General features: G+C 75.5%; 97 protein-coding genes and 3 pseudogenes (2 of these 100 only partly in view). 52 read left to right on the plus strand and 48 right to left on the minus strand.

Translation table 11 applies throughout. The features are described from left to right. On the plus strand, window positions 1-370 hold the end of the coding sequence (locus tag ACOQFB_RS00315; RefSeq protein WP_421609154.1) for a phosphatase PAP2-related protein. The gene continues 374 nt to the left of window position 1, outside the view; only the last 370 of its 744 coding nucleotides appear in the window; its start codon lies beyond the left edge, outside the window; the stop codon is at window positions 368-370. 26 nt (window positions 371-396) lie between these two features. Continuing rightward, window positions 397-933 (plus strand): AAA family ATPase, encoded by a 537-nt coding sequence (locus ACOQFB_RS00320; protein WP_421609155.1) that lies wholly within the window; start codon window positions 397-399, stop codon window positions 931-933. A gap of 42 nt (window positions 934-975) precedes the next feature. Here the strand turns inward: ACOQFB_RS00320 and ACOQFB_RS00325 are convergent, their stop codons facing one another. Continuing rightward, window positions 976-2,832: a TRAP transporter large permease gene (locus ACOQFB_RS00325; protein WP_237757892.1), complete on the minus strand. Its 1,857-nt coding sequence runs from the start codon at window positions 2,830-2,832 to the stop codon at window positions 976-978. Window positions 2,833-2,915: 83 nt separating this feature from the next. On the opposite strand from ACOQFB_RS00325, the gene ACOQFB_RS00330 reads away from it, so the two are divergent. After that, a complete protein-coding gene (locus tag ACOQFB_RS00330; RefSeq protein ID WP_237757893.1) occupies window positions 2,916-3,827 on the plus strand; it encodes a TRAP transporter TatT component family protein in 912 nt (303 codons plus the stop codon). Between the two features lie 15 nt (window positions 3,828-3,842). After that, complete coding sequence (locus ACOQFB_RS00335) at window positions 3,843-4,841, plus strand: TRAP transporter substrate-binding protein (RefSeq protein ID WP_059437387.1); 999 nt, start codon at window positions 3,843-3,845, stop codon at window positions 4,839-4,841. Here the strand turns inward: ACOQFB_RS00335 and ACOQFB_RS00340 are convergent, their stop codons facing one another. Next, entirely contained in the window at window positions 4,842-5,468 is a 627-nt protein-coding gene (locus tag ACOQFB_RS00340; protein ID WP_494492396.1) for a hypothetical protein, read from the minus strand. A gap of 357 nt (window positions 5,469-5,825) precedes the next feature. Between ACOQFB_RS00340 and msrP the strand changes: the two genes are divergently transcribed. Both msrP and msrQ read left to right on the plus strand, forming a co-directional pair. Further along, the gene (msrP, locus tag ACOQFB_RS00345) at window positions 5,826-6,767 is read left to right on the plus strand and encodes a protein-methionine-sulfoxide reductase catalytic subunit MsrP (protein WP_059437389.1); all 942 of its coding nucleotides are present in this window, start codon (window positions 5,826-5,828) and stop codon (window positions 6,765-6,767) included. Between the two features lie 115 nt (window positions 6,768-6,882). Further along, complete coding sequence (gene msrQ / locus ACOQFB_RS00350) at window positions 6,883-7,548, plus strand: protein-methionine-sulfoxide reductase heme-binding subunit MsrQ (RefSeq protein ID WP_494492601.1); 666 nt, start codon at window positions 6,883-6,885, stop codon at window positions 7,546-7,548. Here the strand turns inward: msrQ and ACOQFB_RS00355 are convergent. After that, window positions 7,436-7,975 (minus strand): annotated as a pseudogene (locus ACOQFB_RS00355) (response regulator); the annotation flags it as partial. The gene msrQ and the pseudogene ACOQFB_RS00355 overlap by 113 nt on opposite strands. Between ACOQFB_RS00355 and ACOQFB_RS00360 the strand changes: the two are divergent. The 3 genes from ACOQFB_RS00360 to ACOQFB_RS00370 all read left to right on the plus strand — a co-directional run bounded on the left by ACOQFB_RS00360 (window position 7,954) and on the right by ACOQFB_RS00370 (window position 10,033). After that, window positions 7,954-8,892 (plus strand): DUF429 domain-containing protein, encoded by a 939-nt coding sequence (locus ACOQFB_RS00360; RefSeq protein ID WP_059437392.1) that lies wholly within the window; start codon window positions 7,954-7,956, stop codon window positions 8,890-8,892. The pseudogene ACOQFB_RS00355 and the gene ACOQFB_RS00360 sit on opposite strands and share 22 nt — an antisense overlap. A gap of 71 nt (window positions 8,893-8,963) precedes the next feature. Then, window positions 8,964-9,599 (plus strand): uracil-DNA glycosylase family protein, encoded by a 636-nt coding sequence (locus ACOQFB_RS00365; RefSeq protein WP_421609158.1) that lies wholly within the window; start codon window positions 8,964-8,966, stop codon window positions 9,597-9,599. After that, entirely contained in the window at window positions 9,596-10,033 is a 438-nt protein-coding gene (locus ACOQFB_RS00370) for a septal ring lytic transglycosylase RlpA family protein (protein WP_421609159.1), read from the plus strand. The genes ACOQFB_RS00365 and ACOQFB_RS00370 overlap by 4 nt, the downstream gene beginning before the upstream one ends. On the opposite strand, the gene rpe is transcribed toward ACOQFB_RS00370, so the two are convergent. The 4 genes from rpe to ACOQFB_RS00390 form a co-directional block, all read right to left on the minus strand. Continuing rightward, the gene (rpe, locus tag ACOQFB_RS00375; protein ID WP_059439621.1) at window positions 10,030-10,701 is read right to left on the minus strand and encodes a ribulose-phosphate 3-epimerase; all 672 of its coding nucleotides are present in this window, start codon (window positions 10,699-10,701) and stop codon (window positions 10,030-10,032) included. The genes ACOQFB_RS00370 and rpe overlap by 4 nt on opposite strands. Before the next feature lie 9 nt (window positions 10,702-10,710). Further along, window positions 10,711-12,078: a transcription antitermination factor NusB gene (locus ACOQFB_RS00380; protein ID WP_421609160.1), complete on the minus strand. Its 1,368-nt coding sequence runs from the start codon at window positions 12,076-12,078 to the stop codon at window positions 10,711-10,713. After that, the gene (gene fmt, locus ACOQFB_RS00385; RefSeq protein ID WP_421609161.1) at window positions 12,078-13,016 is read right to left on the minus strand and encodes a methionyl-tRNA formyltransferase; all 939 of its coding nucleotides are present in this window, start codon (window positions 13,014-13,016) and stop codon (window positions 12,078-12,080) included. The genes ACOQFB_RS00380 and fmt overlap by 1 nt, the downstream gene beginning before the upstream one ends. A gap of 67 nt (window positions 13,017-13,083) precedes the next feature. Further along, window positions 13,084-14,376, minus strand: a complete 1,293-nt coding sequence (locus ACOQFB_RS00390; protein ID WP_421609162.1) for a glycerate kinase type-2 family protein — start codon at window positions 14,374-14,376, stop codon at window positions 13,084-13,086. Between the two features lie 155 nt (window positions 14,377-14,531). On the opposite strand from ACOQFB_RS00390, the gene ACOQFB_RS00395 reads away from it, so the two are divergent. After that, on the plus strand, window positions 14,532-15,179 hold the full coding sequence (locus ACOQFB_RS00395; protein WP_421609163.1) for a hypothetical protein: 648 nt from the start codon (window positions 14,532-14,534) through the stop codon (window positions 15,177-15,179). A 30-nt stretch (window positions 15,180-15,209) separates the two neighbouring features. Then, window positions 15,210-16,757 (plus strand): HEAT repeat domain-containing protein, encoded by a 1,548-nt coding sequence (locus ACOQFB_RS00400; RefSeq protein WP_421609164.1) that lies wholly within the window; start codon window positions 15,210-15,212, stop codon window positions 16,755-16,757. A gap of 267 nt (window positions 16,758-17,024) precedes the next feature. Here ACOQFB_RS00400 and ACOQFB_RS00405 read toward each other — a convergent pair whose 3' ends face one another. Continuing rightward, window positions 17,025-18,464, minus strand: a complete 1,440-nt coding sequence (locus ACOQFB_RS00405) for an LETM1 domain-containing protein (RefSeq protein ID WP_059438384.1) — start codon at window positions 18,462-18,464, stop codon at window positions 17,025-17,027. A gap of 206 nt (window positions 18,465-18,670) precedes the next feature. Then, complete coding sequence (gene recA, locus ACOQFB_RS00410; RefSeq protein WP_059438383.1) at window positions 18,671-19,747, minus strand: recombinase RecA; 1,077 nt, start codon at window positions 19,745-19,747, stop codon at window positions 18,671-18,673. Window positions 19,748-20,019: 272 nt separating this feature from the next. Between recA and ACOQFB_RS00415 the strand changes: the two genes are divergently transcribed. Next, on the plus strand, window positions 20,020-20,610 hold the full coding sequence (locus ACOQFB_RS00415; RefSeq protein WP_059438382.1) for a DUF2378 family protein: 591 nt from the start codon (window positions 20,020-20,022) through the stop codon (window positions 20,608-20,610). A gap of 18 nt (window positions 20,611-20,628) precedes the next feature. On the opposite strand, the gene ACOQFB_RS00420 is transcribed toward ACOQFB_RS00415, so the two are convergent. Beyond that, entirely contained in the window at window positions 20,629-21,222 is a 594-nt protein-coding gene (locus ACOQFB_RS00420; protein WP_059438381.1) for a YqgE/AlgH family protein, read from the minus strand. A 244-nt stretch (window positions 21,223-21,466) separates the two neighbouring features. Between ACOQFB_RS00420 and ACOQFB_RS00425 the strand changes: the two genes are divergently transcribed. Together ACOQFB_RS00425 and ACOQFB_RS00430 are read left to right on the plus strand one after the other, a co-directional pair. After that, window positions 21,467-21,670: a hypothetical protein gene (locus ACOQFB_RS00425; RefSeq protein WP_012528030.1), complete on the plus strand. Its 204-nt coding sequence runs from the start codon at window positions 21,467-21,469 to the stop codon at window positions 21,668-21,670. Window positions 21,671-21,685: 15 nt separating this feature from the next. Continuing rightward, the gene (locus tag ACOQFB_RS00430) at window positions 21,686-22,861 is read left to right on the plus strand and encodes a cache domain-containing protein (protein WP_059438380.1); all 1,176 of its coding nucleotides are present in this window, start codon (window positions 21,686-21,688) and stop codon (window positions 22,859-22,861) included. 78 nt (window positions 22,862-22,939) lie between these two features. On the opposite strand, the gene thpR is transcribed toward ACOQFB_RS00430, so the two are convergent. The 3 genes from thpR to glmU form a co-directional block, all read right to left on the minus strand. Beyond that, window positions 22,940-23,524 (minus strand): RNA 2',3'-cyclic phosphodiesterase, encoded by a 585-nt coding sequence (gene thpR, locus ACOQFB_RS00435; RefSeq protein ID WP_421609165.1) that lies wholly within the window; start codon window positions 23,522-23,524, stop codon window positions 22,940-22,942. A 64-nt stretch (window positions 23,525-23,588) separates the two neighbouring features. Continuing rightward, window positions 23,589-25,424, minus strand: a complete 1,836-nt coding sequence (gene glmS, locus ACOQFB_RS00440; RefSeq protein WP_059438378.1) for a glutamine--fructose-6-phosphate transaminase (isomerizing) — start codon at window positions 25,422-25,424, stop codon at window positions 23,589-23,591. A gap of 36 nt (window positions 25,425-25,460) precedes the next feature. Continuing rightward, on the minus strand, window positions 25,461-26,927 hold the full coding sequence (glmU, locus tag ACOQFB_RS00445) for a bifunctional UDP-N-acetylglucosamine diphosphorylase/glucosamine-1-phosphate N-acetyltransferase GlmU (protein WP_059438377.1): 1,467 nt from the start codon (window positions 26,925-26,927) through the stop codon (window positions 25,461-25,463). Between the two features lie 148 nt (window positions 26,928-27,075). Between glmU and ggt the strand changes: the two genes are divergently transcribed. Continuing rightward, window positions 27,076-28,737, plus strand: coding sequence for a gamma-glutamyltransferase (gene ggt, locus ACOQFB_RS00450; RefSeq protein ID WP_421609166.1), 1,662 nt, complete (start codon window positions 27,076-27,078; stop codon window positions 28,735-28,737). A gap of 176 nt (window positions 28,738-28,913) precedes the next feature. On the opposite strand, the gene ACOQFB_RS00455 is transcribed toward ggt, so the two are convergent. After that, window positions 28,914-29,612, minus strand: a complete 699-nt coding sequence (locus ACOQFB_RS00455) for a transposase (RefSeq protein WP_421609306.1) — start codon at window positions 29,610-29,612, stop codon at window positions 28,914-28,916. Between the two features lie 614 nt (window positions 29,613-30,226). Between ACOQFB_RS00455 and ACOQFB_RS00460 the strand changes: the two genes are divergently transcribed. Genes ACOQFB_RS00460 through ACOQFB_RS00470 form a run of 3 tightly spaced genes read left to right on the plus strand, consistent with a single transcriptional unit; the run spans window position 30,227 to window position 32,478 of the window. Next, window positions 30,227-30,793 carry a chemotaxis protein CheW gene (locus tag ACOQFB_RS00460; RefSeq protein ID WP_421609167.1) on the plus strand — a complete coding sequence of 189 codons (567 nt, stop codon included), beginning with the start codon at window positions 30,227-30,229 and terminating at the stop codon, window positions 30,791-30,793. Next, window positions 30,790-31,593: a CheR family methyltransferase gene (locus ACOQFB_RS00465; RefSeq protein ID WP_421609168.1), complete on the plus strand. Its 804-nt coding sequence runs from the start codon at window positions 30,790-30,792 to the stop codon at window positions 31,591-31,593. Before ACOQFB_RS00460 ends, ACOQFB_RS00465 begins: the two co-directional genes overlap by 4 nt. Window positions 31,594-31,650: 57 nt before the next feature. After that, window positions 31,651-32,478, plus strand: a complete 828-nt coding sequence (locus ACOQFB_RS00470; RefSeq protein ID WP_059438836.1) for a TatD family hydrolase — start codon at window positions 31,651-31,653, stop codon at window positions 32,476-32,478. On the opposite strand, the gene moaC is transcribed toward ACOQFB_RS00470, so the two are convergent. After that, the gene (moaC, locus tag ACOQFB_RS00475; protein WP_059438835.1) at window positions 32,369-32,866 is read right to left on the minus strand and encodes a cyclic pyranopterin monophosphate synthase MoaC; all 498 of its coding nucleotides are present in this window, start codon (window positions 32,864-32,866) and stop codon (window positions 32,369-32,371) included. The two genes, ACOQFB_RS00470 and moaC, sit on opposite strands and share 110 nt — an antisense overlap. Window positions 32,867-32,871: 5 nt before the next feature. After that, window positions 32,872-33,816 (minus strand): thioredoxin-disulfide reductase, encoded by a 945-nt coding sequence (gene trxB, locus ACOQFB_RS00480; protein ID WP_059438834.1) that lies wholly within the window; start codon window positions 33,814-33,816, stop codon window positions 32,872-32,874. 211 nt (window positions 33,817-34,027) lie between these two features. Between trxB and ACOQFB_RS00485 the strand changes: the two genes are divergently transcribed. Next, window positions 34,028-35,077, plus strand: coding sequence for a thioredoxin domain-containing protein (locus tag ACOQFB_RS00485; protein ID WP_421609169.1), 1,050 nt, complete (start codon window positions 34,028-34,030; stop codon window positions 35,075-35,077). Window positions 35,078-35,156: 79 nt separating this feature from the next. Next, on the plus strand, window positions 35,157-36,266 hold the full coding sequence (gene ispG, locus ACOQFB_RS00490) for a flavodoxin-dependent (E)-4-hydroxy-3-methylbut-2-enyl-diphosphate synthase (protein ID WP_059438832.1): 1,110 nt from the start codon (window positions 35,157-35,159) through the stop codon (window positions 36,264-36,266). A 111-nt stretch (window positions 36,267-36,377) separates the two neighbouring features. Here the strand turns inward: ispG and ACOQFB_RS00495 are convergent, their stop codons facing one another. Further along, window positions 36,378-36,728 (minus strand): c-type cytochrome, encoded by a 351-nt coding sequence (locus ACOQFB_RS00495; protein ID WP_421609170.1) that lies wholly within the window; start codon window positions 36,726-36,728, stop codon window positions 36,378-36,380. A 26-nt stretch (window positions 36,729-36,754) separates the two neighbouring features. Between ACOQFB_RS00495 and ACOQFB_RS00500 the strand changes: the two genes are divergently transcribed. The 4 genes from ACOQFB_RS00500 to mgtE are packed head-to-tail and all read left to right on the plus strand — an operon-like array spanning window position 36,755 to window position 41,874. Continuing rightward, window positions 36,755-38,479, plus strand: a complete 1,725-nt coding sequence (locus ACOQFB_RS00500) for a proline--tRNA ligase (RefSeq protein ID WP_421609171.1) — start codon at window positions 36,755-36,757, stop codon at window positions 38,477-38,479. 52 nt (window positions 38,480-38,531) lie between these two features. After that, on the plus strand, window positions 38,532-39,851 hold the full coding sequence (locus tag ACOQFB_RS00505) for a DUF4388 domain-containing protein (RefSeq protein ID WP_421609172.1): 1,320 nt from the start codon (window positions 38,532-38,534) through the stop codon (window positions 39,849-39,851). A 2-nt stretch (window positions 39,852-39,853) separates the two neighbouring features. Then, entirely contained in the window at window positions 39,854-40,537 is a 684-nt protein-coding gene (gene pyrF / locus ACOQFB_RS00510; RefSeq protein WP_421609173.1) for an orotidine-5'-phosphate decarboxylase, read from the plus strand. 11 nt (window positions 40,538-40,548) lie between these two features. Continuing rightward, window positions 40,549-41,874 (plus strand): magnesium transporter, encoded by a 1,326-nt coding sequence (gene mgtE / locus ACOQFB_RS00515; protein ID WP_059438431.1) that lies wholly within the window; start codon window positions 40,549-40,551, stop codon window positions 41,872-41,874. On the opposite strand, the gene ACOQFB_RS00520 is transcribed toward mgtE, so the two are convergent. From ACOQFB_RS00520 to ACOQFB_RS00545, 6 genes and pseudogenes are all read right to left on the minus strand, one after another. After that, complete coding sequence (locus ACOQFB_RS00520; RefSeq protein WP_494492397.1) at window positions 41,829-43,271, minus strand: efflux RND transporter permease subunit; 1,443 nt, start codon at window positions 43,269-43,271, stop codon at window positions 41,829-41,831. The two genes, mgtE and ACOQFB_RS00520, sit on opposite strands and share 46 nt — an antisense overlap. 430 nt (window positions 43,272-43,701) lie before the next feature. Further along, window positions 43,702-44,292: pseudogene (locus tag ACOQFB_RS00525) on the minus strand (efflux RND transporter permease subunit); the annotation flags it as partial. Next, window positions 44,184-45,182 carry an efflux RND transporter permease subunit gene (locus tag ACOQFB_RS00530; RefSeq protein ID WP_494492398.1) on the minus strand — a complete coding sequence of 333 codons (999 nt, stop codon included), beginning with the start codon at window positions 45,180-45,182 and terminating at the stop codon, window positions 44,184-44,186. The gene ACOQFB_RS00530 and the pseudogene ACOQFB_RS00525, both read right to left, overlap by 109 nt. Next, complete coding sequence (locus tag ACOQFB_RS00535) at window positions 45,179-46,210, minus strand: efflux RND transporter periplasmic adaptor subunit (protein ID WP_421609174.1); 1,032 nt, start codon at window positions 46,208-46,210, stop codon at window positions 45,179-45,181. The genes ACOQFB_RS00530 and ACOQFB_RS00535 overlap by 4 nt, the downstream gene beginning before the upstream one ends. Beyond that, window positions 46,207-47,547, minus strand: coding sequence for a TolC family protein (locus tag ACOQFB_RS00540; protein ID WP_421609175.1), 1,341 nt, complete (start codon window positions 47,545-47,547; stop codon window positions 46,207-46,209). The genes ACOQFB_RS00535 and ACOQFB_RS00540 overlap by 4 nt, the downstream gene beginning before the upstream one ends. 104 nt (window positions 47,548-47,651) lie before the next feature. Beyond that, on the minus strand, window positions 47,652-48,326 hold the full coding sequence (locus ACOQFB_RS00545; RefSeq protein WP_421609176.1) for a Smr/MutS family protein: 675 nt from the start codon (window positions 48,324-48,326) through the stop codon (window positions 47,652-47,654). A 24-nt stretch (window positions 48,327-48,350) separates the two neighbouring features. On the opposite strand from ACOQFB_RS00545, the gene ACOQFB_RS00550 reads away from it, so the two are divergent. The 7 genes from ACOQFB_RS00550 to ACOQFB_RS00580 all read left to right on the plus strand — a co-directional run bounded on the left by ACOQFB_RS00550 (window position 48,351) and on the right by ACOQFB_RS00580 (window position 55,181). Beyond that, complete coding sequence (locus ACOQFB_RS00550) at window positions 48,351-48,533, plus strand: CPXCG motif-containing cysteine-rich protein (protein ID WP_012528007.1); 183 nt, start codon at window positions 48,351-48,353, stop codon at window positions 48,531-48,533. 83 nt (window positions 48,534-48,616) lie between these two features. Then, the gene (locus tag ACOQFB_RS00555) at window positions 48,617-49,330 is read left to right on the plus strand and encodes an ABC transporter ATP-binding protein (RefSeq protein WP_059438426.1); all 714 of its coding nucleotides are present in this window, start codon (window positions 48,617-48,619) and stop codon (window positions 49,328-49,330) included. Continuing rightward, window positions 49,327-50,886, plus strand: a complete 1,560-nt coding sequence (locus ACOQFB_RS00560) for an ABC transporter permease (protein ID WP_494492399.1) — start codon at window positions 49,327-49,329, stop codon at window positions 50,884-50,886. Before ACOQFB_RS00555 ends, ACOQFB_RS00560 begins: the two co-directional genes overlap by 4 nt. Next, window positions 50,877-51,464, plus strand: a complete 588-nt coding sequence (locus ACOQFB_RS00565) for an FtsX-like permease family protein (RefSeq protein WP_494492400.1) — start codon at window positions 50,877-50,879, stop codon at window positions 51,462-51,464. Before ACOQFB_RS00560 ends, ACOQFB_RS00565 begins: the two co-directional genes overlap by 10 nt. A gap of 2 nt (window positions 51,465-51,466) precedes the next feature. Then, on the plus strand, window positions 51,467-52,774 hold the full coding sequence (locus tag ACOQFB_RS00570; protein WP_059438424.1) for an ABC transporter permease: 1,308 nt from the start codon (window positions 51,467-51,469) through the stop codon (window positions 52,772-52,774). 18 nt (window positions 52,775-52,792) lie between these two features. Further along, complete coding sequence (locus ACOQFB_RS00575) at window positions 52,793-53,578, plus strand: outer membrane lipoprotein-sorting protein (protein ID WP_059438423.1); 786 nt, start codon at window positions 52,793-52,795, stop codon at window positions 53,576-53,578. Window positions 53,579-53,588: 10 nt separating this feature from the next. Beyond that, window positions 53,589-55,181, plus strand: coding sequence for a hypothetical protein (locus tag ACOQFB_RS00580; RefSeq protein ID WP_421609177.1), 1,593 nt, complete (start codon window positions 53,589-53,591; stop codon window positions 55,179-55,181). A gap of 166 nt (window positions 55,182-55,347) precedes the next feature. On the opposite strand, the pseudogene ACOQFB_RS00585 reads toward ACOQFB_RS00580, so the two are convergent. Continuing rightward, window positions 55,348-55,503: pseudogene (locus tag ACOQFB_RS00585) on the minus strand (HNH endonuclease); the annotation flags it as partial. Between the two features lie 149 nt (window positions 55,504-55,652). After that, window positions 55,653-56,819 (minus strand): NAD(P)/FAD-dependent oxidoreductase, encoded by a 1,167-nt coding sequence (locus tag ACOQFB_RS00590; protein ID WP_421609178.1) that lies wholly within the window; start codon window positions 56,817-56,819, stop codon window positions 55,653-55,655. 125 nt (window positions 56,820-56,944) lie between these two features. Here ACOQFB_RS00590 and ACOQFB_RS00595 point away from each other — a divergent pair, with 125 nt between their 5' ends. Further along, window positions 56,945-57,334, plus strand: a complete 390-nt coding sequence (locus ACOQFB_RS00595) for a DUF302 domain-containing protein (protein ID WP_421609179.1) — start codon at window positions 56,945-56,947, stop codon at window positions 57,332-57,334. A gap of 281 nt (window positions 57,335-57,615) precedes the next feature. On the opposite strand, the gene ACOQFB_RS00600 is transcribed toward ACOQFB_RS00595, so the two are convergent. The 3 genes from ACOQFB_RS00600 to ACOQFB_RS00610 form a co-directional block, all read right to left on the minus strand. Beyond that, window positions 57,616-58,668 carry a homoserine dehydrogenase gene (locus tag ACOQFB_RS00600; RefSeq protein WP_421609180.1) on the minus strand — a complete coding sequence of 351 codons (1,053 nt, stop codon included), beginning with the start codon at window positions 58,666-58,668 and terminating at the stop codon, window positions 57,616-57,618. A 321-nt stretch (window positions 58,669-58,989) separates the two neighbouring features. Then, entirely contained in the window at window positions 58,990-61,305 is a 2,316-nt protein-coding gene (locus ACOQFB_RS00605; protein ID WP_059439070.1) for an NADP-dependent malic enzyme, read from the minus strand. 288 nt (window positions 61,306-61,593) lie between these two features. Further along, window positions 61,594-62,556 (minus strand): Fpg/Nei family DNA glycosylase, encoded by a 963-nt coding sequence (locus ACOQFB_RS00610; RefSeq protein ID WP_421609181.1) that lies wholly within the window; start codon window positions 62,554-62,556, stop codon window positions 61,594-61,596. Window positions 62,557-62,664: 108 nt separating this feature from the next. Between ACOQFB_RS00610 and ACOQFB_RS00615 the strand changes: the two genes are divergently transcribed. Genes ACOQFB_RS00615 through ACOQFB_RS00625 form a run of 3 tightly spaced genes read left to right on the plus strand, consistent with a single transcriptional unit; the run spans window position 62,665 to window position 65,181 of the window. Beyond that, window positions 62,665-62,928 carry a hypothetical protein gene (locus ACOQFB_RS00615; RefSeq protein ID WP_421609182.1) on the plus strand — a complete coding sequence of 88 codons (264 nt, stop codon included), beginning with the start codon at window positions 62,665-62,667 and terminating at the stop codon, window positions 62,926-62,928. A gap of 4 nt (window positions 62,929-62,932) precedes the next feature. Next, entirely contained in the window at window positions 62,933-64,408 is a 1,476-nt protein-coding gene (locus ACOQFB_RS00620; protein WP_421609183.1) for an amidase, read from the plus strand. Window positions 64,409-64,434: 26 nt separating this feature from the next. After that, entirely contained in the window at window positions 64,435-65,181 is a 747-nt protein-coding gene (locus ACOQFB_RS00625; RefSeq protein ID WP_421609184.1) for a lysophospholipid acyltransferase family protein, read from the plus strand. Here ACOQFB_RS00625 and ACOQFB_RS00630 read toward each other — a convergent pair. The 9 genes from ACOQFB_RS00630 to ACOQFB_RS00670 form a co-directional block, all read right to left on the minus strand. After that, complete coding sequence (locus tag ACOQFB_RS00630; RefSeq protein WP_421609185.1) at window positions 65,178-66,149, minus strand: WYL domain-containing protein; 972 nt, start codon at window positions 66,147-66,149, stop codon at window positions 65,178-65,180. The genes ACOQFB_RS00625 and ACOQFB_RS00630 overlap by 4 nt on opposite strands. Beyond that, on the minus strand, window positions 66,146-67,684 hold the full coding sequence (locus ACOQFB_RS00635; RefSeq protein WP_421609186.1) for a helix-turn-helix transcriptional regulator: 1,539 nt from the start codon (window positions 67,682-67,684) through the stop codon (window positions 66,146-66,148). The genes ACOQFB_RS00630 and ACOQFB_RS00635 overlap by 4 nt, the downstream gene beginning before the upstream one ends. 48 nt (window positions 67,685-67,732) lie before the next feature. After that, window positions 67,733-69,013: a DNA recombination protein RmuC gene (locus tag ACOQFB_RS00640; protein ID WP_059438909.1), complete on the minus strand. Its 1,281-nt coding sequence runs from the start codon at window positions 69,011-69,013 to the stop codon at window positions 67,733-67,735. A gap of 172 nt (window positions 69,014-69,185) precedes the next feature. Further along, window positions 69,186-69,734: a heme-binding beta-barrel domain-containing protein gene (locus tag ACOQFB_RS00645; protein WP_494492401.1), complete on the minus strand. Its 549-nt coding sequence runs from the start codon at window positions 69,732-69,734 to the stop codon at window positions 69,186-69,188. A gap of 183 nt (window positions 69,735-69,917) precedes the next feature. Beyond that, entirely contained in the window at window positions 69,918-71,306 is a 1,389-nt protein-coding gene (locus tag ACOQFB_RS00650; RefSeq protein ID WP_494492402.1) for an MFS transporter, read from the minus strand. 35 nt (window positions 71,307-71,341) lie between these two features. Then, window positions 71,342-73,786, minus strand: a complete 2,445-nt coding sequence (locus ACOQFB_RS00655) for an efflux RND transporter permease subunit (RefSeq protein ID WP_421609189.1) — start codon at window positions 73,784-73,786, stop codon at window positions 71,342-71,344. Then, window positions 73,783-74,853 (minus strand): WD40/YVTN/BNR-like repeat-containing protein, encoded by a 1,071-nt coding sequence (locus tag ACOQFB_RS00660; protein ID WP_421609190.1) that lies wholly within the window; start codon window positions 74,851-74,853, stop codon window positions 73,783-73,785. Before ACOQFB_RS00660 ends, ACOQFB_RS00655 begins: the two co-directional genes overlap by 4 nt. Beyond that, window positions 74,853-76,199: a DUF1329 domain-containing protein gene (locus ACOQFB_RS00665; protein WP_421609191.1), complete on the minus strand. Its 1,347-nt coding sequence runs from the start codon at window positions 76,197-76,199 to the stop codon at window positions 74,853-74,855. The genes ACOQFB_RS00660 and ACOQFB_RS00665 overlap by 1 nt, the downstream gene beginning before the upstream one ends. Before the next feature lie 9 nt (window positions 76,200-76,208). Further along, window positions 76,209-77,993 (minus strand): DUF1302 domain-containing protein, encoded by a 1,785-nt coding sequence (locus ACOQFB_RS00670; protein ID WP_421609192.1) that lies wholly within the window; start codon window positions 77,991-77,993, stop codon window positions 76,209-76,211. A gap of 292 nt (window positions 77,994-78,285) precedes the next feature. Here ACOQFB_RS00670 and ACOQFB_RS00675 point away from each other — a divergent pair, with 292 nt between their 5' ends. Further along, complete coding sequence (locus ACOQFB_RS00675) at window positions 78,286-78,777, plus strand: VOC family protein (RefSeq protein ID WP_059437041.1); 492 nt, start codon at window positions 78,286-78,288, stop codon at window positions 78,775-78,777. Between the two features lie 165 nt (window positions 78,778-78,942). Next, on the plus strand, window positions 78,943-80,607 hold the full coding sequence (ettA, locus tag ACOQFB_RS00680) for an energy-dependent translational throttle protein EttA (RefSeq protein WP_059437042.1): 1,665 nt from the start codon (window positions 78,943-78,945) through the stop codon (window positions 80,605-80,607). A gap of 182 nt (window positions 80,608-80,789) precedes the next feature. Here ettA and ACOQFB_RS00685 read toward each other — a convergent pair whose 3' ends face one another. Further along, complete coding sequence (locus ACOQFB_RS00685; RefSeq protein ID WP_421609193.1) at window positions 80,790-81,593, minus strand: ABC transporter permease; 804 nt, start codon at window positions 81,591-81,593, stop codon at window positions 80,790-80,792. Then, window positions 81,590-82,567, minus strand: coding sequence for an ATP-binding cassette domain-containing protein (locus ACOQFB_RS00690; RefSeq protein ID WP_421609194.1), 978 nt, complete (start codon window positions 82,565-82,567; stop codon window positions 81,590-81,592). The genes ACOQFB_RS00685 and ACOQFB_RS00690 overlap by 4 nt, the downstream gene beginning before the upstream one ends. 279 nt (window positions 82,568-82,846) lie before the next feature. Between ACOQFB_RS00690 and ACOQFB_RS00695 the strand changes: the two genes are divergently transcribed. Continuing rightward, entirely contained in the window at window positions 82,847-83,506 is a 660-nt protein-coding gene (locus tag ACOQFB_RS00695) for a dihydrofolate reductase family protein (RefSeq protein ID WP_421609195.1), read from the plus strand. Window positions 83,507-83,542: 36 nt separating this feature from the next. On the opposite strand, the gene ACOQFB_RS00700 is transcribed toward ACOQFB_RS00695, so the two are convergent. Genes ACOQFB_RS00700 through ACOQFB_RS00710 form a run of 3 tightly spaced genes read right to left on the minus strand, consistent with a single transcriptional unit; the run spans window position 83,543 to window position 85,480 of the window. Continuing rightward, the gene (locus ACOQFB_RS00700) at window positions 83,543-83,998 is read right to left on the minus strand and encodes an arsenate reductase ArsC (protein WP_059437046.1); all 456 of its coding nucleotides are present in this window, start codon (window positions 83,996-83,998) and stop codon (window positions 83,543-83,545) included. Beyond that, window positions 83,995-85,140: an ACR3 family arsenite efflux transporter gene (arsB, locus tag ACOQFB_RS00705; RefSeq protein WP_059437047.1), complete on the minus strand. Its 1,146-nt coding sequence runs from the start codon at window positions 85,138-85,140 to the stop codon at window positions 83,995-83,997. Before arsB ends, ACOQFB_RS00700 begins: the two co-directional genes overlap by 4 nt. 4 nt (window positions 85,141-85,144) lie before the next feature. Beyond that, window positions 85,145-85,480, minus strand: coding sequence for an ArsR/SmtB family transcription factor (locus ACOQFB_RS00710; RefSeq protein WP_421609196.1), 336 nt, complete (start codon window positions 85,478-85,480; stop codon window positions 85,145-85,147). 161 nt (window positions 85,481-85,641) lie between these two features. Here ACOQFB_RS00710 and ACOQFB_RS00715 point away from each other — a divergent pair, with 161 nt between their 5' ends. The 7 genes from ACOQFB_RS00715 (at window position 85,642) to ACOQFB_RS00745 (ending at window position 91,648) form a co-directional block, all read left to right on the plus strand. Further along, the gene (locus tag ACOQFB_RS00715) at window positions 85,642-86,061 is read left to right on the plus strand and encodes a thioredoxin family protein (RefSeq protein ID WP_059437050.1); all 420 of its coding nucleotides are present in this window, start codon (window positions 85,642-85,644) and stop codon (window positions 86,059-86,061) included. Further along, entirely contained in the window at window positions 86,062-86,766 is a 705-nt protein-coding gene (locus tag ACOQFB_RS00720) for a cytochrome c biogenesis CcdA family protein (RefSeq protein WP_059437051.1), read from the plus strand. Between the two features lie 28 nt (window positions 86,767-86,794). After that, window positions 86,795-87,892 carry a permease gene (locus ACOQFB_RS00725; RefSeq protein WP_494492403.1) on the plus strand — a complete coding sequence of 366 codons (1,098 nt, stop codon included), beginning with the start codon at window positions 86,795-86,797 and terminating at the stop codon, window positions 87,890-87,892. A gap of 35 nt (window positions 87,893-87,927) precedes the next feature. Continuing rightward, the gene (locus tag ACOQFB_RS00730; protein WP_059437053.1) at window positions 87,928-88,161 is read left to right on the plus strand and encodes a thioredoxin family protein; all 234 of its coding nucleotides are present in this window, start codon (window positions 87,928-87,930) and stop codon (window positions 88,159-88,161) included. Between the two features lie 172 nt (window positions 88,162-88,333). Further along, window positions 88,334-89,785 carry a hypothetical protein gene (locus ACOQFB_RS00735; protein ID WP_421609197.1) on the plus strand — a complete coding sequence of 484 codons (1,452 nt, stop codon included), beginning with the start codon at window positions 88,334-88,336 and terminating at the stop codon, window positions 89,783-89,785. Between the two features lie 101 nt (window positions 89,786-89,886). Further along, window positions 89,887-91,122, plus strand: a complete 1,236-nt coding sequence (locus ACOQFB_RS00740) for an acetate/propionate family kinase (protein WP_421609198.1) — start codon at window positions 89,887-89,889, stop codon at window positions 91,120-91,122. A 178-nt stretch (window positions 91,123-91,300) separates the two neighbouring features. Then, window positions 91,301-91,648, plus strand: a complete 348-nt coding sequence (locus ACOQFB_RS00745) for a GFA family protein (RefSeq protein WP_421609199.1) — start codon at window positions 91,301-91,303, stop codon at window positions 91,646-91,648. Between the two features lie 11 nt (window positions 91,649-91,659). Here the strand turns inward: ACOQFB_RS00745 and ACOQFB_RS00750 are convergent, their stop codons facing one another. Further along, the gene (locus tag ACOQFB_RS00750) at window positions 91,660-92,226 is read right to left on the minus strand and encodes a peroxiredoxin-like family protein (RefSeq protein ID WP_421609200.1); all 567 of its coding nucleotides are present in this window, start codon (window positions 92,224-92,226) and stop codon (window positions 91,660-91,662) included. 89 nt (window positions 92,227-92,315) lie between these two features. After that, a complete protein-coding gene (locus ACOQFB_RS00755) occupies window positions 92,316-92,972 on the minus strand; it encodes a hypothetical protein (protein ID WP_421609201.1) in 657 nt (218 codons plus the stop codon). A 168-nt stretch (window positions 92,973-93,140) separates the two neighbouring features. On the opposite strand from ACOQFB_RS00755, the gene ACOQFB_RS00760 reads away from it, so the two are divergent. Both ACOQFB_RS00760 and ACOQFB_RS00765 read left to right on the plus strand, forming a co-directional pair. After that, entirely contained in the window at window positions 93,141-93,887 is a 747-nt protein-coding gene (locus ACOQFB_RS00760) for an SAM-dependent methyltransferase (protein ID WP_059437060.1), read from the plus strand. 47 nt (window positions 93,888-93,934) lie between these two features. After that, the gene (locus ACOQFB_RS00765) at window positions 93,935-94,450 is read left to right on the plus strand and encodes a hypothetical protein (RefSeq protein ID WP_421609202.1); all 516 of its coding nucleotides are present in this window, start codon (window positions 93,935-93,937) and stop codon (window positions 94,448-94,450) included. A gap of 100 nt (window positions 94,451-94,550) precedes the next feature. Here the strand turns inward: ACOQFB_RS00765 and ACOQFB_RS00770 are convergent, their stop codons facing one another. Next, on the minus strand, window positions 94,551-96,854 hold the full coding sequence (locus tag ACOQFB_RS00770; protein WP_421609203.1) for an aldolase/citrate lyase/malate synthase family protein: 2,304 nt from the start codon (window positions 96,852-96,854) through the stop codon (window positions 94,551-94,553). Window positions 96,855-96,974: 120 nt separating this feature from the next. Continuing rightward, window positions 96,975-97,940: a hypothetical protein gene (locus tag ACOQFB_RS00775; protein WP_059437066.1), complete on the minus strand. Its 966-nt coding sequence runs from the start codon at window positions 97,938-97,940 to the stop codon at window positions 96,975-96,977. Between the two features lie 392 nt (window positions 97,941-98,332). Here ACOQFB_RS00775 and ACOQFB_RS00780 point away from each other — a divergent pair, with 392 nt between their 5' ends. Continuing rightward, on the plus strand, window positions 98,333-98,635 hold the full coding sequence (locus ACOQFB_RS00780) for a phosphate-starvation-inducible PsiE family protein (protein ID WP_494492404.1): 303 nt from the start codon (window positions 98,333-98,335) through the stop codon (window positions 98,633-98,635). A gap of 1 nt (window position 98,636) precedes the next feature. Here ACOQFB_RS00780 and ACOQFB_RS00785 read toward each other — a convergent pair whose 3' ends face one another. Then, window positions 98,637-99,278 (minus strand): helix-turn-helix transcriptional regulator, encoded by a 642-nt coding sequence (locus ACOQFB_RS00785; protein WP_059437068.1) that lies wholly within the window; start codon window positions 99,276-99,278, stop codon window positions 98,637-98,639. A gap of 168 nt (window positions 99,279-99,446) precedes the next feature. On the opposite strand from ACOQFB_RS00785, the gene ACOQFB_RS00790 reads away from it, so the two are divergent. The 4 genes from ACOQFB_RS00790 (at window position 99,447) to ACOQFB_RS00805 (ending at window position 112,269) form a co-directional block, all read left to right on the plus strand. Next, window positions 99,447-99,836, plus strand: coding sequence for a VOC family protein (locus ACOQFB_RS00790; protein ID WP_421609204.1), 390 nt, complete (start codon window positions 99,447-99,449; stop codon window positions 99,834-99,836). A 420-nt stretch (window positions 99,837-100,256) separates the two neighbouring features. Continuing rightward, complete coding sequence (locus ACOQFB_RS00795; protein ID WP_494492405.1) at window positions 100,257-106,280, plus strand: beta-ketoacyl synthase N-terminal-like domain-containing protein; 6,024 nt, start codon at window positions 100,257-100,259, stop codon at window positions 106,278-106,280. Next, window positions 106,277-111,544: an SDR family NAD(P)-dependent oxidoreductase gene (locus ACOQFB_RS00800; RefSeq protein ID WP_421609206.1), complete on the plus strand. Its 5,268-nt coding sequence runs from the start codon at window positions 106,277-106,279 to the stop codon at window positions 111,542-111,544. The genes ACOQFB_RS00795 and ACOQFB_RS00800 overlap by 4 nt, the downstream gene beginning before the upstream one ends. Then, window positions 111,541-112,269, plus strand: a complete 729-nt coding sequence (locus ACOQFB_RS00805; RefSeq protein WP_421609207.1) for a 4'-phosphopantetheinyl transferase superfamily protein — start codon at window positions 111,541-111,543, stop codon at window positions 112,267-112,269. The genes ACOQFB_RS00800 and ACOQFB_RS00805 overlap by 4 nt, the downstream gene beginning before the upstream one ends. On the opposite strand, the gene ACOQFB_RS00810 is transcribed toward ACOQFB_RS00805, so the two are convergent. Then, on the minus strand, window positions 112,256-113,221 hold the 3' portion of the coding sequence (locus ACOQFB_RS00810) for a methyl-accepting chemotaxis protein (protein ID WP_421609208.1). It continues 690 nt past the right edge of the window; 966 of the gene's 1,656 nt are visible here — the last part of the coding sequence; the start codon falls outside the window, past its right edge — the gene reads right to left on this strand; its stop codon occupies window positions 112,256-112,258. The two genes, ACOQFB_RS00805 and ACOQFB_RS00810, sit on opposite strands and share 14 nt — an antisense overlap.

Raw genomic sequence — 113,221 nt, forward strand, 5'->3', positions numbered from 1 at the left:
CACCCTCGCCATGACCGGCCTGGGCGCGCCCGACCCGGCGCGCGCCGGCCCCGGGATCTCGGGGCACGATCCCTGGGACGCGTACGTGCAGCTCCTCTCGCCGTGGCAGGTGTTCGCGAACGGCTCGATGCGCGCCTACCTGACGAAGGACCTGTTCTTCTCCGGCCACACCGCCACCACGTTCCTGCTCCTGCTGTACGTGTGGCGCTGGCCGCGCCTGCGCTGGCCCGCGCTCCTCGGCCACGTGCTGGTGGTCGCGTCGGTGTTCCTCGCGCACCTGCACTACACCATCGACGTGGCCGGCGCGTACGCGGTGACGCTGGCGGTGTTCGCGCTGCGCGAGGGCTGGCCGGCCCCGCGGGCGAGATGAGCGGCAGCTCGGGAACGGGAGCGGTCATGGTCGACCTTGCAGGCGAAGTCCTCATCCTGACCGGCCCGCCGGGCGCCGGGAAGACCACGACCGCCCGCGCCCTGGCCAGCCAGCCGGGGTCACCCAAGGTGCACCTCCACGCCGACGACTTCTGGCACTTCATCAAGCACGGCGCGCTCGCGCCCTACCTGCCCGAGGCCCACGCGCAGAACGAGGTGGTGATCGACGCCCTGGCGACGGTGGCCGAGCGCTATGCCAGGGGCGGGTACTTCGTCGTCCTCGACGGCATCGTCGGCCCGTGGTTCCTCCGGCCGTTCCAGGCGCTCTCGGTGCCGCTCCACTACGTCATGCTGCGCCCGGCGCTCGAGGTCGCGATCGAGCGTTGCCGGGAGCGCGGCGGCGATTCGCTGGCCGATCCCGAGGCCATCACGGCCCTCTACCGGCAGCTCTCCTCGATCGGCGAGCTCGAGCGGCACGTGCTCCGGACGGAAGGGCAAGGTCCCCGGGAGACGCTGGACGCGGTGATCGCCGCCGTGGGCAACGGCGCATTTCGCCTGGCGTGACGCCGTCACGTCCGGCGGGCGGTGCGCGAGGCGCGACCTGGCTCAGTCGCGGGCCAGCAGCTCCACCACGCCGGTGGTGATGGCCGGCAGGTAGGTGATGGCGAGCACGCCCGCGCTCATGATGAGCAGGAACGGGAACGCCTTCCGGTAGAGGTACGGCAGCGGCTTGCCGAAGCGGGAGGCGGAGAGGAACAGGTTGAGCCCCATCGGCGGGAACAGGAACCCGAGCTCCAGGTTCGCGAGGAACACCACGCCGAGGTGGATCGGCTCGATCCCGTAGGCGACGCCGAGCGGCGCGACCAGCGGCGCCAGCACCACGATGGCCGAGTAGATCTCGAGCACGCTGCCGAGCACCAGCAGCACCGCGTTCAGCATGAGCAGGAACAGCGCCGGCGAGTGCACGTGCGCCGTCATCCACTCCACCAGCCGCGTCGGGATCTCCGCGTCCACGAACCAGGAGGTGAGCCCGAGCGCGGTGCCGAGCAGGATCACCACGCTCCCCACCAGCGTGGACGCGTGGACCAGCACCCGCGGCAGGTCGCGGACCGGGCTGATGGAGCGGAACACCACCAGCTCGACCACCAGCGCGTAGGCGGCCGCGAGCGCGGCGGCCTCGACCACGGTGGCGAACCCGGACCCGACCGCCACCACGACGAGCGTGGGGAGCCCGAGGTCCCACTTCGCGTCCCACAGCGCCGCGAGCGCCTCGCGCGGGTGGAACGCCTGCCGCGGCGCGCGCGACCGGACGCCCACGATGACGCCGTACGCGGCGACCAGGACGATCATGAGCAGGCCCGGCACCAGCCCGCCGATGAACAGGTGGTCGATGGGCGCCTGCGCCACCACGCCGTAGAGGATCACCGGCAGCGACGGCGGGAACAGGAGGCCCAGCGACCCGGCCGCGGTGACCAGGCCGACCGAGAAGTCCTCCGGGTAGCCGTCCTCGAGCAGGGCCGGGAGCAGGAGCCCGCCGAGCGCGAGGATGGTGACGCCGGACGCGCCGGTGAAGGTGGTGAACAGCGCGCACACGAACGTCGCCATCACCGCGACGCCGCCCGGCATCCACCCGAACAGCCCCTTGTACGCGCGGACCAGCCGGCGCGCCGCGCCGCCCTCGGCGAGCACGTAGCCGGCCGCGGTGAGCAGCGGGATGGCGGGCAGCGTCGCCGACGAGACCAGGTTGAACGTGGCGGTGGGGACCGCGGCGATGGCGAGCGGGTCGCCCGCGTCGCGGAAGAACAGCACCATGGCGAGCCCCGCCATGGCCACGAACACCGGCGCGCCCAGCAGGAACGCGAGCAGCACCAGGATCGAGAGGATCCAGGTGAGCGCCGCGCCGGGCACGACGGACCCGAGCAGGAACGCGCCCGCCGCGACCAGCGCGGCGGCGGCGCGCAGCGCCCAGCAGCGCAGGGACTCGCACGGCGCGCCGGCCCGCCACGCGAAGCGGAGCGCCATGATCGCGAAGCCCACCGGCATCACCAGCTGGCTCCACGCGACCTTGATGCCCATCGCCACCTGGCCGAAGCCGGTCCACTCGACCTTGACCAGCTCGAGCGACGCCCAGGCGAGCAGCGCCGTCACCGCGGCGGAGACCGCCTGCCCGAGGAACCAGGCCGCGGTGCGCGGCCAGCCGACCGGGATCAGGTCGAGCGTCGAGAGGGCGAGGTGGCGGCCGCTCGCGGTGGCGAGCATCGCTCCCAGGAAGCCCACCCACAGGGTGATGTGCTGCGCGAGCACGGCCGAGCCGGGCAGCTCCCGGCCGAGGAGGCGCCGCGACACGGTGGAGGCGGCCGGCAGCAGGATCATCGTCACGAGCAGGAACGTGACGAGGCCGCGCTCGACGTGCGTTCCCTGCGCGTTCGGGTCGCCGTGGCTGGAGATGGTTGGGGCGGTCACGCGAAAGTCGATTGACCCCTCACGGAGGGGCATCTATGAGTACCCACGCTTATCACGATCCCTCCGCGGCCGGGCCATCCCGCGTGAACCGTACACACGTCGCCCTCATACTCGCGGTCACGCTGCCGCCGCTCGCCGGGTGCAAGAGCGCCGCGCTGTCCTTCGCCGCCGACGCCGTCGCGCAGAGCGGCGGGAGCTACGCCTCCGACGACGATCCGGAGCTGGTGCGCGACGCGGTGCCGTTCGGCCTGAAGACGATGGAGGGGCTCCTCACGGAGAACCCCGAGCACCTCGGGCTGCTCACCGCGCTCACCAGCAGCTTCACGCAGTACGGCTACGCGTTCGTGCAGGCCGACGCCGAGCAGGCCGACCTCGACGGCCGCCTCGACGCCGCCCGCGCCGGCCGCCTGCGCGCGAGGAAGCTCTTCCTGCGCGCCCGCGAGTACGGCCTGCGGGGGCTGGAGGTGCGGCACGAGAAGCTCTCCCGCCGGCTTCGGGAGGGGCGCGACGTGCCGCGCGCGCTGCGCCGCGCCGAGAAGGAGGACGTGCCGCTGCTGTACTGGACCGCCTCCGCCTGGACGCTCGCCATCGTGAACGGCAAGGGCGACATGCAGCTCGTCGCCGAGCTGCCGGTGGCGATCGCGATGATGGAGCGGGCGCTCGAGCTCGACGAGCGGTGGGGCGACGGCGCGATCCACGAGTTCTTCGTCTCCTACGACGCCACCCGCAGCGCCGCCCAGGGCGGCGGGGCGGAGCGGGCCAGGGCCCACCTCGACCGGGCGCTCGCCCTCTCGATGAACAAGAAGCTGGGCCCGCTCGTCTCCTGGGCGGAGGGCGTCCTCGTCCAGCGGCAGGACCGGGCCGAGTTCACGCGCGTCCTCGAGGAGGTCGTGCGCGCCGATCCGGACGCCGAGCCGAAGTACCGGCTCGCCAACATCCTGGCCCAGCGGCGCGCCCGCGCGCTGCTCGACCACGTCGACGATCTGTTCCTCTAGTCCCGGGAGTCCCACGTGAAGAAGCTCCTCCTCGCCGCGCTCCTCGCGGCGCTCGCCCCGGCCGCCCGCGCCCAGAACGTGGTCATCAAGCTCGGCACGCTCGCGCCGCAGGGGTCCACCTGGCACGAGATCCTGAAGGAGATGGCGCAGCGGTGGGAGCAGGCGTCCGGCGGGCAGGTCAAGCTCCGCATCTACGCCGGCGGCGCCCAGGGCAGCGAGGGCGACATGGTCCGCAAGATGGGGATCGGCCAGCTCCAGGGCGCCGCCATCTCCAACGTCGGCATGCACGACGTCATCCCCGAGCCGCAGGCGCTCTCGGTCCCGTTCCTGTTCGAGGACCAGGCGCAGATGGAGTGCGCGTTCGCGAAGGTGCGGCCGCAGCTCGAGGCGGCGCTGGAGAAGCGCGGCCTGATCGCGCTGCAGTGGAGCCGCATCGGCGCCATCCACCTGTTCTGCTCGTCGGCGCACCGCTCGCCGGCCGACATGGCGAACGCGAAGATCTGGGCCTGGGAGGGCGACCCGAAGAGCGTGGAGGCGTTCCGCGCGGCCGGGCTGAAGCCGGTGGTGCTCTCGTCCAACGACATCGTGCCCTCGCTGCAGACCGGCATGATCGACTGCATCCCGAACGTGCCGCTGTACGTCCTCACCGCCCGCCTGCACGAGAAGGCGAGTCACATGATGGACCTGCCCTGGAGCTGGATGATGGGCGCGACGCTGGTGCGCAAGGACGCCTGGGAGAAGATCCCGGCCGACACCCGCGCCAAGCTGCTCGCCATCGCCAAGGAGCTGGGCGAGAAGGTGGACGTCGAGGTGAAGCGGCTCAACACCGACGCGGTGGCGGCGATGCAGAAGCAGGGGCTCCAGGTGGAGAAGGGCGACCCGGCCGCCTGGCGCACGGCCATGGAGAAGACCTGGCCGGTGGTGCGCGGCGGGGTGGTGCCGGCCGCGTTCTTCGACGAGGTGAAGGGCGCGCGCGACGCCTGCAAGGCCGGCGGCGCGGCGAAGAAGAAGTAGTCACCGCCCGGCGGCGAACCGCGCCACCGCGCGGCGCGCCGCGGCGCACCCGAAGATGAGCGTGAGGTGCCCGCGCGGGAAGCTCGCCCGCGCGGCGCCCCAGCGCGCCGCCAGCGCGTCGGCGGCCGGCCGGAGCGCGATCCGATCCGCGTCGCCGGTCACCACCAGCACCCGCCGCGCGGTGGGCGGGCGCGCCTCCGGACGGAACGGCGCCAGCATCGCGGCGAGCTCCGCGGCGGGCGGCGGCGGCGCCCCGGCGCGGCGGGCCAGGCCCAGGTAGCGCCGCCCGATCCGCGTCCCCTGGAACACCGCGGCGAGGTCCGCCGGCGGCGCCACCAGCGCGGCGAAGTCGGCCGCCTCCGGCGCGGTGGCGGCGAGCCCGGCCGCGAGCGCGCCCAGCGACAGCCCGCAGACGCCGGCGGCGCCACCCTGCGCGCGCGCCAGCGCGAGCAGCACGCGGAGCTCGAGCACGAGCTGCTCCATCGCCGCCCTCAGGGCCGGGACGTCGGGCGTGACGAACCCCTCGCCGCTCCGCACGCCGGGGGCGGCGCGGTGCAGGTGGCGCGGCGGCACGAGCGTCCAGCACGCGAGCCCCTCGGCGGCGAGCGCGCGCTCCCAGGGCGCCACCAGCGCGAGGCGCGGGAGCTTCCAGGGGGGACGAGCACCACCGTGCCGCGGCGCGGACCCTCCGGCGGCCGCGCCACCGCCGACATCTCGCCGTCGCCCGGGCACGGCCGCGGCGAGGGGGCGCGCCACGGGCCGGACGCGCCCGGCGGCGGCGGCAGCGGCGGGAGCGGGCCGAAGCAGTCGAGCGGCGTGGCGTCCGCACCGCGGAACGGGACCGGGGCGCGCCGGCGCCGGTCCTCGCCCCACATCGCGAGCTCGTCCAGGGCGCCGTGGTAACGGAGCAGGGGCATGCGGAGACCATTATGCAGCCCGCGCCGGGCGGGGCCCGTTACATCCCGGCGGAGAGCGAGGAGCGGCATGGCGCGCTGGCGGCCGGACATCGCGGAGCGGGAGGCGACCCCGGAGGCGCTCTACCTCCGTCGGCGGGAGTTCCTGGCGCTCGGCGCCGCCGGCGCGGTGGGGCTGCTCCTGCCGCGCGGCGCGCGGGCCGGCGAGCCCACCGGCGCGGCGCTGCAGGTGGCGCGCAAGGTGGACCAGGCCGGCGGCGAGTCGCCCACGCCCTGGGACTCGGTCACCGGCTACAACAACTTCTACGAGCTCGGCACCTCCAAGGAGGATCCGTCGCGCAACGCGGGCTCGCTCCGCCCCCGCCCCTGGACCGTCACGATCGCCGGCGAGGTGAAGAAGCCGCAGACGCTCGACGTGGACGCGCTCGCCCGCATGTTCCCGCTGGAGGAGCGCGTCTACCGGATGCGCTGCGTGGAGGCGTGGTCGATGGTGATCCCGTGGGTCGGCTTCCCGCTCGCCGACCTGGTGCGCCGCCTCGAGCCGACCTCGCGCGCGAAGTACGTGGCGTTCCAGACGCTGCTCGATCGCGACCAGCTCCCCGGCCAGCGCCGCCCGGTGCTGCCGTGGCCGTACGTGGAGGCGCTCCGGATCGACGAGGCCACCCACCCGCTGACGCTGCTCGCGGTGGGGCTCTACGGCCGGGCGCTGCCGGGGCAGAACGGCGCGCCGCTTCGGCTGGTGGTGCCGTGGAAGTACGGGTTCAAGGGCGCGAAGTCGATCGTGCGGATCACGTTCCTCGCCGACCGGCCGCACACCACCTGGAACGACGCCGCGCCCGACGAGTACGGCTTCTACGCGAACGTGAACCCCGACGTGGACCACCCGCGCTGGAGCCAGGCGCGGGAGCGGCGCATCGGCGAGTTCTTCCGCCGCAAGACGCTGCCGTTCAACGGCTACGCCGCCGAGGTCGCGTCGCTCTACGCCGGCCTCGACCTGCGCAAGAACTACTGAGCCGCCGTGACGCGCGCCCGCATCCGCCTCCTGAAGGCGGCGACCTTCGCCGCCTTGCCTCCCGCTCGCCAGGATCGCCTGGGACGCGTTCACCGGCGGGCTGGGCGCGAACCCCATCGAGGCGGTGCTCAACCGGCTCGGCTTCTGGACGCTCACGCTGCTCACGCTCTCGCTCGTGCCCACGCCGGCGCACGATCTCCTCGGCCTCGCCTGGCCGGTGCGCGTGCGGCGCATGCTCGGCCTGTTCACGTTCGCCTACGCCACGCTGCACCTGTGCTGGTACGTGGGCGTGGACCAGTTCTTCGACCTGCACGTCCTCGCGAAGGACGTGCTGAAGCGCAAGTTCATGGCGGTGGGCTTCGTCGGGTGGCTGCTGCTCGTGCCGCTCGCGGTGACGTCCACCGACCGCTGGGTCCGGCGCCTCGGGTACGCGCGCTGGAAGCGGCTGCACCGCCTGGTCTACGCGGTGGCGGCGCTCGGGGTCGTGCACTTCGTGTGGCGCGTGAAGGCGGACGCGCTGCGCCCGTACGTGTTCGCCGCCATCCTGGCGGCGCTGCTCGGGGCGCGCGCGGCGGCTCGCCTGCGCGCGCAGGTCAGCAGAGCCGGTGCACCGCGTCCACGAAGCTCGCCAGGTCGAACGGCTTCGGGAGGAATCCCTCGGCGCCCAGCCCCGCGACGGCGCGGCTGTCGCCGCCGTGGCCCGCCGAGAGCACGAGCACGGGGATGGCGGAGAGGCGCGGGTCATCGCGCTGGACCGACCGGAACGCCCAGCCGTCCATGACCGGCATCATCAGATCGAGCACGATGAGGTTGGGCGGCTGGTCGACCGCGGCGAGCCGGTCCAGCGCCTCTGCGCCGTTGGCGGCACAGCTGACGGCGTAACCCTCCTCCTGCAGGAGCTCGGCGATCGTCTCCCGGATGGCGACGTCGTCTTCGACGACGAGGATGCGAGCGGGGGAAGCCATGCTGGCTCGTACTCTGAGCATGGCTGCCCGGAGAGGGAACCCCCTGAACGCTCGCCCGTGCACCGGACGTTGCGTCCCGGCGGGGCCCGCACGAAGGGGTGCTCGGCGGGCGGCGGCCGTACCCCGCGTCCGCCCCCGCGGCGTCCGCGCGAGATTCCGGGGCCGTGGTCCGGCGCAGCGTTGACACCCGCTGTAAGCGGGCGATAAACGCAGCGAACGCCATGCCAAACGAGAACGAGCCATCCACCGCAGCGGGTGCCGTCTACGGCAGGGCGTCGCCGCCGAAGATCGGGCTGCCCGAGCGCGGCGTGGTGATCGGGCTGCGTTGGAGCGGCATCGAGGGCGCCGGCAACCAGATCCTCGCCGCCAAGATCGAGTGCGAGCCGGAGCGCGCCCGCCTGACGCGCCTGTGGCGCCCGTTCACCGACGCGCCGGGCCGCCGCGACGTGCAGGCGCGCTTCGCCGCCTGGCTGGCGGAGGAGGCGCGCTGGGCGGAGGGTCGGCTGGCGCTCGGCGTGGACTTCGCGCTGTCGCTCTCCGAGACCCACCTGCGGCAGCTGGGGCTGCTGCGGCAGGCCATCCGCGGCCCGGCGGTGCTGGGCCGCAACCTCGAGGAGCGCTTCCTCGGGCAGGGCGGCGACTTCTCCGAGGGCGCGGCGCGGCTGCGCGCCGAGCTCGGGAAGGACCGCCCGCGCTTCACCGACTGCTACCGCGCCGAGCCGGCCACGCCCACCAGCGCGCGCGCGTTCCGGCAGACCTTCTTCGGCCTGTGCACCATGGCCCGCGCCACCGCCGCCTTCCTGCCCTGGGATCCGCCGGCGGCCGGCAAGCCGCTCGTGGTCGAGGTGCGCCCCGGGCACGTGGCGCGCGCGATGTGCGGGGTGTGCACCTACCGCGACGACGAGCGCGACGGGGTCGCGCGCTCGTCCACCCGCGCCAAGATCCTCCGGACGCTGCGCCACGCCGCCAAGCTCGAGTTCGAGATGGAGCAGGCGGCGCAGATCGTCGAGGACGGCGACGGCGAGCACCTCGACGCGGTGCTCTCCGCCACCGGCGCGGCGGCCGCCTGGCACGGCGGGTTCACGGGCGTGCCCGCGAACGTCCCGCGGTGCGAGGGCTGGATCCACTCGATCCGCGAGGAGCCCTGGCGCGAGGGGTAGCAGGCGGACGTACGCCTGCGCACCCGGCCCAGTTGGCGCGCGGCCGCCCCGCCGGATAGGCTCGGCTCCCCGTGCCGCGCGCCCCGAACACCGTCACCGCCCTCGAGGCGGTGCTCCGCGAGGTCGCGGCGTTCCGCCCGCGAGGGTTCGGCCCGCCCATCCATGGCCCGCCGGTCCCGAGCCGCATCTTCCTCATCGGCCAGGCGCCCGGGCCGCACGAGGCGCGCTTCGGCCGCCCGTTCGCGTGGACCGCGGGCAAGACGCTGTTCCGCTGGCTGGAGCGCGCCACCGGCGCCGCCGAGGAGCAGGTCCGCGAGCGCGTCTACATCTCCGCCGTGGTGCGATGCTTCCCCGGGAAGGCGCCGGGCGGCGGCGACCGCGTGCCCACGCCCGACGAGTGCGCGCTCTGGCGGGGCTTCGTCCGGCGCGAGGTGGAGATCCTCCGGCCGCGGCTGGTGATCCCGGTGGGGCGCCTCGCCATCCAGGAGGTGCTCGGCCACACGGAGCCCATCGCGGCCGTGGTCGGGCGCACGCTCCGTGCGTATTTCCACGGCGTGAAGACCGACGTGATCCCGCTGCCGCACCCGTCGGGTGCCTCGACCTGGTTCAAGATGGAGCCGGGCCGGACGCTGCTCGACGAGGCGCTGATGCTCATCGCCGACCACCCCGAGGTCCAGCGCACCTTCCGCCGGAGGCGCACCGCGTGAGCGGTCGCGCGCTCCGCGCGGCGGCGGTGGCGCTCTGCGCCGCGGCCGCCTGCGCGCACGGCCCCGCGCGCGAGGCCGGCGGTCCCGGGCGCGCCGAGCCCGCCCCGTCCCGCGCCGCCGAGGCGCCCGCGCGCCCCGGCGAGCAGGTCGGCCTGGCGAGCTACTACGGCAAGCGGCACCACGGGCGGCGGACCGCCAGCGGCAGCCGCTTCGACATGCACGCCATGACCTGCGCGCACCGGACCGCGCCGTTCGGCACCCGGCTCAAGGTGACGTCGCTCGAGTCGGGCAAGAGCGTGGTGGTGAAGGTCACCGACCGCGGCCCGTTCGCCGGCGGGCGGGTGGTGGACCTGTCCTACGCGGCGGCCCGCAAGCTGGGCATGGTCGAGGACGGCGTGGTGCGCGTCCGGGTCGAGCCGGTGGACGGCGACTAGCGGCCGCGCTCCGCGGCGGCCCGGATGTCGGCGATGGCCTTGCGGTAGTCCGGCGCGCCGAACACGGCCGTGCCGGCGACGAGCACGTTCGCGCCCGCGGCCGCGACCTTGGCGGCGGTCTCCGGCTTCACGCCGCCGTCCACCTCGATCTCCAGCGCCTGGCCGCGCGCGTCGGCCATGGCGCGCAGGCGGCGGACCTTCTCGGTGCAGGCCTCGATGTACCTCTGCCCGCCGAAGCCCGGGTTGACCGTCATGACGAGCACCATCTCGCAGTCGCCGAGCACGTACTCGAGGACGGAGAGATCGGTGGACGGGTTGAGCGCCACCGCCGGCCGCGCGCCCGCGGCGCGGATGGCCTGCAGCGTGCGGTGGAGGTGCGGCGAGGCCTCGGCGTGCACCGAGACGAGGTCTGCGCCGGCCTTCGCGAACGCCTCCACGTACTTCTCCGGCTCGACGATCATGAGGTGCGCGTCCACCGGGAGCTTCGTCACCTTGCGCACCGCCTCCACCACGAGCGGGCCGATGGTGATGTTCGGCACGAACCGGCCGTCCATCACGTCCACGTGGATCACGTCGGCGCCGGCGGCCTCGACGGCGCGGACCTCGTCGGCGAGCCGGCCGAAGTCGGCGGAGAGGATCGACGGGGCGATGCGGATGGGCAGGGGCATGGAGGGATCCTAGTCGGTGGAGGGCGCGTCCCGCACCAGCCGCGCGGCGTAGAAGCCGTCGGTCCCGTGGCGGCTGGGGAGGGTGAGGAGATCGCCCCGCGCGTCGAGGACGTCGGCCGGGAAGCCGGCGGGCGGCGGGGCCCGGCGGAAGCCCTCGGCGAGGAGCGCCTCGACCACCTCCGGCCCCTCGGCGCGGGAGAGCGAGCAGATGGAGTAGGTGACCGGCGCGCCCGGCCGGGCGTAGCGCGCCGCGTTCCGGGCGATCTGGCGCTGGAGCGCGGCCATGCGCGGCAGGTCGCCGGGCGCGCGGCGGAGCTTCAGCTCGGGGTGGCGCCGGAGCGTGCCGAGGCCGGCGCAGGGCGCGTCCACCAGCACCGCGTCGAAGCTCCCGGGCTCGAGCCCGGGGATGGGCTTCGCCGCGTCGGCGCAGACCACCCGGACCGCCGCGAGCCCGCGGCGGGCGGCCTCGCGCGCCAGCTCGTCGGCCTTGCGCGGGTGGAGCTCGATCGCCACCACCTCGGCGCCGGGCCCGAGCAGCTCGGCCAGGTGGAACGCCTTGCCGCCCGGCGCGGCGCAGGCGTCGAGGACGCGCGCCGGCCGGCCGGCCAGGTCGCCCGCCGCGAGGAGCGTCACGAGCTGCGCGGCCTCGTCCTGCACCTGGAACGGCACGTCCCCGGCCGCGCGCGCCAGCTCGGCCACCGACGCGCCGGCGAGCACCACGCCGCCCGGCGCGCGGGGCGCGGGCGCGGCGGTGAGCCCGGCGGCGCGGGCCCGCCCCAGCAGCGCCTCGCGATCCGGCGTGCGCACGCACAGCGGGGCCGGCGCGTTCATGGCCCGGGCGAGCGCGAGCGCCTCGCCGGCGCCGAGCCAGGCCACCCACTCCTCGGCCACCCAGCGCGGGAGCGCCTCCGCCGCGGCGACGTGGCCGGCCGGATCGGCGTCGAGCGCCGGCGGGTCCGGGAAGCGCGGCGCGCGCGAGAGCGCCCGGAGCACCGCGTTCACGTACCCGGCGGCGCGGCCGTGATCCACCGCCTTCGCGAGCGCCACCGTCTCGCCCACCGCGGCGTGCGCGGGCGTGCCGAGCACGAGCAGCTGGTAGGCGCCGAGCCGCAGCGCCACGCGCGCGGCCGGGTCCAGCTCGGCGAGCGGGCGGCGGGAGTGCGGCGCCAGCGCGGCGTCGAGCGCGAGGGCCCGGCGCAGCGTGCCGTACACCAGCTCGGTGGCGAGCCCCGCCTCGCGGGGATCGAGCGCGCCGGCCGCGCCCAGCGCGGCGTCGAGCGCGCGCGAGGCGTACGCGCCGCCCTCCTCGACGCGCCGGAGCACCTCGAAGGCGATGCCGCGCGCGCCCGCGGCCGGGAGGGTGGTACGGCCGGCCATCAGGTGCCCAGCCGGAAGCGCTTCTTGCGCAGGCCGTTGGCGAGGTCGAGCGCCGACTGCGCCGGCCGCCCCTCGAGCTGCACCCGCGTCACGAGCAGCGCGGTCCCGCCGCCGCACGCGACCGCCAGCCCGCGCCCGGGGACCACCTCCGCCTCGCCGGGCTCGCCCGCGGGCGCCTCCGCGTCCGCGCCGGGCCGCGCCTCCAGCACCTTCAGCGTTCGGCCCTCGAGCGTGGTGAACGCGCCGGGCCAGGGCGTGAAGCCGCGCAGCCGGTCGGCGACGCGGCGCGCCGGGCCCGCCCAGTCGATGCGCCCGTCCTCCTTCTCCAGGATGCGCGCGAGCGTGGCCTGCGCCGGATCCTGGCGCACCGGCACGAGCGCGCCGGCCTCGAGCAGGCGGAGCGCCTCGACGAGCGCCTCGCCGCCCAGCGCCGCCAGCCTGGGCGCGAGCGTCTCGGAGGTGTCGTCCTCGCGGAGCTCGAGCGCGCGCTGCAGCAGGATGTCCCCGGTGTCGAGCCCCTCGTCCATCTGCATGATGGTGACGCCGGTCTCCCGCTCGCCCTCGGCCACCGACCACTGGATGGGCGCGGCGCCGCGCCAGCGCGGGAGCAGCGAGCCGTGGACGTTGATGGCGCCGTGCGGGGCCAGCGTGAGCAGGTCCTTGCCCAGGATCCGGCCGTAGGCGGCGACCACCAGCGCGTCGGGCTCGAGCGCGCGCAGCGCGGCGGCGAGCGTCCCGTCCCGGACCTTCTCCGGCTGGAGCACCGGGACGCCGTGCGCGCGGGCCCAGACCTTGGTGGCCGGCTCGCGGAGCGCCTGGCCTCGGCCGGCCGGGCGGTCGGGCTGCGCCACCACGGCCACGAGCGCGTGGCCGGCGCGGTCCAGCGCGTCGAGCGCGGCGACCGCGAAGGCGGGGGTGCCGAGGAAGGCGATGCGCATGGCGGCCCCTGTATACGCGGGCGGGGGCGGGAGATCGAGCGCCAACCGGACGCGGCCGGCGCCGCCGTCACTCCACCGCGACCAGCACCATGTCGCAGAGGTGCGTCCCGGTCTCGAAGCGCGGGATGGCCGCCCCGAGCGCCACCGCGGCGGGGCCGGAGCGGGCCTCGGCGAGCGCCCGCGCCAGGTCGATCCCGCGCCGCGCGGCCTCGCCCGCGCTCTCGCCGTCCACCACCGCCCCGGCCTGCTCGGTGGGCCCGTCGCGCCCGTCCGAGCCGGCCGCGAGCAGCGCCGCCGGGAGGCCGTCCAGGCCGGCGGCGGCGAGCAGCGCCAGGTGCTGCGCCCGCCCGCCCTCGGGCGCCGCCGCGGCGGCGGGGACGCGGATGGTGGGCTCGCCGCCCAGCGCGAGCAGCCGGGGCCCGCGCGCGCCCGGCCGGCCCGCCCGCTCCCGGGCCCAGAGCGCCAGCCGCGCCGCCACCGCCACCACGTCGCCGGTGAGCGGGACGGGATCGACGGCCGCCTCCATCCCCATCCCGCGCGCCACCTCCGCCGCGGCGCGCGCCAGGTCCACCGGGCCCGCCAGCAGCCGGTGGTGCACGCCGGCGAGGCGCGGGTCGCCCGGCTTCGGCGTCTCCGGCAGCTCGCCGCGCGCCCCCGCCTCGAGCCGCGCCCGCACCGGCCCGGCCAGCGCCGCGCCCGCGCCGTGCACCGCCGCGAGCGCCTCGCCGAACGTGCTCGGATCCGGCGCGAGCGGGCCGGACGCGATCACCGAGAGGTCGTCGCCGGGGACGTCGGAGAGCACCAGCACGCGGACCTCCGCGGGCGCGAGCCGCGCGCCGAGCTGGCCGCCCTTGAGGCGCGAGAGGTGCTTGCGCACCGCGTTCAGCGCCTGGATGGTGAGCCCGGCGCGCATGAGCGCGGCGATCGCGTCGGCCTTCTCCTCCGGCGCGAGCCCCTCCGCCGGCGCCACCGCCAGCGCGCTCCCGCCGCCGGAGAGCAGCACCAGCGCCGGCGCCCCGCCGCCCGCGGCGGCCCAGTCGAGGAGCGCCTGCCCCGCCTCGAGCGAGCCGGCGGTGGGCCGGGGGTGGCCGGCGGCGATGCAGCGGGCGCCCGGCGCGACCGGGGGCCGCGCGCCCTCGGGCAGCACGCAGAGCGGGTCGCGGGCGCGCCCGCGGAGCGCGGCGAGCGCCGCCTCCAGCATGGGCGCGGCGGCCTTCCCGAGCGCCGCCACCCGCACCGGGCCGGGCGGGAGCGGCTCGCGCGCCAGCGCCTCCTTCACCAGGCGCGCCGCGGCGACGCGCGCGAGGGTGGCGCGGTACACCGCCTCGCAGGCGGCCGCGAGCGGCCTGCGCGCGCTCACGCGCGGTGCCCTCCGGGCGGTCCGCCCTGCGCACACCTTGTCCCCGCCGCGCCGACATGGGGTGGCCGCCGCGCGTTGCGGGGGGTCGCTCGCGCGGTAGAATCGCCCGGCCCGATCGGCGTCCAGGCGGGCCCAGGCGGAAAGGGGAACGCACGATGTCCGAGGTCTCCCCCGCGAGCCCTTCCGGCGCGGGCCACGCGCGGCGCCACTTCCTGCTCGATCGCGGGTTCCAGCTGAAGTACGCGCTGACCATGGCCGCCGCCGGGCTGGTGGTGGCGGTCGCGTTCGGGCTCTGGCTGCACCAGGCCCACGCCCAGGCCACCGCGCTCCTGCCGCAGGACGCCGACACGCGCGCGCTCATCGCCCGCAGCGACCGCCTGCTGCTGGCCGCGTTCGCGGGCATCGCCCTGCTGCTCTCGGGCGCGCTCGGCCTGCTCGGCATCGTGATCACGCACCGCGTGGCCGGTCCGGTGTTCGTGATGGGCCATTACCTCTCCATCATGGCGCAGGGGCGGTTCCCGCGCATGCGGACCCTTCGGCGGGGGGACGAGCTGAAGGCGTTCTTCCGCACCTTCCTCGAGGCGGTGGACGCGATGAAGGCGCGCGAGGCGCGCCACGCCGCGGTGCTCGAGGCCGCGGTGGAGCGGATGCGCGCGGCCGAGGCCCACGCCCCCGAGCTCGCCCCCGCCATCGAGGCGCTCGCCGCCGCCGCCCGCGAGCGGCGCGCCGCGCTCGCGATCGACGATCCCGAGCCCACCCCCTTCGCCGTTCCGGCGCCCCGCCAGGGCGCCGCCGGCCGCTGAACCCCGTCCCCCGGAGCCGAGGAGCTGCCCATGATGACGCTGCGCCGCGCCGCCGCCCTGCTCGCCTGCCTGCTCGTCACCGCCTGCGGAAGCCCGAAGGACGCGGAGGGGTGGGCGAAGCGGGCCGCGAGCCGGAGCCGCACCGACGAGAAGCTCGAGGCGCTCGCGCAGGTGCGCAAGGCGCCCGGCGACCGCCGCGCCGCCGTGCCGTACCTCGTCGAGGTGCTGAAGCAGGCGCCGCGGGCCCGCGGCGAGGCGGCGGTGGCGCTCGGCGAGATCGGCGACCCGGCCGCGGTGAAGCCGCTGCTCGACGCGGTGGACCGCGCCGCGCAGGACCGCGACACGCGCGACGCGAACCGGCACATCGCCACCGCGCTCGGCGCGCTCCGGGCCCGGGAGGCGGTGCCGGCGCTCGTCGAGCTGACCGCCTCGCCGGACGGCTACACGCAGGTGGCGGCGGTGGACGCGCTCGGCGAGGTCGGCGATCCCGCCGCCATCGACACGCTGGTGCGCATCGCCACCTCGACCGAGGTCGAGCCGTTCACCGCCAAGCGCGCCATCCTGGCGCTGGGCCGGATCGGCGACGCGCGGGCCGGCCCGGTGGTGCTCCGGATGCTGTTCGAGGAGCGGCCGGGCGTGACGTTCTTCCCGGAGGCGGCGTTCGCCGCCGCGCAGATCGGCCGGCCCATGGCCGCGCCGCTCCTGGCGGTGCTGGAGGGCAAGGACGCGGCGCTGCAGGACTGGGCGCGCACGCGCGGCGTGGTGAGCGGCGCGCTGTACGCGAAGGCGGCGCAGGTGCTCGGCGAGGTCGGCGGACCGGACGCGGTGCCGGCCCTGGTCGCGCGGCTCTCCTACCGCGATCCGGACCCCCGCGTCGGCGTCTACGTGCGCGCCTTCGCGGCGGAGTCGCTCGGCCGGCTGCGCGCCCGCGAGGCGGTGAAGCCGCTCGCCGACCTCGTCGCCCGCGAGCCGGATCCGGACGCGCGCGATCGCTACTGCGAGGCGCTCGCCCGGATCGGCGACCCGGCCGCGCTGCCGGCGCTGCGCGCGGCCGCCGCGGCGGGGTCGTGGCGCGTCCGCGAGGCGCCGCTCGCGGCCCTCTCGCGGCTGGGCGGCGCGCCGGAGGCGTCGCTGGTGGACGAGGCCATCCGCGCCTGCGGGAGCGGCTGCCCGGCGCAGGAGGGCCAGGCGCTCGCCGGGATGAAGGCGCGCCTCGCCGCCGCGGCGGCCTGCCGGGACGCGGCCTGCTGGGCCGGCAAGCTCGCCGACCCCGACCCGGCGGTGCGGGACCGGGCCGCGCTGGAGGTGGGCCGCGCCGGCGGGGTCGCGCAGGCGCGCGCGCTCGCCGACGCCATCGCGCGGCCGGTGGACGGGGACGCGGCGCTCGCCGCGCGGCACGCGGCGGTGCTCGCGCTCGGCTGGATCGCGGCGCGCGAGCCGCTCGGCGGGGACGCCGCGCAGGTGGCCGCCGCGATCGACCGGACGGTCGCGCAGGATCGCGGCCGGACGCTCACCGCCGGCGTGAACGAGGACGCGCTGCGGCTGGCGCTCCGGCTGAAGCGGCCGGCGGCGAGGTAGGCCGCGGCCTCGCCATCCGCTCACCCCTCGACAGGCTCGGGGTGAGCGGAATTCCGAGGTCCGCTCCTGGTGAGCCCCGTCGGCTCCGCCCGCTCATCCACCCTTCGACTCCGGCGGGCCTACGGCCCGCCTACGCTCAGGGTGAGCGGATCGGTATCAGGCCGCGCGGAGTCGAGGGACAGGCCGCGCGGAGTCGAGGGACGCTCACGGTGAGCCGCCGAAGACCCGCTCATGGTGAGCCCCGTCGAACCATGAGCGGGGGCACGGTCAGACCGGCTCGCGCTTCCGGCCGCCGGCCTTGCCGGGCGCCTTCGCGGTCGCGGGCGCGGCGGCGCCTTCCGCGGCGCCAGGCTTCGCGCCGGGCGCGGGCGCGCCGTCGCCGCGGGGCGGGCGGTCCCAGGCGCTCGGCATCAGGTTGAAGGGCAGCAGCTTCGCGAGCAGGGGCAGCAGCAGCATGCCGCCCGGGGCCGCGAAGATGGCGAGGGCGGGCACCGCCTTGGCGAGGTCGATGAGCTGCGCCTTCACCTTGCGCTTCTCGGCCGCGCTGAGCGTCTTCCCTGCGGCGGCCTTGGCGAGCAGTCCGCCCAGCTCGCCGGTCTCGCGGATCTCGGTCGCCAGCGAGCCGAGGTTGTCGGTGACCGCGGTGGAGACGCGCTCGACGACGTGGTCCGCCACCGACTCCCACTCGTCGGCGAGCACCTGCCAGTCCACCGGGACGCCGCCCTCGTCGAACGCCTCGAACCAGACCTCGTGGTCGCAGTGCTGCGCCGCGGCCTCGATCTGCGCCGCGGCGGCCGCCTGCGCGTCGAGCCCTGCGGCCGCGGCGAACCGCTCGGTCCAGCGGCGCGGCCCGTCGCCGTCGAGGCGGACCCGGAGCTGCGCCAGCAGGAGCTGCTCGAGCAGGAACGGCCGCACCCGCTCCGGCGCGTCGGCGGCGATCTCCTCGGGGCCGCGGGGCGACGCCACCAGCCGGCGCGCGTCGCGCAGCTCGGCGCGGGAGAGGCCGAGGCGCGCGAGCTGGCGCACCCGCAGGCCGCGGGCGCGCTCGCCGTCGGAGCCGGCCGCGAGCAGCAGGCCGGAGAGCGCCTCGGCGAGCAGCACCGACTCCCGCGCGGCGTAGGCGCCGTGGCGGGCCAGCGCCTCGGGGACGAGCCGGCCGGCGCGGTGGAAGCCGAGCACCACGCGCGCGAGCCGCCGCCGCAGGATGGCGGTCGCGCCGGGGTGGAGCGGCAGCCCGGAGACGGGATCGCCGGCCGGGTAGGCGCGGGCCTGCAGCGCCTCGGCGGCGCCGCGGAGGGCGCGCTCCACGGCGCGGTCGGTGGACCCGCCCGGCTGCTCCGGCTCGACCTCGAGCGCGAGCGCGTCGAGGCCGAGCGCCGCCGCCAGGAACGCGGCGATCTCGGCGCGCTGGCGGGTGCGCAGGAACGGCTCGCCGCGCAGCAGCGCGAGGTCGAGCGCCAGCCCCACGTGCGTGCGGACCTCGTCGAGGAACGCGTCGTCGGCCGGCGGGGGATCGGCGCAGAGCCGCCGGCGGCGCAGCGAGCGGGCCACCAGCAGGCGTGCCGCCGGGAGCAGGTCGCCCCGCGCCTCCGCCGCCGCGCGCACGTCGGCCGGCAGCCGCGCGCGGGCGGCGTCGGGGTCGTGCTGCTCCAGCTCCTCCGCGAGGAGGTGCTCGAGCCAGCTCTTGTCGCTGAGGGCCTTCGCCACGTCGGTTCCGGAAGGGTGGGAGTGTAACCCGGTTGCCCCCTCGCCCGCTTGCCCACCCGGCGGATCCTCCGCCGTGCGGGCGGGCGGGGAGGCGCACGCAGGCGGAGGAGGGGCGGAGACGAAGCGGGCCGGCCTCTCTCGAGGCCGGCCCGGCCGGGCCGCGGTCGCGGCTCCCTCGCCCGTGGGGCGGGCGAGGGCGTTGCGGATCACTTCGCCTTGGCGCGGGGCTTCCGTTCCTCGGCCGGCTCCTCCGCCGGCGGGGAGGGGACGGCCACCGGGCCGCGGTGGATGCCGAAGCGCTCGAACAGGCGCGACTCGACCTGCTGGAGGATCTCGGGGTGCTCGCGGAAGAACGCCTTGGCCTGCTCGCGTCCCTGGCCGATGCGCTCGCCGCCGAAGCTGAACCAGGTGCCGCTCTTCTCGACGATGTTCTCGTTCGAGGCGAGGTCGAGCACGTCGCCCTCACGGCTGATGCCGTGGCCGTACATGATGTCGAACTCGACCTCCTTGAACGGCGGGGCGACCTTGTTCTTCACCACCTTCACGCGGGTGCGGTTGCCGATGACGGAGTCGCCGTCCTTGATGGCCCCGATGCGGCGGATGTCGAGCCGCTGCGACGCGTAGAACTTGAGCGCGTTGCCGCCGGTGGTGGTCTCCGGGTTCCCGAACATCACGCCGATCTTCATGCGGATCTGGTTGATGAAGATGACGATGGTCGAGGACTTGGAGATGGTGCCGGTGAGCTTGCGGAGCGCCTGGCTCATGAGGCGAGCCTGCACGCCCATGTGCGCGTCGCCCATCTCGCCCTCGAGCTCGGCCTTGGGCACCAGGGCCGCCACCGAGTCCACCACCAGCACGTCGATGGCGCCGGAGCGGACCAGGGTCTCGACGATCTCGAGCGCCTGCTCGCCGGTGTCGGGCTGCGAGATGAGCAGGTCGTCGGTGCGGACGCCCAGCTTGCGGGCGTAGCCCACGTCGAGCGCGTGCTCGGCGTCCACGAACGCGGCGATGCCGCCGCGCCGCTGCGCCTCGGCGATGGCGTGCAGCGCGAGGGTGGTCTTGCCGGAGGACTCCGGCCCGTAGATCTCGATGATGCGGCCGCGCGGGAAGCCGCCCACGCCGAGCGCGATGTCCAGCGAGACCGCGCCGGTCGAGACCGCCTGGACGTCCTTCACCAGCGCGTCCTCGTTGCCGAGGCGCATGATCGAGCCCTTGCCGAACGCCTTCTCGATCGACGCGACGGCCAGCTCGATCGCCTTCTCCTTCTCCGGTCCCACGGGCATGTTTCGTCTCCTTGTAGGGCGCGCCGCGCCTGGCGCGGGGCTCGATCCGTTCGACCCCGCTCGCCGTGGCCTGTGTGAAGGGCGCTCCCGGCGACCTCTGCTGCGTGTCTTCCTTCCCCTACCAGCGCCCCCTGACACCGGGGCCGCCGGACCTGAACGCCCGGATACTGAACGGACGGTCGGGTGGAGTCAAGGAAACGTGCGGGAATCCGCGCCCATCCCGCGCGGGTCTCTGCCCGGCACCCCGCCCCTTGGGGCAGACTGCCCGGTCCATGCCCGTCGATCGACAGGACCTCGAGGCCCGCATCGCCGCCGCCCGCAGCGACGACACCGTCCGCGGGCTCGTCTTCAACGCGCTGTTCTCGGTGGTGCGGGAGGTCGCCGGCGAGGAGGCCGCGCGCGCCTGCGACCCGACCGGCAAGGCGAGCCGGGTCGAGTTCTTCAGCTACCCGGTCACCGACTTCCTGGCGCTCGCCGCGGCGGTCGCGGAGCGGATCGGCGGGCGGCTCGGCGGCGAGCAGCAGGCGTTCTTCCGGATCGGCCACCGCGCCGGCGGGATGGTGCTCGACTCGATGGTCGGCAAGACCATGCTGGCGCTCTCCGAGGCCGGCGGCGCGCGCCAGCTGCTCGCGAACGTGCCGAGCGCCTACAAGGGCGCGGTGAGCTACGGCGAGCGGCGGCTGGAGTGGACCGGCGAGCGCCGGGCCCGGGTCACGTTCCGCCGCGAGCTGCTCGCGCCGCCGTTCCACTGCGGCGTGTTCACCGCGGTGCTGGAGCGGGTCGGGGCGAAGGACATCCGCACGGAGGCGCGCCAGACCGGCGCGCTCGACGCGGAGTGCGAGCTGGCCTGGGAGGCGGCGTAGTCCGCCGTCCGGGCGGGCTCAGGCCTCGGCGCCGCCGCCGCCCACCAGGAAGCCGGCCGGATCGAGCCCCAGCCGCCGCACCGCGGTCTCCCAGCGCTTCTCCATCGGCACGTCGAACACGAGGTCGCCCTGGAGCGGCATGGGCACCCACGCGCCCTCGCTGACCTCGCGCTCGATCTGGAGCGGCGCCCAGCCGGCGTAGCCGAGCAGCAGCAGGTACGGCCCCGGGTCGCGCGAGCGGACCAGCGCCTCCAGCAGCTCGCGCGAGCCGCCCAGCGCGAGCCCGCCCCCGAGCGCCACCGCGCCCTCCTCCGGCGCCGCCGGGCCGGGCCGGAACAGGATCCAGAGCCGCTCCGGCTGCACCGGCCCGCCCACCAGCACCGGGTCGTCCGCCCGCCCGGCGCCCTCGGCGCGCTCGCGCAGCTTCTCGTCCAGCCCGCCGAGCACGTCCGCGACCGTGATCGGCCCGGGCCGGTTCACCACGAACCCGAGCGCGCCCTGCGCGTGGTGCTCGGCCATGAGCACGAGCGATCCGTTGAAGTTCGGGTCCGCGAGCGCCGGCGCCGCGACGAGGAAGCCGGGCGCGAGTCCGGCAGGAGCGTCCTTGGGCATGTGCGTCCTCCGGTGCGGCCGAGCGACGCCCGGAGATCTCGCTCGCCGCGGCCGGGAGTGCAAGCCGGGGCGCCCCCGGGCGTGCGTGCGGGGGTGCGCGCGGCGGCGCAGGTACAGCACCACCCCGGGTGTGGGCGCCCCGGGCGGGGAGCCGTCCAACCCTGCGTCATCGCTTCGCGGGTGCGCGGCACCCCGCTCGCAGTGGGTCGCCCGGCCGGCCCTCGACGCCGGCGGGGAGCGAACGATGGGGAAGCTGTACGACACCGTCCGCCAGATCGACGCCGTGATCGCGCGCAAGAACCTGCCGGTCTTCAAGACGAAGGGGCTCATCGCGATCCACGTGGGCTTCTCGCTGGCGATGGTCGAGGAGGCCACGCCGGACGACGAGGCCAAGATCGACGCCCTGCGCCGCGTGGCGCGGCAGGTGCTGGGCGAGCCCATCCCGTAGCGCGGGGGTCCCGACATGAAGGCCATCTCGATCAAGACGAAGCTGGTGCTCGCCATCGTGGCCGCGCTCGCGCTGGTGGCGATCGCGGTCGCGGCGGTGGTGCGCGGCGCCGCCGAGCGCAACGTGCGGCTGGTGGGCGCCGAGGCCATCCGCGCCGCGGGCGGCACGTTCGCCGCCATGCAGCGCGCGGACGTGGAGAAGCTGGACGCGACGCTCTCCGCGCTCGGCGCGAACCCGGCGTTCGCCGAGGCGTTCGCGGCGCGAGATCGCGAGCGGCTGCTGGCGCTCGCGGCGCCGGTGTTCGCCGGCCTGCGCGCGCAGCACGACATCACCCACTGGTACTTCCTCGACCCGGCGCCGGCGCGGACCTGCTTCCTCCGCGTCCACAAGCCCGAGCAGCACGGCGACGTGGTGGGGCGCGCCACGCTCGCGCAGGCGGTCGAGACGGCCGGGCGCGGGGCGGGCATGGAGCTCGGCCAGACCGCGTTCGCGCTGCGCGTGGTGCGGCCGCTGTCGCACGCCGGCGCGGCGCTCGGGTACGTGGAGCTGGGCGAGGAGGTGGACCACTTCCTCGGGCGGATGAGCGCTCAGACCGGCGACGCCTACGCGCTGGTGGTGGAGAAGCGGTTCCTCGATCGCGCGGCGTGGGCCGCCACGCGGGAGGGCCGGCGCGATCCCTGGGACGACCAGCCCGCCACCGTGGTGGTGGACGCGACCTCCGACGACCCGGCGCTCACCGCGTTCCAGGGCGACCTCTCCGCGGTGCCGGAGGAGGGCCAGCTGGTGGACGAGCTGGAGCGCGGCGGGCGCACCCTGGCGCGCGGCCTGGTGCCGGTGCGCGACGCGGCCGGGCGGCGGGTGGGCGCGCTGTTCGTGCTCCACGACATCACCGACGTGCACGCGACGTTCATGCGCGCGCGCACGCGCGTGTTCGCGGTGATCTGCGCCATGGCGCTGCTGCTCGCGCTCGTGCTGGTGGTGCTGCTGCAGCGGCTGGTCTTCGGCCGGCTCGGGCGCATGGTGTCCACCATGGAGGACCTCTCCGCGCGGCTCGCCGGCGGCGACTACGACGTGGCCGCGCCGCCGCCCGGGCCGCCCGACGAGATCGGCCGGTTCGAGGACTTCTTCGGCCGGTTCCTGGCGGTGGTCGGCGGCCAGCTGAAGGAGCTGACGCGGCGGCGGACGGGGTAGGGCGCCGGGCCGTCCTGCTCCCTGCCGCTCATCCCGAGCGTGGCGCGGCCGCACGGCCGCGCGGAGTCGAGGGAGGCGCTACCCGCCGCCGAGCGGGGCGCGCAGGAGCGCCTCGTAGCGCGCGCCCTTCGGCGAGAGGTGCGACTCGAACAGCACCAGCTCGGTCGCGCGCCAGCCGAAGCCGTCGGCCCGCGCCTGCGCCGCGAGCGCGCCCCCGAGCCCGGGGGCGCCGCGCGGATCGCGGGCGCGGCCCAGCGTGAGGTGCGGCGAGAACGGGCGCGACTCGGGCGCGAAGCCGAGCGGCGCGAGCCGCGCGCCGAGGTCGGCCACCAGCGCCGAGAGCGCCGCCACGTCGCCGCCGAGCCCGAGCCAGACCACCCGCGGGCGGCGCGCGTTGGGGAAGCCGCCCGCGCCGCTCACCTCGAGCGCCAGGGGCCGGGCGCCGGCCGCGGCCGCCTCGACCGCGGCGCGCACCGCCTCCACCCGCTCCTCCGGCACCGCGCCCAGGAACTGCAGCGTGAGGTGCACGCCGTCCGGCGCCACCCAGCGCACGTCGCCGGCCGCGCGCCCGGCGGCGGCGCGGAGCGCGTCGGCCGCGGCGCCGATGCGGCGGCGCACGGCGTCGGTGGGCTCGAGGGCCACGAACAGGCGGCGGGTGACCACGGCCGAGGTCTACCGCACCCGCGCGCCGCGCGCGAGGTCCGGCGCGGCGCGGCGCCGGCGCGCGCTACTCGACCGTCACGCTCTTCGCCAGGTTCCGCGGCTGGTCCACGTCCGTGCCCTTCAGGTCGGCCACGTGGTAGGCGAGGAACTGGAGCGGGATGATCGACAGGAGCGGCACCAGCGCGGGCGGCGCGGGCGGGACGGTGATCGCCACCTCGGCCAGGCTGGCGGCGTGCGTGTCGCCCTCGGTCACCACGGCGAACACCTGGCCGCCGCGGGCGCGCACCTCCTCCATGTTGCCGAGCGTCTTCTCGTAGGCCGGCTCGCGCGTGGCGAGCACCACCACCGGCAGCTCCTCGTCGATGAGCGCGATGGGGCCGTGCTTCATCTCGCCGGCGGCGTAGCCCTCGGCGTGGATGTACGAGATCTCCTTCAGCTTGAGCGCGCCCTCCAGCGCCACCGGGTACTCGCTGCCGCGGCCCAGGAAGAGCACGTCGCGCGCGGCGGTGCAGCGCTTCGCGATGGGCATGAGCTGCGCCTCCTGGCGGATCATCTGCTCCATCCAGGAGGGCACGCGGCGCAGGTCCTCGAGCAGCTCGCGGGCGCGCTCCACCGACAGCGTGCCGCGCAGGCGGCCCAGGCGCACCGCCATGAGGAACAGCGCGGCGAGCTGGGTGGTGAACGCCTTCGTCGAGGCGACGCCGATCTCCGGGCCGGCGCGGGTGAACAGCGTGCCGCCGTCGCACTCGCGGCTGATGGCCGAGCCCACCACGTTGCAGATGGCGTAGGCGCGGGCGCCGCGGGCGCGGGCGATCTTCACCGCGGCGAGCGTGTCGGCGGTCTCGCCGGACTGCGAGATGGCGAGGCACAGCACCCGCTCGTTCACCAGCGGATCGCGGTTGCGGAACTCGCTCGCCAGCTCCACCTCCACCGGCACGCGCGCCAGCGACTCGATCATCTGGCGCCCGGACAGGCCGGCGTGCCAGGAGGTGCCGCAGGCCACGATGACGATCCGCTCCAGCGAGCGGGCGTAGTCCTCGGGCAGCTCCATCCCGTCGAGCGTCACGTCGCCCTGCTCCAGCGAGGCGCGCCCGCGGATGGTGTCGGCCACCGCCCGCGGCTGCTCGAAGATCTCCTTGTGCATGAAGTGCTTGTGGCCGTCCTTCTCGGCGGCCACCGCGCTCCACTCGATCTTGCGCGGCTTGCGCGCGAGCGGCTCGCCGTCGCGCCCGTACAGCGCGATGCCGGCGGGGGTGAGCACCGCCAGCTCGCCCTCCTCCAGGTAGACCACCTCGCGCGTGTGCTCGAGGATGGCGGGCACGTCGGAGGCGAGGAAGCTCTCGCCCTTGCCGTAGCCGACCACCAGCGGCGAGGCGTTCTTGGCGGCGACGATCTCCTCGGGCCGCTGCTGCGAGACCACCGCGATGGCGTAGGTGCCCTTCACCTGCGCGAGCGCCTGGCCCACCGCGTCGCGCAGGTCGCGCGCGCCCGCGGCGAGCGCGTCGGCGATGAGGTGCGCGAAGATCTCGGTGTCGGTCTCGGAGGAGAACTTGTGGCCGCGCCCGGCCAGCGCCGCCTTCAGCTCGAGGTGGTTCTCGATGATGCCGTTGTGGACCACCGCCACCCCGCCGTAGCAGTGCGGGTGCGCGTTCTCGTCGGACGGCTTGCCGTGGGTGGCCCAGCGGGTGTGGCCGATGCCGGTGGTGCCGGCGAGTGGCGCGTCGGCGAGCAGCGCCACCAGGTTCTGCAGCTTCCCCTTCGCCCGCTTCACCGCCAGGCCGTTCGGCCCGACCACCGCCACGCCCGCCGAGTCGTACCCCCGGTACTCGAGCTTCCGGAGGCCGCCCACGATGAGATCCACGCACTGACGGGGGCCGACGTAACCAACGATTCCGCACATAGGGTCGCCTCAATACCACGCGGGGCGCGGGCGCGCCTAACTCGCCCGCCGGGCGGCCGGGCGGCCCTTCCGGGCGGGCGCCGGGCCGGTGGCCGTCCCCTTCATCTGCTTCTCCGCCTGCCGCTGGGCCACCCACCCCTCCTTCGTCACCTGGCGCGCCCGGCCGAGCGCCAGGGCGCCTGCCGGCACCGGATCCGTCAGCGTGGAGCCGGCCGCGACGTAGGCGCCCGCGCCGATCTCGATGGGCGCGACCAGGATGGAGTCCGAGCCGATGAACGCCCCGTCGCCGATCCGCGTCGGGTTCTTGCGCTCGCCGTCGTAGTTGCAGGTGATGGTGCCGGCGCCGATGTTCGCACCGGCGCCGATCTCGGCGTCGCCGAGGTAGGCGAGGTGGTTCGCCTTCGCACCCTTCCCCAGCCGGCTCTTCTTCACCTCGACGAAGTTGCCCACGTGCGCCTCGGGGCCGATATCGGCGCCGGGGCGGAGGCGCGAGAACGGGCCGAGGATGGCGCCCTCGGCGACCTGCGCCTCCGAGATCACGGTGTACGGGTTCACGGTCACGCCGTCGGCGAGGACGCCGTCGGTGATGACCGCGCCGGCGCCCACCCGCGTGCGCGCGCCGACGCGGGTGCGGCCGCGCAGCCGCACGTTCGGCTCGATCACCGCGTCCGCGCCGATCTCGACGCCCTCGTCGCAGTCGAAGCGGGCCGGGTCCTCGATGGTCACGCCGGCGCGCATGAACGCCTCGGCGAGCCGGCCCACCATCACGCGGTTGGCGCGCGACAGCTCGATGCGATCGTTGACGCCCGAGGCCTCCTCGGCCGGCACCTCGACGCCGGCCACGCCGCCCGCCTGCGCGGCCATGGGCACGAGGTCGGTGAGGTAGAACTCGCGCTGCGCGTTGGCGGTGCCCACCTTCGCGAGCTTCTTCCAGAGCAGCTCCGCGTCCACGCAGTACAGCCCCGCGTTCACCTCGCGGATGGCGCGCTCGGCGTCGGTCGCGTCCTTCTCCTCCACGATGCGCGACGGCCGGCCGCGCGCGTCGCGCACCACCCGGCCGTAGCCGCGCGGCGCCTCGAGCGTCATGGTGGCGAGCGAGACCGCGGCGCGCGCCCGGCGGCGGGCGGAGACCACCGCCTCGAGCGTCTCGGCGCGGAGCAGCGGCGTGTCGCCGGAGAGGATCAGCACCGGGCCGCGGTAGCCGCGCAGCGCGCGCTTCGCGGCGAGCACCGCGTGCGCCGTGCCGAGCTGCTGCTCCTGGACGGCGAAGCGCAGCGGCGCCTCGGGGAGCGCGGCGGAGAGCGCCGCCTCCACCGCCTCGGCCTGGTGGCCCACCACCACCACCACCGGGCTCGCGCCCAGCTCCAGGGCGCGCTTCACCGGGTAGTACGCGAGCGGCCGGCCCGCGACCTCGTGCAGGACCTTGGCCTTGTTCGACTTCATCCGGGTGCCCTTGCCGGCGGCGAGGACGATGGCGGCGAGCGGTGTGCGGGTGCGTGGCATGGTCGCGGAGGCTAGGCGCGGGTGGGGGCTGCGATCAAGCCTGCGCACGTGTGAGCCGGAGCGCGGGCGCCCGGGCGCCCGGGGGGTGCGCCCGGAGGTGCCCGCAGGACCGGTCGGGAGGGGGATCCCGGCGTGGTAGAGGTCCGGCATGCCGCTCCTGCTCGCCCTCCTGCTCTCGGCCACCGCCGCCTCCCCGCGCGGCGCGGTCGCCACCGGTCACCCCGCCGCCAGCGCCGCCGCCGCGCAGGTGCTCCGGGAGGGAGGGAACGCGGTGGACGCGGCCGTGGCCGCGGCGTTCGCGCTGAGCGTGGTCGAGCCCGAGTCCTCCGGCATCGGGGGCGGGGGGTTCGCGCTCGTGTACCTGGCCCGGGAGCGCCGGGTGGTGGCGCTCGACTTCCGCGAGGTGGCGCCGGGGGGCGCGTCGGCGACCATGTTCGCGGGCGGCGCCGCGGCCGGCGGGCCGTCGCGCTCGCTCGACGGCGGGCTGGCGGTGGCGGTGCCGGGGGCGGTGAAGGGTTACGCCGAGCTGGCGCGGCGCTTCGGGACGCGGCCGCTCCGGCGGCTGGTGGAGCCGGCGGCGCGCCTCGCCGAGCAGGGGGAGCCGGTGAACCTGCACTACGTCCGCGCCGCGCGGAGCCGGCTCGCGTGCCTGGGCCCGCGCCCCGAGGCCGCGCGCACGTTCCTCGACCGCGGCGCCGGGGGCGCGCCGGCGGCGCCCGCGCCCGGGTGGCGGCTCCGGCAGCCCGAGCTGGCGCGGACGCTGCGGACCATCGGGCGCGACCCCGAGGCGTTCTACCGCGGCCCGCTCGCCCGGAAGATCGCGCACGCCGCGAGGGCGGAGGGTGGGGTGCTCACCGAGGCGGACCTGGCCGCCTACCGCACCCGCGAGCGGACGCCGCTCGAGGGGCACTACCGCGGCCACCGGGTGGTGTCGATGCCGCTGCCCTCGTCCGGCGGCAGCATCGTCATCGGGCTCCTGCAGGCGCTCGAGCACGAGGACCCGCGGGCCGGCGGCCACTACCGGCCCGAGCGCTTCCTCCACGCCATGGCCGAGGTGGAGAAGCGGCTGTTCGCGCGGCGCGCCGTGCTCGGCGACCCCGCGTTCGTGCCCCGCGCGGCCGAGGTGGAGCGCGAGCTCGTGTCGGAGGAGGGTGCGGCGCGGCTCGCCGCCGCGGTGGGCGAGCGCGCCGCCACCGTGGAGGCGCCGCCGCCCACGCAGGAGTCGAGCCAGACCTCGCACCTGTCGGTGATCGATCGGGAGGGGAACGCCGTCGCCCTCACCACCACCGTGAACTTCCTGTTCGGCTCCTGCGTGGTCGTGCCCGGCACCGGGATCCTGCTCAACGACCAGATGGACGACTTCGACGCCGCGCCCGGCGCCGCGAACGTGTTCGGCGCCGTCGGCACCGGCGCGAACGCGCCCGCGCCCGGCAAGGTGCCGCTCTCGTCGATGGCGCCCACGCTCGTGTTCGACGGAGCCGGGCGGCTCGCGCTGGTGGTCGGCGCCGCCGGCGGGACGACCATCCCGACCACGGTGGCCCAGGTGATCTCGCACGTGGTGGACGACGGCATGGGGCTCGCCGAGGCGCTCGCCGCCCCGCGCATCCACCATCAGTGGAAGCCCGACGCCCTGCAGGTCGAGCCGAACGGGCTGGAGGCCCTGACCGCCCGGGCGCTGGAGGCGCGGGGCCACCGGCTGCTGTGGCGCGACCGCCGCTGGTCGAACGCGCACGCCGCACGCGTTGCGCCCGAGGGCTGGATGGAGGCCGCCAGCGACCCGCTGCTCGAGGGCGGGGCGGCGGTGCCGTAGCCCGGGAGGCGTGACCGCGGGGACGGCGCGGTCCGGAACAGGCTCCGGGGAAAGGGCTGACGAGGGGCGGGGGGAGGTCGTGGGCGGGCGGTAGCGCGGGGGCGAGGCGCGCGCGTGGGGGCGGCGCTCGTCGACGGGACGGGCCCGCGGGTGGGCAGCGCCGGGACGAGATCGGCTCACCGGCGAGGCCGGCGCCCGGGGAGGTCGTCGGGGGAGAGCAGACCGTGCCGGCGCCATCCCCTCGCGAGGAGCCACGTTCGCGGGGCCGCGGTGACCTTCCGCGCCTCCGCAGGTCCGCCGCCGCGCCACCCGTCGAACCACCGCCCCGAGGAGAACCGGTCCACGCCCCCGCGCCCCGCCGGCTTCCCCAGCCGCGCGAGGTGGCTGCGGTGGTTGAGCAGCACGTAGGCGAGCGCGTTGCGGACCTCGGAGGGCGTGCCCAGCACGCGCGCGTGGTAGCGGTCCGCGAAGACCTTCCCGCGCCGCCCCATCATCCGGTTGAGCCCCTTCGCGAGGCGGATACACAGCCCCTGCATCCCCGACGAGAGCGCGCGCTGACCGTCCGCCTCGACGAGGAGGTGGAGGTGGTTGCCCTCGAGCGCGAAGTGGACCACGCGGAAGGTGGGGCTGGCCGCCGTGGCCCCCTCGAGCGCCGCCTCGACGACGCGGAGGGAGCGCTGGCTGCGCAGGTTCCAGACGTGCGGGAGCACGCGCAAGGTGACGTGCACCGGCGTGGCGGCGGTGACCGCGGGCCGCCCGTGGTGAGACACCCCCGCCCGCGCGCCCTTCGGCTTTCGTCCCGCGCCCGCCCGCCGGCCGCCGTGGGTGCGAGGAGGAGGAAGCCGGAACCGGAGCTGACGCGAGCCGCGCATGATTGGGCAGACATTAACGCAGCGTGATGGCTGGGTCCACTGACCGTGTGGGTCGCAAGCAAGCGTTCCATGCGGCGTCACGCGCCCGCACGCCACCATACGCGTCATCCGGCTCGCACCTCACGCCCAGCTCGCGGTTCGACAGGCTCACCGCGAGCGGAGGGGGCCTCCGTCCCGCGGGCCCGAGCGCCACATGGTTGGGCACATATCCTTCCGCGGGTCCGCCGCGAACGCAGAGACTCCCCCGAGCCCGCCCTCAGCTCGCGCCCCCACCAGGCTCACCGCGAGCGAAAGTGCCCGCCTCTCTCGCCCCCGCTCACGCCGCTCGACTGTCACCCAGGCTCCCGGTCCATCTGTCACCCAGGCTCCCGGTTCGCACGCAGGTCCACCGTCAGTAGATTGTCCCCCGCGCCCCGCGCCCCGCCCTCGGGCTTCTCGCAAGCCGATCCCGCCATGCCCGGCCCCGGTCACGCGCATTCGCCCCCGACCGCCCCCGCCCCCTCAAAGCCCCACCACGCCCACCAACGGCCCCGCCCGCCCACGCCCACCCGCCGCCCCGCCCGCCCGCTCAACCACGCCCGCCCCGCACCGCCGGACGGTTGCGCTATCCTCCCCGCATGCCCGACGACTTCCTCGCCGACTCGGCGCGCGCGGCGCTGTCCGCCGAGGTCCGCCGGCTCTCCGGCGCCCTCCGCGACGCGCAGCGCGCGCTGGCGGCGCTGGGCGGCACGTCGCTCCCGGGGCTGCACCTGGTGCTCGAGGCGGGCGGCCGCCGCGCGCTGCTGCCGGTCGCGCAGGTCGCCGAGGTGGTCCGCATGGTCGCGCTCGCGCCGCTGCCGGGCGCGCCGGCGCACGTGCTCGGGACCTTCTCCTGGCGCGGGGTCCCGGTGGTGGCCGTGGACCTGGCCGCGGCCGCGGGGGCGCGCGCGGACCTGGACCTCGACGCGCGCGTGGTGGTCCTCGCGGGCGCGCCGGCGCTGGGGCTCGCGGTGGAGCGCGTGGCGGGCACGGTGGACGGCCCGGGGCTGTTCGAGGGCGATCCGGCCGAGGCGGCGGCGGAGGGCTGGCGGGGGTCGCCGCTCGTGGCCGGGCTGTGCGTGGACGCCGGCGAGGTGCTGCCGCTGCTCGACCCCTCGCCGCTGCGGGCGGCGCTGGCGGGCGCGGGCGCGCCGGCGGGATCGTGACGGACGGCGCCCTGGGGCCGGCGGCGCTCGCCGCAGTGGCCCGCGCGCTGGCCGCGGAGACGGGGCTCTCGCTCGCGAGCGGCCTGGGCGATGCGCTGCGCGCGGCCCTGGACCGCGCGGCGGAGGATCGAGGCACGACGGCGGCGCGGCTCGCGGCGGCGGTCGCGGCGGGCGACGCCGGGGCGCTCGCGGCGCTGGTGGAGCAGGCCGCGGTGCGCGAGACCTCGTTCTGGCGCCACCCCGAGCAGCTCGCCGCGCTGACCCGGCTCGCCGGCGACGGCCCGGCGCCGCTCCGCCTCTGGTCGGCGGGCTGCGCGAGCGGCGAGGAGGCCTACGGGCTCGCCATGCTGCTGCGCGAGGCGGGCCGCGGCGCCGCCGCGGGCGACCGCGTCCTCGCGACCGACCTCTCCGCCCGCGCGCTCGAGGCGGCGCGCCGCGCGCGCTACGGCGCGCGGACGCTGCGGCGGCTGCCGCCCGCGCTGGCGGCGCGCTGGCTCCTGCCGGCGGGGCCGGACGGCGCGCGGGCGGTGCACCCGGAGGTGCGCGCGCCGGTGGAGGTCCGCCACCACAACCTCGTCCGCGACCCGCCCCCCGGGGCCGCGTTCGACGCGGTGGTGTGCCGCAACGTCCTCATCTACTTCGACCCGGCGGTCGCGGCGGCGGTGCTGCGCACGCTGCTCGCCGCGGTGCGCCCCGGGGGCTGGCTGGTGCTGGGCCCGGTGGAGCTGCCGCTCGCGGCGGACCTCCCCGTCGAATGGGTGGAGGACGGCGGGGCGACGCTGCTGCGGCGCCCGGGCTGATCGCGCGCGGCCGCGTCCGCGCGGGCTTTCCCGCGCGCGGCCGGTTACGATCCCGCCGTGTTCGACGCCTTCCTCCACGCCGGCGCGCTCGGGGCGCGCGAGGTCGCGGACCTCCGGTTCTTCGGGATCGAGGGGGCGCTGGTGCCGTCCGGCGACGCGGTGGTCACGGCGACGCCGGCGGCCATCCGCCGCGGCTGGGAGCAGGTCGCCGGCGCCACCCGGCGGCTGCGCCGGGGCGGCCTCGCGGCCTGGGCCGCCCTCGGCGTCCACCCGCGCCGGATCCCGTCGCGCGGCCTGGAGGCGCTGCTCGCCGAGCTGCCCGACGCCCTGGGCCGCCCGGAGGTGGCGGCGCTCGGCGCGGTGGGCCTGGCCGAGGGCGGCGCGCTGGAGGAGCGGGTGCTCTCGCGCCAGCTCGAGCTGGCGCGCGAGCTGCGGCTGCCGGTGGTCGCGGCGGTCCCGCTGCGCGGGCGCGAGCGCCTCACCCGGCGGCTGCTCGCGGCGCTGCGCGAGTCGGAGCTGGAGCCGGCGCGCGTGCTGGTGGCGGGCGCCGACGAGCGCACCGTGAAGGCGATCCGCGCCTGCGGCCACCTGGCGGGCCTGTCGCTGTCCGGCGGGGCCGGGCCGCGCGGCGCGGTGGACGCGGCGGTGCGGGTGGTGGCGTCGCTCGGGCCGGAGGGGATCGTCCTCGGCTCCGACGCCGGCGTGGGCGGCGGGGACCTGCTGGCGCTGGCGCGGGCGGCCGACCGGATGGCGAAGGCCGGGCTCGCGCCCGCCGTCATCCGCCGCGTGTGCGGCGCGAACGCGATCCGCTTCCTCGGCGTCGATCCGGCGGGGCTGCGGGGCCGCGCGTCCAGTGCCCGCTCCGCCCGCCCTTCTTCTCGATGAGCTCGATGGCCGTGATCGACATGCCCTTCTCGTACCGCTTCAGCATGTCGTAGATGGTCAGGCAGGCGGCCGAGACCGCGGCGAGCGCCTCCATCTCGACGCCGGTCCGGTCCACCGTGCGCACGGTCGCCTCGACCGCCACGCCGCCCGGGCCCGGCACCGCGCTCACGTCCACGCCGGAGAGCGCGATGGGGTGGCAGAGCGGCACCAGGTCCGGCGTCTTCTTCGCGGCCATGACGCCGGCCAGCCGCGCGGCGGCGAGCACGTCGCCCTTCTCCACCTCGCCCGCGCGGATCCGGCCCACCGTGTCGGCGGACATGGCCACGAAGCCGCGCGCCACCGCCACGCGCTCGGTCTTCGGCTTCGCGCCGACGTCGATCATCTTCATGGCGGCTAGTTCCAGCTCTCGGTGACGTGCTCGCCCAGCCAGCGCTCCGCGTCGATCGCCGCCGAGCAGCCGGTGCCGGCCGCGCTGATCGCCTGGCGGTAGTGCGGGTCGGAGACGTCGCCCGCCGCGAACACGCCCGCCACGCTGGTCGCGGTGGAGGGCGCCTTCACCGCGAGGTAGCCGACCTCGTTCATCTCGAGCTGGCCCTTGAAGATGCCGGTGTTGGGCTCGTGCCCGATGCCCATGAACACGCCCTTCAGCGGCAGCTCGCGGGTCGAGCCGTCGCGGGTGTCCTTGAGCCGGACGCCGGTGACCGCCTTCCCGTCGCCGAGGATCTCGTCCACCACCGCGTTCAGCGCGAGCTCGATCTTCGGGTTCTTGCGGGCGCGGTCCTGCATGATCTTGGAGGCGCGCAGCTCGCCGCGGCGGTGCACCACGTACACCTTGCTCGCGTACTTGGTGAGGAAGCTCGCCTCCTCCAGCGCCGTGTCGCCGCCGCCCACCACCGCGACCTCCACGCCGCGGAAGAAGAAGCCGTCGCAGGTGGCGCAGGCCGACACGCCGCGCCCCTGGTACTGCTTCTCCGACGGGATCTGCAGCCACTTGGCGGACGCGCCGGTGGCGATGATCACCGCGTCGGCGGTGTAGAGCGTGTCGTCCTGCCAGAGCTTGAAGGGGCGCTGCGAGAAGTCCACCCGGGTGATCTCGCTCGCCTCGAAGCGCGTGCCGAAGCGCTCGGCCTGCTTCTTCATCTTCTCCATCAGCTCCGGCCCGAGGATGCCCTCGGGGAACCCGGGGAAGTTCTCCACCTCGCTCGTGATGGTCAGCTGCCCGCCCGGCTGCATGCCCTCGAACAGCAGCGGCCGGAGGTTGGCGCGCGCGGCGTAGAGCGCGGCGGTGTAGCCCGCGGGGCCGCTGCCGACGATGACGAGCCGCTCGTGCTTGGACATGGCGTGACCTCCCTGGTGCGAGGGGACCTCTGAATAGCCGCTTGGAGCCAGCGTGTCACGGCGAAGGTTCGCTCGCGCATCGCCCGGGCGAGGGGGCGGCCGGCGCCCCGCCGTGCGCGGTCGAAACCGTTGACGGACCGGCCGTTTTGGCGGAAGGTTCGCCTCCTCCGGGCCGTTGGCCCGACACACCTCCCGCGGAGCCCTCATCCCCATGCGCAACGTCGTCCTCGGCGCGCTCGCCGTCCTCGCGGCCGCCTGCCAGTCCCCTCGCCCGGCCCAGCCGGCGCAGCAGAAGGAGAACCCGTCGGCGCCGGTCGCCAAGGTCGGCGGCCAGGCCATCACCGCGGGCGAGCTGGACGAGCTCGTGAAGAGCGACCTGAAGCAGCTCGAGCAGCAGTACGAGGAGCAGAAGTACCAGCTGAAGCGCCAGGGCCTGGAGTCGATGATCCGCCGGCGCGTCTTCGAGGCGAAGGCGAAGGCCGAGGGCATCACGCCGGACGAGCTGGTGAACCGCGACGTGGTCGCGAAGATCCCCGAGCCGGCCGACGACGAGGTCCGCGCGCTCTACGAGCGCGCCAAGGCCGGCGGCCAGCAGCTCCCGCCCATCGACCAGGTGAAGCCGGACATCGCCCGGTTCATCAAGAACCAGAAGGCCCAGGCCGAGCTGACGGCGTACTACGAGAAGCTGAAGAAGGACATGAACGTCGAGGTGCTGCTGCCCGCGTACATGCCGCCCAAGGTCGAGGTCGCGGCCACCGGCCCGTCGAAGGGCCCGAGCGACGCGCCCATCACCATCGTCGAGTTCTCCGACTACCAGTGCCCGTTCTGTGTGCGCGCCGAGCCGACGGTGAAGGACGTGATGGCCGCGTACCCGGGCAAGATCCGGGTGGTCTACCGCGACTTCCCGCTGCCCTCGCACGACCTCGCGCCGAAGGCGGCCGAGGCGGCGCACTGCGCCGGCGACCAGGGCAAGTACTGGGAGATGCACGACCGGCTCTTCGCCGCGAACGGCAAGCTCGCCGTGGACGACCTGAAGGGCTACGCCCGCGACGTCGGCGTGGACGGCGCGAAGTTCGACCGCTGCCTGGAGTCCGGCGAGAAGGCCCCGGTGGTGCAGGAGCACCACAAGGCCGGCGAGGCCGCCGGCGTGAGCGGGACCCCGGCGTTCTTCATCAACGGCCGGCTCATCTCGGGCGCGCAGCCCCTGGAGGCCTTCAAGGCCGTGATCGACGAGGAGCTGAAGGCGACGGGCAAGCTGTAGGCCCCGACCTCAGGCTGGCGAAGCCGGCGGCCCCGTCCTAGATCCGGACGCGGCCGCCGTGCCGTTTCGGAGGTGTCGAGTGGGCGCATACGGACAGGGTGAGGGCGCGACGCTGGGCGAGCGCCGGAAGACGCGGCAGATCCGGGTCGGCAACGTGCGGATCGGCGGCGACGCCCCGATCGCCGTGCAGTCGATGACCACCACCCAGACCGCCGACGCCGCGGCCACGCTGGCGCAGATCCGCGCGCTGGCCGAGGCGGGCGCCGACGTGGTGCGCCTGGCCGTGCCGGACCAGGACGCCGCCGCCGCGCTGCCGGAGATCGTGAAGGCCACCCCGGTGCCGCTGGTGGCCGACATCCACTTCGACTACCGGCTGGCGCTCGCCGCGCTGAAGGCCGGCATCCACGGCATCCGCCTCAACCCGGGCAACATCGGCGCGCGCGAGCGGGTCCGCGAGGTGGTGAAGGCCGCCCGGGAGCGCAGCGTCCCGGTGCGCATCGGCGTGAACGCCGGCTCGCTCGAGAAGGACATCGTCGAGAAGCACGGCTGGCCAACCGCCGCCGGCATGGTGGAGAGCGCCGAGCGGCACATCCGCTTCCTCGAGGACGAGGGCTACCGCGAGATCAAGGTCTCGCTGAAGGCGCACGACGTCGCCATGACCGTGCAGGCGAACCGGCTCTTCTCCCGCCAGTTCGACTACCCGCTCCACCTCGGGGTCACCGAGGCCGGCACGCTGCTCGCCGGCACCGTCAAGAGCGCCGCGGGCCTCGGCATCCTGCTGGGCGAGGGGATCGGCGACACCATCCGCATCTCCCTCACCGCCGATCCGGTCGAGGAGGTGCGGGTGGCGCGCATGCTGCTCACCTCGCTCGGGCTCAAGTTCGGCGGGGCCACGCTCACCTCCTGCCCGACCTGCGGCCGGTGCTCGGTGGACATGATCCCGGTGGCCGAGCGCGTCGAGCGCCGCCTCGCCACGCTCAAGGGCGAGGTGCAGGTGGCGGTGATGGGCTGCGAGGTGAACGGGCCCGGCGAGGCGGCCGCCGCCGACGTCGGGATCGCCTACGGCCACAACGGCGTGGGGCTGCTGTTCCGCGACGGCAAGATCGTGAAGCGCATGAAGGCGGAGGAGCTGGAGGAGGCGCTGGTGGCCGAGGCCATCCAGATCTCCGGCCAGCGCGCGCCGAAGTAGCTCCGGGCGCTCGCCGTTCGGCAACCCCGGAGCAGGCTCCGACGAGCGGATCGTGCAGATCCGCTCACCCTGAGCGTAGGCGGTGCCATCGGCGCCGCCGGAGTCGAAGGGTCAGGGCGCCCGGCCCGCCGCGAGCGCGGCCAGGTACGCCGCGAGCGCGCGGCGGTCGGCGTCGGTGCCGCGGAACGGCGGCATGGCCCGGTTCAGCTCCGGCAGGCGGCCCAGCGCCTCGTACGCGCGCGGGGCGTCCCAGCCCGCGACCCGCGGGGCGAGCGGGATCTCCCGGTGGCAGTGCCAGCACTGCTGGGTGAGCACGCGCTTCCCCTGTGCGGCGAGCTCCGGGGTCTCGACCGGCGGGGGCGCGCGCGGGCCGAAGGTGCCGGCCGGGAGCTGCGACAGGAGCGCCGCCCCCAGCGCCAGGACCACCGCGGCGACGAGCGCATAGCGGGTGCGCGCAGGCATGGGGTTCCATTGTATAACCCACCCCCATGCACGCCGTCCGCTACAGCCAGGCCTTCATCCCGACGCTGAAGGAAGCGCCCGCCGACGCGCAGGTCGCGAGCCACAAGCTGCTCGTCCGCGCCGGCTTCATCCGCCAGCTCGGCGCCGGCATCTACGACTACCTGCCGCTCGCGAAGCGCTCCCTCACCAAGATCGAGGCGATCGTCCGCGAGGAGATGAACGCCATCGGCGGCCAGGAGTTCTTCCTGCCCGCGCTCCACCCGGCCGAGATCTGGAAGGAGTCCGGCCGCTGGGAGGTGATGGGCGACAACATGTTCCGGCTGAAGGACCGCAAGGGCGGCGACTACGGCCTCGGCATGACGCACGAGGAGATCTTCACCGCCATCGCCCGGGACGAGCTGCGCAGCTACCGGCAGCTCCCGCAGGTCTGGTACCAGATCCAGACCAAGTTCCGCGACGAGCCGCGGCCCAAGTCCGGCCTGCTGCGCGTGCGCCAGTTCACCATGAAGGACGCGTACTCCTTCGACGTGGACCGGGCCGGCCTCGACAGGAGCTACGAGGACCAGCGCCGCGCGTACGAGAAGATCTTCACCCGCTGCGGCCTCGACTTCGTGGCGGTGCAGGCGCACTCCGGCTCGATGGGCGGCAGCGAGTCCTCCGAGTTCATGGTGCGCACCGACGCCGGCGAGGACCTGGTGGCCGCGTGCCCGAGGTGCCGGTACGCCGCCAACACCGAGACCGCCACCTCGCGCGTCGCCGCCGAGGCCGACGGCCCGGGGCTCGCCGTGCCCGAGAAGTTCGCCACCCCCGGCGTCGTGACCATCGAGGCGCTGGAGCGGGCGCCGCACTCGGTGCCGGCCCGGCGGCAGCTGAAGACGCTCGTCTACCTCGCCGACGAGCAGCCGGTCGTCGCGGTGGTGCGCGGCGACCAGGAGCTGAACGAGGCGAAGCTCCAGACCGCCACCGGCGCGCAGGTGGTCCGCCCGGCGCACCCCGAGGAGATCCCGCCGCTCATGGGCGCGCACGCCGGCTCGCTCGGCGCGGTGCGGTTCACGAAGGCGCGCGTGGTGGTCGACCCGTCGCTCGCCGACCGCAAGGACATGGTCACCGGCGCGAACGAGGACGGCTTCCACCTCCGCGGCGTGGACGTGAAGCGCGACCTCCTCGCCCACGGCGCCACGCTGGCCGAGCTGCGCACGGTGAAGGCCGGCGAGGGCTGCCCGCGCTGCGAGGGCGCGCTCGAGGTCTTCAAGGCGCTCGAGGTCGGCCACATCTTCAAGCTCGGCACCAAGTACTCCGAGTCGATGAAGGCGACCGTGCTCGACGCCGAGGGCAAGCAGGTGCCCATCATCATGGGCAGCTACGGCATCGGCGTGGAGCGCATCCTGGCCGCGGCGATCGAGCTGCACCACGACGACAACGGCATCGTGTTCCCGATGGCCATCGCGCCGTTCCACGCCACCGTGCTCACGCTCGGGCCCGAGCCCGAGCTGCGCAAGGCGGCCGAGGAGGTGGTGGCCGCGCTCGGGGAGGAGGGCGTCGAGGTGCTGTTCGACGACCGCGACGAGCGCGCCGGGGTGAAGTTCAAGGACGCCGACCTGCTCGGCATCCCCGTCCGCATCGCGGTGGGGAAGAAGGGGCTCGCCGCCGGCAACGTGGAGTGGAAGCTGCGCAAGGGCGGCGCGGTGGAGCTCGTCCCGCTGGCCGAGGTCGCGCGCAAGGCGGCCGAGGCGGTCCGGGGGGGGACGTAGTCGGTCCGGCCCGGGCGGGCGCATCCCGCCGCGCCGGGCAGCGGAGGGGTGGATGCGCGCGAAGCTGTCGGTGGGGGCCGAGGGCCAGGTCACGTTGCCGCCGCGCGAGGCGGAGGCGCTGGGGCTCGCAGGGGGCGGCGACGCCGAGCTGGTGTCGGCGCGCGGCGCGTTCGCGCTGATCGCCCCGGCGCGCGGCGAGACGCCGCGCTCGTGGTTCGCGGGCTCGCTCTCGGCGCTGTCGGTGCCCGAGGTGATCCAGTTCGTGTTCACCTCGCTCAAGACCGGCGTGCTGCTGCTCGCGTTCGGCGCCGACGGCGAGCATGCCGCCGCGCCGGACCGGCCCGAGCAGCTGCGGCGGCGCAGCATCTTCTTCCGGGACGGGCAGGTGGTGTTCGCCTCGTCGTCGGAGCCCGCCGAGCGGCTCGGCCCGATGCTGGTGCGGTCCGGGCTGGTCCGCGACGAGGACCTGGAGCGCTGCCGGCACCTGGTCTCCGCCGGCCACCCGCTCGGGCAGGTGCTGGTGGACCAGGGGTTGCTCTCGCCCGGCCAGCTCTACGAGGGGATGACGCTCCAGGTGACGGAGATCCTGATGGGCTCCTTCCTGGAGGCCGCGGGCACGTTCGCCTTCCTGGAGGGCCGGACCGACGAGCAGAACGCGGTGAAGCTGCCGCAGCGCACCCGCGAGCTGCTGCTGGAGGGCATGCGGCGGGTGGAGGAGGCGGAGCAGCTCGGCCGCGAGCTGGGCGGGCGCGAGGTGGTGCTGCGCCGGGCCCGGGCCGGCGCGGACGCCGGCGGGCTCGCCCCGCTGGAGGCGCGGCTCGTCGAGGCGGTGGACGGGGCGCGCACGCTCCCCGAGGCGGCGCGGGCCGCCAGCCTCACCCTGCGCGAGGCGCTCGCCACCGCGGCGGCGCTGGTGCGCCGCGGCGTGCTCGCGGTCCCGGCCCTGCCCGCGGTCCCGGCGCCCGAGCCGGCACCGGAGACGCCGCGCCCGACCCCGCCGCCCGGCTTGCGGACCTCCGGGCCGTTCGAGACGTACCGCCGCATCTTCCAGCGCGTGCACCAGGCGCTCGCCGCCGCGCAGCCGGACGCCTCGGCGCGGCTCAACACCTACTTCGACCGCCTGCCCCCGAAGCAGCGCGCGCTGTTCGAGGGCGTCCGCCTGGCCGAGGACGGGTCGGTGGACGTGATGCTGGTGCTCGCGAACGTGCTCGCGGTCGGGACCTGGACCGGCGCCGCGGCGCGGGCCCGGGCGCTGGAGGCGCTCGAGGACCTGCTCGCGTTCGCGCTGTTCGAGGTGAAGAACTGCCTGCCCCGCCCCGAGGCCGACGCGCTGCTGCGCGAGGTCGGGCGCATGCAGGTCGGAAAGGCCTAGCCATGAAGCCGTCGGAACGGATCTGCGCCGCGCTCGACTTCCCCACCTCCGCCGCGGCCGAGCCGTTCGCGCGCGCGGTCGCTCCGGAGGTCGGGCTCCTCAAGGTCGGGCTCGAGCTGTTCGCGGCCGAGGGGCCCGCGGCGGTGCGCGCCGCGGCGGCGCTCGGCCGGCCGGTGTTCCTCGACCTGAAGCTGCACGACATCCCCAACACCGTGGAGGGCGCGGCGCGCAGCGCGGCCGCGAGCGGCGCGGCGCTGCTCACCGTGCACGCCGCCGGCGGCGCGGAGATGGTGAGGGCGGCCGTGCGCGGCGCCGGCCCCGGCGTGCGGGTGCTGGCGGTGACGGTGCTCACCAGCCTGGACGCGGCGGCGCTCGAGGCCATCGGCCTCGCCGGCCCGCCCGAGGCGGCGGTGGTGCGGCTGGCGCGCCTCGCGGTGGACGCCGGCGCCGGCGGGATCGTCTGCTCGCCGCACGAGGTGGCGGCGGTGCGCGCGGCGGTGGGGGCCGGCCCGCTGCTGGTGGTGCCCGGGGTGCGGCCGGCGGGCGCGGCGAAGGGCGACCAGGCCCGGGTGGCGACGCCGGCCGAGGCGGTGCGCGCCGGCGCCGACGTCATCGTGGTGGGGCGGCCGCTCCGCGACGCGGCCGATCCGGCCGCCGCGGCGCGCGCCATCGCCGCCGGGCTCTAGCGGGGCGACGCATGGCCGACACCGAGGCGCGCGAGGAGGTCACCGCCGACGAGCTGGCGGACCTTTGGCCGGTGCTCTCCCCCGAGGACCGGGTGGAGGGCTTCCACCTGCTGCCTCGGGCGGAGGCGGAGGACCTGTTCCTGACGCGCTCCGCGCGCGACCAGGCCGATCTCCTCCGCGCCGTGCCGCACGAGGAGCAGCGCTCCTGGGCGCGCCTGCTCGCGCCGGACGACGCCGCCGACCTGGTGCAGGCGGCCGAGCCGGAGGAGCGCGAGCGGCTGCTCGGGCTGCTGGACGAGCAGACGCGGCGCGACGTGCGCGCGCTGCTCGCCTACGCCGAGGACGACGCCGGCGGCCTGATGAGCCCGCGCTACGCGCGGCTCCGGCCGGACATGACGGTGGACGAGGCCATCATCTACCTGCGCCGGCAGGCCCAGGAGCGGCTCGAGACCATCTACTACGTCTACGTGCTCGACGACGCGCAGCGGCTGCTCGGGGTGGTGAGCTTCCGCGAGCTGTTCGCGGCGCAGCCGGGGCGCCGGGTGCGCGACATCATGCGCGCCGACCCGGTCACCGTCCGCGACGACCAGGACCAGGAGGCGGTGAGCCGCGTGTTCCGCGACACCGACTTCATGGCGCTGCCGGTGGTGGACGCCGAGGGGCACCTCAAGGGCATCGTCACGGTGGACGACATCGTGGACGTGGTCGAGGAGGAGGCCACCGAGGACATCCAGAAGATCGGCGGTATGGAGGCCCTGGGCGCGCCGTACCTCGAGGTCGGCTTCACCGCCATGGTGAAGAAGCGGGCCGGCTGGCTCGCCGCGCTGTTCCTGGGCGAGATGCTGACCGCCACCGCCATGGCGCGCTACGAGGACGAGATCGCGCGGGCGGTGGTGCTGGCGCTGTTCGTGCCGCTCATCATCTCCTCGGGCGGCAACTCCGGCTCGCAGGCCACCACGCTCGTCATCCGCGCCATGGCGCTCGGCGAGGTCCGGCTGCGCGACTGGTGGCGGGTGATGCGGCGCGAGATCGGCGCCGGGCTCGCGCTCGGCGCCGTGCTCGGCACCATCGGGTTCCTGCGCATCGTGCTGTGGCAGGCGGTGCGGCCCACCTACGGCGAGCACTACCTGCTGGTCGCCTCCACCGTGTTCTGCAGCCTGATCGGCGTGGTGACGTTCGGGACGCTGGCGGGCTCGCTGCTGCCGTTCGTGCTGCGCAGCCTGAAGCTCGACCCCGCCAGCGCCTCCGCGCCGTTCGTGGCCACGCTGGTGGACGTGACCGGGCTCGTCATCTACTTCACCACGGCGACGCTCATCCTCTCCGGCACGCTGCTCTGAGCGGTGGCGAGCTCGGCGGCCCGCGCCCCCTCGCGCTGCAGCTCGGCCGCGCGGCCGCGCCGCGCCAGCACGTAGTAGATCACCGGGACCGCGTAGCGCGAGAGCAGGGTGGACGCCACCGCGCCCGCCATGAGCGCCACCGCCAGCCCCTGGAAGATGGGGTCGGCCAGCATCACCGCGCTGCCCACGATGACCGCGAGCGAGGTGAGCGCCATGGGGCGGAAGCGGACCAGCACCGCCTCCTCCACCGCCGCGGCGAGCGGCATGCCCTCGCGCAGCTTCAGCTCGGCGAAGTCCACCAGGATGATGCTGTTGCGCACCACGATGCCGGCGCCGGCGATGAAGCCGATCATGCTCGTGGCGGTGAAGAACGCGCCCCACAGCCCGTGCGCCGGCAGGATGCCGACGAGCGACAGCGGGATGGGCACCAGGATCACGAGCGGCATCGAGAAGCTCTGGAACCAGCCCACCATGAGCACGTAGATGAGCAGCATCACCGCGCCGAAGGCGAGGCCGAGGTCGCGGAACACCTCCAGCGTGATGTGCCACTCGCCGTCCCACTTCATCGAGGCGTGCTCGGTGTCGGGCGGGTGGGCGAGGCCGTAGCGGGCCACCGGCTCGCCGCGGTCGCCCCTCAGCCCCTCGAGCTTCTGGTTCAGGGCCAGCAGCGCGTACAGCGGGCTCTCGATCTCGCCGGCCAGGTCGGAGGTGACGTAGGTCACCGGCTTCATGTTCTTGTGCTGGATCTCCGGCGCCTCGCGGGTCTCCTCGACGTGCACCAGCTCGGACAGCGGCACCAGCCCGCGCGCGCCCGGGACGGTGAGCGCGAGCAGGGAGTCGAGGCGGGTCCGCTGCGCCGGCGCGAGCTGCAGCACCACCGGCACCTGCGCCGCGCCCTGGGACCCGTGGAACGTGCCGAGCGGCGCGCCGTAGCCCGCCGCGGCGAGCGTCTGCACCACGTGGGCGGGCTGCACGCCGTGCAGCGCCGCCTTCTCGCGGTCCACCGAGAGCGCCAGCTTGGGGTTCGTCGGGTTGAGCGTCGAGTCCACGTCCACGACGCCCGGCACCGCCTCGAACGCGGCCTTGACCTCGCGACCCAGGCGGTCGCGCTCCTGCGCCGACGGGGCGTAGATCTCGGCCACCATGGTGGCGAGCACCGGCGGGCCCGGCGGGATCTCGACCACCTTCACGCGCGCGCCGGCGGGGTGCGCCAGCGCCTCGATGAGCGGGCGGACCCGCACCGCGATGGCGTGGCTGGCGGCCTTGCGCTCGCCCTTGGGCGAGAGGTTCACCTGCAGGTCCACCATCTCCGGCGCCTCGCGCATGAAGCTGTGGCGGACCATGCCGACGAAGGTGAACGGCGCGGCCACCCCGGAGTGCACCTGGACGCTCTCCACCTCCGGCTCGGCCAGCAGCCGGCGGGCGACGTCCTGGCCCAGCGCCAGCCTCCTCGCGCGCCGCGCCGGCGGGCAGGTCGAGCTGCACCTGGAACTCGCTCTTGTTGTCGAACGGCAGCATCTTCACCTTCACCGCGCCGGTGAAGAGCAGCGCCACCGCGCCGAGCAGGAGCGCCGTCACCAGCGCCATGAAGCCGAGCTGCACCTTCCACGAGCCGAGCAGCGCGCGGATGACCTTTCGGTCGAGGCGGGCCACGCGGCCCTCGGGCGCCGACTCCGCCACGGCGTGGGGCTCGGCCGAGGCCGGCTCCGGCGACTCGTGGCCCGGATCCGCCGGGTGGAGCCCGGTGGCGTCGGTGTCGGGGAGGTGCGCCTCCTTGCGGAAGACCTTCATGGCGGCCCAGGGGCTCACCACGAACGCGATGAGCAGCGAGAACACCATCGCGACGCTCGCGCCCACGGGGATGGGGCGCATGTACGGGCCCATCAGCCCGCGGACCATGGCCATCGGCAGGATGGCCGCGATCACCGCGACCGTGGCGAGGATGGTCGGGTTGCCGACCTCGTCCACCGCGTCCAGCACCACCTGGGCGAAGCTGCGCTTCGGGCCGGGCAGGTGCAGGTGGCGGTGGATGTTCTCGACCACCACGATGGCGTCGTCCACCAGGATGCCGATGGAGAAGATGAGCGCGAACAGCGTGACGCGGTTGAGCGTGTAGCCGTTCAGGTAGGTGATGAGGAGGGTGAGCGCCAGCGTGACCGGCACCGCCACCGCGACCACCACCGCCGAGCGCCAGCCCATGGCGAGCAGGATGAGCGCGATGACCGAGAGCGTGGCGATGAGCAGGTGCTCGATGAGCTCGTTCGACTTCTCGCCGGCGGTCTCGCCGTAGTTGCGGGTGACGTCGGCCTTCACGCCGGCCGGGATGAGGCCGCCGCGGAGCGCGTCCACCTTGGCCATGACCTCGTGGGCGAGCTCGGTGGCGTTGGTGCCCGGCCGCTTCGCGACCACGATGGACACCGCCTGCTCGAAGCCCTCCTTGCCCTTTCGGCGGTGAGCACCACCGCCGGCTCGGGCTCGGGGCCGTCCACCACGCGGGCCACGTCCTCCACGTAGATGGGCCGGCCGTCGCGGACGGTCACCACCACCCGGTCCAGCTCGGCGGCGGAGCGGGCGAAGCCCTGCGCCTCCAGCTCGACGCGCCTGCCGCCCTCGACCAGCGCGCCGGCCGGGAGCTGGGCCTGGGCGCCCTGGAGCGCCTGGTGCAGCTCGGCGAGCGACACCGACAGCGCGCGCAGCCGCGCCGGATCCGGCTCGACGCGCACGGTGCGGCGCGCGCCGCCCACCACCTGCACGTTCGCGGTGCGCGGCACGTCGGCGAGCTCGCGCGCCACCTCCTCGGCGAGCTTGCGCAGCTCGCCGGCCGGGAGCGGGTCCTCGGCGTGCAGCGTCAGGGTGAGGAACGGGACGTCGTCGATGGTGAGCGCCCGCACCACCGGCGGCAGCGTGCCGGAGGGGAGCAGCTCGGGGTGCGCGCCCAGCTCCTGGTGCACCTTCACCAGCGAGGGCTCGAGCGGCTCGTTCACCTTGAAGCGGACGGTGATGAAGCCGACGTTGGCCCGGCTCGAGCTGTACAGGTACTCGACCCCGGGGATGCCCCACAGCCGGCGCTCGAGCGGGGTGACGAGCTGCGTCTCCACGTCGCGCGGGCTGGCGCCGGGGAACGGCACCATCACGTCCACCATGGGGACGACGATCTGCGGCTCCTCCTCGCGCGGGGTCAGCCAGACCGCGGCCAGCCCGAGGAGGATGGAGGCGAGGACGATGACCGGCGTGAGCTTGGAGCGCAGGAACGGGCGCGCCAGGCGCCCGGCCATGCCCAGCCGCTGGCCCTGCTCCGGCGTCGTCACGGCGTCACCTCCACCGCCTGCCCGTCGCGGAGCGCGCCGGGGGCGTCGATGACGGTCTCGCCGCCGCGCAGCCCGGCCCGCACCAGCACCGCGTCGCCGGCCGGCTCGCCGGGCGAGATCCAGCGCAGGCGGGCCTTGCCGCCGTCGGCCACGAACACGCCGGTGAGGTCGCCGCGCTGCACCAGCGCGCTCTTCGGCACCCACAGCGCCGCCTGGGCGGCGGGCGCCTTCGCGTCGCCGGCCGCGGCGGGCAGCACCAGGCGCGCGAACGAGCCGGAGCGGAGCTCGCCCTCCGCCTTCTGGACGCGGGCGCGCAGCCCGCGCCGGTGGGAGAGGGGATCGCCGCCCGGGGTGAGCGCGGTGATCTCGACGGTGCCGCGGGTGCTGCCGGCGAGGAACGGGAGCGCCTTCCCCACCGCCAGGCCGCGGGCCTCGTCGTCGGAGAGGCTGGCGGTCAGCTCGAGCGCGTCGCCCTCCAGCTGGAGCAGCGGCTGGCCGGGGCCGACCAGGTCGCCGGCGTTCACGCGGCGCGACTGGACCGTGCCGGCGAACGGGGCGCGGAGCAGCGAGTAGCCGACGTTGGCGCGGGCGCCGGCCACCGCGGCGGCGGCCTGGGCGCGCTGGGCCCGGGCGCCCTCCAGCTCGGAGGTGGTGGCGGCCCGCTCGGCGAGCAGCGCCTCGATGCGCTTCTCGTGGGCGGAGGCGGCCGCGAGCGCGGCCTCGGCGGCCTCCAGGCCGCCCTTCACGTCGTTGTCGGCGAGCGACACGAGGAGCTGGCCAGCGGCGACGCGCTGGCCCTCCTCCACGTGCACCTGGGTGACGTTCGCGGCGAGCCGCGTCGAGATGGTGGCGCGGCGCACCGCGACCACGTTCGCGGCCACGGTGCGACCGGCGCCGCCGCCGTCCACGCGGGCGGCGCGGACGCGGACCGGCGCCGCGGGGGCGGCCGCGGCCTCGGCGGCGAGGGAGGGGACGGGGAGCGCCGGGGCGGCGAGCGCGAGCGCGAGCATCAGGGTGCGGTGGTTCATGGCGTGAGTCCTTCGATGGGAGCGTTGAGGGCGAGGGCGAGCCGGGCGCGCGCGAGGCGCGCCTCCAGCCGGCTCGCGACGAGCAGGGCCCGGGCGCCGGCGAGCCCGGTCTCGGCGTCGAGCAGATCCGTGAGGGGCAGCAGCCCCTGGCGATGGCGGGCGGCGCGCATCCGGCGCGCCTCCTCCGAGGCGGCCACCGCCTCCTGGGCGGAGCGCACCCGGGCGTCGGCGGTGTCCACCGCGCGGCGCGCCTCGCCGCCCTCGCGGGCGGCCTCGCGCTCGCGCCAGACCAGCGCGTCGCCGGCGGCGGTGGCGCGGGCCTGGGCGGCCCGCAGTGCGCGGGCGTCGCCGAGCGACAGGTCCCACTTCGCCATGACGCCCACCATGGTCCAGGCGGTGCCGTCGGAGAGGCTGGGGGTGCGCAGGGTCTCGGCGCTCGCCTGCGCGAACAGCGCCGGGAGCAGGCTGCCGCGGGCGGCGCGCACGCCGGCCTCGGCCGCGTCGCGCTGCAGGCGCGCGGCGAGCAGGTCGGGGCGCTCGGGCGGCGGGGCCGCGCCCGCGGGGAGCGCGGGCAGCGCGTCGATGGGCGTGGTCAGCTCGGCGTCGGCGACCTCGTCGCCGGCCAGCATGACGAGCGCCGAGCGGGCGGTGGCGCGGCGCTGCAGGGCGGCGGCGCGCTCGGCCTCGGCCTGGGCGCGGAACGCCACCGCGCGGGCCACGTCCGCCTCGAGCGCGAGCTGCTGGGCGGCGCGCTGCCGCACGAAGCGCTCGGTCTCCTGCGCCTGCGCGAGCAGGTCCTCCGCGTAGCGGACGCCCTCCTCCGCGGCCTGCGCCCCGAAGTACGCCTGCACCACGCCCGCGGCCATCTCCCGCTGCCGCTGCGCGTGCGAGGCGCCCTCCGCGCCGGCCATGGCGCCGGCCGCGCGCTGCCCGGCGAGCAGCCGGCCGCCCATGAACAGCGGCAGCTGGATGGCGGCGCCGGCGCCGATGCCGCCGATGCCCGGCGGATCGTTCAGGCGGGCCGGGTCGAAGTCGGCCATGGTGATCCGCCCCTGGTCGAGCCGGGTGCCGAAGGCCATCATCGGCTCGTCGGTGCGGAACGCGCGGGCGGTGAAGGAGAGCGTGGGGAGGCGCGCGTCGCGGGCCCGGTCGGCGTCGGCCCGGGCGGCCTCGGCCTGGGCGGCCGACGCCTGCAGGCCCGGGTTCCTCGCCCAGGCCGCGCGGATGGCGTCCTCGATGGTGAGCGGCGCGGCGGCGGCCGCGGCGGGCGCGACGAGCGCCGCGGCGGCGGCGAGCGTCGCGAGGCGGGAAGCCTTGGACAGGATGTGCGTGGTCACGGTGGCTCAGAGCCAAGGCGCCACCCAAAGGTTTCCGCAACGTCCCGGGGAGGCTGGGGCGAATCCTCCCGCCCGCCCCGGGCTCCAACGCTCGGGGCTGCGCGCTATCGCCCGGGCCGGCGCAGCAGCACGTAGAGCGCCCCCGCGCCGCCGTCCACCGGCCGGGCGGTCGCGAACGCCAGCACGTGCCGCGCGAAGCGCGCGGAGGCGAGCCAGGTCTTCAGCGCGTCCTTCAGCACCGGCAGCTGGTCCTTGGAGTGCAGCCCGCGGCCGTGGACCACCAGGACGCAGCGCTTGCCCGCCTGCCGCGCGCCGCGCAGGTAGGCGTCGACCGCCTGCTTCGCCTCGGCGCGCGTGAGGCCGTGCAGGTCCACGTGGCCCTGCACCGCGAACTCGCCGCGGCGGAGCTTGCGGACCACCGACTGGTCGAGCCCGGCCACCCGGCCCTCGATGTACTCGTCGGAGTCGGAGAGGTCGAACGGCGCGTCGCCCGACACCAGCGCGCGGAGCGCGTCGATGGCCTCGAGGTCCGGGTGCCAGTGCGCGCCCCCGGCGCCGCGCGGCGCGGCGGGGGCGACGGTGTCCGGCCCGCGGTCCACCGGCCGCGCGCCGCGGGTGGCCTGGGCCCAGAGCTCGGACTCGCTCGGCTCCGCGGGCGGCGCGGGCGGCGCGGGCGGCGTCGGCGGCGGAGGGGGCGCGGGCCGCCGGGGTCGCTCCTCACGGGGAGGCGAGAGCGCCTTCAGCTTCTGCAAGCCCTCGTTGAACGGCCGCTTCGCCACGCCCCGACTATAACGGGGGGCACCTTGGACATCGAGATCGAGTGCCCCTACTGCGGCGAGCTGGTGACGATCTTCGTCGACCCGGGCGGCGGGGCGTCGCAGACGTACGTCGAGGACTGCCCGGTATGCTGCCGGCCCTGGACCGTGCACGCGGTCGAGGAGGAGCCCGGCGGGTTCGCGGTCGCGGTGGGGCGCCAGGACGACTAGTCCAAGGGATGTTGCTGGCCCGTAGGAGTCACCTGGGGTAGAAGCGGCGGCGCGCGGCTCCGAGGCCGCGGGGGAGCGTCGGCATGTCCATCGTCGCGGTGCAGGGCGTCTCGAAGGACTACATGCTCGGCAAGACGGTGGTGCCGGCGCTCCGGGACGTGACGCTGGAGATCGGGCGGGGCGAGTTCCTCTCCATCGCGGGGCCGTCGGGCAGCGGGAAGACCACCCTGCTCAACCTCATCGGCTGCGTGGACACGCCCACCACCGGCGTCGTGCAGGTGGACGGCAAGGACACCTCGCGCCTCAGCGAGCGGCAGCTCACCGACCTGCGCCTGCGCACCATCGGCTTCATCTTCCAGAGCTTCAACCTGGTCCAGGTGCTCTCGGTCTTCCAGAACGTGGAGTTCCCGCTGCTCCTCCAGGGCGGGCTCTCGCGGCGGGACCGCGAGGCGCGGGTGATGGGGCTGCTCGAGGCGGTGGGCATCGCCAGCCACGCCCGCCACCGCCCCAGCGAGCTGTCCGGCGGGCAGCGCCAGCGCGTCGCGGTGGCCCGCGCGCTCGTGACCGCGCCGTCGCTCGTGCTCGCCGACGAGCCCACCGCCAACCTCGACTCGGCCACCGGCGAGAACATCATCGACCTCATGAAGGAGATGAACGCGCGTGACGGCACCACGTTCGTCTTCTCCACCCACGACCCCAAGGTGATGGCGCACGCCAGCGCGGTGATCCGCATCGCCGACGGGCGCATCGTCGCCCGCGAGGCGGGGCGCGGGGCGGCGGCGGAGGCGGCCCGGTGACCGGCCGGCGCGACGCGCTGCTCGTGCTCCTGCGGATCTCGTTCCGCAACCTGGCCGCGAGCAAGGTCCGCACCTCCATCATCGGCGCCATCGTGCTGGGCGGCGCGTTCCTGGTGGTGCTGGGGCTCTCGCTGCTCGACTCGATCGACAAGGGCATGCGCACGTCGATCCAGGGCAGCCTGGGCGGCCAGCTGCAGGTGTACGACGCCCGCTCGGAGGACGCGCTGGAGCTGTACGGCGGGCTGCGCGGCGAGTCGCTGCTCGAGCCCATCGAGGACTTCGCGAAGGTGAAGCAGGTCCTCTCGGCGGTCCCGAACGTGGAGACGGTGGTGCCGATGGGCATCGACCAGGCCATGGTCGCGACCGGGAACGTGTTCGACGTGGCGCTGGAGCGGCTCCGGGCCGACGTGCGCCGCGTGGAGGGCGGGGACCGCTCGCCGGAGGCGCTGCGCGGCTACGAGGCGCGCAAGGCGCACGTGCGCCGGATGGTGGGGCTGCTCCGGGACGAGCTCGGCCAGGCGCGGAGCATCGCCGACCTGGAGGGCCGGGACGCGGAGGACCGGCGGCGGGAGTGGGCCGACCTGACCCGCGCCGCGGACGACGCGTTCTGGGCCGGGTTCGACCGCGACCGCTACGGCAACCTCGAGTTCCTGGAGAACCGGATCGCGAAGCTGTCGATGGACGGCGGCTTCACGTTCATCCGCTACGTGGGCACCGACGTGGACGCGTTCTTCCGCGCGTTCCAGCTCGCGCAGGTGGCGGAGGGCGAGATGATCCCGCGCGGCCGGCGCGGGATCCTGGTGGGCAAGCAGTACGCCGAGGAGTGGCTGAAGCTCCGGAACGCCCGCCGGCTCGACCAGATCAAGGAGGCCCGCGACCGGCGCGGCCGCCGCATCGCGGACGACGAGGAGCTGCAGCGCTGGGTGCGCGAGAACCGCGCCGGGCTGAAGGACATCCTCCTGCAGCTCGACCCGATCCAGGCCGAGGAGGCCACCGCCCGGCTGCGCCGCGCGCTCGGCCCGGCCGCGGCGGCGGAGGCGCTGCCCGCGCTGCTGGCCCGCCTGTTCGACGCGGACGACGCGACCTTCGACGCGCGCTACCGGATCTTCTACGACCAGCTCGCCCCGCTCCTGCGCCTGTACGTCATCAACGTGGGCGACACCATCACCATCAAGGCGCCGGCGAAGAGCGGGTACTTCAACTCGGTGAACGTGAAGGTCTACGGGTTCATCCAGTTCCGGCAGATCGAGAAGTCCGGCATCGCCGGGATGATGAGCGTGATGGACCTGCAGTCCTTCCGCGACCTGTACGGCTACATGACCCGCGAGCGGGCGGCGGAGATCGACGCCATCAAGCGCTCGGTGGGCGCCACCGACCTCGCGCGCGAGGACGCCGAGGCCGCGCTGTTCGGCGGCGGCGGCGCGCTGGAGGGCGAGTCGCGCGCGGCGCGCATCGACGAGGGGCGGCTGCTGGCGGACCGCCGGGCGGCCGGCCCGCCGAGGACCTCTCGACGCGGACCTACTCGCAGGAGGAGATCGACCGCGGCGTGGCGCTGAACGCGGCGCTGATCCTGCGCGACCCCTCGCGGCTGCGCGAGACGATGCGCGACGTGCAGGCGGCCTCGGACCGGGCCGGGCTGCACCTGAAGGTGATCGACTGGCAGCAGGCGTCCGGGCTGGTGGGCCAGTTCGTGACGCTGCTGCGGGTGATCCTCTACAGCGCGGTGGTGATCTTCTTCGCCATCGCGCTCGTCATCATCAACAACGCCATGGTGATGGCCACGCTGCAGCGGGTGAAGGAGATCGGCACCCTGCGCGCCATCGGCGCGCAGCGCCGGTTCGTGCTCGCGATGATGCTGGTGGAGATCGCCTCGGTGGGCCTGGCCTTCGGCCTGGCCGGCGCGGGCCTGGGCGGGCTGGGCGTGTGGGCGGTGCGCGCGGCGGGCGGCATCCCCGCCACCTCCGACCTCCTCAACTTCCTGTTCTCGGGGCCGGCGCTCATGCCCACCCTGGGCGGCGGCAGCGTGGCCGTGTCGATCGTGGTGGTGGTGGTGGTGAGCGTGCTCTCCGGCTTCTACCCGGCGCTGCTCGCCATGCGCGTCACGCCGGTCGAGGCGATGGCGACGGAGGACTGATCGTGATCGGCGTGGACCTCCAGATCGCCGCCCGCAACCTCACCCGGCACACCCGGCGCAACCTGTTCCTGGGCGGCGCGCTCGCGGCGGTGACGGCGCTGCTGGTGCTGCTCTCCAGCCTGACCGGCGGGGTGGAGCGGGCCATGATGGTGTCGGCCACCACCCTGCTCACCGGCCACGTGAACGTGGGCGGGTTCTTCAAGATCACCTCGGGCAGCGCCGCGCCGATCGTGTCCGAGTACCCGCGCGCGCTCGACACGGTCCGGGCGCTGGTCCCGGAGATCGACTACGTGGCGGTGCGCGGGCGCGGCTGGGCCAAGGCCGTCTCCGAGAGCTCGTCGATGGACCTGGTGCTGGGCGGGGTGGAGGTGGCCCAGGAGCGCGGGTTCGCGAAGGTGATCCGGCCGGTGGAGGGCCGGCTGGAGGACCTGGCGCAGCCGGACACGGTGCTGCTGTTCCAGGGGCAGGCCGACCGGCTCAAGGTGAAGGTCGGGGACGTGGTGACGCTCTCCGCCCCGACCACCCGCGGCGTGAACAACACCGCCGACGTCCGGGTGGCGGTCATCGCCCGGAACGTCGGGCTGCTCTCCGCGTTCAGCGCCTTCATCCAGGGGGACACGCTGCGCCGGCTCTACGGCCTCGCGCCCACCGCCACCGGCGCGCTGCACCTGTACCTGAAGGACCCGGCCGACGCGCCGGCGGTGGCGAGCCGGCTGCGCGCCGCGCTCGCCGAGGCGGGCTGGCGGGTGATGGAGCCCGAGTCGCAGCCGTACTGGATCAAGCTCATGCAGAAGGTGCCGAGCGAGGACTGGACCGGCCAGAAGCTCGACGTCACCACCTGGGAAGACGAGATGGGCCAGTTCAAGCAGTTCATCCTCGGCCTGCGCGCGCTCACCGCGCTGCTCGTGTTCGTGCTCATGGTGGTGGTCGTCATCGGCATCCTCAACACGCTCGCCATCGCCATCCGCGAGCGGACCCGCGAGATCGGCACGCTGCGCGCCATCGGCATGCAGCGCCGCAAGGTGCTGTGGCTGTTCGTGCTGGAGACGGCGCTGCTCGGCCTCGGCGGCGCCGCGGCCGGCGCGGCCATCGCCTCCGGGATCGCGCTCCTGCTCAACCTGGCCGGCATCGGCGTGCCCGAGGGCATGCAGCTCTTCCTCATGCAGGAGCGGCTCTCCTTCCTGCTCCAGCCCGGCGCCATCCTCGCCGACGTGCTGTTCCTCGCCGGGGTGACCGTCGTGGCCGCGCTGCTCCCCGCCCGCCGGGCGGCGCGCCTGCGGCCGGTCACCGCCATGCACCACATCGGCTGAACCCCAGGATCCCCGAACATGCACGCACGCCCCGCCGCCGTCCTCTCCCTCGCCGCCGCGGCCCTGGCGCTCGCGGCGCCGCCCGCCGCGGCGCTCGGGCCCGACGAGCTGAAGCGCGTGGTCGCCACGCTCGACGACCGCCAGCGCAACTCCGGCGACTGGAAGGCGCTCTGCTACATGGAGGCGAAGGAGAAGGGGAAGACCGACGTCGTCTACGAGCTGCTGGTCTACCGGCGCGACGAGGACGACAAGCAGCTCTTCCTGTTCACCAAGCCCAAGGCCGAGGCGGGCAAGGGCTACCTGCGCATCGACAAGAACCTGTGGAGCTACGAGCCGTCCACCGGCCGGTGGGAGCGGCGCACCGAGCGCGAGCGCATCGGCGGCACCGACACGCGGCGCGACGACCTCTCCGAGCCGCGCCTCTCCGAGGACTACACCGCGGAGTGGAAGGGCGACTCGAAGCTGGGCGTCTTCGAGGTGCACGAGCTCGTGCTCACGGTGAAGCCCGGGGTGGACGTCTCCTACCCGGTGCGGCGGCTGTGGGTGGACAAGGCGACGCTCAACATCCTGAAGCGGCAGGACGTGGCGCTCTCCGGGCGGCTCATGCGCACCACCTACACGCCGCGCTGGAGGAAGATCTACTCGGAGTCGAAGAAGGGCGAGGTCTGGTACCCCGAGGAGATCCGCATCTACGACGAGATCGAGAAGGGGAACTCCACCCTCATCCTGATCCGCGAGATCGACCTCCGCCCGCTGGAGGCCAACCTCTTCACCAAGGCCTGGCTCGAGTCGAAGAGCCGGTAGGAGCGCGCCCATGCCCTCGCCCCGCACCGCCGCGCTGCTCGCCGCGGCCGCGCTCTGCGCGCTCCCGGCCGCGCCCGCCGCCGCGCAGGACCGGCCCTCCGAGGACGAGCTGTTCGGCGCGCCCGCCGCGCCCGCGCCCCAGGCCGCGCCCGGCGCCGAGGGCGCCGCGCCCGCGCCGGCCCCCGCCCCGCGCGACCGCGGCGAGCGGGGGGACGTGGAGGCGGAGCTGTTCGGGAGCGGCGGCTCGCCGAACGCCGTGCCCCCGCCGCCCGAGGGGATCATCTCGCGCGAGCGCGAGGACCCGCTCCGCATCGGCGGGCAGCTCTACCTGCGCGCCATCGGCACCTGGCAGGAGGGCGTGGACCCCGCGGACTGGTACCTCGCCTCGCCGAACCTGCTCGACACGTACCTCGACACCCGGCCCAACGACCGGGTCCGCGCGTTCGTGCTCGGGCGCATGAGCTACGACCCGACGCTCTCGCGCGCCAGCGTCGCGCTCACCCAGCCCAGCGCCGGCGTCACCGAGTCCGCCGCCACCGTCGCCTCGAACCCGCGCGGTACGCTCGATCAGCTGTGGGTGAACTTCGACCTCGGCCGGCGCGCGTTCGTCACCGCCGGCAAGCAGCACGTGAAGTGGGGCGTGGGCAAGTTCTGGAACCCCACCGACTTCCTCCACCCGGTGAAGCGCGACCCGCTGGCCGTCTACGACGCGCGCAGCGGCACGAGCATGGTGAAGGTGCACGTGCCCTGGGAGGCGCGCGGGTGGAACTTCTACGGCGTGCTCGCCTTCGAGGACCTGGCCGGCGAGGCGCGCGCCACCGACCGGGTCGGCCGGGTGGGCGCCGGCGGCCGGGCGGAGCTGGTGGCCGGCACCGCGGAGCTGGGGCTCGACGCCATGGTGCAGGACGGCCACCGGCCGCGGTTCGGCGTGGATCTGTCCGGCGGGGTGGGGGACTTCGACCTGTACGCCGAGGCCGCGCTGCGCACCGGCGCCGACGGCACCCGCTGGCGGAAGACCGCGCCCACGCTCACCGATCCGTTCGGCTACGCGCAGTACGAGCCGCGCGGCTTCACCCCGCAGGTGGTGCTGGGCGGGAGCTGGTCCGCGAAGTACTCCGACGAGGACGCCGTCACGGTCGGCGCCGAGTACTTCTTCGACGACTCCGGGTACTCCGACGCCGACGTCTACCCGTTCCTCGCCGCCGGCGCGCCGCGGCTCGACCTCTCGAACCCCGCCGCGCCCGCGCTGGTGCAGCAGGACCCGGCCGCGTTCCGCCCGTTCTACCTGGGCCGCCACTACGCCGGCGCGTACGCGATGCTGGCGAAGCCCGGGCGCTGGAACAACACCATCTTCACGCTCTCCGCGCTCGGGAACCTCTCCGACCGGACGTTCGTGGTGCGGCTCGACCACTCGGTGCTGGTGCTGACGTACCTGCGCGTCGAGACGTTCGTGGCCGGCCACATGGGCCGCAAGGGCGGCGAGCTCCGCTTCGCCTACGAGGTCCCCGCCGGCGCCGCCGCGTTCCTCGGCGCCCCGCCCGACCCGCGGCTCGGCAAGGCGCCCGTGCTGGACGCCGGCGTCGCGCTGCGCGTGAGCCTGTGAGCCGCGGCCTCGCGTCCCCGTAGCCGCACGCCGCGCCCTCTCCCCGCGTACGCATCCACGAGCGCGTCCCCGAGGACCCGCCGCGCCTCCTCGAGATTGTGCCCCCGGCAACGGATCCGGAGGTTGTCCGCCGTCGAGGCGCCGCCCAGCGCGGGAAGGGGCCCCTCTCCGCGCAGCTGTCGGTGGTCACCACCTTCGCCAGCTCGCACACGGAGGACAGGCACAGCTTGCCCTCCCGGAGCGCACCCTCGACCCCCGGGTACCGCTGGATGAGCTCGGCCGCGGTCTTCCGGTACTGGGCCGCGCCTGCGGAGAGCCCCAGCGCCCACCACGCCCCGCGCCCCGCGCCCCGCCCTCAGGTCTCGGGCGAGCCGATCGCGCCGCGACGGTTCCGGACACGCGCGCCCGCCTCCGACCGCCGCTGCACCCTCACTGCCCAGACCCCGCAATGAATCAGAGAACCCGCCCCCCCTACGTCCCCGGCATCCGCGGCACCATCCCCCGCCGCTCGGCCTTGAAGTACCGGCCCCAGGCCTTCTTCATCCAGTGACCGACCACCGGCAGCGGCACCAGCCGCTCGGTGCGGTCGTCGCGGTACACCAGCGCGCCGCCGGTGCCGGTGTCCATCAGGCACACGATGGCGAGGTGCGCGAGGTAGCTCGCGCAGGGCGCGCCGCCCGCCTCGCAGGACGCGGCGTTGTCGGCGGCGACGCGCGCCATCGCCTGCGCCAGGTGGCCCTGCTTCGCGCTCCAGGCCGGGCCCTCCAGCGCGGCGACGTCCCCCACCGCCCAGACGCCGGGCATGCCGGGGACGGCGCAGCCCGCGTCCACGCGCACGAAGCCGGCCTCGTCGCGGGGCAGGTCGGAGGCCTTCACCACCGGGTGCCCGTCGCCGGCGGGGAGGAACGCGACCAGGTCGGCGTCGACGCGATCGGCGCCCTCCAGGGCCACGCCGCCCGCGTCGAACGAGACGATCTTCCGGCCCGCGCGCAGGGCGATCCCCTGGCGCGCGAGCATCCGGCCCACCGCCGCCACCGCCTTCTCGCCCATGCGCTCGCCGGGGCGCGCCATGGGCGCGAAGAAGGTCAGCTCGAAGCGATCGCGCAGCCCGCGCCGGCGCAGGAGCGCGTCGAGGTTGAACGCCACCTCGAAGGCCGGGCCGCCGCGCACCGCCGAGGGCGCCCGGGGGTTGCCGCCGAAGCCGACCGCGATCCGGCCGCGGCCGCGCGCGAGCAGCGCCTCGAGCGCCACGCGGAAGGAGGTCGCGGCGGCGGGATCCCCGCCCAGCGTCACGGTGTGCTCGACCCCCTCCGGCCGCAGCCGCGAGGCGCCCAGGGCGACCACCAGGTGATCGGCCGCGAGCCGCCGCCCGTCCACCTTCGCCCGGCGGGAGGCGCCCTCGAGCTCCTCGACCTTCCCGACCCGCAGCTCGAACCCGCGGCGCGCCGCGACGCCGGCGAGGTCCAGGCAGGCCTCCTCGAACGGCAGCTCGCCGGTCGGGATCCAGATCGAGGTCGGGTGGATGAAGAGGTAGGGCCGGTCCGAGACCAGCGTCACCTCGAACCCGCGCGCGCGCAGCCGGATCGCGCTCTCCAGGCCGGCGAAGCCGCCGCCCAGCACCAGTGCTCGCTTCCCCATGGGCAGCCTCCCGGCCGGCGACCGGCCTCTCGGGCGTCTGAGCCACGCCGCGAGCGCGGGATTCCTTCGGGGGCGCCGACGAACCGGCGCGCGGGTGGGAGGCTCGCACCGGGAAAGGAGAATCGATGTCCCAGCTCGGAATGAAGAAGCCGTCGTCCTGGACGTACGAGCAGGCGCTGGAGAGGCTGCCGGAGCTGCTCAAGGCGGAGGGCTTCGGGGTCCTCACGCAGATCGACGTGAAGGAGACGCTCAAGGCCAAGCTCGGCCTGGACTTCCGCAAGTACAAGATCCTCGGCGCCTGCAACCCCGCGCTCGCCCACCGGGCCCTCTCGGCGGTGGTGGACCTGGGCATCATGCTCCCCTGCAACGTGATCGTGTACGAAGGCGACGACGGGAAGGCGGTGGTGACCGCCATCGACCCCATGCAGACCATCGCCGCCGCGCGGCCGGAGCTGGCGCCGATCGCGGGCGAGGTGCGCGCGCGCCTGGCGCGGGTGCTGGAGCAGGTCGCGTAGCCGCTCGCCCTTCGACGGGGCTCAGGGCGAGCGCTCGATCCGGGCCACTGAACCCTTTGGGCGGGCCCCGGCTCCCACGGCCGTCGACATGAACGATCTCCTCGCCTTCGCCGCCGTCGCCGGGCTCTGGTTCCTGATGCAGTTCGTGATCCTGCCGCGCATGGGCGTTCCCACCTGAGCGGTGCCGCAGCGGCCCCGGTCCGGGGCCGGCACGCAGGACGGCGAGCCGAAGGACGGCGAGGAGCCGGGCGGTCCCGGGCCGCGCTGCTGAGGCGCCGCGGTCAGCGGCGCCGGCGCCCGCGGGCGATCGCCACCAGGTCTGACAGGATCGCGTAGGCGGTCTGGTCCACCCCGCCGGCCCCCTCCCAGATCCCGATCTCGCGCATGAGATCGGTCTCGAGGACGAGCACGCCGTCCGCGCCCCGCGAGACGAGCACGTCGCCGTCCGCGACCTCCTCCGGCCCCACGCTCACCCGCACCGCGCGGCCGTCGCGCCGCGCGCGGGCGATGAGCCGGAGCACCGCCCCGCGCCCGCGGGCGGCGCGGACGTCGCCGGGGCCGAGGCCCGTGATCCCCCGGCGCTCCACCGCGGCGGGCCGCACGTCCGCGCCCATGAGCGCGTTCGCGAGCGCGCAGGCCTTCACCGCCGCGTCCCAGCCTTCGACGTCATGGCGCGGGTCGGCCTCGGCGACGCCGGCGCGCTGCGCCTCGGCGAGCGCCGCCTCGAAGCTCGCCCCCGCCTCCATGCCGGCGAGGACGCGGGTGGTGGTGCTGTTGAGCAGGCCGCGGAACCCGAGGATCCGGGCGCCGGGCAGGCAGCGCTCCACCAGGTTGAACACCGGCGTCCCGTCGAGCACCGCGCCCTCGTGGAGGAAGCGCACGCCGCTCCGGGCCGCGAGGCGCACCAGGCGCGCGCGGGCGTGCGCCACCGGCCCCTTGTTCGCGGTGACCACGTGCAGCCCGCGCCCCAGCGCGGCGCGGGCCAGCGAGATGGCCGGCTCGCCGGTGGCGGGCGCGAGCGGGGTCAGCTCCACCAGCACGTCGGCCGGCGCGCGGCGGACGAGGTCGAGCGCCGAGCGCACCGGCGGCCCGCGGTGGAGCGGCTCGAGCGAGCGGCCGGCGCGCACCAGCCGGAGCGCGCGCGAGAGCGATAGCCCGCGCGGATCGATGGCGGCCCCGTGACGGTTCGTGAAGATGGCGGTGACCACCGGCGCGGCGCCCTCGGCGCGGAGCGCGCGGCCGTACGGGCCGGGGAGCAGCTCGGCGAAGGTCCGGCCGACGTTGCCGAAGCCGGCGAGGGCGAGGCGGAGCGGGCGGGTGGCGGTGCGGGACATGGCGGGGGAGGGTGGTCCGGCTTCCCCCGCCTGTCAATCCGCGGGAACGCGGGGCGCAACCCCGTGCGCGGCGGAGCCGCCCGCGGGGACCTCGTGCGAGCCCGCGAAGGCGGGCGCACGAGGTCACGGGACCCGCGCAGCAGGGTGGGGCCCCACGGAGCTCGGCTCCGTGGGGCGGGGCGCAGCCCCGTGCGCGGCGGAGCCGCCCGCGGGGACCTCGTGCGAGCCCGCGAAGGCGGGCGCACGAGGTCACGGGACCCGCGCAGCAGGGTGGGGCCCCACGGAGCTCGGCTCCGTGGGGCGGGGCGCAGCCCCGTCAGATCAGAACAGGAACTGGTCGCCCTGCGCGCGCAGGGCCGTGATGGCTGCCAGGTTCACGATCGACTGCACCGAGCAGCCCATCTGCAGGCAGTTCACCGGCTTGTGCATGCCGAGCAGCACCGGCCCGATCACCTCGGCGCCGCCCACGTTCTCGAGCAGCTGGTAGGCGATGTTGGCCGAGTCGAGGTTCGGGAACACGAACACGTTCGCGTCCTCCTTGAGCGTCGAGAACGGGAACTCGGGCACGCGGACGTCGCCGTTCGTGGCGATGGCCACCTGGATCTCGCCCTCGACCTCCAGGTCCGGACGGCGCTGGCGCACCAGCGCCGCGGCGTCCCGCATCTTCTGCGGGCTGCCGCCGCCGGCGGAGCCGAAGGTGGAGTAGGAGAGCATCGCCACCCGCGGCGTCACCTCGAAGTAGCGGGCCAGGTCGCTGGTGGTGATGGCGATCTCGGCCAGCTCGTCCGCGTCCGGGTCGATGTTCACGGTGCAGTCGGCGAAGAACTTGAAGTCGTGCTTCGTGACCACGATGTACACGCCGGCGGCGCGCTTGCCGGCGCGGGTGCGCACCACCTCGAGCGAGGGGCGGACCGCGTCGGCGTAGCCGCTGGTGAGGCCGGTGACGAGCCCGTCCACCTCCCCCAGCTCCAGCATCACCGCGCCGAAGTAGTTGCGCGTGCGGATGCGGCGGCGCGCCTCCTCCACCGTGATGCCGCGGCGCTGGCGCAACTCCCAGTACCGCGCCACGTAGCGCGAGAACTCGGGGCTGTCCATCGGGTCGATGATCGTCACGCCGTCGAGGTCGTCGAGCCGCTGGTCGGCGATGGAGCGGCGGATGGCCTCCACCGGCCCGAGCAGCACCGGCTCGCAGATCGCCTCCTCGCGGAGGATCTCGGCGGCCTGCTGGATCTTCGGGTGGTGGCCCTCCGGGAACACGATGCGGGCGAGCTTCTTCTTCGCCTTGGTGAAGATCGAGCCCATCACCTGGTGCGAGCGGCTCTGCAGCTTGCGCAGCCGGTCGCGGTACTCGTCCATGTCCAGCTTCACGCGGGCCACGCCGCCGTCGATGGCGGCCTGCGCCACCGCCGGGGCGACCCACAGCAGCACGCGCGGGTCGAGCGGCTTCGGGATGATGTAGTCGCGGCCGAAGCGGAACTTCTCGCCGGCGTAGGCGCGCGACACCGAGTCCGGCACGTCCTGCTTGGCCAGCTCGGCGAGCGCCTTCGCCGCCGCCATCTTCATCTCCTCGGTGATGGCCTTGGCGCGGACGTCGAGCGCGCCGCGGAAGATGTAGGGGAAGCCGAGGACGTTGTTGACCTGGTTCGGGAAGTCGGAGCGCCCGGTCGCCATGATGACGTCCTCGCGCGCCGCCTTCGCCTCCGGGTAGTCGATCTCGGGATCCGGGTTGGCGAGCGCGAAGACGATGGGGTCCTTCGCCATCGACTTGACCATCTCCTGCGTCACCATGCCCTTGGTGGAGCAGCCCAGCATCACGTCCGCGCCCTTCAGCGCGTCGGCGAGCGTGCGGCACTTCGTCTCGGCGGCGAACTCCGCCTTCCACTCGTTCATGCCCTCGGTGCGCCCGCGGTAGATGACGCCCTTGGTGTCCACCATGAGGACGTTCTCGCGCTTCACGCCGAGCGCCAGGTAGAACTTGGTGCAGGCGATGGCGGACGCGCCGGCGCCGGAGACCACCACGCGCACGTCGCCGATCTTCTTGCCGGCGATCTCGAGCGCGTTCAGCAGGGCCGCGCCGGAGATGATGGCGGTGCCGTGCTGGTCGTCGTGGAACACCGGGATCTGCATCTCCTTCTTGAGGCGCGCCTCGATGACGAAGCACTCCGGCGCCTTGATGTCCTCCAGGTTCACGCCGCCGAAGGTGGGCTCGAGCGCCTTCACCACCGTGCAGAACTTGTCGATCTCGAGCGCGTCCACGTTGATGTCGAACACGTCCACGTCGGCGAACTTCTTGAAGAGGACGCCCTTGCCCTCCATCACCGGCTTGCCGGCGGCGGGCCCGATGTTGCCGAGGCCGAGCACCGCGGTGCCGTTGGACACCACCGCGACCAGGTTTCCGCGCGCCGTGTAGAGGTACGAGGCGTCGGGATCCTTCTCGATCTCGAGGCACGGCTCGGCCACGCCCGGGCTGTACGCGAGCGCGAGATCGCGCGCGGTCGCGCACGGCTTGGTGGGGACGACCTCGATCTTCCCCTTGCGGCCGGACGAGTGGTACGCGAGCGCGTCCTCGCGGCGGATCTTCTTCTTGGGAACGGGGGACGACGGAGGGTTCTGCGGAGGCGTGAAGTCGGAGGCCATGATCTCCTCGGTGCGGCGGTAGGAGTCGACGAGCTTGATTTGGGGCCGACGAGGAAATCCCAAAATAAATCCGCTGTCAATGAGACGCAGATCAATTGGTGCATCTTTTGCAATCCGTCGCGTTCCGCATCGCCCGAGGTGCGCCGAAGCATTGCCGCAGTGCGTCTCGGACGCAGCCGCCCCCACCAGATTGCAGGCACTTCCGTGCGGTCGCCCGCCCGCCTCCCGGCGCGCGGGTGCGTCGCGCGCGTGGCACCGTGCGCGTGGGACTCGACGCAGGCGAGGGCTTCAGCGCGACCGGCGGCGCGTCGCCTTCGACGGCGGCGCGGCGGGCTCCGGCGCGGGCCGGAGCCCGAGCGCCGGGTTGCGCTCCAGCTCGTCCACGGTCCGCGGCCAGTCCTGCTTCAGCAGGCGGGCGAGGGACCGGTCGGAGAGGATCTGCCCGCCGGTCTGGCAGCGCGGGCAGTAGTTCACCTCGTTCTCCGCGCGCACGATCCGCTGCACCGCCGTGCCGCACACCGGGCACGGCTGGCGGTGGCGCCCGTGCACGGCCATGCCTGCGCGGAAGGCGGTGACGCCCTCGGGGAAGCCGCTCCCCGCCTCCGCGCGCAGCCGCGCCGTCCACCCGCCGAGCACCTCGCGCGTGGCCTCGAGCAGCCGCGCCACCTCCGCGTCGCCGAGCCGCGACGTCAGCGCCACCGGCGAGAGCCGCGCGCGGTGCAGGATCTCGTCCGAGTAGGCGTTGCCGATGCCGGAGAAGAGCGACGGATCGGTGAGCGCGCGCTTCAGCGTGTGGTTCTCGCGCCGGAGCGCGGCGGCGAACGCGTCGAGGTCCGCCTCGAGCGGCTCGATGCCGCCGCGGTCGAGCGCGGCGAGCGCCGCGGCGCCGCGCACCAGGTGCAGCGCGGCGCGGCGCTTCGTGCCGGCCTCGGTGAGGACGAGCGTGCCGTTCGGGAAGTCGAAGGCGGCCAGCCCCGCCTTCCCCGGGAGGCGCGCGCCGGGATCCTTCCAGTGGAGGCGCCCGGCGATCATGAGGTGCAGCGCCAGGAACAGGTCGCCGTCGAGCGCCAGCACGACGCGCTTGCCCTGACGGCGCACCGCGGCGACGCGCCGCCCCTCCGCCTCGGCGAGCGGCGGGTCGGCGGAGCGGAGCAGGAAGGGGTTCCCCAGCCGGATGCGCTCCAGCGGCTGACCCAGCACCCGCGCCGCGAGCGCCTCGACGTAGACCTCGATGTCCGGCAGCTCCGGCACCCGAGGATCCTGCCTCGGCGCCGGCCCGGCGGCCAGGCCGTCTCCGCCCCCCGCCCGACCGGGCACCGCCGCCCCGCCGTGCCCCCGAAATCTGCTAGAGACAGCCGCATGCCCAGCTCCAGTCACCGTCCGCAGGGCACCGCCCGCCGCGACTTCCTGCGCGTCCTCGCGCTCGCGCCCGCCGCCGTGGCGGTCGGGTGCGCCACCGCGCGCTCCGCCGCGCCCGCTCCCGCCGCCGCGCCCGCGGCCGCCCCGCCCGCGCCGGCCCCCGCGCCCGACGAGGCCACCGCCGCCCTCCGCGCCTTCCCGCTGCCGGCCGCGGCCGAGCCGGCCTTCGTCTTCCGCGCCGCCCCGGCGCGCCCGCGCGAGTAGCCCCATGGCCCTCGACGACGACGTCCTGTTCTCCGGCGTGGCGGCGCTCTCGCGCCGCATCCAGGCGCGCGAGCTCTCCCCGGTGGAGCTGGCCGAGGCGTGCCTCGCGCGCATCGACGCGCTCGGGCCCGCGCTGGGCTGCTTCGTCACCGTGACCCGCGAGCGCGCGCTCGCCGACGCGCGCGCCGCCGAGGCCGACCTCGCCGCCGGCCGCTGGCGCGGGCCGCTGCACGGCGTGCCCTACGGCCTGAAGGACCTGGTGGACACCGCCGGGATCCGGACGACGTTCGGCGCCCGCCCGTACGCGGACCGCGTGCCCGAGCACGACGCCACCGTGGCCCGGCGGCTCGCCGAGGCGGGCGGCGTGCTGCTCGGGAAGCTCTCCATGATCGAGCTCGCCGGCGGGCTCGGCTACCACACCGGCGAGGCGGCGCTGAACGGCCCCTGCCGCACGCCCTGGGACCCGACGCGCTGGGCGGGCGGCTCGTCCTCCGGGGCGGGCTCGGCGGTCGCGGCCGGGCTGGTGCCGTTCGCGATCGGCTCGGAGACCTGGGGCTCCATCACCTGCCCCGCCGCGTTCTGCGGCGTCACCGGCCTGCGCCCCACGTACGGCGTGCTCTCCCGCGCCGGCGCCATGGCGCTCTCGTACACGCTCGACAAGCTCGGCCCGATGGCGCGGAGCGCGGAGGACTGCGCGCTCGTGCTCGGCGTGCTCTCCGGCGCCGACCCGCGCGACCCGACCTCGATCCCGCCGCCGCCGGGGCTCGGCAACGGCAAGGTCCGCGGCGGGATCCCGCGCGGCCTGCGGGTGGCGGTGCTCGGCTTCCCGGAGAAGCCGCCGGTCGCGCCCGGCGCGCGCGCCGCGTACGAGGCGGCGCAGGCGGTGCTGCGCGACGCGGGCGCGATCCTCACCCCCGCGGCGCTGCCCGACCTGCCCTACGAGCCGCTCGCGTCGTTCTTCATCGAGGCCGAGGCGGCCACCGCGTTCGAGGAGCTGATCCGCTCCGGCCGCACCCGCGAGCTGGCCGACCGCTCCCACGCCACCCGCAAGCCGGACGACTACCTGCCCAAGGGCAACCCGTCCGACTACGTCCGCGCCATGCGCGTGCGCGGCGAGGTGCAGCGCGCGCTGGCCGGCTTCTTCGCGCGGTACGACCTCGTGCTCGCGCCCAACCTCCCGTACCCGCCGCCGCGCGTCACCGAGAACTTCGACGCGATGTTCGCGTTCCCGGACCTCCTCGGCGCCGCCGGCAACCTGGCCGGCCTGCCGGCGGTGGCGCTGCCCATGGGCTTCGTGGACGGGCTGCCGGTGTCGATGCAGCTCGTCGGCGCGCCGCTCGAGGAGGCGCGGGTGCTGGCCGCGGCGGCGCTGTTCCAGTCGCGGACCGATCACCACCTGGCCCGGCCGAAGCTGGCCCGCCCGTCGCCGCCGTCGGCCCGGGCCGGGGGGCGCCCCTCGAACGCGGTGACCATCCGATGACGTCCGCCCGGCAGGATGCCGTCTCCGTGCCCCACCTCTCGCGCTCCGTGTACGTGCCGATCGCCGCCGTCGGCTACGTCTTCGTCATCCTGATCCTGGCGCTCGCGCTGCCCATCCAGGCGGTGCTGCTCGCGCTCACCGTCGCGTTCGACCGCAACCGCGTGGTCGCCGGCCGCTTCCTGCGCTTCGTGGGCGTCGCCATCACCAGGACGTTCCCGCCCTGGCGGCTCCGGCTCGAGGGGCGCTGGCCGGGGGACGGGCCGTACGTGGTGGTCGCGAACCACCAGTCGATGCTCGACATCCTGCTGCTCTCGCGGATGCCGCGGGAGATGAAGTGGGTCGCCAAGGAGGAGCTGTTCAAGATCCCCTGGGTCGGCTGGATGCTGCGCATGACGGGCGACATCCCGGTGCGCCGCGGCGACCCGGAGAGCGGCGGCGAGGCGCTCGGGAAGGCGAAGGACTACCTCGCGCGCGGCATGAACGTGATGATGTTCCCGGAGGGCACGCGCAGCGCGAAGGGGCGCATGCTCCCGTTCAAGTCCGGCGCGTTCCGCCTCGCGATCGAGGCGGGCGTGCCGGTGCTGCCGGTGGCGGTGTCCGGCACCGCGCACGGGATGCCGAAGGGCGGCCCGTGGGTGCGCCCCTGCCGCGGCACCGCGCGGATCCTGGCGCCGGTGAGCGTCGAGGGGATGAGGCCGGAGGACGCGCCGAAGCTCCGCGACGTGGTGCGCGCGCGGATCGAGGAGGCGCTGGCGACGCTCCCGCCCGCCTAGCCGTCGGCGTACCGCGCCGCGAGCTCGGCGACGCGCGCCCGCAGCCCCTCGCGCACGTCCGCCGGCCCCTCCACCGTCGCGTCGCCGCCCCAGCCCAGCACCGCGCCGGCGAGGTAGTTGCCCGGCGTGACCCGCTGCACCACCGACACCGAGCCGTCGCCGTTCTCCCGCAGCCGCAGCGCCGGGTTCGAACGCGCCACCCGCGCGGCGACGCCGCAGAGCCGGAGCGTCACCTCGCGCTCCGCGCCGGACTCGAAGTAGAGCTTCCCCGCGTAGCGGGCGAGCGACGCCTGGTGCGGGCCGAACACGCGCGTCCCGGTGGTCACCGAGGCGATCCGGTCGAGCCGGTACAGGTGCTCGTGCGCCTTCTCCACGTTCCAGGCCGCCAGGTACCACTGGCCGTCGCGGTGGAAGAGCGCGCGCGGCTCCACCGTGCGGCGCGCCAGCACCCCGTCGCCGACCGCGCGGTACTCCAGCGCCACCTCCAGCCGCGCGGCGATGGCCTCGCGGAGCGCGGCGGCCCACGGCCCGGTGGGCGCGAGCACCACGTCGAGGCCGCGCACCAGCTGCTCGGCCTCGGGGCGGAGCGGCTCCGGGATGGCCTTGCGCAGCTTGCGGACGGCCTCGCGCACCGGCTTGCCGGCGGTCTCCTCGAACGGCGCGAGCGCGGCGAGCAGCACCGCGCCCTCGGCGAGCGAGAGCGCCACCGGACGGCCCAGCTCGTGCGCGTACAGCAGGTGGACCTCGCCGTCCTCGACGTCCAGCGAGACCAGGTCCTCGGCGCGCTCCGGGTCCACCCACAGCGAGCGGATGCTCTCGAGGTCGGCGAGCAGCTCGGGCACGCCGCGCGCGCCGGTGAGCTCGACCGCGCGACCGAGCGGCACGCCCCGCCCCTGGCGCGCGGCGCGGACCGCCACCGGGACGAGGAGGAGCAGGCGGCGGAGCGACCTGAGGTAGGGCTCGCTCACGGCGCCCTCCCGTCCAGCGCGGCGGCGAGCGTGGCGAGCATCTCGCGCGCCATGGCCCGGCCCTCGGCCGGCTCGAGCAGCTCCGCCTCCGGCCCCCACGCCAGCGCCTGGCGCACCAGGCCGCGGAGGTTCCGCACCTCCAGCCGCGCGACCCGCCCGCCGTCCGCGTCCGGGCGCAGCCGCGCCGCGGGCAGGAGCTGCCCGGCCACGCGCGCCAGCGAGCCGCGGAACCGGACCGCCGCCTCGCGCGGCGGGTGCACGTCGTAGTCCCAGATCTGCTGGCGGGTCCAGCGCCGGACGTCGAAGGCGGCGGGGATCCGGTACGGGTCGCGGAGCCGCGCGTTCACCTTCAGCGCGCGCACGCGCGAGAGGTAGAAGACGCGCTCCGCGCCGCGCAGGTGGCAGTGGCCGGCGAAGATCCACTCGCCGCGCCGGCGCCCCCAGCCGTACACGTCCACGTCGCGGCGCACCACCTCGCCGGTGGCGATGCGCAGGTAGTCGAGCGTCACGGTGCGACGGCGCTCCCACGCGTCCACCAGCCGGTCGAGCAGCGCGCCCGAGGCCGGCGCGCCCTCGGCGGCCAGCTCCTCCGCGGCCGCGGCGCGCGGCGGGAGCCCCTTCGCGCCGACCACGAGCTTGCGCAGCGCGCTCTCCAGCTCGTCGCGCAGCGGGTGGTCCGAGGCGCGCAGCGCCGACACGCCCGCGGTCCACACCACCGCGGCCTCGTCCGGCGCGAGCTCCAGCGGCGGCAGCGCCGAGGCGCGCGCGTCGATGAAGTAGCCGACCTGGTCCTCCGAGCCCGGCACGTCCTCGCGGTCCAGCACGAACCCGATCCGCTCGAGGTCGCGCTTGTCGCGCGAGAACTTCTTCTCCTTCGCCTCGGCGCTCCCCGCGTAGTCGTCCGGGAACGCCTCGTAGATGCGCCGGCGCGACACCGGGCCGGGCTGGGACAGGATGAAGGTGGCGAGGCCGAGCAGCCGGGCCTGGGCGCTGGAGGGCCTGGCCGCGGGCGGCCGGGTTCGGGCGGTCGGCATGGACTCGCAGTCTAGCGCGCGCCCGGCGCCGAGGGAGGCGGTGAGGGCCGAGAGCAGGTCCGGGCGCGAGGTGCGCACGTGGCAGCGCACGCCCCCGTCCCCGGATCCGGGGACGCAGCGGGCGCCGGGCAGCAGCGCCGGCGCGAGCGGCGCGAGCGCGGCGGGCAGCCGGACGGTGACGGTGCGCGCCGCCGAGCTCCCGTCGAGCCAGGCGCTGCGCGCGAAGTCGAGCGGGTCGAAGCCCGGCGGCGGCGGGCCGGCGCGGCGCCGGGTCGCACGCGCGCCGGCGATGCCGTCGAGGGCGAGGACGCGCAGCGTGGCGGGGCGCTCCCGGGTCGCCACCCGCCACGCGCCGTCGAACGCGAGCGCGAGCACGTCCACCGGGCCGTGCGGCGCGGCGCCGGCCGGCCACCCGCGGGCGCGCGTCAGCCGGGCGGAGCGGCCGCGGACGAGCGCGCGACCGAGGGTGAAGATCAGGCGCCGCGTGGACGGGGCCGGCATGCGGACATCGTCGCCCGTGGGTGGACAGGAGGCCGGCCGGCCGAGGCGCTACGCCGGGACGTCGTCCTCCACCGGCTCCACCGCCGCGTCGAGCGCGGGCAGGTGCACCGCGGCGTCGGCGGCCGGGAGCGCCTCCACGTCGCGGAGCCGCCGCTGGATGGCGCGGCTGCGCGTGGCCACGGTGCCGAGCGTGGTGGAGGCCTCCTGGAGCTTCTTGTCCACCTTCTCGATCACCTGGCCGAACTTGCCGAACTCGGTCTTCACCGCGCCGAGCACCTGCCACACCTCGCTCGAGCGCTTCTGGATGGCGAGCGTGCGGAAGCCCATCTGCAGGCTGTTGAGCAGCGCCGCCAGCGTGGTCGGGCCGGCCACCACCACCTTCAGGTCGCGCTGCAGCGCCTCGGTGAGGCCGGGGCGGCGGACCACCTCGGCGTAGAGCCCCTCGGTGGGCAGGTACAGGAGCGCGAAGTCCGTGGTGCCGGGCGGCGCGATGTACTTGTCGTGGATGTCGCGGGCGCAGCCGCGGATGCGCACCTCGAGCGCCCGGCTCGCCTCCTCGACGCGGGCGGCGTCGCCGCGCTCCGAGGCATCCACCAGCCGCTGGTAGTCCTCGATGGGGAACTTCGCGTCGATCGGCAGCAGCACCTCGGTGCGCGCGCCGTCGTGGCCGGGGAGCCGGATCGCGAACTCGACCCGCTCGGCCGAGCCGGGGCGGGTGGCGACGTTGCGGGCGAGCTGCTCCGGCGCGAGCAGCTGCTCCAGCAGCGCCTCGAGCTGCACCTCGCCGAACGTGCCGCGCACCTTCACGTTCGCGAGCACGCGCTTCAGGTCGCCCACCCCGTTCGCGAGCGTCTGCATCTCGCCGAGGCCCCGCTGCACCGCCTCCAGCCGCTCGCTCACCAGCCGGAACGACTCGCCCAGGCGCTTCTCCAGCGTGCCCTGCAGCTTCTCGTCCACCGTGGCGCGCATCTGCTCGAGGCGCGCGCCGTTCTCCTCCTGCAGGAGCTTCAGCCGCTGCTCGACCGTGGTTCGCAGCGCGTCGAGCCGGCGCTCCGTCGCCTCGCCCATCCTCCCGAGCGACTCGCCCAGCGACGCGCGGACCTCCTCGCGGAGCCGCTGCGTCCCCTGCGCCGCCTCGGCGCGCCCGCGCCCCAGCTCCTCGCGCAGCGTCCGCTCCAGCCGCTCCTGGGCGCGCTCGACCGCGTCGAGCCGGTCGGCGAGCAGCGCGCGCACCGCGGCGGCGACGCGCGGCGGCACCAGCGCGACCAGCGCCGCCACCGCGGCGGCGGCGGCGAGCGCCGAGACGAGGATCGGGACCAGGGCGTTCATCGGGGCTCCCCCGGGCGCGACGACGCGCCCGTACGCCCCGAGGCTAGCACCCGCGGCGGACATCCCCGGGGCGCACGCTGCGGATGCCGAACGGGCGGACCGTGCGGCATCCGTTCGCCCCTCGACGGGCTCGGGGCGAGCGGAACTCTCCGGGGCGCTCGGGGAACGGCCGTCAGCGACCGGCACCCGGCGGTCCGGTCCCCTCCGCCGCGGCCGACGGGTTGAGCATCGGCGCGGCCACGCGGCGCAGCGTGCTCGCGTCGGTGTGGTGGAACGGCTCCTCGCGGCCGCGGACGCGCAGCACCGTGTCCTGCTCGTACGAGAGCGACCCGTCGTCGTGGACGGTGAACGTCAGCGTGTACTCGAGCGTGGTGAACGCCTGCTCCAGGAACGGGCCGGAGCAGATGCCGAACATGGCCGAGCCGCGCACCGCGTTCACCGTGAAGGCGCGAGCGTCGGGCGCGGCCACGCCGCCGGCGAGCGCCACCTGCGCGCGCGGGATGGCGAGCGACTGCACGATGCGGTGCGTGGCCGGCTCCCACAGCCAGTAGCCCACCTGGTCGTGGAAGGTGGCCGGATCGTCGGGCTCCTGCACGCGCTGGTGGTAGCGGAGGCCGTACAGGAGCTGCGGCCCGTTCGGCTGCGGGTCGATGGGCTCGAACACGATCCGCTCGACGTAGGGCGACTCCTCCACGCCCTCCGCCACCGGGTGGCGATCCACGCCCCGCCCCTCCCACGTCCCGGCGAGCGGCGCGAGCGGGCCCAGGTTGCGCAGCGTGAGCGGATCGATCTCCTCGGGCTCCGTAGATGTCGGCGCCGGGCGCGACGACGTCGCGCGGATCGAGCTCGGGTCGGGCGTGAGCCATGGCGGTCTCCTCCCGCCCGCCGGGCGGGTCGAACGACGCTAGCACGGGCCCGGCCCGCGCTCCCCGCGCCCGGTGGGCGCACCCCCGGCGGTGCGCGGACGGCCGCCATCCGGCGCGGACGCGCCCACGCTGGGCGCCGCCCGGCGGAGGGCGAGCATCACCAGCGCGGACACCGCGGCCGGCACCGCGGCGGCCTGGAACACGGCCTGCGCGCCGCCGCCGCCCGCCAGCAGCGCGCCCGCCACCACCGGGCCGAGGAAGCCGCCCAGCCGGCCGACGCCGAGCCCGGCGCCGATGCCGGTGGAGCGGAGGTCGGTCGGGTAGAAGGTGGCGGCGAGCGCGTTGAGGCCGGGCTGGCCGCCCTGCACCGCCCAGCCCACCGCGAACGCGACCGCGAGGAGCGCCGCGAGCGGGAGGCCGGGGCGGCCCAGCACGAGCAGGCAGGCCGCGGCCGCGGCGAAGCAGCTCGCCAGCACCGGGACGAAGCCGAGCCGCTGGAGCACGAGCCCGAGCACCACCGTGCCCACGAGGCCGCCGAGCTGCACCGCGGTGCCGGCCCAGACCGCGGTGGCGGTGGAGAAGCCCGCCTCGCGCACCAGCGTGGGGAGCCAGCTCGCGACCGCGTAGATGACGATCATGTTCGCGAAGTTGGCGAGCCAGAGCAGGACCGTGGCGGTGGCGCGGCCGTCGCGGAGCAGCTCGAGGAGCACGAACCCGCGGCGCGGGGCCTCCCGCACCGTGTAGCGGACGCCCGGGCCCACCGGCGCGCCCGGCGCGGCGCGGCGCAGCCAGCGGGCCAGCTCCGCCGGCCGGCGCCCGGAGACCGCCAGGAGCTGCAGCGACTCCGGCAGCCAGCGGGCCATGGGCGGAAGGAGGAGCAGCGGGATGGCGCCGCCGATCCAGAACGGCGCGCGCCAGCCGTGCGCCGGGACGAGCCAGGCCGAGAGCGCGCCCGCGGCGACCGCGCCCACCATGAAGCCGTTCGTGACGATCATCATGGTCGCGACGCGGTTGCGGCGCGGGGCGTACTCGCCCACCAGCGCGGTGGCGTTGGGCATGATGGCGCCGAGGCCGAGGCCGGCCACGAAGCGGGCCGCGAGCAGCGCGGGCATCGAGCCGGCGGCGGCGGTGGCGAGCGTGAAGGCGCCGAACACCGCGGTCGCGCCGATCAGCACCGGGCGGCGGCCGATCCGGTCGGCCGCCATGCCGGCCAGGATCGAGCCCAGGAACAGCCCCAGCAGGCCGGCGCCGAACACCGGGCCGAGGCGGGCGATGGGCAGCCCCCAGTCGCGCGCCAGCGCCGGCGCCGCGTAGCCCATGGCCTGCAGGTCGAACCCGTCCATCACCAGGCAGCCGCCCAGCACCGCGAACGCGCCCAGGTGGAAGCGCCCGAGCCGCCCCGCGTCCACGAGGTCGGTGACGTTCACGGTACGCGGATCGGGCGCGGGGGGAGGGGCGGCGGTCATCGGGCGGGGACCTCGCGGAGCAGCAGCCGGGAGAGCGCCGGCACCAGCGCCACCGCGGCGACCATGTTCCCGAGGAACATGAAGGTGAGCAGGACGCCCATGTCGGCCTGGAGGCGGAGCGGCGAGAACGCCCACGTGACCACCCCCGCCGCGAGCGTCACCGCCACCAGCACCACCGGCCGCCCGGTGAAGCGCAGCGCGCGCCGGTGCGCCTCGCCGAGCGGCGCGCCCGCGCGCTGGTGCGCGAGCTGCACCGAGAGCAGGTAGAGCGCGAAGTCCGGGATGCCCACGCCGAGCGCGATGACCGGGAGCGTGGCGATGGTCATGCCGATGCCCAGCCACGCCATCACCGCCTGGCACAGCACCGCGGTGGTGGCGAGCGGCACCACCGTCACGACCACCGCCCGCCAGCTCCGGAACACGAGCAGGCAGAGCGCCACCACCGCCGCGAACACGCAGGCGGTCATGCGCGGCTGCGCCTCGCGGACCGCCAGGTTGGTGGCGGCCTCCACGCCCGCGTTCCCGGCCGCGAGCAGGAAGGCGCGGCCCGGCGCGGCGTGGTCGCGCGCGAACGCGTCCGCGGCCGCCACCACGCGGTCGAGCGTGTCGGCGCGGTGGTCGGAGAGGTACGCCAGCACCGGCATCACGGTGCACTCCGGGTCGAACAGGTCGGGGTTGCGCGTCCCCGCGGCCTCGGCCGCGCCGCCCAGGATGCGCGGGTCGCGCGAGAGCGTCAGCCACTTCGGGCTCCCCTCGAACGATCCCGCCGTGATCTGCCGGACCGCGTCGGCGAGCGAGGCGGTGGCCTGCACGCCCGGGACCTGCCGCAGCGCCCAGCCGAGGCGGTCGGCCTCGACGAGCGTCTCCCAGGAGGTGCAGCCCTCCGGCGGCGTCTCCACCATCACCGCGAACACGTCGCTCGACGCGCCGTAGTGGGCCGCGATGTAGGCGTCGTCCCGGTTGTAGCGGGCGTCGGCGCGCAGCTCCGGCGCGCCGGGCTGGGTCGAGCCGACCGGCACGCCGCGCCCGGCGGCGAGCCCGACGGCCACCAGCACGGCGCTCACCGCCAGGATCCCCGCCGCCCAGCGCGGCTCGGTGAAGCGGTCCACCAGCCGCCACGCGCCCCCGGGGCCCGCGCCGCCCGCCTCGCCGCGCAGGCTGCGCAGCGCGGCCGCGCCGCTCACGCCGGTGTACGAGAGCAGCACCGGCAGGAGCACGAGGTTCGTGACGATGAGCACGCCGACGCCCACGGTGGCGGTGAGGGCGAGCTGGCGGATGGCGGGGACGTCCACCAGCGCCAGCACCGAGAACCCGACCGCGTCGGTGAGGAGCGCGGTCAACCCGGCCAGGAACAGCCGGCGGAAGGTCCGGCGGGCGGCGAGCCGCCGGTCCGCGCCGCGCCCCACGTCCTGCAGCACGCCGTTCATCTTCTGCGTGCCGTGCGACACGCCCATCGCGAAGATGAGGAACGGCACCAGCACCGAGAACGGGTCGAGCGGCACGCCCAGCAGCGAGACGATGCCGAGCTGCCACACCAGCGCCACGCCCGAGCAGGCCAGCACGAGCGCGGTGCTCCGGACGCAGCGCGAGGAGAGCCACAGGATGGCGGCGGCGATGGCGGCGGCCACGCCGAACCAGGCGCCGACCGCGAGCGTGCCGTCCAGGATCGCGCCCACCCGCTTCGCGAACCCGACGATGCGCACGCGCACCGGCCCGTCGCCCGCCGGCCCCTCGAGGCGCAGCCGCAGCGCCTCCAGCTCCGCCGAGAGCGCGCGGTAGTCGAGCCCGGCGCCGGTGACCGGGTCGCGGTCGAGCAGCGGCACCTGCACCGCGCTGGACCGCTCGTCGAGCGCGACCAGCGTGCCGGCGAGCCCGGCCCGCCGGACGTTCCGCCGCAGCGCCGCGATGGCCTCGGGCGAGCCGTCGGCCGGGTCCGGCATCACCGGGCCGCCCCGGAAGCCCTCCTCGGTCACCTCGGTCCACCGGACCGACGGCGTCCAGAGCGACTTCACCCAGGGGCGATCCACCCCCGGCATCAGGAACAGGGTGTCGCTCGCGTCGCGGAGCGCCTCGAGGTAGGCCGCGTCCCAGACGTCGCCGCGGGCGTTCTCCACCACCACGAGGAGGTTGTTGCCGAGGCCGCGCAGCCGGTCGGCGCGGGCGCGGGAGGCCTGCACGAACGGGTGCGAGCCGGGCGTGATCCGGTCCAGGTCGGCGCTCACCACGTGGCGGGTCGCGGCCGCGGTCCCGAGCGCGACCGTCACCAGCGCCGCGGCGACCACCAGCGCGGCGCGGTGGCCGAACACGAGCCGCTCGAGCCAGCTGCCGTCGGCGGGGTCGAACGGTTCGGGCGAGGCGTGCGGCGGCGCCTGCACCGCCGCGCCGGGGCCGGCGCCCTCCGGGCCGGTGGGCCCGGGCTCGCGCGCCGCCGGCCGCCTCACGGCGCCTCGCGCGGGCGCGGCAGCGCCACCACCCGCACGCCCTCCGCGCCGGCCACCGCCAGCGCGCCGTCGCCCGCCGGCGCGACCGCGAACGCGGGCGCGAGGACCGCGCCGCGGGCCGACACGCGCTCGAACGTGGCGCCGCCGTCCCCGGACACGAGCAGCTCCCCGGACACGGCGGCGAGGGCGAACCTCCCGTCGGGCAGCGCCGCGCCGCCGGTGAGCGTCGCCTCGAGGCCGGCCTCGACCGCCTGCCAGGGCCCGCCGTCCACGCTGCGCAGCACGGTCCCGCGCAGCCCGAACGCGAGCAGCGCGCGTCCGTCGGTCGCCAGGCCGAACAGGCTGCCGCCGTACGGGATGGGCACCGCCCGGAAGCGCCCGGCGGCGCGGTCGAGCCGCAGGAGCAGGCCCTGCTCGCCGGCGAGGTAGAGCGCGCCGCGCGCCTCGAGGAGCGCGTGCAGGTGGAGCGCGCGCGGGTTGTCGAGCCGGTCGAGGCAAGGCGTCCAGCTCCGTCCGCCGTCGCCGGTGGCGAGCGCGAGGCCGAACGCGCCCACCGCGAAGCCCTCGCGGCCGGCGGCGTCCATCCACACGTCGAGGAGCGGCTGGTCGGGGCCGCGCGCCGCCAGGTCGCGCGCCTGGGCGAGCGCGGCCGGCGCGACGCGCCCGGCGCCTCCCTGCGCCCACCGGTCCAGCAGCTGCGCCAGGCCGCGCCCGTCGAGCCGGCGCTCCCAGCGCGCGCCGCCGTCCTCGGTCGCGAGCACCACGCCGCCGTGGCCCACCGCCCACCCGAGCCGCGGCGAGGCGAAGCGCACCGCGGTGAGGTCCTCGCTCACCGGCACCGCCGCCTGCGTCCAGCGCGCGCCGCCGTCGTCGGAGTAGACCGCCAGCCCGCGCTCGCCCACCGCCACCAGGCGCGCGCCCGCGCGCGCCACCGAGAGCAGCGGCCGCCGCGCCGCGAGCGCGCTCGGGCCCGCGGGCAGGTCGAGCGGGTCCACGAACCCCGCCGCGCCGGCGGGGGCCGCCGCGAGGAGCAGGCCCAGCGCCGCGACGTGGGCCCGGCCGCGCATCAGCGCAGGCCCGATCCCGCGAGCGCGTCCGCCGACCACTCGGCGTCGCCCGGGCAGGCGCCGGTGCGGATCCAGCCGTCCTTGCCGGGCCAGCTGTTGATGCCGTAGCCGCCGGTGGCGAGGTCGTAGTGCAGGAACGCGTCGGCCCACATGGCCGGCACGTCGTAGCTCGGCGCCATGAACGCGATCCCCACGCGCCAGAGCTGCCCCCGAGCGTCGTACTGGTCGCTGGTCAGGATCGCCCAGGTGTCCTCGTCGAGGTAGAAGACGCGCCGCGAGTAGACGTGGCGCTTGCCGGGCTTGAGCCGCGCGTCCACCACCCACACCCGGTGCAGCTCCCAGCGGAACAGCTCCGGGTTCACGAAGTGCTTGCGGAACAGCTCCTCCGGCCGCGCCTGGTAGGCGGCCCGGTACACGTTGTACGGGACGTAGATCTCCTTCTTCCCGACCAGCGTGAAGTCGAAGCGGTCCATGGCGCCGTTGAACAGCAGCGCGTCGTCGAAGGTCTGCGCGCCGGAGGTGGCGGCGTTGGGGGTGTCGTAGGCGAGGTCGGGCGCGAGCCGCACCCGGCGCTGGCCGGGAAGGTACTGCCAGGAGCGGCGGCCCCGCTCCAGGTAGTCGATCGGGTCCACCAGGATGAAGCCCTCGCCGGCGCGGCGCGCGGGCGCCTCGTACTGGATGCGGAACCGGAAGTACACGTTGGGTGACTGCGTCTGCTCGGCCCAGTACGGGTAGTCCTCGATCACGCGCGCGGTGCTGGCGTGCGTGAGCCGGCCCGACGCCTCCATGCGGTAGGCGGAGATCCGCTTGTGGAGGCAGAGCCCGTTGAACCGCACCAGGTGGTTCCACATCGCCTCGTTGCCGGTCTTCGGGATGGGGAACGGGTAGGCCGCGCGGACGCCGGCGACCGAGAGGCCGCCGTGGGTCGTGTGGGCCGAGGTGGCGGCGCGCACGGTCTGCTCGGTGACGAACGCCGGGAACGCGGCGGTGCGGTGGGTGGGGTAGACGTCCATCCGGAAGCCCGGGTAGCGCGCCAGGAGCGCCTTCGCGCCCTCGGAGAGCCGGTCGGCGTGGCGGGCCGCGCTCGCGGCGTCGATGGAGAAGCGCGGGCGCTCCGCCGCGAAGGGATCCGGGCGGCTGCCGCTGCCCGGGACGAAGCCGGGCGGCGGCGTGGTGAGGCCGCCGGTGTACGGCGGGATGGCGCCGTCGGCGCTGCCCGCCCGCTCCGCGCCGAGCGCGGTGAGCGCCGTCCCGAGCTGCCGGGCCTCCTCCGGCGAGAGCGCCGGGGTGGCCGCGGGGAGCACCGCCGCCAGCAGCGCCGCGCACACCCGTTCACGCAAGGTCATGGCATCCTCCTAGAACGTGGTCTTCGCGGTGAGCGTCACGTTCCCGCGGCTCTTCAGGAGCGCGGGCAGCCCGTTCGCCGTGGTGATGGTGGCGCCGCCGTTCGTCTTGCCGAACCAGTCGGCGTAGCGCAGCTCCACGCGGTAGCGGCTCCGCAGGTCGAGGCCGGCGCCCGCGGTCCAGCTCCCGGAGGCCTGGTTCCCGCCCTGGCCCACCGGCGAGTTGCCGCGGACCGTCCACGAGACCGTCACCGGCACGTACAGGTCGGCGCCCGAGGCCACTCGGTACCAGGTGGGCGTGAGGCTCGCGCCCAGGCCCAGGTGGCCGCGGGTGGCGCAGCCGTCGTCGCGGGTGCGGGCGAGGCCGTTCTGGACCAGCACCGGATCCGGCCGGCACACGCCGTAGCCCTCGCCGTAGAACAGGTCCTCGTTGTCGGTGACGGTCAGCCGGCGGCTGAAGGTGAGCTCGAGCGCCCACGCGGCGCTGGAGAAGGCCCGGCCGCCGGGCACGACGCCCAGCAGGTTGACGAGCCCGTGCAGCGTGTCCCCGCGGGCCTGGTAGGAGCTGCCGATCTTGCGCGGCAGGCCGTGCGGGAACATCGCGCCCTCGAGCGGCGGCGCCGGGGCGACCGCGAACGCCGGGGACTGCGCCACGAGCGGCATGCGGTGGCGCCACGAGACCTCCGCGCCCACGCTGACCCCGAGCAGCTGCTTCGCGAGGCTCGCGCCCACGAGGTCCACGTCGGCGCCGTAGTACTGCTGGTAGCGGAACGGCGACGGGAGCTCGGGGCTGAGCGGCCCCTGCGCGCCCGGGTTCCGGGTGAGCAGCACCGCGGCGAACTTGTCGGTGAAGCGCCGGTAGTAGAGCCCGAGCGTGCCGTCGAGCCAGGACGGCGCCCAGCGCAGCGCCACCCCGGCGTCGCCCGCCTGCCGCGGCCAGTTCACGCCGCCGTTCACCATGTACGCGCCGTTGCGGTACAGGCCGTCCGGCCCGTCGTAGGTCGCGTCGGAGGCGCCGAGGAACGTGCCGCCCTCCGGGTAGAGGAACGGCTGCCACTCCAGGAACACCTGCGCGGCGAGCGAGAGCGTGGGGGCGAGCTGGGCCTGCGCGGAGACGCTGGCGAGCGGGCGGAACAGCTCCTTCGGCTCGGCCCCGGGGTTCGCGAACGCCTTCTGCAGATCGAGCGGCATCTGCGCGTAGGCCACCGAGTGCGTGAGCCCCGCCTGCATGAGCGACTCGCCCCAGTAGACGGTGTGCCGGCCCGCCTTCACCGACACCGGGACGCCGCCGGCGCGGAGCTGCGCGAACGCGAACGCGTCGAGCAGCTCGCCCCACGGGCCGTGGTAGCGGCGGCGCACCACCTCGGTGAACTCGTCGTCCAGGTACGAGCCGGGGATCCCCTGCGCCACCACCCGCGGGCTGCGCGTCGCGCGCTCGTGCGCGTAGGCCTGGTCGTACCAGCCGGCCGCGCTGGCGCGGACGCCGAGGCGGCGCCGCCAGGAGGCGTCGAGCTCGGCGAGCACGTCGAGCCGGTTGGTGGTGAGGTCGCCCTGCGAGACGCTGTTCTCGCCCGCGGTGAAGGCGGGGTTGTCGCCGAGCCGGCGGCTCACGGCGTCCGTGCGCAGGCCGAGGTTGTAGCGGAGCGTGGTGTCGAGGCGGAGCTCGAGGTCGGGGACCCCGAGGTCCAGGTCCGTCGCGGTCGCGCGGGCGGGCGGGCCGAGCAGCGCGAGCGCGGCGGCGACGAGGCTCCAGCACGGCGAACGGACGGCGCCCAGGGCGACGAGCCGACGAGCCATGGTGATCTCCCCCTGGGCGAGCACCGTAGCGCTCGCTCCGCTCGGGGGAATTGATCCGGCGTAGACGGCGCGTGCAATCCGGTGCGCCAATCGGACGCGCGGCACGGTGGCGCGCGGCGCTCCGCCGGAGGGGGCGACCCGGCGGGCGCGTGGAGGGCCCTGCGCCCGAACCGGCGCTTACGGCCCATTCGCTCCGCGTATGCCCCGGCCTCGTGCCCATGTCGGGCTCGATCGCGGCCCGGGCGCCGCCTTACAAGGCACGGGAACCCGCAGTGCTCGAGAGGAAACCGCCATGGCGACCACGAAGCCCATGCCCCAGGGACCGCGCACGCTCACGCCGAGCCTGGTGCTGCGCGACTGCGCGAAGGCGATCGAGTTCTACAAGAAGGCGCTCGGCGCCCAGGAGCTGCGGCGCATGCCCTCGCCGGACGGGAAGCAGATCTGGCACGCCGAGCTCCGGATCGGCGACTCGGTCTTCTACCTGAACGACGAGATGCCCGGGATGGGCGCGGCGGCGCCGACCGCGGAGCACCCCGCGCCCACCACCTTCTGGATCCGGGCCGAGGACTGCGACGCCGCCCACCGCCGCGCCACCCAGGCCGGCGCGAGGTCCACGATGGAGCCGGCCGACATGTTCTGGGGCGACCGCTGCGCCGGCATCACCGATCCGTTCGGCTACTCCTGGTCCTTCGCCACGCACGTGAAGGACATGACCGACGAGGAGATGCGGCGCGCCGGCGCCGAGTTCGCGCGCCAGTGGGAGCAGCAGCACCCGGGCGCGTGACCGGGCGCGACGCCGGGGGTGCGGAGGGCCGGGCAGGGGCGAGCGCGCCCCGCCGGCCCTCTCGCCGTCTCCGGCCCGCGGCACCCGCGCAGCGCATCCCGCGGCGCGCGGGCAGGTTTTCGGGTAGATTCCCGCGCCTTCCCCCATCCCGAGAGAACGCGCGAAATGCCCCCGTACGTCATGTCGATGCTCCGCGTGAGCAAGATCGTCCCGCCCAAGCGGCAGATCATCAAGGACATCTCGCTCTCGTTCTTCCACGGCGCCAAGATCGGCCTGCTCGGCCTGAACGGCGCCGGCAAGTCCACCGTGCTCCGGATCATGGCCGGCGTGGACGAGGAGTACGAGGGCGAGGTCACCCGCCAGGCCGGCATCCGCATCGGCTACCTCCCGCAGGAGCCGAAGCTGGACGGCGAGCGCACCGTCCGCGAGGAGGTCGAGTCGGCGCAGGGCGAGGTGGCGGACGCGCAGAAGCGGCTGGAGGAGGTCTACGCCGCCTACGGCGAGCCGGACGCCGACATGGAGAAGCTCGCCGAGGAGCAGGCGCGCCTCGAGGCCATCATCGCGAACGCGGGCGCCGACACCGGCAACGCGCTCGAGATCGCGGCCGACGCGCTGCGGCTGCCGCCCTGGGACGCGGTCATCAAGCACCTCTCCGGCGGCGAGAAGCGCCGGGTGGCGCTCTGCAAGCTGCTGCTCTCGAAGCCCGACATGCTGCTGCTCGACGAGCCCACCAACCACCTCGACGCCGAGTCGGTCGAGTGGCTGGAGCAGTTCCTCACCCGGTTCCCGGGCACGGTGGTGGCGGTGACGCACGACCGCTACTTCCTCGACAACGCCGCCGAGTGGATCCTGGAGCTGGACCGCGGCCGCGGGATCCCGTGGAAGGGCAACTACTCGAGCTGGCTCGACCAGAAGGAGCAGCGGCTCGAGGTCGAGGCGAAGCAGGAGAGCGCGCGCATCAAGGCGATGAAGCAGGAGCTGGAGTGGGTGCGCCAGAACCCGAAGGCGCGGCAGGCGAAGAGCAAGGCGCGCCTGTCGCGGTTCGAGGAGATGTCCACCGTCGAGTACCAGAAGCGCAACGAGACGCAGGAGATCTTCATCCCGGTGGCCGAGCGGCTCGGCCAGAAGGTGATCGAGTTCAAGGACGTCTCGAAGGGCTTCGGCGACCGGCTGCTGATGGACAAGCTCTCGTTCATCGTCCCGCCGGGCGCCATCGTCGGCATCATCGGCCCGAACGGCGCGGGCAAGTCCACGCTGTTCAAGATGATCACCGGCGCGGAGCAGCCGGACTCGGGCGCGGTGGAGCTCGGCCCCTCCGTGAAGCTCGCGTTCGTGGACCAGAGCCGCGAGAACCTGTCCTCGGACAAGACCGTCTTCGAGGAGATCTCCGGCGGCCGCGACCAGCTCCAGGTGGGCAAGTTCGAGATGCCCAGCCGCGCCTACATCGGGCGCTTCAACTTCAAGGGCGCCGACCAGCAGAAGGTGGTGGGCACGCTCTCCGGCGGCGAGCGCGGCCGGCTCCACCTCGCCAAGACGCTCATGACCGGGGCGAACGTGCTGCTGCTCGACGAGCCGTCGAACGACCTCGACGTCGAGACGCTCCGGGCGCTCGAGGACGCGCTGCTCGAGTACGCCGGCTGCGTGTTCGTCATCTCGCACGACCGCTGGTTCCTCGACCGCATCGCCACGCACATCCTGGCGGCCGAGGGCGACTCGCAGTGGACGTTCTTCACCGGGAACTACCAGGAGTACGAGGCCGACAAGCGGCGCCGGCTGGGCGAGGAGGGCGCGAAGCCGAAGCGCCTCCGGTACAAGCCGATCGCGCGGTGACGGCCCCGGGCCACCCGCTCATGGTTCGACGGGCTCACCATGAGCGGGCTTCCGTCCCGCTCACCACGAGCGGGCTTCCGTCCGGCTCACCACGAGCGGGCTTCCGTCCGGCTCACCATGAGCGGGCTTCCGCCCCGCTCACCCCGAGCCTGTCGAGGGGCGAGCGGGTGCGAAGTCCGGAGCTACCGCTCCTTGCGGTAGAGCCGCATCGCGATCGGCGCGACCGCGACCACGATCACGAGCGACGCCAGCAGCGTCCAGCTCACGTCGGCCCCGGCCGGCCGCCCGTGCATCAGGTCGCGCGACGCGTTCGCGAGGTGCGTCACCGGGTTGTGCCGGACGACGCCCTGGAGCCAGCTCGGCATCGTGCCCAGGCCCACGAAGATGTCGCTCGCGAACGTGAGCGGCATCAGGAACACGAAGCTCGTGGTCATGACCGACTCGGGCGTGCGCACCAGCATGCCCACCACGATCCAGAGCCAGGACAGCGCGAAGCTGAACACCAGCACCAGCGCGACCGCCGCGAGGACGCCGGCCGCCCCGCCCTGCGGCCGGAAGCCGAGGATGAACCCCACCACCAGGATCACCGCGGCGGCCACCGAGTAGCGGAACACGTCCCCCGCCAGCGCGCCCAGCAGCGGCGCCGGCTGCCACATGGGCAGCGAGCGGAACCGGTCGTACAGGCCCTTGCGGATGTCCGAGTTGAGCCCCACGCCCGTGTAGACGGTGATGAACAGGACCGTCTGCACCAGCACGCCCGGGACCAGGTACTGCACGTACTGCCGCGGCGACCCGGCGAGCGCGCCGCCGAAGATGAACGTGAACAGCAGCGTGAACATGATCGGCGTGACGGTCACGTCGAAGAGCTGGAAGGGGACGTGCTTGATCTTCAGCATCGCCCGCCAGGCCAGCGTCAGCACCGCCGACGCGGCCGAGGCCGGGCGCGGCCGCGCGCGGATCGCGAGCGCCTCGTGGACCGCGTTCATCGGCTCGCCTCCTCGCCGTCCGCGCCCACCACCGCCTCGACCGGCCGGCCGGTGAGCGCCAGGAACACCTCGTCCAGGCTCGGGTTGCCGACCGTCACCTCGGCGACCTCGATGCCGCCCTCGCTCAGCGCCGTGAGCACCGCGCCCGCCTGCGCCGCCCCCTCGAGCCGCGCCGCGACCTCCGCCGGCTCCGACCCCGGCATGACGCCGTCGCCCAGCACCCGGGTGATCACCTGCTGGGCGGCGAGGCGCTGGCCCGCGTCGGCCAGGCGCAGCCGCAGCGCGTTCGCGCCCACCGACGCCTTCAGCTCGCGGCTCGTGCCCTCCGCGATGACGCGGCCGTGATCGACGACCGCCATGCGCTCCGCCAGCCGGTCGGCCTCGTCGAGGTACTGCGTGGTGAGGAGCACCGTGGTGCCCGCGGCCGCGATGCGGCGGACGAGCTCCCACACCTGCGTGCGGCTGCGCGGGTCGAGGCCGGTGGTGGGCTCGTCGAGGAACAGGATCTCCGGGACGGTCACGAGGCTCGCGGCGATGTCGATGCGCCGCCTCTCGCCGCCGGAGTAGGTCTGCACCTGCCTGCCCGCCGCCTCGTCGAGCCCGAACGCCTCGAGCAGCTCCGTGGCGCGGCGCCGCGCGTCGCGCCAGGAGAGGCCCAGCAGGCGGCCCACCAGCACCAGGTTCTCCTGGCCGGAGAGGTCCTCGTCCACCGAGGCGAACTGGCCGGTCAGGCTCACCTTGCTGCGGACGGCACCGGGCTCCCGGGCGGCGTCGTGGCCGAGCACGATGGCGCGGCCGGCGGTCGGCCGGAGCAGGGTGGCGAGGATGCGGATGGTCGTCGTCTTGCCCGCGCCGTTCGGGCCCAGCAGCCCGTAGACGGAGCCGCGCCGGATGGCGAGGTCCACGCCGTTCAGCGCGTGCGTCGCGCCGAAGTGCTTCACCAACCCGTCGGTCTCGATCGCGTTCGTGGTCATCGTGGGCTGCGGCCCGGGTTCCGACCCGCACGCGCGGGCACTCCGCCCGGGGAGCAGGTAGCCCGTAGGTATAGACGGGCACACCCGCGCGCCGCCACGCCGATGCGCCAGGCGCGCGGCATCGGCGCGCTCACCCCATCCGGACGGTGCCGACCGGGCGCGGTCGCCCTACCCGTGTGAACCAGATCGTCCCCGTATCCTCCGGTCCCGCTCCCGCGTCCTCGTCCGAAGGCGCAGATCGCGCCGGCGGCGCCGGCGCGCAACAGGAGGAGTCACCGCATGTCGAAGCTTCGCGTGAACGCGTTCTCGATCTCCATCGACGGCTACGGCGCCGGCCCGGACCAGTCGCTGGAGAACCCGCTCGGCGTCGGCGGGATGGCGCTGCACAGGTGGGTCCTCGACACCCGCACCTTCCAGCGGATGCACGGGGATGGCGCCGGGACGCCCGGCGAGGCCGGCCGGCGGGGCGTGGACGACGACCTCGCCGCGCGCAGCTTCGAGAACGTCGGCGCCTGGATCCTCGGGCGCAACATGTTCGCCCCGTCGCGCGGCCCCTGGCCCGACGACGGCTGGAAGGGCTGGTGGGGCGAGAACCCCGTGTACCACGTGCCGGTGTTCGTGCTGACGCACCACGCGCGCCCGCCGCTCGAGATGCAGGGAGGGACCACCTTCCACTTCGTCACCGACGGCATCCACGCCGCGCTCGAGCGGGCGAAGGAGGCCGCGGGCGGGAAGGACGTCCGGCTCGGCGGTGGCGTCGCCACCGTGCGCGAGTACCTCGCCGCCCGGCTCGTCGACGAGGTCCACCTCGCCATCTCGCCGGTGCTGCTGGGCCGGGGCGAGCACCTGCTCGCCGGCATCGACACGGCCGCGCTCGGGTACCGCTGCACCGAGCACGTCGCCTCGGAGCACGCGCTGCACGTGGTGCTGACCAGGTAGGTCGGCGTAGGACGCTCGACCCGTGGGCCGAGCCGTCTACGCGCCCGGCGGGAAGACGGCGGAGAGGCGGCGGCGAAGCTCGTCGCGGACCTCGCGGAAGGCCTGGAGCCGCTCCGCCTCGGTGCTCCCGGCGCCGGCCGGATCCGGCAGGCCCCAGTGGATCCGCCGCGCCCGGCCGAGGAAGACCGGGCAGACCTCCTCGGCGCAGAGCGTGATGACCGTGTCCACGTCTCCGGCCGGCACGTCGTCCACGCGCTTCGAGCGCTGCCCGCGGATGTCGAGGCCGATCTCGTCCAGCGCGCGGACGGCGAGCGGGTTGAGGCTCGACGGCGCGGAGCCCGCGGAGGAGATCTTCACCGTCGCCGGCGCGAGCGAGCGCGCGATCCCCTCGGCCATCTGGCTGCGCGCCGAGTTCGCGACGCAGAGGAAGAGCACGTGCCGCGGGCGGGCGCGGTGCAGCGCCTCCGCGTCGGCCTCCCAGCCGCCGCTCACCGCGCCCGCCCGGCGGTCGGCCGCTCGACCGTCACCGCGCAGTTCGCGACCTTCGCGATCTCGCCGGTCTCGCCGGGGAACCACCGATCGCGCAGCCGGAGCGCGACGTTCACGAGACCGATGAGCACCGGGACCTCGACCAGGGGGCCGATCACCGCGGCGAAGGCGGCGCCGTGCGCCATGCCGAAGGTGGCGACCGCGACGGCGATGGCGAGCTCGAAGTTGTTCGAGGCGGCGGTGAACGAGAGCGTGGCGGTCTGCCCGTAGGTCGCGCCCACCTTCCGGCTCATCCAGAAGGACACGAAGAACATGAGCAGGAAGTAGACGAGCAGCGGGACGGCGATCCGCACCACGTCGAGCGGCACCTGCACGATGGTCTCGCCCTTCAGCGAGAACATCACCACGATGGTGAAGAGCAGGGCGACGAGCGTGATGGGCGAGATGCGCGGGATGAAGACCCTGCGGTACCACTCCTCGCCCTTCAGCGCCCGCAGCCCGAAGCGGCTCGCCATCCCGGCGATGAACGGGATGCCGAGGTAGACGAAGACGCTCCGGGCGATCTCGCCGATGGTGATGTGCACCTCGGCGCCGCGCACGCCGAGCCAGCCGGGCAGCACCGTGATGAAGATCCAGGCGTAGACCGAGAAGAACAGCACCTGGAAGATCGAGTTGAACGCGACCAGGCCGGCGCAGTACTCGGTGTCGCCCTTCGCGAGGTCGTTCCACACGATCACCATCGCGATGCAGCGCGCGAGGCCGATGAGGATGAGCCCGACCATGTACTCCGGGCGATCGCGGAGGAAGATCACCGCGAGGGCGAACATCAGGATCGGGCCGACGATCCAGTTCTGCACCAGCGAGAGCGCCAGCACCTTGCCGTTCCGGAAGACCCGGGGGAGCTCCTCGTAGCGGACCTTCGCGAGCGGCGGGTACATCATCAGGATGAGCCCGATCGCGATCGGGATGGAGGTCGTCCCCACCGACATCCGGTCGAGCATCGGCACGACGCCGGGAACGAGGAACCCGAGCGCCACGCCCGCGCCCATGGCGAGGAAGATCCAGAGCGTCAGGTAGCGGTCGAGGAAGGAGAGGTGGCGGGCGACGCCGGCGCGGGCCGGGGCGGCGAGGTTCGCTTCGGACATGGGGCTACGGGCTCCCTGCACGGCGGCGGGACACGACCAGCTGGACCGGCGGACCCTCGTCGCGCACGGCGTCCACGCACGCGAAGAAGCTCATGACGCACGGGACCCGGAGCCGGTAGAAGACCTGCAGGCCCTGCCGGCGATCCTCGAGGAGCCCGGCGCGGCGCATGAGCGACAGGTGCTTCGACACGGTGGACAGGTCGGAGCCGACCAGCTTCTGCAGGTCGCAGACGCAGCGCTCGCCCTCCGCGAGCGTCTCCAGGATGAGGAGACGGCTCGGGTGCGCCATCGCCTTCAGCACCTGGGTCCGCGCCTTCCGCACGCTGCTCGGCCGGGTCATTGCTTGGCAATATCGTCAAGCAGTTGCGGCCGGTCAAGCCGGGGTGCGGCGCGGGGCCGCAGCGGCGCGTCGAACGACTACTTGGCGGATTGACCAAGCAGTCCGCCGGTGGCATGGTCCGCCCGTTCGCGGCGCGTGGCGCCGCGCGAGGAGGCGTCACGATGCACGGGACGAGGAAGCGCGCGACGGGACCGCTGCTCCTGGCGCTCGCGGTGGCGCTCGCCGGCGGCGCCGGCTGCGGCGAGAAGGCCTCGGCCTCGGGAGAGGCGCGCAGCGGCGGCGCGGCCGCGCCGGCGGCGCGCGCGATCCCCAGGCTCGTCGACCTCGGCGCGGGCAAGTGCATCCCCTGCAAGGCGATGGCGCCCATCCTCGAGCAGCTCCGCGCCGACTACGCGGGCCGGATGGAGGTCACGTTCATCGACGTGTGGCAGGCGCCGGAGCAGGCCACGGCGCACCGCATCCAGATGATCCCGACCCAGATCTTCTACGGCGCCGACGGGCGCGAGCTCGCGCGCCACGAGGGCTTCATGTCGCGCGAGGAGATCCTCGCGCAGTGGAAGGCCCTCGGCGTGGAGCTCTAGGTGACCGGGCTCCTCACGCGCTTCGGCGAGGCGTTCGCGGCGAGCGGGTCCGTCGCGCTCGCGGCCGCGTTCGCGTGGGGTGTGCTCTCCGTCGCGCTGAGCCCCTGCCACCTCTCGAGCGTCCCGCTGGTCGTCGCCTACATGAGCGGCGGCGCCGAGCTGCCGGAGGGCCGGCGCGCGCTCTGGCTGTCGTCCGCGTTCGCTGCCGGGATCCTCGCCAGCATCGCCCTCGTCGGCGCCGTCACCGCCGCGGCGGGCCGGATGCTCGGGGACGTCGGGCGGGCCGGAACGTGGGGGGTCGCCGTCGTGTTCTTCGCCGTCGGCCTGAATCTCCTGGGCGTCCTGCCGCTGCCCGCGTTCGGCTCGACGCCGGCGCGGGCGGCTCGCCGGGGCGCGACCGGCGCGCTCCTGCTCGGCCTCGTCTTCGGGGTCGCGCTCGGCCCGTGCACGTTCGCGTTCATGGCGCCGCTCCTCGGCATCGCGTTCCGCGCGAGCGGGACGGGTCGGGTGGCGTACGGCGTGCTGCTCGTCGCGCTGTACGGCCTCGGCCACGCCGCGGCCATCGCCCTGGCGGGCAGCTCGATCCAGTCGGTGAACCGCTGGCTGGGGTGGAGGCGCGGCGCGCGCGCGGTCGCGGTGGTGAAGGCGGCGGCGGGCGTGGTGGTGATGCTCGGCGGCGCGTACTTCGTCTGGACCTCGATGTGAGGGAGCAGGAGCTTCGATGGGACTTCCCGTGATCGACCCACCCGACGCCAGCCCGGCGTGCTGCGCGGCGCCCGCCGCGGCGGCGACGGCCGCCACGCCGGTCCGTTCCCCGGCGAGGCTCGCCGCCCTCGTGGCGGCGGCCTTCGGGGCTTGGCTCGCGGCGTACCGGCTGAACGGGCCGCTGTGGACGTGGCTGGTCGGCGACGCCGCCGGGCTCGACCTCGGCTCGCACGCGGGGGGCGCGCTGCACTTCTTCCTCTACGACTCGGTCAAGATCTTCCTGCTGCTGACCGGCCTGATGTTCGTCATCGGGATGCTCCGCGCCAGCCTCGACCTCGACAGGGCGCGCAGCTATCTCGAGGGCAGGGGCCTGTTCGTCGGGCTGGTGCTGGCGGTCGTCCTGGGCGTCGTCACCCCGTTCTGCTCGTGCAGCTCGATCCCGCTGTTCATCGGGTTCGTCGCCGCCGGGATCCCGCTCTCGATCACGCTCACCTTCCTGGTCGCGTCGCCGCTGGTGAGCGAGATCGCGGCGATCATGATCGCCGACCAGTTCGGCTGGCGGATCGCCGCGGCGTACGTGGTCGCCGGGTCCGTGATCTCGATGGCGATCGGGTTCGTCCTCTCCCGCTTCCGCCTCGAGCGATGGGTCGAGGAGGCGGTCTTCGCGACGAAGATCGGGCAGCTGCGCGCGGGAGGGCACGTCCCGACGTGGCCCGAGCGCGTGGACGCGGCCGTGGCGGAGGCGAAGGACATCCTCGCCCGCGTCTGGAGGTGGGTGCTGCTCGGCGTCGGCATCGGCGCCGCGATCCACGGGTGGGTGCCCGCGGACTTCTTCGCGGCGTACGCCGGCCCGGACAACCCGTTCGCCGTCGCGATCGTCACGCTCCTCGGCGTGCCGCTCTACGTCAACGGCGCCGGGGTCGTCCCGATCGCGGAGGCCCTGTGGGCGAAGGGCATGTCGCTCGGGACCGTGATGGCCTTCATCATGAGCGCCATCGCGCTCTCGATCCCCGAGGGCATCATGCTGCGGCGCGTCCTGAAGCCGCCGCTCCTCGCCATCTTCTTCGGGTCGGTGACCGTCGGGATCATGATCGTCGGGTACCTGTTCAACGCCATCTCCGGCTGACGCGGCCATCGCGCCGCACGAGAGGAAGGGACGAGATGAAGATCCAGGTGCTGGGGACCGGCTGCGCGAAGTGCAAGGAGCTCACCGCCAACGCGCAGAAGGCGGTGCGGGAGCTCGACATGGACGCGACGGTCGAGAAGGTGGAGGACCTCCGGGAGATCATGAAGTTCAATGTGCTCTCCACGCCTGCGCTGGTGGTGGACGGGACGGTGAGGTCCACCGGGCGCGTGCTGAGCCCGGCGGCGATCAAGGACCTGCTGCGGGCCTGAGCCGCCCGGGGGCGCGCGACCTCCAGGCACACCCGTTCGACTTGCCATGAGCGACGCGACCCTCGCTCCCGATTGAGGAGCCGGGCGCGGCGCCGTCTGATCCCCTCGAGCGCGCACGCCCGCGCGCGGGCCGGCAGCTCCCTGCGGTCACGCCGGCCGGGGAAGGACGGCCATGAGGACCACGAGACGATGCGGCGGGTTCGCCGCGCTGCTCTCGGCGCTCGCCTGCATGCCTCTCCTGGGAAGCGCCGTGGAGCCGAGCCCGGACGAGCTCACGGGGGCGCTCGAGCGACGCGGATTCATCGTGACGCCGGGGGCCGTGGAGGTGTGGAACCGGGGCGAGGCCTGGTGCAGGTACGACCCCACCATCGATCACGCCTGGTACAACAACAACGCCCCGTACCTCGTGCTGAAGGTGCCGAGGGCGGCGGGAGCTCCCGAGCTGGTGCAGGACTTCAAGCTCCGGCCCGACGAGGCCGTCGTGCTGGTCGGGACGACGCCTCCGCCGGAGCGGTACTTCGCGTTCTACTCGTGGATCGCGAACAAGGTCTACCCGGACGGCGAGCGGCTGCTCGGGCTCATGATCGCCCCGGCCGACCCGGTCAACCACCTGTCCATCAAGACCGAGGGCCCGCCCGGCGAGCCGTTCGGCCAGCGCGTCGCGCTGGTCTTCACGCCGGACCGCGGGACGTATCGAGGCATCCTCGAGGCGCTCGGCGAGGCCGGCTACGCGACCGCCCGCGTCAACGAGGTCCCGTTCCCGGCGGCGATGCTGAGCCTCGGGCACGGCGACGACGGCGACGAGTTCAGGATCCAGCTGCGCAACGCGATGTGGGAAGCGGGCTACGAGAAGGCAGGGGCGGCGTACATCGCCGACGCGCCGCTCCGGATGTTCCGGGCGACCCCGCGCGTCCCGACCGACGAGGACCGCCTCGAGCCGTACCCGGTGCCCGCCCTGCGCATCCGCGGGACCGGCCAGACCGAGCTGAACCTCTGGAACGAGCTGGGCGTCCTCCGGCAGCGCATCATCGACGCGCACCCGGGGATGGTCGCCACGGACATCGACGTCACCGTGCCCGTCGGCTACGAGGGCATCGACCACATGCAGCGCAGGGTGCCCGTGGGCGGGGACGCGCGCGACGCGCTCTGCCTGCAGGCCGGGTACCTGCCCGAGTTCCTCTCGTGGGATCGGCGGATCACGCTCGGTGACGGCGACTTCCTGATGGTCTTCGGCGCCAACCACGCCGCGACCGGCAAGACGTCGTACATGAGCGTCAACGTCTACACGGGCGACGCGGAGGACGGAAAGCTGTCGATCGGCACGGTGGACGACCGCGCGCTCACCGGCACCGCCGCGCGCTTCCTGCCCGCCGGCGATCCGGCCGCGGACCTCATGTACGCGTACAAGATCTCGCGGAGCTGCGGACGCGAGGCGAACTGCCTGCAGGTGCCGCCGGACGAGCTCCTCAGGAAGTGCAAGCGCCTCTCCGTGGGTCCCGACACGGTGCTGGGGATCCTCTTCCGCAACTACCTCGAGCCCGCGACGAAGAGCGGGGCCGCCATGCAGGAGGTCCTCTACGACCGCGTGATCAAGTTCTCGCCGAAGGCGCCGGCGCCGCCCTGAGGCATCGAACGGCGACCGCGGGAGATCGCGAGCGCGGCGTGGCCCTCCGCACGCCGGCGGATGCGCTATAACGGCGCCTTCCGCCCGGAGGGTCCGCGCCGATGAACGTCCTCGTCCTCAACTGCGGCACCGCCGCGACGAAGTTCGCGGTCGTCCACGCGTCCGACGGCCACGTGCACATCGCCGGGCGGATCGAGCCGCTCGCGAACGCGCAGTCGGCGCTCGAGTTCGAGCACGAGGGGCGCGCGGAGCGGCGGACGGTCGCGGGCGAGGGGATCGACGCGGCCCTGCGCGCCGCCCATGAGCTCCTCCGCGAGACCGGCCTGGTGGACGGGCTGATCGGCGTCGGCCACCGCGTGGTGCACGGCGGCGCGAAGTTCTCCGGGTCGATCCTGATCACCCCGGAGGTGATCGCGAAGATCAAGGAGTGCATCCCGCTCGGCCCGCTGCACAACCCGTCGACCGTGCGCGGCATCGAGGTGGCGCAGCGGCTCTTCCCCGAGCTGCCCCAGGTCGCGGTCTTCGACACCGCCTTCCACCAGACCATGCCGCCGCGGTCGTACCTGTACGCGGTCCCGTACTCGTGGTTCGTCGAGCACGAGGTCCGGCGCTACGGGTTCCACGGCACCAGCCACCGGTACGTGTCGCAGCTGGCGGTGAAGCAGCTGGGCCTCGACCCGGAGGATCACGCCATCGTGACCGCGCACCTCGGCAAGGGGTGCTCCCTCGCGGCGGTGCGGAACGGGAAGAGCGTGGACACGACCATGGGCCTCACGCCGCTCGGCGGCGTGGTCATGGACACGCGCAGCGGCAACATCGACCCGTCGATCATCGCGCACATGAAGAGGCAGCTGAAGTGCAGCATGGAGGAGGTGATGGAGAAGCTGAACGAGCGCTCGGGCCTGCTCGGCATCTCCGGCCTCTCGAAGGACATGCTCACCCTGGAGCGGGCGGCGCAGGAGGGCAACGAGCGCGCCCGGCTCGCGATCGAGAAGTTCTGCTACTCCGTGTCGAAGGCGGCCGCCGGGATGTTCGTCTCGCTCGGCCGCGTGGACGCGCTCGTGTTCACGGGGGGCATCGGCGAGAACCAGGCCCAGGTGCGCGCGCAGATCGTGAAGCTGCTCTCGTTCGCGGGCTTCGCGCTCGATCCGCGCGCGAACGAGTCCCACGGCCGCGGGCTCGGCGGCCGGATCACGCGCACCACGAGCCCCATGGCGGCCGTCATCCCGACGAACGAGGAGTTCATGATCGCCCGGGACACCGCCGAGATCGTCGCGCACGACGCGTCCATCGCGGCGCGCTGGGACAGCGCCGGCTCGCTCCGCGCCGTCCGGTGACGCGCCGGCCGCGGGTGCCCCGAGCTCCCTCGAGGCCGCGTCGCTGGGCGGGCGAGCGAGAGGGCTACCCGAGGTGACCCTTGCGGACGCGCGCCGGGCCCGGGTACGAGAGCGGCTTCCAGAGGAGGCCGACATGGACCGATTCACCGGCGGCTGCCTGTGCGGGGATCTTCGAGTCGTGGCGACGGGCCGACCGTACCGGGTCGGCATCTGCCACTGTCTCGACTGCCGCAAGAACCACGGCGCGCTGTTCCACGCGTCCGCCATCTTCCCCGCCGAGGCGGTGACGATCACCGGCGAGTCGCGCACGTTCGCCGGGAGGTCCTTCTGTCCGCGGTGCGGCTCGCCCGTGTTCGGGATCTTCGACGACGAGGTCGGGGTGAACCTGGGCTGCCTGGATGCGCCCGACCAGCTGACGCCGACCTACGAGCTCTGGACCATCCGCCGCGAGTCCTGGCTGCCGCCGTTCCCGCAGACCCGGCGCTACGAGCGCAACCGGGAGTCGACGGGTCGATCCGAGGAGTAGCGCCGGCGCACTCACGGCGTCGAGGGCGTGCGCGCCCTGGCGCCCTCGTGCACCGAGTCGATGGCGGCGAGCAACGCGGGGAGCGGAGCGTCATCACCGACGCTGCGGCCGTAATGCGCGAAGGCGATCCGCCCGGCGGGATCGAGCACGAACCCCGCCGGCAGCTGCGTCTCCCGCCCCTCGAACCGGCCGTGGCGCTTGCCGGCCTTCATCGCGCGCACCAGCGCGAGCAGCGAGCCGGGCGCGAGATACCCCGCCACGCTCGCCTCGACCGCGAACGCGTCGTAGAGGCGCGCGGACGGATCGGCGACCGCCGCGAACCCCGGCTTCCACTCCGCCATCGCCGCCCGGAGGTGCTCCGGCGTGGACTGGAACACCATCCAGACCCCGCACGAGCGAGCACGGAACTCGGGCATCGCGCTCGAGAGCTGCGCGACCCGGAGCTGGCAGACCGGACAGCCCGCGTAGCGCGTGAACAGCACCACCGCCGGCGTGCCGGGCCTCGTGCACTCGAGCCGGCCTCCATCGACGTCTTCCAGCGCGACGTCGGGCGCGCGATCGCCGACACGTAGCCTCATCCCGCGCTCCTGACCGGTACCCGTCACGCGCCCACGATACCAACCTCGGACGACCCCGGGACGCGATGCTTCCCGCAACGGACCGCAGCCTATCTGGCTGCGCCGGTGCGCCCGTCGGGCCTGGGCCTGTCGTCGCGGGGCCGGGCCAGCTTCACCTTCTCCGAGGAGGGAACCGCATCCAGGCAGGCTCGACCCGCGGCCTTGACCTGGTCCTCGGTCGGCTCCGCCCTGGTGGCCGCGAGCTTGCCCGCGAAGCACTCGCACATCGTCGCCGTGATCTGGAGCGCACGCCGCCGGATGGTCTCGGCATGGAACCAGCTCTCCATGCACTGACCGTACGCCGCCAGCCAGGTGGATCGGTTCTTCGCAGCCGGGGGAACGTAGTCCCTGGGGTCGGCGCGCCCACCGGTGTTGATGGTCGACACGAACCGCTCGCACTGTGCCTCGGAGCGGAAGAAGAGGTGCACGCCGCCGTCTCCGCAATCGACGGCGTACCCGACCAGCGCCTCGGGGCCGTTCCGGAGCACCGTGCAGGCACCTCCGCGGCCCTGGCTCGCCTGCATCCACCCGGCGCTCACGTGGGCGAGGACGTCATCCAGGCTGTCCTCGGCCTGCTGGCACCCGCCGTAGCGCGTGTCGGACACCTGCCTGGCGTACCAGTAGGCGCTCGCGTCCGCGTCCTTCGGCATGCCGAGCAGGAACAGCGCGGTCGCCAGGGCAACGGTCTTCGGTCGGGCCGTCGACATCGGCCGAGGCTAGCGCATCTGGAGACACGGTGCTCGAGGACGAGCAGCCGCCTCGCGCCCGAGGGCAGGCAACTCGCCGCACCTTGCAGCGCGCGCAGCATGGTGAATACGGTGAGCGCGCGGTCTGGGCGACGGCCCCGCGCATCCCTCCTCGAAGGAGCTCTTCCAGTGGACATCCCGCGGATCTTCAACGTCTCCGAGAGCGCGCACCGCATCCACGATCCGTTCACGCCCGAGAAGCTCGCCACGCTCGGCGCGGCGCTGCGACTGGAGCCGGAGACGCGCGTGCTCGACCTCGGCAGCGGCTCGGGCGAGCTGCTGTGCACCTGGGCGCGCGATCACGGGATCCGCGGCACCGGCGTCGACCTGAGCCAGCTGTTCACCGAGCAGGCGAGGCGCCGCGCCGCCGAGCTGGGCGTCGCCGATCGGGTCGAGTTCGTCCACGGAGACGCGGCCGGCTACGTCGCCAGCGAGAAGGCAGGGGTGGCGGCCTGTGTGGGCGCCACCTGGATCGGCGGGGGCGTCGCGGGCACCATCGCGCTGCTGGCCAGGAGCCTCCGCGCGGGAGGGATCCTCCTCGTGGGCGAGCCGTACTGGCTGAAGCTGCCGCCGTCCGAGGAGGTCGCCCAGGGATGCCACGCCGCCTCGATCTCGGACTTCCTCCTGCTTCGAGACCTGCTCGCGTCCTTTGGCAAGCTCCGCTGGGACGTCGTGGAGATGGTGCTCGCGGACCCGGACAGCTGGGACCGGTACGAGGCCGCCAGGTGGCTCACGATGCGTCGCTGGCTCGAGGCGAACCCCGACGACGACTTCGCGAAGGAGGTCCGCGCCGAGCTGACCGCGGCGCCCGAGCGCTACGCCACGTTCACCCGCGAGTACCTGGGCTGGGGTGTGTTCGCGCTGATGGCGCGGTGACGCCGGCAACGTGGTCCCCGGTCCGCACGATCCGTTAAGATGGCGACATGAAGAAGCTCATCGGGCGCCGCGCGCCTGCCCTGGTCGTCGGAGCGGGAATGGTCCTGGCCCTGGCCGGAGCGGCGGGCCCCTGCACCGTCAAGAGCGGGGACCACCCGCTGGTGCGGGCGTACCTGAGCGCCGAGCCCGTGACGCCGGTCTGGAATCCCGACATCTCGCCGCCCGAGCCCATGTGGATCCAGAAGGTCGAGTTGCCCGGCGGGTCCGTGACGGTGTCTGCACGATGCTGCGTCGGCCAGCGCTTCGTTGCGCGCTTCTCCGACGAGTCCTCGCCGCGCACGATGTTCACGCCGGGCGACTACGTCTATCCGAGCGAGCTGCGCGTCGCGCTCCGCGAGCGCGTCGTGTACGGGCGCGCGAGCGGGCTGGCGGGCGGGATCACGAAGGTGACCAAAATCTTCGCCTACGACCTGGACCGGCGGCGCCTCGTCGAGTCCGTGGACGTCGACCCGGGACTTCTCCCGCCAGTCCGGGAGCCCGCATCACCCCGGCCGGGCCGATAGGACGCCACGGGGCCCATCCGCTCGTCGCCGTTTCCGACTGCTGTCGGCTCACCGCGCCCTCGCCGTGGAAGGCGCCCGGGAGAGCCCGCCGCCCCCGTCCCTACCTCACGAACACGTCGTTCACGTAGTCGTGCGCGGCGAGCGCGCCCTCGGGGAGCGCGCCCTTCTCCACGCGCGCGGCCACCTCGGCGCGCTCGAGGTCGAACATGGCGTCGAGCAGGCCGGCGCGGTCCTCGGGGCGGGCGGCGCCGATCACGAACAGCGCGCGGGCGCTGTGCTGGATGTAGCGCGGCGAGAGGAGCTGGCGGTGCAGCAGCTCCATGATGACGGGCGCCTTGGAGCGGTCGAAGCGGGCGGGCTCGCCGCGGCGATCCTGCTCGGCGAAGAACGCGTCCGTCCACTCACCGTGGAACGTGTACACCTTCTCGAACAGCGCGCGGTCGAGGTGGGACCCGGCCTTCACCGCCTCGGCGGGCTTGCCGAGCACCACGCCGTCCGCCGTGAGCGTGGCGCGGAGCAGGTGGCCGTCCTTCGTGACCGGCGCCTGGTGGCGCAGGAGCGCCCAGAGCCACGACACGTTGATGCGGTAGGTGGCGAGGTCGTTCATGAAGCGGAGCTTCAGCTCGTAGTCGTCGATGGCGGCGGCGAAGTTGCCGTTCAGGATCTGGAAGCCGTAGTTCGCCGCCATGTAGAACGCGTGCTGCACGTGCTCGATGGTGACGTCGCCCTCGGGCACCCGGTAGATCGCCTCCCAGCGGGCCGCGTCGAGCAGCTTCTCCGGCGCGTCCACCTGCTCGCGCGCCAGCACGAACGGCGTGATGCGCCCGTTCGCGTCCACGAGCCCGCGCGACCGGAACAGGTCCCGCTCGGCGTCGGAGAGCCCGCTCGCCACGGTCGGCACCTGTTTCCCGCCCGCGTCCACCGTCTCCACCGGCGCGTCGAGCAGCTCCTGCAGCGCGCCGACCCGCGCGCGGAGCGGGCCGTTGCCGGCGCCCACGTACTCGGGCTCCGGGCTCGCCACCCAGCTCTGGCGGTACGCGTCGTGGAGCGCACCGCGGACCTTGCCGGAGAGGATCGCGTCGAGCGTGGGCTGCTCGCCGGGGCGGAGCGGCGCGTCGGGCACGAAGAACAGACCCAGCAGCCGCTCGCGCAGCTTGTCGATCACCATGGCGCGCAGCGCGAGCGGGTTGTAGCGGGCCCGGCCGTACGGATCGCCGGCCTGGTAGATCATCACCGCCGCCATGCCGCCGATGGGCGCGGCGTGGGTCAGCTCGCCGTCCTTCATGCCGGCCATGAGCATGAGGAGCGCGTTGTAGCGCTGGTACGCGAGCATGCCGGGCGTCGCCATCCCGACCGTCTGCGGGTCGGGGAACACGCCCTTCGGATCGTCCTTCCACATCTCGATGAGGCTGCCGAGGTAGTCCCAGCGCCCGACGTTCGTGCCGAGCAGCCGGCGCCGCAGCGTCCAGACGATGGCGGGGAGCTGGCGGCCGGCGTTCCCCTCCTCGTAGAGCATCTTCGCCTTGAGCGTGCCGGCGGGCACGCCGATCATCCCCTCGAGGCGCGCGAGCATCCGCTCCACGATGAGCGCCTCGCGCGGCGTCTGCAGCTTGGGGATGTAGAAGTACGCGCCGCTCCCGGCGCGGGTGAGCGCGTCGTAGCCGTTCAGCGTCCAGAGCACCGCCACCACCACCAGGCCGGGCGCCGGCCGGCCGTCCACGGTGACGTGGTCGTAGCGGACGTGCAGGCTGGGCGGGCGGGCGAGCCGCGTGGGCCACCTCGCCTGCGGCGTCGTGATCCGGTAGCTGCGGACCTTGCCCTTCTTCTCCACCTCGTAGGCGCGGTCGGACCAGCGCCCCTCGAAGATGTCCTTCGCGTTCTTGAGCGCCGCGAACACGCCCACCGGCTCGCGCGCCGGCGCGCCGTCGGGGCGGAAGTGCGGCGGCGAGGCGTCCTCGAAGTCCGGCATGTTCATCGGCGCCGGGCTGTTGAGCGCGTTGAACGCCATGTCGAGCGGGTGCCACGGCCCGGTCAGCTCCAGGCCCGGGTTGCGCGACGGGTGGACGTGCTCGGGGATGGGCACCTCGTCGTTGAGCCGCCAGCGCAGGGGGCTCTCCTTGCCGAGGAAGTTGTCGATCATCCCCTGGACGATCTGGCGGAACGTCCAGGCGCTCCCGCCCACCGGGTCCTCGAAGGCCTCGTTCCAGTGCGGCCACGCGTACCGCGTGGCCACCGGCTCGGGCGAGCGGAGCAGCGCGCCGCGCGCGGTCAGCGCCGCCTCGATGTCCGGCTCGAGCTCGCGGGTGAGCGTCTCGATGGTCGCGTCCACGTCGAGCTCGCGGCCGTTGACGCGCTTGCGGCCGAACAGCTCGGGGAACTGCTCGAGGATGTCCGCGCGGATCATGGAGGCCCTCCGGGTGGCTGGTACGCGCGCCGGCGGCACGGGCCGCTCGGCGGGCGTCCAGCTTAGGTGCTCCCGCGCGCCCGGCGCGGCATGCACCTGAGAGGGCTGCGGCCGGGGGACTCAGGCCTCGGTCGAGACGCGCGGGGTGCGCCGGGCCGGGGGCGTGCGGGGGGTGCGCGGCGGCGCCTTGACGTTCGCGTGGAGGAACGTCTCGACGTCCACGTGGTCGCGCGCGCCGAGCGGCGCGAGCTGCGCGAGCAGGCGGCCGGTGGCGCCGAGCAGCGCCGCGTAGGTGGCCCAGCTCGGCTCGGGGGTGTACGCGAGGTCGATCCCGAGGCGGAGCGCGGCGGCGCAGGTGGTGCGCGGCTCGACGAGCATATGGACGTCGGGGCGGGCCACGAACGGCAACAGCGTGAGCACCTGCCAGCGCGACTCGAGCGCGGGCGTGGCGGGCAGGGCGGCCACCGCCGCCGCCAGGCGCTCGAACGCGGCCTGGTCCGGCTCCGGCGCCGCGAGCAGGGCGAACAGCGCGGCGAACAGCTCGCGCGCGGACGCGGGATCCGAGAGCGCGGCCGCGAAGGCGGGGCGCTCCGGCGGCGGCAGCAGCGGGCGCACGTGGTGCTCCACCTTCACGGCGCGGGCGACGAGCGCGCCGACGTCCCCCGCCGCGAGGAGCCGCTCGCCCTCGCCGCCGCCGAGCTCCTGCTCCCAGGCCTCGTGCGCGCGGCGCCACTTCCAGGCCCGGTCGCGTCGCACCTTCGGGGGCTCCGCGCCGGCCTCGCCGCCGGCCGGCTCGGACGAGACCGCGCGGTAGCGCTCCAGCGCCTCGGCCTGCGTGATGCGCCCGTCCGCGACCTCGTAGCGCCCGGTCTCCGGGGCGAGGCGGAACGCGGGGAGCGCGGCGAGCCAGGCGTTCGCGCCCGCGGCGGGGGTGAGGAACGGGAGCGCGGTGGGCAGCTTCAGCTTCGCGGCGACGCGTCCGTCGCCCCCCGCGAAGTACACGTGCACCGCGTCGCGCTCCACCGCGACCACCTTCCCGACGCCCAGCGACGCGTGCTGCACCAGCATCCCCTTCTCGAGGTCCATCGATTGCTCCTTCGTCGGCGCACACGCGATCGCACGAGGCCGCCTCCGCGCGAGGTGCGCGGCTGCGGGTGCAGAAGGTGGCGCGGTGGGCCGCCGCCGATCGGCGGCGGCGCGGGTCTCGGCGCGAGGCGCCGGGCTGCGCAGTCCTTAATATAGTGCAGCGCACGCCCGGCCGCCCGGGTGGCGAGCGGGGGATGGCGGCGTGCGCCCCGGCGCGGGCGAAGGAGGGGCCGTGAACAAGCGGGCGCGGGAGTGGGTCTCGGTCGGGATCACCTGGGTCCAGGACCTCATCTACGTCGCGCTCGGGATCCTGCTGACGCTGGCCTGCGCGGTGCTGCTCCTGCACGGCGGCGTGGACCTGGTCGGCGCGCTGGGGCGATCTCGACCTGCAGGTGATCGTGCAGCTCCTCGACCGGATCCTGCTCGCGATGATGATCGTGGAGCTGCTCTACACGGTGAAGGTGTCGTTCCGCGATCACCTGCTCGTGCCCGAGCCGTTCCTGCTCGTCGCGCTCATCGCCGCCATCCGGCGCATCCTCGTCATCACCGCGGAGTTCGGCGCGCAGTCGCCCACGAGCGACGAGAAGTTCCGGCACGTCATGAGCGAGCTGGGCCTGCTCACGGTGCTGATCCTGGTGCTGGTCGGCTCGGTGGTGATCCTGCGCCGCCGCGACTCCGCCGAGGCGCCGCGCTGAGTCAGCGGCCGCCGGTCGCCGGCACCGCCACGTCGATGCGGTCGAGCCGGTAGTGGCGGGCCTCGCCGGTGTCCACGTCCACGCAGTGCACCAGCGTGGCGTGGCGCTCCATGATGACGCCGGCCACCTTCACGGTGCGCTCGCTGGTGCTCTCGTCGGACCGGCGGTAGCGCACCCGCAGCGCCGTCCCGCCGAACCACGCCTCCTCCACCGCGCGCCGCACCGCCGCCGCCGCGGGCATGGCCGGCACGCCCACGAACTGCAGCCCGTCGAGCACCTTCAGGAGCTCGCGCTGCGCCGAGGCGGACAGCGCGCCGCGCACCTTGTCGAGCGCCGCCTCCAGCGTCTCCGCGAACGGCAGCAGGCGCATGCGCGACGCGTAGGCGCCGAGCGCGACGAGCACCGCCGCCTCGCGCGCGCTCAGGTTGATGGGCGGCAGCGCGTAGTGCCGATCGAGCGCGTAGCCGCCCCCGCGGCCCTGCTCGGCGTGGAGCGGCAGGTCGGCCGAGCGGAGCGCGTCGAGGTCCCGGTAGACCGTGCGGAGCGTCACGCCGAAGCGCTCGGCGATCTGCGCGGCGGTGACCCCGGTGCGGCGGCCGCGCAGGTACTCGGCGATGGCGAACAGGCGGGCCTGGCGGTCCATGGTGGCTGCCCCGTGCGGCGTCCCCGTTCCCATGCCCGGGGCCCGGGCGTGCCGGCAGGGCTCCGGGCGGGGAGCGCGACCGAAACCTGACATAACGCTGACACCGCCCGCAAGCATCTTCCCGTCCGTCCGGCGGATCACCCGCCGGCACCGACGAGGGAGAGAGACATGAGCACCGCGATCAACTGGTTCGAGCTGCCCGCCGCCGACTTCGACCGCGCGCGCAGCTTCTACGAGGCCGTGCTGGGGACGGAGCTGAAGGTGGACACCAGCGGCCGGATGCCGATGGCGTTCTTCCCGTACGCCGAGGGGAAGGGCACCGGCGGCGCCATCGTGAAGAGCGAGCACGCCCGCCCCGGGGTGGACGGCGCCATCGTGTACCTCGATACCCGCGGCTCCATCGAGCGCTGCCTGCGCCGGGTCGAGGCCGCGGGCGGGAAGGTGGTCGTGCCGGTCACCGACATCGGCCCGCACGGCCGCTTCGCGATCCTCATCGACAGCGAGGGGAACCGTGTCGGCCTGCACGAGCCGAGGGCCGCCGCCACCGCGGCCGCGTGAGGCCCGGCCAGGCGGTCCGTCCGCCGCCCCGGCCGCGCGCCGGGTGCGCGCCGGGGCGGTGGACGCCGCCCGCACCACCCGCGAACCCGCTCGGAGAGTCAACGGGGTCGCAGCGGAAAAGATGGGGCCCGCCGCGACGCGAATGAACCCGGAGTCTCGACGGACCCGGAGTCGCGTCACACCCGGTCAAATCCGGCGAACCGCGTGGAGCTGGCGCAACCCGGGTGCGCGCCTGCGCGCTTCGCGGGCAGCCGCGCGCGCAAATTATTCACCTATGCGTTTGTGCATGAAGCAATTCGTGGATAATTGCACCACCCCTATTGACGAAAAGTGACGTTGTCCGCCACCCTCCCCGGCGTGACCACTTCGGAGCAGCAGGGAACACCCAGGGTCCCGATCGCCCTCATCGGCGTCGGGTGTGTGCTTCCGGGCGCAGGCAGCGTCGAGGCGTTCTGGGACGCCATGCAGGCCGGCCGCGATGCGTTCGAGCCGCTCGCCGGCGGGGCGTGGGAGTGGGAGCGGCTCGGGCTCGGCCGGCTCCCGTCGGCCGCGCAGGTGACGGGGTTCCGTCCCGACTGGCGCGCCTTCCGGATGCCGCCGGCGGACGCCGAGGCGATGAACCCGGGGCAGCTGCAGGTGCTGGAGGCGGGGCGCCAGGCGCTGGCCGCCGTGAAGGCGCTGCCGCGCGAGCGCACCGGCGTGTGGCTCGGCGCGACGGGCCTGGGCTGGCGGCCGGACACCGGGCTCCGCGTCCGGCTCGACGCGCTCGCCGCGGCGGTGCGCGAGGCCGCGGGCGACGCAGGCGTGCCCGCGGCCGCGGCCGAGGCGGCGCTCGCGTCCGCACGCACCTCGCTCGAGGCGCGGCTCCGGCCGGCCAGCGAGGAGCCGGTGGTGAACTCGGCGGCCAGCATCGCGGCCGGGCGCGTGGGGATGCTGCTCGACCTGCGCGGCCCGCACGCGGCGGTGGACGCCGGCTTCGCGTCGGGCCTCGCCGCGCTGGACGTGGCGGCGCGCGCGCTCCGCGACGGGACGGTGGACTGCGCGCTGTTCGGCGCCGCAAGCGAGCTGCTCTCGCCCGCCGAGCTGGTGGCGCTCTCGCGCATGGGCGTGCTCTCCGCCGACCGCCCGCGCCCGTTCGACGCCGCCGCCGACGGGACGCTGCCGGGCGAGGGCGCGGTGATGTTCGCCGCGAAGCGGCTCGACGACGCGCTCCGCGACGGCGATCGCGTCCTGGCCGTGGTGCTCGGCGTGGCCGGCGCCTGCGACGGTGCCGCCGCGTCGCCGCTCGCGCCGCACCCGGACGGCCTCGCGCTCGCCATCCGCAGGGCGCACGAGGAGGGCGCGGTCGATCCCGCCTCCGTCGGCTTCGTGGAGTGCCACGCGACCGGCACGCCGCGCGGCGACGCGACCGAGCTCGCCGCGCTGGCGCAGGGCTACCGCGGCGTCCCCGGCCCGGTGGCCATCGGCTCGGCCAAGGCGCACGTGGGCCACCTGCGCGGCGCGAGCGCCGCGGTGGGCATGCTGCGCGCGGTGCTGGCGCTCCAGCACGGGGTGGTCCCGCCGCAGGCCGGGTTCTCCCGCCCGCACCCGGACCTCCGCCTCGAGGAGACCGCGTTCGAGGTGCCTCGCGCGCCCGCGCCGCTCCGCCCGCGCGCCGGCTGCGACGCCGCGCGCGCCGCGGTGAGCGCGGTGTCGCTCGGCGGCCTCGCCTACCACGCGGTGCTCGCCGCCCCGGCTCCCGCGCCGGCCACCTCCGTCGCGGCGTGGCGCGCGCCGGCCGAGCCCGTGCCGCTGGCGGTGGTCGGCCTGGGCGCGACGCTCCCCGGCGCCGAGGACGTCCCGGCGTTCTGGAAGGCGCTGCAGGACGGCCGCTCGTCGATCCGCGACGTCCCGGAGAGCCGCTGGGACGCGTCGCGCTACTGCGACCCGGACGCCGCGCGGCTGGAGCGCAGCTACACGCGGCTCGGCGGCTTCACCGACGCGCCCGCGCAGGCGGAGGCGCGCTGGCGCATCCCGCCCGCCGCGCGCGAGGCGGTGGACCCGGCGCACCTGCTCGCGCTGCGCGTGGCCGAGGAGGCGGTCGCGGACGCGGGCCTGGAGCGCGGGGCCTGGGATCGCGGCCGCACCGGCGTGTTCCTCGGGTTCATGGCGTGCCAGGGGCGCAAGCTCCTCGCCGAGGTGCGCTTCCACCTGGCGCGCCTCGCCGCCGAGGTGGAGGCCGCGGCGCCGGCCGCCGGGCTCACCGGCCCGCAGGCGCGCGCGCTGCTCGAGGCCGCGCGCGCCCGGGTGGAGCGCGAGCTGCCCCCGCTCTCGGAGGACGCGCTGCCCGGCTGGCTCGGCAGCGTGATGGCCGCGCGGATCGCGCGCCGCTTCGACCTGCGCGGCCCGCAGCTCACGGTCGAGTCGGCCTGCGCCTCCACGCTCGCCGCGCTGCAGGCGGCGGTGCAGGCGCTGCGGGACGGCACCTGCGACACCGCGCTGGTGGGCGGCGTGTGGGCCGACATGCAGCCCGAGTTCTACGTGGGGTGCTGCCGGTTCAACGCGCTCTCCGCCACCGGGAGCACGCCGTTCGACGCGCGCGCCGACGGGTTCGTGCCGGGCGAGGGCGCGGGCGTCCTGGTGCTGCGCCGGCTCGCCGACGCCGAGCGCGACGGGCAGCGCGTCCACGCGCTGGTGCGCGCGGTGGGCGCGTCCAGCGACGGCAAGGGCAAGTCGGTGTTCGCGCCGTCGCTGGAGGGCGAGGCGCTCGCGATGCGCCGCGCGCTGGAGGCGGGCGGGATCGACCCCGCGCTGGTGGACTACGTCGAGTGCCACGGCACCGGCACCGCCCTCGGCGACCGGACCGAGGTCGAGGCCTGCGTGCGCGCCTACGGGCGCGGCCGGGCCCGGCCGCTCCGCATCGGCTCGGTGAAGTCCAACATCGGCCACCTGCTCGGCGCGGCCGGCGCCCCGGCGCTGCTGAAGGCGGTGCTGTCGGTCCGCGAGGGCCTGCTGCCGCCGTCCATCGAGGTCGAGCGGCCCAACCCGGCCATCGACTTCACCGCCGGGCCGGTCGAGGTGGTCACGCGCGCCGAGCGCTGGACCGCGCCGGAGGGCGCGCCCCGGCGGGCGGGCGTCTCCGGCTTCGGCCTGGGCGGCACGAACGTGCACGCGCTCGTGGAGGAGTACCGCCCCGGCGCGCCGGCCCGGGTCGCGCCGGTCGCGCAGCCTTCTCCCTGCGTGAAAACGCCGGCCCCCGCGCTCGCGGCCGCGCCGCTCGCCGCGCGGCCGCTCGCCATCGCCATCGCCGCCGCCGGCGCGGAGGACGCGGCCGGCTGCGCCGCGGCGCTGGAGCGGCTCGCGGGCGCGCTCCGCGACGCGGGCCCCGGCGACTACCTCGAGGCGCTCCGGGCCTCGCGGCGGGCGGCCTCGGACGCGCCGTTCCGCGTCGCGGTGGTGGCGGCCGATCCGGCCGCGCTCGCCGCGCGCGCCGCGCACCTCTCCCGCGCGGTGCGCGCCGGGCTCGACCTCGGGCTGCTCCGCGCCCAGGGCGTGCACGCGGCGGACGCGCGCGCGCCGGCGCAGGTGGCGGTCACGTTCCCGGGCCAGGGCCCGCAGTACCCGAACATGCTGCGCGACGCGCTCGCCGCGTTCCCGTCGCTGGGCGGGACGCTCGACGCCGCCGACCGCGCCTACCAGGCGCTGTGCGGGCGGCCGCTGCGGCCGTCGTTCTTCACCGACCGGCCCGACGCGTACGCGCAGAGCGACGAGGACATCCACTGCGCGGTGTTCGTGGTGAACGTGGCGCTCCACCGGCTGCTCGTCCGCCACGGCCTCGCGCCGCGGGCGCTCATGGGCCAGAGCGCGGGCGAGCTCGCCGCGCTGGTGGCGGCCGGCGCCATGTCGCTGGAGGACGGGCTCGCGGTGGTCCGCGAGCGCACGCTCTCGGTGCTGGCGCTCACCGGCGACGACCCCGGCAAGATGGTCGCGCTCACCTGCGGCGCCGGGCGCGCCGCGCGGCTCACCGCCGGGCTCCCCGGCTACGCCGCGCTCGCCGCCGACAACGGCCCCGGCGCCTGCATCGTGTCCTGCGATCGCCGCGCCATGCCGGAGCTGCTCCGGCGGGCGTCCGACGAGGGCGTGGAGGCCGCCGTGCTGGCGGTCTCGCACGGCTACCACTCGCAGCTCATCGCCGGGGCGCAGCCGCGCTACCTGCGCCTGCTCCGGACCATCCCGTTCCGCGCGCCGGAGGTGGAGATCGTCTCCACCGTCACCGGGCGCAGCCTCGCCGAGGTCCCGCCGGAGCGCTTCCCCGAGCACCTCGCCAGCCAGTTCGTCGAGCCGGTGCGGCTCCGGCCCGCGGTCGAGGCGCTCCACGCGCGCGGCGTGCGGCTGTTCGTGGAGTGCGGGCCCAAGTGGCCGCTCACCACCTTCGTCGGGCAGATCCTCGGGGACCGCCCGCACGTCGCGCACGCCACGCTTCACCCCAAGGTCGGCGAGGTCGAGCAGCTCCAGCGCGCGCTCGCCTGCCTGTTCGTCCACGGCGCTGCAGTCCTGGAGGAGGACCCCGCGATGAGCACCCCGTCCCGCAGCACCCCCGAGCTCCGGCCCGCGCCGCAGGGCCCCGGCGTGGCCCCGTCCGCGGAGGCGATGCCGGCCTACGTGGCGACGCTGCTGCGCGGCATCCGCGACCTCATCGACGGCGTGCTCGCCGGGGCGGCGCCGGAGCAGGTGGCGCTCGCGGCCCCGGTGGCCGCCGCCGCGCCTGCGCCGGTCGAGGCGCCGGCCGTCGAGGTGGCGCGCACCCCGGCCGTGGCGGCGGTGGCCGCGGTCGCGCCCGTTCCCGCGCCGGCCGTCGCGCCCGTGCCCGCGCCGGTCGCCGCGCCCGCCGCGGCCCCTGCCGCCGGCGCGGAGGAGGTCCGCGGCGCGCTGGTGGCGGAGTACGCGCGGCGCACCGGCTACCCCGAGGAGATGCTCGACCCTGAGCTCGACCTCGAGGCCGAGCTCGGCATCGACACGGTGAAGCAGGTCGCGGTGCTGGCCGCGGTGCGCGAGCGCCTCGGCGTCCCGCCGGATCCGGCGTTCAAGCTCCGCGACGCGAACACCATCGCGAAGGCGACCGCGTGGCTCGCCGCCCGGGTGCAGGCCGCGCGCGGCGGCGCCGCGCCCGCCGTGGCGCCCGTCGTCCCGGCCGCGCCGGCGCCGAAGCCGGTCGCCCCGGCGGCCGCGCCCACGGCCGCGCTGCCGCCGCCGCCCCCGAACGCGCTCGGCCGTGCCGCCCCGGCGCGCCTCTCGCTCGAGGCCGCCCGCGAGCAGGTGCGCGCGGCCATCGTGGAGGAGCTGGTGAAGCGGACCGGCTACCCGGAGGAGATGCTCGACGCCGACCTCGACCTCGAGGCCGAGCTGGGCATCGACACCGTCAAGCAGGTGGCGGTGCTCGCCGCCGCGCGCGAGCGCTTCGGCCTGCCGCCCGACCCCGGCTTCAAGCTCCGCGACGCGAACACCATCCGCAAGGCGGCCGACGCGCTCGCGCGCCGCCTCGCGCCCGCCGATCCGGACGGCCCCGGCGGCGGTCCCCGCCCGCCCGGCGGCGGCGCCCCCCGGCCCACCGCCGCGCCGCTCGCGGCCGCCGCGCACGCCGTGCACGCCGCGGCGCGGGTCGACGCGCCCGGCGTGAACGACGCCCGCGGGCCGGCGGTGGCCGCCTCGCGCCGCCTGCTGGAGGCGCTGCTCGGCGCCGCCGGCGAGGGCGTCCGCGAGGTCGCGCACCTCGAGCTGCGCGCCTCCGGCGAGGCGGCCCCCGCGCGCGAGCCGCTCGTGGACGTGGCGCACGCCACCGACGGCGCGCTCCGCCTGCGCGCCATCCTGGGCGAGAGCGAGGCCGAGGCCACGGTGCGGGTGGGCGCGCCCGGGCCGGTCGCCGAGGCGCCGGCCGAGATCCTGCGTGCCATCGCGCCGGAGCGGCGCGGGCGGGCCGCGAGCGGGCCGGAGCTGCGCGACGCGCTCGCGCCGGTGCTCGGCGCGGCCGACGGCGTGCTCGCCTGGGCGCGCTCCGACGGGTTCATGGTCGCGGCCGGCGGGGCGGACGCCGGGGACGGCGACGAGGTCGAGCGGCTGGCGGCGGCGCTCGCCGCGGCGGGAGAGCTCGCGTCGTTCGCCTGGCTCGGCGTGACCGGGGTGTCGCACGCGGTCTGCTCGGTGGAGCGGGTGCGCGTGCACGCGGCGCCGGCGCCGGGCGCGTCCTTCGAGCTCCACGTGAAGATGGTCGCGCCGGAGGGCGGGCTGTGGCGCGCCGACGTGACGGTGGTGGCGGGCGAGGCGCTCGTGGCCGAGCTGCGCGGCGTGTGCGGCCGCCCGGTCGCGACCGGCGCCGCCGTCGGGCCCATCGGCGAGGCGGCCGAGCGCGCGTGGCGGCGGTACAGCCGGCGCGTCGGCCACGGCCGGGCCAGCGAGGGCGTGGCGTGAGCCAGGGCGCGCGCATCGCGGTGGTGGGGATGGGGTGCCGGCTCGCCGGCGCCTCGGGCCTGGAGGCGCTCTGGGCGCGGCTCTCGGCGCGGCGGCCCGCGCCGTTCGCGCGCGTGCCGGCGGCGCGCTTCGACCCGGTGGCGTTCGGCCCAGAGGCGTTCGGCCCGGAGGCGGGCGCGCTGCTGGGTGGGCGGGCGCCGCGCGCGGCGCTCCTCGACGACGTGCCGCTCGACTGGCGCGCGCTCCGCGTCCCGCCGCTCCAGGTGGAGCGGCTGCACCTCGCCGAGAAGCTCGCGCTCCAGACCATGGCCGAGGCGCTCGCCGACGCCGGCATGAAGCCCGGCGCCGCGCCGGTGGAGCGCGGGCAGATCCGCATCGCCGCCACCACGCTCGGCCCCGACCCGCGCACCGACCCGATGCGGCGCATCCGCCGCAACCGCCTCGCCATCCCCATCGGCGACGCGCTGGCGCGCGAGGCGCCGGATCGCCGCGAGCTGGCGCTCGCCATCCTGGATCGCGTGGTGGACCTGGCCTGCCCGGCCATCGAGCCCGACTCGCTCTTCACCTCGGCGAGCATCGTGGCCGGCCGGGCCGCCAACCTGTTCGACTTCCGCGGCGGCCACGCGGCGGTGGACGTGGGCAGCGCGTCCTCGCTCGCCGCGCTGTGGGAGTCGGTGGAGGCGCTCCGGCGCGGGGAGTGCGACGTCGCGGTGGTGTGCGCGGTGTCGCCGCTCGTGACGCCCTCGGTGCTGCTCTCGCTCGCGCACCGCGGCGAGCTGGCGGACGACGTGCCGCGGCCGTTCGACCCCGGCGCGGCGGGCACGCTGCCGGGGGAGGGCGCCGCCGCGCTGGTGCTCCGGCGCGAGGACGACGCCGCCGGCGCGCGGGTGTACGCGCTGGTGGAGCGGCTCGGCGCCGCCGCCGAGCCGGGCGCCCGGGATCCGGGCGCGCTGGCGCGCTGCGTGGAGCGGGCGGCCCGCGCCGCGGTGGAGGGCATCGGGCCGGCCGAGGTGGACGCGGTGGTGTCGCGCGCCGCCGGCCTCGCCAGCGACGCCGGCGAGGCGGCCGGGCTCGCCGCCGCCTACCGCGCACGGAAGGCGCCGGTGCCGACGCGCTCGTGCGTGCCCTCGACGGGCTTCCTCCAGGGCGCGACCGGGATGGTGGCGCTCGTGGAGGCCGCGCTCGCGCTGCACCACGGCGGCTCGCCGGCGTCCCCCGCGACCGCCGGCGCGCCCGCGCCGCGCCGCATCGGCGTGAGCGACGGCGGCCCCGAGCCGGTCGCCTACCACGCGGTGCTGGCCGCGCCCGGCGCGCCCCGGCCGGCCGCGGACGCCTCGCGCCCGCGCCGCCGGCGCGACGAGCAGGGCTACGCCATCGTGGGCGTGGGGCTGGTGGTCCCGGGCGCGAACGGCGTGGACGCCTACTGGCGCAACGTGCTCGACCACGCCGACCCGGTGCTCGACCTGCCGCGCTCGCGGTTCGACGTGGACGCCCTGGTGGGCGCGAACGCCGAGCTGGCGCACGCGTTCCGCACCCGGCTCGCCGCCCCGGTGTCGCCGCCGCCGTTCCGGCCCGAGCGCTACGGGATCGACCCCGAGGACGCGCGGGCGCTGGACGGCGCGGTGCCCATCTCGCTGCTCGCCGCGGAGCAGGCGCTCGCCGACGCCGGCTGGGAGGCCGCCCGCGCGCGCGGCCTGCGCGGCCAGGCGGTGTTCGGGCAGCTCTCGCTCCGCGCCCGCGAGGCGGCGGTCGAGACCCGCGTCGCGTTCGGGAACACGCTCGCGCTCGCCGAGGACGCGATGCGCGAGGCGGGGCTCGACGAGGCCTGCATCGCCGGGGTGGTGGCCCGCGCCCGCGCCGTGTTCGACGCGCGCGGCGAGGCCCGCTGGCCCCAGGCGCTCGCCGCCACCTCCGGCTACGCCCTCACCGCGCGGGTGGCCGCGGCCTTCGGGCTGGGCGGCATCCCGCTCACCGTGGACGCGGCCTGCGCCTCGTCGCTCGCGGCGGTGGCGGCCGGCTGCGAGGCGCTGGCGCGCGGGGAGGTGGACGTCGCGCTGGCCGGCGGCGTGGCCTACAACCTGGTGCCCGAGTACTACGTGGCGCTCGGGCTGCTCGGCGCGCTCTCGCCGCGCGGCGGCCTGCCCTTCCACGTGGACGCCGAGGGCTTCGTGCCGGCGGAGGGGGCCGGCGCCGTGGCGCTGAAGCGCCTCGCCGACGCCCGGGCCGACGGCGACCGCATCTACGCCGTGGTCCGCGGCCACGGGATCTCGAGCGACGGCCGCGGGCTCTCCATCTACTCGCCCAGCACCAGCGGCCAGCAGCTCGCGCTGCGCCGCGCGCTGGCGCACGCGCGGGTGCGGCCCGAGACGGTGGACCTGCTCGAGTCGCACGGCCCGGCCACCCGGCTCGGCGACCGCACCGAGGTCGCCACCTACGCGGCCGTCTACGGCGGCCTGCCGCGCGCGACGCCGCTCGTGCTCTCCGCCTCGAAGTCGCAGGTGGGCCACACCACCAGCGCGGCCGGGCTCATCGCGCTGGTGCGCGCCTCGCTGGCGCTGCACCGCCGCGTGCTGCCGCCCTCGAACGCCACCCGCGACCTCGACGCCGAGCTGCACCTCGAGGCCATCCCGGCGGAGCTGGCCACCGAGGCCCGCCCCTGGCCCGCGACCGCCGGCCACCCGCGCCGGGCAGCGGTGAGCACGTTCGGCATGGCCGGCGTGAACCACCACGTGATCCTGGAGGAGGCGGCGCCCGCGGCCGCCGCGGGCCCGGCGGTGATCCCGCCCGGCGACGGCCTCTCCGCCGACCGGCTGGTGCCGGAGGCGGTGCCCGTGGCGCTGCCGGCGCGGCCTCCGCGCCTCTCGCTCGCGGGCCGGCGCGCGCTGGTGGTCGGCCCGGCCGGCGGCCCGGCGGACGCCATCGCGGCGGTGCTGCGGGCCCGCGGCGCCTCGGCCGCCTCCGCGACGCCGGCGGCGGTGGATGCCGTCCTCGCGTCGCTCGGCGCGCCCGACGTGCTGGTGGACCTGACCGCGTTCGGCGCGCCGGCGCGGCTCGACCTGTCCGCGGACGGCGCCGCCATCGCCGCCGCGGCCCGCGCGGCGGCCGACGCGTCCTACGCGCTGGTGCGCCGGATCTACGACGCGCTCCTGGCCTCCACCCCGGCGCGGCCCGGCGTGTACGCGGCCGTGACCTCGATGGGCGGCACGATCGGCCTCGGCGCGGCCGCGGGGGATCCCTCCGGCGCGTTCCAGCACGGCCTCGCGCTGGCGCTGAAGCAGGAGGTGCCCGGGGCGCTGGTGAAGGCGCTCGACTTCGCGCCGGCGGTGGACGCCGCCGACCTGGCGCGCGCGCTCGTCGCCGAGCTCGAGGACGGGAACGAGCGGGTGCAGGTGGGCTTCGCCGGCGGCCGCCGGGCCGTGGTGGCGCTGCGCCAGGCGCCGCTCGACGCCGCGGCGCCGGTGCGGCGCGAGATCGGCGCGGGCGACGTGCTCCTGTTCTCGGGGGGCGGGCGCGGCGTGGTGTTCGAGTGCGCCTGCGCGATCGCGCGGCTCGGGGCCAAGGTGGTCGTCACGGGCCGCACGCCGCCGCCGGATCCCGCGCTCCCCCACCTCGCCATGGACGACCGCGCCTTCGCCGAGTTCCGGCGCCGCGAGATCGTCCGCCGCCGCGGCGAGCCGGGCCTGACGCCCGTCCGCTTCGCGCGCGAGATGGACGCGCTGGCGCGGGACCGCGAGCTGCACCGCAACCTGGAGCGCGCGCAGCGCGAGGGGCTCGCGCTCGAGTACGCGGTCTGCGACGTGACCGACCCGGCCTCGGTGCGGGCGGTGGTCGAGGACGTCCGCGCGCGGCACGGCGCCATCACGGTGCTGGGCCACGGGGCCATGGTGGAGCGGTCCGCCAGCGTGCCCGGCAAGACCGACGCGGACGTGGCGCGGGTGCTCGACTCCAAGGTGGCCGGGCTCCTGCACCTCCTCGACGCCACGCGCGCGGACCCGCTCCGCGCGGTGGTGGCGTTCGGCTCCGGGGTGGCGCGCTTCGGCAACCGCGGGCAGACCGACTACGCCGGCGCGAACGCGCTCGTGGCCGCGCTGCTGCCGGCGTGGATGGCGCGGCGCGGCCGGCCGGTCCACTGCGTCACCATCGACTGGCCGGCCTGGCGCGAGATCGGCTGGGCCGCCGCCAACCCGGACATCGCCGCCGGGCTCGACGCCATGGGCGTCACCTCCATCTCGCCGGAGGAGGGGCGCTACTGGTTCGTCTCCGAGCTGCGCGCCGGCGACGCGCCCGAGACGCTGCTCGTCTCCGAGCGCATGCTGCACGCCTGGCCGTTCCTGGGAGCGGCCGCCGACGGCGCGCGCCCGGTGGCGCTGCTCGACGACGGCGGCGTCCCGCTGGTGCGCAGCGCCTCGCCGCTGGTGGACGCGGCCGGGCCGCGGCCGGGCGGCGGCCTGGTGGCGCGGACGCAGCTCCGGGCCGACGCGCCGTTCCTGGCGCAGCACCGGGTGGACGGTCGGCCCATCCTGCCGGGCGCGTTCGCGCTGGAGCTGCTCGCGGAGGCGGCGGCGCTGTGGCGGCCCGGCGAGCGGGTCGCGGAGGTGACCGGGTTCCGCATCGAGGCGCCGGTGGGGCTGGCCCGCGCCGCGCTCGACGTGCGCGCGGTGGTCGAGCCCGGGGAGGGCGGCGTCCTCGCGGTGCGGCTCGTCTCGAGCCTGCCCATCGCGCTGCCCGGCGGGAGCGAGCGCGTCCACGCGCGCGCGCTGGTGCGCCTCGACGCCGGGGCGGCGGAGGCGCGGCGGCACGCGCTCCCGGAGAGCGACGGGCTGGTGCGGGCGCGCTCGTTCTACCGGCTCTCGCGCGATCCGGTGGAGCTCGGGCCGCTGTTCTGCCGGGTGCGCTGGCTGGAGCTGCTGGGCGGCGCGGCGCGGGCGACGGTGGAGCCGGCCGACCTGCGCGCCGCCATCCCGGGCGTGCGGGCGCCGGCGTTCCGGATCGACCCGCTGCTCCTCGACGCGGCGTTCCAGGTGGCGGGCAGCCTGGAGGGCTACGGCGAGGGCTGGGTGTGCGTGCCCATCGCGGTGGAGCGGCTGCGCGCCGGGCGCGCGCTCCGCGCCGGCGAGCGGGCCCGGGTCGAGGCGCGCCGGACGGCGGAGGACGCGCCGCGCGTGTTCTACGACCTCGTGGTCGCGGGCGAGGACGGCGAGGAGCTGCTCGAGGTGACCGGGCTGGAGCTCCGCCGCATCGCCGCGGTCGAGGTCGCCGCATGACCGCGGCCGCGGGGGACGCCGCGCCGGTGATCGCGTTCCGCCCCGTGGCCGGGGCGGAGCCGGCGCTGGCGAGGCTCCCCGCGGCGGAGCGCGCGCTGCTCCCGCCGGCGGCCACCGCGCGGCGCCGGCTCGAGTTCGCGGCCGGGCGCGCGGCGGCCCGGGCCGCGGTGGGCCGGCTGCTGCGGGATCCGGGCGCGTGCGCGGCGGTGCTGCGCGACGCGTCGGCCGGGACGGCGCAGCCGGTGGCGCTCGACGCCCGCGGCGCGCGCCTCCCCGCGTACGTCTCCATCACGCACACCGAGGGCGTCGCCGCGGCGGCGGCGTTCGGCGCGCCGGTGGGGGTGGACCTGGTGCGGGTGGAGGCGCTCGACGGCGCGTTCCACCGCGAGGCGTTCTGGCCGGAGGAGCTGCGCGCCTTCGAGCGGGCGCTGGGCGAGCCCCGGGCCGGCTTCGCCGCCTGCGCCGCGTTCGGCGCGAAGGAGGCGGTGGTGAAGTGGCTCGGGACCGGGCTCACCGTCCCGCTGCGCGCGGTGCGCCTCTCCCTCGGCCCGCCCGCGCCGCCGGAGCGGCTGGGCGGGCTGCGCGCGCGCCGGTTCGCGCTGGCGCTGGAGGGCCCGGTCCGCGCCGCGCTCCGCGCGTGGATCGGGGCGGCCGGGCCCTACCTGCTGGTGGCGGTGACCGCGGACGCGCCCGCCGAGCCCGCCGATCCGCTCAGAAGCGCCTGAACTCCTTCTCCAGCGCCCCGTCCGTCTTCCCGTTCACGCGGCCCGGCGCGCTCGGGGCAAGTGCGGCGGCGGCCGCGGGCGAGGGCTGCGTCAGCCGCGGGGCCGCCATGGGCGGGCGCGGGCGGGCCGGGGCGTGGGCCTCGCGGACCCGGAAGAACGCCACGAGCTGCTGGAGCGCCTCGGCCTGCGAGGACATCTCCTCGGCGGTGGACGACAGCTCCTCGGCGGCGGAGGCGTTCCGCTGCGTGACCTGGTCCACCACGCCCATGGCCTTGGTGACCTGGCGGACGCCGGTGGACTGCTCGCGCGACGCGGCCGCCACCTCCTGCACCAGGTCGGAGGTCTTGCGGATCGCCGGCACCAGCTCGGCGATGAGCGCCCCGGAGCGCTCCGCGACCTCCACCGACGAGCCGGCCAGCGCGCCGATCTCCCCGGCCGACTTCTGCGCCCGCTCCGCCAGCTTGCGGACCTCGGTGGCCACCACCGCGAAGCCGCGGCCGTGCTCGCCGGCGCGCGCCGCCTCGATGGCCGCGTTCAGCGCGAGCAGGTTGGTCTGGTAGGCGATCTCCTCGATGATCGAGATCTTCTCGGCGATGGTGCGCATCGCCTCCACGCTGCGCTTCACCGCCTCGCCGCTCTCCTGCGCGTTCCGGGCGCCCTCCAGCGCCATCGTCTCGGTCTGGCGGCTGTTCTCGGCGTTCTGGGTGATCGACGCGCTCATCTCCTCGAGCGAGGAGGTGGTCTCCTCCACCGACGCGGCCTGCTCGCCGGTGCCCTGCGAGACGTTCTGCGCCGTGGCGGAGAGCTGCTGGGACGCGGAGGTGAGGGCGTCGGTGCTGCCGCGCACCTCGCCGATCACCTCGGCCAGCTTCTCGGTCATGGCCTGCATCGCCTGCTCGAGCTGGCCGATCTCGTCGCGACCGGTCACCTCGACCTCCTCGCGCAGGTCGCC

Source organism: Anaeromyxobacter sp. Red801 (assembly GCF_049201065.2).
Lineage (GTDB): Bacteria > Myxococcota > Myxococcia > Myxococcales > Anaeromyxobacteraceae > Anaeromyxobacter.

Excerpts from the sequence above, each read along its gene's own strand:
- ACOQFB_RS00500 (WP_421609171.1), top strand. The coding sequence starts at position 36,755 with ATGCACGCCGTCCGCTACAGCCAGGCCTTCATCCCGACGCTGAAGGAA.
- ACOQFB_RS00665 (WP_421609191.1), bottom strand. The coding sequence starts at position 76,199 with ATGACCTTGCGTGAACGGGTGTGCGCGGCGCTGCTGGCGGCGGTGCTC.
- recA (WP_059438383.1), bottom strand. The coding sequence starts at position 19,747 with ATGCCCGTGGGACCGGAGAAGGAGAAGGCGATCGAGCTGGCCGTCGCG.
- glmU (WP_059438377.1), bottom strand. The coding sequence starts at position 26,927 with ATGCCACGCACCCGCACACCGCTCGCCGCCATCGTCCTCGCCGCCGGC.
- ettA (WP_059437042.1), top strand. The coding sequence starts at position 78,943 with ATGCCCCCGTACGTCATGTCGATGCTCCGCGTGAGCAAGATCGTCCCG.
- ACOQFB_RS00400 (WP_421609164.1), top strand. The coding sequence starts at position 15,210 with ATGATGACGCTGCGCCGCGCCGCCGCCCTGCTCGCCTGCCTGCTCGTC.
- ACOQFB_RS00640 (WP_059438909.1), bottom strand. The coding sequence starts at position 69,013 with ATGAACGCCCTGGTCCCGATCCTCGTCTCGGCGCTCGCCGCCGCCGCC.
- ACOQFB_RS00380 (WP_421609160.1), bottom strand. The coding sequence starts at position 12,078 with ATGGCCGGCCGTACCACCCTCCCGGCCGCGGGCGCGCGCGGCATCGCC.
- ACOQFB_RS00595 (WP_421609179.1), top strand. The coding sequence starts at position 56,945 with ATGTCCCAGCTCGGAATGAAGAAGCCGTCGTCCTGGACGTACGAGCAG.
- ACOQFB_RS00790 (WP_421609204.1), top strand. The coding sequence starts at position 99,447 with ATGAGCACCGCGATCAACTGGTTCGAGCTGCCCGCCGCCGACTTCGAC.
- ACOQFB_RS00765 (WP_421609202.1), top strand. The coding sequence starts at position 93,935 with ATGAAGAAGCTCATCGGGCGCCGCGCGCCTGCCCTGGTCGTCGGAGCG.
- moaC (WP_059438835.1), bottom strand. The coding sequence starts at position 32,866 with ATGAAGATGATCGACGTCGGCGCGAAGCCGAAGACCGAGCGCGTGGCG.
- ACOQFB_RS00485 (WP_421609169.1), top strand. The coding sequence starts at position 34,028 with ATGCGCAACGTCGTCCTCGGCGCGCTCGCCGTCCTCGCGGCCGCCTGC.
- ACOQFB_RS00775 (WP_059437066.1), bottom strand. The coding sequence starts at position 97,940 with ATGGACCTCGAGAAGGGGATGCTGGTGCAGCACGCGTCGCTGGGCGTC.
- ACOQFB_RS00670 (WP_421609192.1), bottom strand. The coding sequence starts at position 77,993 with ATGGCTCGTCGGCTCGTCGCCCTGGGCGCCGTCCGTTCGCCGTGCTGG.
- ACOQFB_RS00360 (WP_059437392.1), top strand. The coding sequence starts at position 7,954 with ATGCCAAACGAGAACGAGCCATCCACCGCAGCGGGTGCCGTCTACGGC.
- ACOQFB_RS00535 (WP_421609174.1), bottom strand. The coding sequence starts at position 46,210 with ATGAACCACCGCACCCTGATGCTCGCGCTCGCGCTCGCCGCCCCGGCG.
- ACOQFB_RS00660 (WP_421609190.1), bottom strand. The coding sequence starts at position 74,853 with ATGCGCGGCCGGGCCCACGTCGCGGCGCTGGGCCTGCTCCTCGCGGCG.
- ACOQFB_RS00805 (WP_421609207.1), top strand. The coding sequence starts at position 111,541 with ATGACCGCGGCCGCGGGGGACGCCGCGCCGGTGATCGCGTTCCGCCCC.
- ACOQFB_RS00590 (WP_421609178.1), bottom strand. The coding sequence starts at position 56,819 with ATGGGGAAGCGAGCACTGGTGCTGGGCGGCGGCTTCGCCGGCCTGGAG.
- ACOQFB_RS00605 (WP_059439070.1), bottom strand. The coding sequence starts at position 61,305 with ATGGCCTCCGACTTCACGCCTCCGCAGAACCCTCCGTCGTCCCCCGTT.
- ACOQFB_RS00575 (WP_059438423.1), top strand. The coding sequence starts at position 52,793 with ATGCACGCACGCCCCGCCGCCGTCCTCTCCCTCGCCGCCGCGGCCCTG.
- ACOQFB_RS00425 (WP_012528030.1), top strand. The coding sequence starts at position 21,467 with ATGGGGAAGCTGTACGACACCGTCCGCCAGATCGACGCCGTGATCGCG.
- arsB (WP_059437047.1), bottom strand. The coding sequence starts at position 85,140 with ATGTCCGAAGCGAACCTCGCCGCCCCGGCCCGCGCCGGCGTCGCCCGC.
- mgtE (WP_059438431.1), top strand. The coding sequence starts at position 40,549 with ATGGCCGACACCGAGGCGCGCGAGGAGGTCACCGCCGACGAGCTGGCG.
- msrP (WP_059437389.1), top strand. The coding sequence starts at position 5,826 with ATGGCGCGCTGGCGGCCGGACATCGCGGAGCGGGAGGCGACCCCGGAG.
- ACOQFB_RS00635 (WP_421609186.1), bottom strand. The coding sequence starts at position 67,684 with ATGCCGGCCCCGTCCACGCGGCGCCTGATCTTCACCCTCGGTCGCGCG.
- ACOQFB_RS00420 (WP_059438381.1), bottom strand. The coding sequence starts at position 21,222 with ATGCCCAAGGACGCTCCTGCCGGACTCGCGCCCGGCTTCCTCGTCGCG.
- ACOQFB_RS00690 (WP_421609194.1), bottom strand. The coding sequence starts at position 82,567 with ATGACCACGAACGCGATCGAGACCGACGGGTTGGTGAAGCACTTCGGC.
- glmS (WP_059438378.1), bottom strand. The coding sequence starts at position 25,424 with ATGTGCGGAATCGTTGGTTACGTCGGCCCCCGTCAGTGCGTGGATCTC.
- ACOQFB_RS00785 (WP_059437068.1), bottom strand. The coding sequence starts at position 99,278 with ATGGACCGCCAGGCCCGCCTGTTCGCCATCGCCGAGTACCTGCGCGGC.
- rpe (WP_059439621.1), bottom strand. The coding sequence starts at position 10,701 with ATGCCCCTGCCCATCCGCATCGCCCCGTCGATCCTCTCCGCCGACTTC.
- pyrF (WP_421609173.1), top strand. The coding sequence starts at position 39,854 with ATGAAGCCGTCGGAACGGATCTGCGCCGCGCTCGACTTCCCCACCTCC.
- ACOQFB_RS00555 (WP_059438426.1), top strand. The coding sequence starts at position 48,617 with ATGTCCATCGTCGCGGTGCAGGGCGTCTCGAAGGACTACATGCTCGGC.
- ACOQFB_RS00505 (WP_421609172.1), top strand. The coding sequence starts at position 38,532 with ATGCGCGCGAAGCTGTCGGTGGGGGCCGAGGGCCAGGTCACGTTGCCG.
- ACOQFB_RS00600 (WP_421609180.1), bottom strand. The coding sequence starts at position 58,668 with ATGTCCCGCACCGCCACCCGCCCGCTCCGCCTCGCCCTCGCCGGCTTC.
- ACOQFB_RS00620 (WP_421609183.1), top strand. The coding sequence starts at position 62,933 with ATGGCCCTCGACGACGACGTCCTGTTCTCCGGCGTGGCGGCGCTCTCG.
- ACOQFB_RS00430 (WP_059438380.1), top strand. The coding sequence starts at position 21,686 with ATGAAGGCCATCTCGATCAAGACGAAGCTGGTGCTCGCCATCGTGGCC.
- ACOQFB_RS00740 (WP_421609198.1), top strand. The coding sequence starts at position 89,887 with ATGAACGTCCTCGTCCTCAACTGCGGCACCGCCGCGACGAAGTTCGCG.
- ACOQFB_RS00695 (WP_421609195.1), top strand. The coding sequence starts at position 82,847 with ATGTCGAAGCTTCGCGTGAACGCGTTCTCGATCTCCATCGACGGCTAC.
- ACOQFB_RS00685 (WP_421609193.1), bottom strand. The coding sequence starts at position 81,593 with ATGAACGCGGTCCACGAGGCGCTCGCGATCCGCGCGCGGCCGCGCCCG.
- ACOQFB_RS00710 (WP_421609196.1), bottom strand. The coding sequence starts at position 85,480 with ATGACCCGGCCGAGCAGCGTGCGGAAGGCGCGGACCCAGGTGCTGAAG.
- ACOQFB_RS00495 (WP_421609170.1), bottom strand. The coding sequence starts at position 36,728 with ATGCCTGCGCGCACCCGCTATGCGCTCGTCGCCGCGGTGGTCCTGGCG.
- ACOQFB_RS00460 (WP_421609167.1), top strand. The coding sequence starts at position 30,227 with ATGCCCGACGACTTCCTCGCCGACTCGGCGCGCGCGGCGCTGTCCGCC.
- fmt (WP_421609161.1), bottom strand. The coding sequence starts at position 13,016 with ATGCGCATCGCCTTCCTCGGCACCCCCGCCTTCGCGGTCGCCGCGCTC.
- ACOQFB_RS00675 (WP_059437041.1), top strand. The coding sequence starts at position 78,286 with ATGGCGACCACGAAGCCCATGCCCCAGGGACCGCGCACGCTCACGCCG.
- ggt (WP_421609166.1), top strand. The coding sequence starts at position 27,076 with ATGCCGCTCCTGCTCGCCCTCCTGCTCTCGGCCACCGCCGCCTCCCCG.
- ACOQFB_RS00395 (WP_421609163.1), top strand. The coding sequence starts at position 14,532 with ATGTCCGAGGTCTCCCCCGCGAGCCCTTCCGGCGCGGGCCACGCGCGG.
- ACOQFB_RS00715 (WP_059437050.1), top strand. The coding sequence starts at position 85,642 with ATGCACGGGACGAGGAAGCGCGCGACGGGACCGCTGCTCCTGGCGCTC.
- ACOQFB_RS00415 (WP_059438382.1), top strand. The coding sequence starts at position 20,020 with ATGCCCGTCGATCGACAGGACCTCGAGGCCCGCATCGCCGCCGCCCGC.
- ACOQFB_RS00735 (WP_421609197.1), top strand. The coding sequence starts at position 88,334 with ATGAGGACCACGAGACGATGCGGCGGGTTCGCCGCGCTGCTCTCGGCG.
- trxB (WP_059438834.1), bottom strand. The coding sequence starts at position 33,816 with ATGTCCAAGCACGAGCGGCTCGTCATCGTCGGCAGCGGCCCCGCGGGC.
- ACOQFB_RS00755 (WP_421609201.1), bottom strand. The coding sequence starts at position 92,972 with ATGTCGACGGCCCGACCGAAGACCGTTGCCCTGGCGACCGCGCTGTTC.
- ACOQFB_RS00615 (WP_421609182.1), top strand. The coding sequence starts at position 62,665 with ATGCCCAGCTCCAGTCACCGTCCGCAGGGCACCGCCCGCCGCGACTTC.
- ACOQFB_RS00750 (WP_421609200.1), bottom strand. The coding sequence starts at position 92,226 with ATGAGGCTACGTGTCGGCGATCGCGCGCCCGACGTCGCGCTGGAAGAC.
- ACOQFB_RS00770 (WP_421609203.1), bottom strand. The coding sequence starts at position 96,854 with ATGATCCGCGCGGACATCCTCGAGCAGTTCCCCGAGCTGTTCGGCCGC.
- ACOQFB_RS00730 (WP_059437053.1), top strand. The coding sequence starts at position 87,928 with ATGAAGATCCAGGTGCTGGGGACCGGCTGCGCGAAGTGCAAGGAGCTC.
- ACOQFB_RS00580 (WP_421609177.1), top strand. The coding sequence starts at position 53,589 with ATGCCCTCGCCCCGCACCGCCGCGCTGCTCGCCGCGGCCGCGCTCTGC.
- ACOQFB_RS00320 (WP_421609155.1), top strand. The coding sequence starts at position 397 with ATGGTCGACCTTGCAGGCGAAGTCCTCATCCTGACCGGCCCGCCGGGC.